At 44.7% G+C, this 115,343-nt stretch carries 110 protein-coding genes, 4 pseudogenes and 2 riboswitches (2 of these 116 running past the window's edge); of the genes and pseudogenes, 35 read left to right on the top strand and 79 right to left on the bottom strand.

The window, feature by feature from the left end; translation table 11 throughout:
* From NSQ26_RS01160 to NSQ26_RS01120, 9 genes are all read right to left on the bottom strand, one after another.
* Window positions 1-588, bottom strand: the 5' portion of a protein-coding gene (locus NSQ26_RS01160) for a diacylglycerol kinase (RefSeq protein WP_090776345.1). It extends 321 nt beyond the left edge of the window; the window shows 588 of its 909 coding nt (coding positions 1-588); it begins with the start codon at window positions 586-588; its stop codon lies off the left edge, out of view.
* Window positions 589-673: 85 nt separating this feature from the next.
* Entirely contained in the window at window positions 674-2,104 is a 1,431-nt protein-coding gene (gatB, locus tag NSQ26_RS01155) for an Asp-tRNA(Asn)/Glu-tRNA(Gln) amidotransferase subunit GatB (protein WP_499718861.1), read from the bottom strand.
* Window positions 2,105-2,134: 30 nt separating this feature from the next.
* The gene (gatA, locus tag NSQ26_RS01150) at window positions 2,135-3,586 is read right to left on the bottom strand and encodes an Asp-tRNA(Asn)/Glu-tRNA(Gln) amidotransferase subunit GatA (RefSeq protein ID WP_499718860.1); all 1,452 of its coding nucleotides are present in this window, start codon (window positions 3,584-3,586) and stop codon (window positions 2,135-2,137) included.
* Between the two features lie 21 nt (window positions 3,587-3,607).
* The gene (gatC, locus tag NSQ26_RS01145; protein WP_499718859.1) at window positions 3,608-3,898 is read right to left on the bottom strand and encodes an Asp-tRNA(Asn)/Glu-tRNA(Gln) amidotransferase subunit GatC; all 291 of its coding nucleotides are present in this window, start codon (window positions 3,896-3,898) and stop codon (window positions 3,608-3,610) included.
* Between the two features lie 101 nt (window positions 3,899-3,999).
* Complete coding sequence (locus NSQ26_RS01140; protein ID WP_499718858.1) at window positions 4,000-5,196, bottom strand: CamS family sex pheromone protein; 1,197 nt, start codon at window positions 5,194-5,196, stop codon at window positions 4,000-4,002.
* Window positions 5,193-7,244, bottom strand: coding sequence for an NAD-dependent DNA ligase LigA (ligA, locus tag NSQ26_RS01135; protein WP_499718857.1), 2,052 nt, complete (start codon window positions 7,242-7,244; stop codon window positions 5,193-5,195). The genes NSQ26_RS01140 and ligA overlap by 4 nt, the downstream gene beginning before the upstream one ends.
* Window positions 7,241-9,433: a DNA helicase PcrA gene (pcrA, locus tag NSQ26_RS01130; RefSeq protein ID WP_499718856.1), complete on the bottom strand. Its 2,193-nt coding sequence runs from the start codon at window positions 9,431-9,433 to the stop codon at window positions 7,241-7,243. The genes ligA and pcrA overlap by 4 nt, the downstream gene beginning before the upstream one ends.
* A gap of 15 nt (window positions 9,434-9,448) precedes the next feature.
* Window positions 9,449-10,144, bottom strand: a complete 696-nt coding sequence (gene pcrB, locus NSQ26_RS01125; protein ID WP_090776352.1) for a heptaprenylglyceryl phosphate synthase — start codon at window positions 10,142-10,144, stop codon at window positions 9,449-9,451.
* A 290-nt stretch (window positions 10,145-10,434) separates the two neighbouring features.
* Window positions 10,435-10,569: a hypothetical protein gene (locus NSQ26_RS01120; RefSeq protein WP_281241418.1), complete on the bottom strand. Its 135-nt coding sequence runs from the start codon at window positions 10,567-10,569 to the stop codon at window positions 10,435-10,437.
* Window positions 10,570-10,755: 186 nt separating this feature from the next.
* On the opposite strand from NSQ26_RS01120, the gene NSQ26_RS01115 reads away from it, so the two are divergent.
* Together NSQ26_RS01115 and NSQ26_RS01110 are read left to right on the top strand one after the other, a co-directional pair.
* The gene (locus NSQ26_RS01115; RefSeq protein WP_090776353.1) at window positions 10,756-11,028 is read left to right on the top strand and encodes a hypothetical protein; all 273 of its coding nucleotides are present in this window, start codon (window positions 10,756-10,758) and stop codon (window positions 11,026-11,028) included.
* Window positions 11,029-11,044: 16 nt separating this feature from the next.
* Entirely contained in the window at window positions 11,045-11,944 is a 900-nt protein-coding gene (locus tag NSQ26_RS01110) for a hydroxymethylglutaryl-CoA lyase (RefSeq protein ID WP_499718855.1), read from the top strand.
* 190 nt (window positions 11,945-12,134) lie between these two features.
* Here NSQ26_RS01110 and NSQ26_RS01105 read toward each other — a convergent pair whose 3' ends face one another.
* From NSQ26_RS01105 to NSQ26_RS01090, 4 genes are all read right to left on the bottom strand, one after another.
* Window positions 12,135-12,227 carry a putative holin-like toxin gene (locus tag NSQ26_RS01105; protein ID WP_245701239.1) on the bottom strand — a complete coding sequence of 31 codons (93 nt, stop codon included), beginning with the start codon at window positions 12,225-12,227 and terminating at the stop codon, window positions 12,135-12,137.
* A 155-nt stretch (window positions 12,228-12,382) separates the two neighbouring features.
* On the bottom strand, window positions 12,383-14,128 hold the full coding sequence (gene ade / locus NSQ26_RS01100; RefSeq protein WP_499718854.1) for an adenine deaminase: 1,746 nt from the start codon (window positions 14,126-14,128) through the stop codon (window positions 12,383-12,385).
* Between the two features lie 145 nt (window positions 14,129-14,273).
* Entirely contained in the window at window positions 14,274-14,576 is a 303-nt protein-coding gene (locus NSQ26_RS01095; RefSeq protein WP_499718853.1) for a YerC/YecD family TrpR-related protein, read from the bottom strand.
* 58 nt (window positions 14,577-14,634) lie between these two features.
* A complete protein-coding gene (locus NSQ26_RS01090; RefSeq protein ID WP_090776356.1) occupies window positions 14,635-16,380 on the bottom strand; it encodes an adenine deaminase C-terminal domain-containing protein in 1,746 nt (581 codons plus the stop codon).
* 132 nt (window positions 16,381-16,512) lie between these two features.
* On the opposite strand from NSQ26_RS01090, the gene NSQ26_RS01085 reads away from it, so the two are divergent.
* The 3 genes from NSQ26_RS01085 (at window position 16,513) to NSQ26_RS01075 (ending at window position 17,369) form a co-directional block, all read left to right on the top strand.
* Entirely contained in the window at window positions 16,513-16,719 is a 207-nt protein-coding gene (locus tag NSQ26_RS01085) for a YgaP family membrane protein (RefSeq protein WP_499718852.1), read from the top strand.
* Between the two features lie 129 nt (window positions 16,720-16,848).
* Window positions 16,849-17,067, top strand: a complete 219-nt coding sequence (locus NSQ26_RS01080; protein ID WP_090776358.1) for a helix-turn-helix transcriptional regulator — start codon at window positions 16,849-16,851, stop codon at window positions 17,065-17,067.
* Window positions 17,067-17,369, top strand: a complete 303-nt coding sequence (locus NSQ26_RS01075) for a hypothetical protein (RefSeq protein ID WP_090776359.1) — start codon at window positions 17,067-17,069, stop codon at window positions 17,367-17,369. The genes NSQ26_RS01080 and NSQ26_RS01075 overlap by 1 nt, the downstream gene beginning before the upstream one ends.
* A gap of 168 nt (window positions 17,370-17,537) precedes the next feature.
* On the opposite strand, the gene NSQ26_RS01070 is transcribed toward NSQ26_RS01075, so the two are convergent.
* Window positions 17,538-18,683, bottom strand: coding sequence for a DUF6612 family protein (locus NSQ26_RS01070; RefSeq protein ID WP_499718851.1), 1,146 nt, complete (start codon window positions 18,681-18,683; stop codon window positions 17,538-17,540).
* Window positions 18,684-18,982: 299 nt separating this feature from the next.
* The gene (locus NSQ26_RS01065) at window positions 18,983-20,383 is read right to left on the bottom strand and encodes an alanine/glycine:cation symporter family protein (protein ID WP_499718850.1); all 1,401 of its coding nucleotides are present in this window, start codon (window positions 20,381-20,383) and stop codon (window positions 18,983-18,985) included.
* Window positions 20,384-20,694: 311 nt separating this feature from the next.
* On the opposite strand from NSQ26_RS01065, the pseudogene NSQ26_RS01060 reads away from it, so the two are divergent.
* Together NSQ26_RS01060 and NSQ26_RS01055 are read left to right on the top strand one after the other, a co-directional pair.
* A pseudogene (locus NSQ26_RS01060) lies at window positions 20,695-20,853 on the top strand (alpha-helical endospore appendage domain-containing protein); the annotation flags it as partial.
* A gap of 53 nt (window positions 20,854-20,906) precedes the next feature.
* The gene (locus tag NSQ26_RS01055; protein WP_499718849.1) at window positions 20,907-22,781 is read left to right on the top strand and encodes a pyocin knob domain-containing protein; all 1,875 of its coding nucleotides are present in this window, start codon (window positions 20,907-20,909) and stop codon (window positions 22,779-22,781) included.
* A gap of 45 nt (window positions 22,782-22,826) precedes the next feature.
* Here the strand turns inward: NSQ26_RS01055 and NSQ26_RS01050 are convergent, their stop codons facing one another.
* The 3 genes from NSQ26_RS01050 to NSQ26_RS01040 are packed head-to-tail and all read right to left on the bottom strand — an operon-like array spanning window position 22,827 to window position 25,844.
* Window positions 22,827-23,765: a glycine betaine ABC transporter substrate-binding protein gene (locus tag NSQ26_RS01050; protein ID WP_090776363.1), complete on the bottom strand. Its 939-nt coding sequence runs from the start codon at window positions 23,763-23,765 to the stop codon at window positions 22,827-22,829.
* A gap of 41 nt (window positions 23,766-23,806) precedes the next feature.
* Window positions 23,807-24,658 carry an ABC transporter permease gene (locus NSQ26_RS01045; protein WP_499718848.1) on the bottom strand — a complete coding sequence of 284 codons (852 nt, stop codon included), beginning with the start codon at window positions 24,656-24,658 and terminating at the stop codon, window positions 23,807-23,809.
* Window positions 24,606-25,844: a quaternary amine ABC transporter ATP-binding protein gene (locus NSQ26_RS01040; protein ID WP_090776365.1), complete on the bottom strand. Its 1,239-nt coding sequence runs from the start codon at window positions 25,842-25,844 to the stop codon at window positions 24,606-24,608. Before NSQ26_RS01040 ends, NSQ26_RS01045 begins: the two co-directional genes overlap by 53 nt.
* Before the next feature lie 379 nt (window positions 25,845-26,223).
* Here NSQ26_RS01040 and ptsG point away from each other — a divergent pair, with 379 nt between their 5' ends.
* On the top strand, window positions 26,224-28,242 hold the full coding sequence (ptsG, locus tag NSQ26_RS01035; protein WP_499718847.1) for a glucose-specific PTS transporter subunit IIBC: 2,019 nt from the start codon (window positions 26,224-26,226) through the stop codon (window positions 28,240-28,242).
* 54 nt (window positions 28,243-28,296) lie between these two features.
* Here the strand turns inward: ptsG and NSQ26_RS01030 are convergent, their stop codons facing one another.
* The 9 genes and pseudogenes from NSQ26_RS01030 to NSQ26_RS00990 form a co-directional block, all read right to left on the bottom strand.
* Window positions 28,297-28,488 carry a hypothetical protein gene (locus NSQ26_RS01030; RefSeq protein WP_090776367.1) on the bottom strand — a complete coding sequence of 64 codons (192 nt, stop codon included), beginning with the start codon at window positions 28,486-28,488 and terminating at the stop codon, window positions 28,297-28,299.
* Between the two features lie 61 nt (window positions 28,489-28,549).
* Window positions 28,550-29,368, bottom strand: coding sequence for an inositol monophosphatase family protein (locus NSQ26_RS01025; protein ID WP_499718846.1), 819 nt, complete (start codon window positions 29,366-29,368; stop codon window positions 28,550-28,552).
* A 21-nt stretch (window positions 29,369-29,389) separates the two neighbouring features.
* Complete coding sequence (locus NSQ26_RS01020; RefSeq protein ID WP_499718845.1) at window positions 29,390-30,370, bottom strand: nucleoside-diphosphate kinase; 981 nt, start codon at window positions 30,368-30,370, stop codon at window positions 29,390-29,392.
* A 58-nt stretch (window positions 30,371-30,428) separates the two neighbouring features.
* Window positions 30,429-30,911, bottom strand: coding sequence for a ribonuclease E activity regulator RraA (rraA, locus tag NSQ26_RS01015; RefSeq protein ID WP_499718844.1), 483 nt, complete (start codon window positions 30,909-30,911; stop codon window positions 30,429-30,431).
* Window positions 30,912-30,973: 62 nt separating this feature from the next.
* Window positions 30,974-31,487, bottom strand: a pseudogene (locus NSQ26_RS01010) (class I SAM-dependent methyltransferase).
* Window positions 31,488-31,554: 67 nt separating this feature from the next.
* The gene (locus tag NSQ26_RS01005) at window positions 31,555-31,875 is read right to left on the bottom strand and encodes a kanamycin nucleotidyltransferase C-terminal domain-containing protein (RefSeq protein ID WP_499719949.1); all 321 of its coding nucleotides are present in this window, start codon (window positions 31,873-31,875) and stop codon (window positions 31,555-31,557) included.
* A 13-nt stretch (window positions 31,876-31,888) separates the two neighbouring features.
* Window positions 31,889-32,266 carry a hypothetical protein gene (locus tag NSQ26_RS01000; protein WP_499718843.1) on the bottom strand — a complete coding sequence of 126 codons (378 nt, stop codon included), beginning with the start codon at window positions 32,264-32,266 and terminating at the stop codon, window positions 31,889-31,891.
* A gap of 67 nt (window positions 32,267-32,333) precedes the next feature.
* Window positions 32,334-32,912 carry a type 1 glutamine amidotransferase family protein gene (locus tag NSQ26_RS00995; RefSeq protein ID WP_499718842.1) on the bottom strand — a complete coding sequence of 193 codons (579 nt, stop codon included), beginning with the start codon at window positions 32,910-32,912 and terminating at the stop codon, window positions 32,334-32,336.
* A gap of 175 nt (window positions 32,913-33,087) precedes the next feature.
* Complete coding sequence (locus NSQ26_RS00990; RefSeq protein ID WP_499718841.1) at window positions 33,088-35,475, bottom strand: hypothetical protein; 2,388 nt, start codon at window positions 35,473-35,475, stop codon at window positions 33,088-33,090.
* A gap of 345 nt (window positions 35,476-35,820) precedes the next feature.
* Here NSQ26_RS00990 and NSQ26_RS00985 point away from each other — a divergent pair, with 345 nt between their 5' ends.
* Window positions 35,821-36,432, top strand: a complete 612-nt coding sequence (locus tag NSQ26_RS00985; protein ID WP_499718840.1) for a hypothetical protein — start codon at window positions 35,821-35,823, stop codon at window positions 36,430-36,432.
* Window positions 36,432-37,055 carry a zinc metalloprotease gene (locus NSQ26_RS00980; RefSeq protein ID WP_499718839.1) on the top strand — a complete coding sequence of 208 codons (624 nt, stop codon included), beginning with the start codon at window positions 36,432-36,434 and terminating at the stop codon, window positions 37,053-37,055. Before NSQ26_RS00985 ends, NSQ26_RS00980 begins: the two co-directional genes overlap by 1 nt.
* Before the next feature lie 323 nt (window positions 37,056-37,378).
* Here the strand turns inward: NSQ26_RS00980 and purD are convergent, their stop codons facing one another.
* The 12 genes from purD to purE form a co-directional block, all read right to left on the bottom strand.
* Complete coding sequence (gene purD, locus NSQ26_RS00975) at window positions 37,379-38,650, bottom strand: phosphoribosylamine--glycine ligase (RefSeq protein ID WP_499718838.1); 1,272 nt, start codon at window positions 38,648-38,650, stop codon at window positions 37,379-37,381.
* A 14-nt stretch (window positions 38,651-38,664) separates the two neighbouring features.
* Window positions 38,665-40,197 carry a bifunctional phosphoribosylaminoimidazolecarboxamide formyltransferase/IMP cyclohydrolase gene (gene purH, locus NSQ26_RS00970; RefSeq protein ID WP_499718837.1) on the bottom strand — a complete coding sequence of 511 codons (1,533 nt, stop codon included), beginning with the start codon at window positions 40,195-40,197 and terminating at the stop codon, window positions 38,665-38,667.
* Entirely contained in the window at window positions 40,194-40,778 is a 585-nt protein-coding gene (gene purN, locus NSQ26_RS00965; protein WP_499718836.1) for a phosphoribosylglycinamide formyltransferase, read from the bottom strand. Before purN ends, purH begins: the two co-directional genes overlap by 4 nt.
* Window positions 40,775-41,812, bottom strand: a complete 1,038-nt coding sequence (purM, locus tag NSQ26_RS00960; RefSeq protein WP_499718835.1) for a phosphoribosylformylglycinamidine cyclo-ligase — start codon at window positions 41,810-41,812, stop codon at window positions 40,775-40,777. The genes purN and purM overlap by 4 nt, the downstream gene beginning before the upstream one ends.
* Window positions 41,813-41,835: 23 nt before the next feature.
* On the bottom strand, window positions 41,836-43,245 hold the full coding sequence (purF, locus tag NSQ26_RS00955) for an amidophosphoribosyltransferase (RefSeq protein ID WP_499718834.1): 1,410 nt from the start codon (window positions 43,243-43,245) through the stop codon (window positions 41,836-41,838).
* On the bottom strand, window positions 43,221-45,446 hold the full coding sequence (purL, locus tag NSQ26_RS00950; protein WP_499718833.1) for a phosphoribosylformylglycinamidine synthase subunit PurL: 2,226 nt from the start codon (window positions 45,444-45,446) through the stop codon (window positions 43,221-43,223). The genes purF and purL overlap by 25 nt, the downstream gene beginning before the upstream one ends.
* The gene (purQ, locus tag NSQ26_RS00945) at window positions 45,430-46,113 is read right to left on the bottom strand and encodes a phosphoribosylformylglycinamidine synthase subunit PurQ (protein ID WP_499718832.1); all 684 of its coding nucleotides are present in this window, start codon (window positions 46,111-46,113) and stop codon (window positions 45,430-45,432) included. Before purQ ends, purL begins: the two co-directional genes overlap by 17 nt.
* The gene (purS, locus tag NSQ26_RS00940; protein WP_090776381.1) at window positions 46,110-46,361 is read right to left on the bottom strand and encodes a phosphoribosylformylglycinamidine synthase subunit PurS; all 252 of its coding nucleotides are present in this window, start codon (window positions 46,359-46,361) and stop codon (window positions 46,110-46,112) included. Before purS ends, purQ begins: the two co-directional genes overlap by 4 nt.
* Before the next feature lie 122 nt (window positions 46,362-46,483).
* Window positions 46,484-47,200 carry a phosphoribosylaminoimidazolesuccinocarboxamide synthase gene (gene purC / locus NSQ26_RS00935; protein WP_499718831.1) on the bottom strand — a complete coding sequence of 239 codons (717 nt, stop codon included), beginning with the start codon at window positions 47,198-47,200 and terminating at the stop codon, window positions 46,484-46,486.
* A gap of 12 nt (window positions 47,201-47,212) precedes the next feature.
* On the bottom strand, window positions 47,213-48,505 hold the full coding sequence (purB, locus tag NSQ26_RS00930) for an adenylosuccinate lyase (protein ID WP_499718830.1): 1,293 nt from the start codon (window positions 48,503-48,505) through the stop codon (window positions 47,213-47,215).
* A gap of 27 nt (window positions 48,506-48,532) precedes the next feature.
* Window positions 48,533-49,663: a 5-(carboxyamino)imidazole ribonucleotide synthase gene (purK, locus tag NSQ26_RS00925; RefSeq protein ID WP_499718829.1), complete on the bottom strand. Its 1,131-nt coding sequence runs from the start codon at window positions 49,661-49,663 to the stop codon at window positions 48,533-48,535.
* Window positions 49,660-50,148 carry a 5-(carboxyamino)imidazole ribonucleotide mutase gene (purE, locus tag NSQ26_RS00920; protein ID WP_499718828.1) on the bottom strand — a complete coding sequence of 163 codons (489 nt, stop codon included), beginning with the start codon at window positions 50,146-50,148 and terminating at the stop codon, window positions 49,660-49,662. Before purE ends, purK begins: the two co-directional genes overlap by 4 nt.
* A gap of 122 nt (window positions 50,149-50,270) precedes the next feature.
* Window positions 50,271-50,372: riboswitch (purine riboswitch) on the bottom strand.
* Window positions 50,373-50,538: 166 nt separating this feature from the next.
* On the opposite strand from purE, the gene NSQ26_RS00915 reads away from it, so the two are divergent.
* The 4 genes from NSQ26_RS00915 to NSQ26_RS00900 all read left to right on the top strand — a co-directional run bounded on the left by NSQ26_RS00915 (window position 50,539) and on the right by NSQ26_RS00900 (window position 53,346).
* Window positions 50,539-51,237: a hypothetical protein gene (locus NSQ26_RS00915; protein WP_499718827.1), complete on the top strand. Its 699-nt coding sequence runs from the start codon at window positions 50,539-50,541 to the stop codon at window positions 51,235-51,237.
* 65 nt (window positions 51,238-51,302) lie between these two features.
* Window positions 51,303-51,860, top strand: a complete 558-nt coding sequence (locus tag NSQ26_RS00910) for a GNAT family N-acetyltransferase (RefSeq protein WP_499718826.1) — start codon at window positions 51,303-51,305, stop codon at window positions 51,858-51,860.
* 65 nt (window positions 51,861-51,925) lie between these two features.
* On the top strand, window positions 51,926-52,474 hold the full coding sequence (locus tag NSQ26_RS00905; protein ID WP_499718825.1) for a GNAT family N-acetyltransferase: 549 nt from the start codon (window positions 51,926-51,928) through the stop codon (window positions 52,472-52,474).
* A gap of 86 nt (window positions 52,475-52,560) precedes the next feature.
* On the top strand, window positions 52,561-53,346 hold the full coding sequence (locus NSQ26_RS00900) for a hypothetical protein (protein ID WP_499718824.1): 786 nt from the start codon (window positions 52,561-52,563) through the stop codon (window positions 53,344-53,346).
* 67 nt (window positions 53,347-53,413) lie between these two features.
* On the opposite strand, the gene NSQ26_RS00895 is transcribed toward NSQ26_RS00900, so the two are convergent.
* The gene (locus NSQ26_RS00895) at window positions 53,414-53,605 is read right to left on the bottom strand and encodes an NETI motif-containing protein (RefSeq protein ID WP_499718823.1); all 192 of its coding nucleotides are present in this window, start codon (window positions 53,603-53,605) and stop codon (window positions 53,414-53,416) included.
* 167 nt (window positions 53,606-53,772) lie between these two features.
* On the opposite strand from NSQ26_RS00895, the gene NSQ26_RS00890 reads away from it, so the two are divergent.
* A complete protein-coding gene (locus tag NSQ26_RS00890) occupies window positions 53,773-54,537 on the top strand; it encodes an anthrax toxin lethal factor-related metalloendopeptidase (protein WP_245701241.1) in 765 nt (254 codons plus the stop codon).
* Between the two features lie 78 nt (window positions 54,538-54,615).
* Here the strand turns inward: NSQ26_RS00890 and NSQ26_RS00885 are convergent, their stop codons facing one another.
* A complete protein-coding gene (locus NSQ26_RS00885) occupies window positions 54,616-56,106 on the bottom strand; it encodes an esterase/lipase family protein (protein WP_499718822.1) in 1,491 nt (496 codons plus the stop codon).
* A 201-nt stretch (window positions 56,107-56,307) separates the two neighbouring features.
* On the opposite strand from NSQ26_RS00885, the gene NSQ26_RS00880 reads away from it, so the two are divergent.
* Window positions 56,308-56,961: a futalosine hydrolase gene (locus tag NSQ26_RS00880; protein ID WP_499718821.1), complete on the top strand. Its 654-nt coding sequence runs from the start codon at window positions 56,308-56,310 to the stop codon at window positions 56,959-56,961.
* Entirely contained in the window at window positions 56,958-57,788 is an 831-nt protein-coding gene (locus NSQ26_RS00875; protein WP_499718820.1) for a menaquinone biosynthesis family protein, read from the top strand. Before NSQ26_RS00880 ends, NSQ26_RS00875 begins: the two co-directional genes overlap by 4 nt.
* 47 nt (window positions 57,789-57,835) lie before the next feature.
* Here NSQ26_RS00875 and NSQ26_RS00870 read toward each other — a convergent pair whose 3' ends face one another.
* Window positions 57,836-58,591: a MerR family transcriptional regulator gene (locus NSQ26_RS00870; RefSeq protein WP_499718819.1), complete on the bottom strand. Its 756-nt coding sequence runs from the start codon at window positions 58,589-58,591 to the stop codon at window positions 57,836-57,838.
* A gap of 164 nt (window positions 58,592-58,755) precedes the next feature.
* Here NSQ26_RS00870 and NSQ26_RS00865 point away from each other — a divergent pair, with 164 nt between their 5' ends.
* The 4 genes from NSQ26_RS00865 (at window position 58,756) to NSQ26_RS00850 (ending at window position 64,477) form a co-directional block, all read left to right on the top strand.
* A complete protein-coding gene (locus NSQ26_RS00865; RefSeq protein ID WP_499719948.1) occupies window positions 58,756-59,850 on the top strand; it encodes a type III polyketide synthase in 1,095 nt (364 codons plus the stop codon).
* A 2-nt stretch (window positions 59,851-59,852) separates the two neighbouring features.
* Complete coding sequence (locus NSQ26_RS00860; RefSeq protein WP_499718818.1) at window positions 59,853-60,407, top strand: isoprenylcysteine carboxyl methyltransferase family protein; 555 nt, start codon at window positions 59,853-59,855, stop codon at window positions 60,405-60,407.
* A 315-nt stretch (window positions 60,408-60,722) separates the two neighbouring features.
* Window positions 60,723-62,453 carry an ABC transporter ATP-binding protein gene (locus NSQ26_RS00855; protein ID WP_499718817.1) on the top strand — a complete coding sequence of 577 codons (1,731 nt, stop codon included), beginning with the start codon at window positions 60,723-60,725 and terminating at the stop codon, window positions 62,451-62,453.
* 26 nt (window positions 62,454-62,479) lie between these two features.
* Window positions 62,480-64,477, top strand: a complete 1,998-nt coding sequence (locus tag NSQ26_RS00850; protein ID WP_499718816.1) for an ABC transporter ATP-binding protein — start codon at window positions 62,480-62,482, stop codon at window positions 64,475-64,477.
* Between the two features lie 50 nt (window positions 64,478-64,527).
* On the opposite strand, the gene NSQ26_RS00845 is transcribed toward NSQ26_RS00850, so the two are convergent.
* Complete coding sequence (locus NSQ26_RS00845; RefSeq protein ID WP_499718815.1) at window positions 64,528-65,727, bottom strand: cytochrome P450 family protein; 1,200 nt, start codon at window positions 65,725-65,727, stop codon at window positions 64,528-64,530.
* Between the two features lie 159 nt (window positions 65,728-65,886).
* Between NSQ26_RS00845 and NSQ26_RS00840 the strand changes: the two genes are divergently transcribed.
* A complete protein-coding gene (locus tag NSQ26_RS00840; protein WP_499718814.1) occupies window positions 65,887-66,495 on the top strand; it encodes a hypothetical protein in 609 nt (202 codons plus the stop codon).
* 77 nt (window positions 66,496-66,572) lie between these two features.
* Here NSQ26_RS00840 and htpG read toward each other — a convergent pair whose 3' ends face one another.
* From htpG to NSQ26_RS00815, 5 genes are all read right to left on the bottom strand, one after another.
* Window positions 66,573-68,453, bottom strand: a complete 1,881-nt coding sequence (htpG, locus tag NSQ26_RS00835; protein WP_499718813.1) for a molecular chaperone HtpG — start codon at window positions 68,451-68,453, stop codon at window positions 66,573-66,575.
* 130 nt (window positions 68,454-68,583) lie between these two features.
* Complete coding sequence (locus tag NSQ26_RS00830; RefSeq protein WP_499718812.1) at window positions 68,584-69,573, bottom strand: alpha/beta hydrolase; 990 nt, start codon at window positions 69,571-69,573, stop codon at window positions 68,584-68,586.
* Window positions 69,574-69,674: 101 nt separating this feature from the next.
* Window positions 69,675-70,151: a hypothetical protein gene (locus tag NSQ26_RS00825; RefSeq protein ID WP_499718811.1), complete on the bottom strand. Its 477-nt coding sequence runs from the start codon at window positions 70,149-70,151 to the stop codon at window positions 69,675-69,677.
* 1 nt (window position 70,152) lies between these two features.
* Window positions 70,153-70,356, bottom strand: coding sequence for a helix-turn-helix transcriptional regulator (locus NSQ26_RS00820; RefSeq protein ID WP_499718810.1), 204 nt, complete (start codon window positions 70,354-70,356; stop codon window positions 70,153-70,155).
* A 140-nt stretch (window positions 70,357-70,496) separates the two neighbouring features.
* Window positions 70,497-72,239, bottom strand: a complete 1,743-nt coding sequence (locus tag NSQ26_RS00815; protein ID WP_499718809.1) for a 5'-nucleotidase C-terminal domain-containing protein — start codon at window positions 72,237-72,239, stop codon at window positions 70,497-70,499.
* A gap of 178 nt (window positions 72,240-72,417) precedes the next feature.
* Here NSQ26_RS00815 and pruA point away from each other — a divergent pair, with 178 nt between their 5' ends.
* Window positions 72,418-73,968: an L-glutamate gamma-semialdehyde dehydrogenase gene (gene pruA, locus NSQ26_RS00810; protein WP_090776403.1), complete on the top strand. Its 1,551-nt coding sequence runs from the start codon at window positions 72,418-72,420 to the stop codon at window positions 73,966-73,968.
* A gap of 143 nt (window positions 73,969-74,111) precedes the next feature.
* Here the strand turns inward: pruA and NSQ26_RS00805 are convergent, their stop codons facing one another.
* A complete protein-coding gene (locus NSQ26_RS00805) occupies window positions 74,112-75,647 on the bottom strand; it encodes a sigma-54 interaction domain-containing protein (RefSeq protein WP_499718808.1) in 1,536 nt (511 codons plus the stop codon).
* A gap of 165 nt (window positions 75,648-75,812) precedes the next feature.
* Here NSQ26_RS00805 and NSQ26_RS00800 point away from each other — a divergent pair, with 165 nt between their 5' ends.
* The gene (locus NSQ26_RS00800) at window positions 75,813-76,730 is read left to right on the top strand and encodes a proline dehydrogenase family protein (protein ID WP_499718807.1); all 918 of its coding nucleotides are present in this window, start codon (window positions 75,813-75,815) and stop codon (window positions 76,728-76,730) included.
* Window positions 76,731-76,913: 183 nt separating this feature from the next.
* Here the strand turns inward: NSQ26_RS00800 and NSQ26_RS00795 are convergent, their stop codons facing one another.
* Complete coding sequence (locus tag NSQ26_RS00795; RefSeq protein ID WP_090775140.1) at window positions 76,914-77,267, bottom strand: HesB/IscA family protein; 354 nt, start codon at window positions 77,265-77,267, stop codon at window positions 76,914-76,916.
* A gap of 197 nt (window positions 77,268-77,464) precedes the next feature.
* Between NSQ26_RS00795 and mqnE the strand changes: the two genes are divergently transcribed.
* Complete coding sequence (gene mqnE, locus NSQ26_RS00790; RefSeq protein WP_499718806.1) at window positions 77,465-78,562, top strand: aminofutalosine synthase MqnE; 1,098 nt, start codon at window positions 77,465-77,467, stop codon at window positions 78,560-78,562.
* Between the two features lie 40 nt (window positions 78,563-78,602).
* On the opposite strand, the gene dapF is transcribed toward mqnE, so the two are convergent.
* Window positions 78,603-79,451, bottom strand: a complete 849-nt coding sequence (dapF, locus tag NSQ26_RS00785) for a diaminopimelate epimerase (protein WP_499718805.1) — start codon at window positions 79,449-79,451, stop codon at window positions 78,603-78,605.
* A gap of 7 nt (window positions 79,452-79,458) precedes the next feature.
* Window positions 79,459-79,698, bottom strand: a complete 240-nt coding sequence (locus NSQ26_RS00780) for a hypothetical protein (protein ID WP_499718804.1) — start codon at window positions 79,696-79,698, stop codon at window positions 79,459-79,461.
* Between the two features lie 250 nt (window positions 79,699-79,948).
* Here NSQ26_RS00780 and NSQ26_RS00775 point away from each other — a divergent pair, with 250 nt between their 5' ends.
* Complete coding sequence (locus NSQ26_RS00775; protein WP_499719947.1) at window positions 79,949-80,224, top strand: hypothetical protein; 276 nt, start codon at window positions 79,949-79,951, stop codon at window positions 80,222-80,224.
* A gap of 369 nt (window positions 80,225-80,593) precedes the next feature.
* Here NSQ26_RS00775 and NSQ26_RS00770 read toward each other — a convergent pair whose 3' ends face one another.
* Window positions 80,594-80,830 (bottom strand): YuzB family protein, encoded by a 237-nt coding sequence (locus NSQ26_RS00770; RefSeq protein ID WP_499718803.1) that lies wholly within the window; start codon window positions 80,828-80,830, stop codon window positions 80,594-80,596.
* A 278-nt stretch (window positions 80,831-81,108) separates the two neighbouring features.
* Between NSQ26_RS00770 and NSQ26_RS00765 the strand changes: the two genes are divergently transcribed.
* Window positions 81,109-82,176 carry an NAD(P)/FAD-dependent oxidoreductase gene (locus NSQ26_RS00765; protein WP_499718802.1) on the top strand — a complete coding sequence of 356 codons (1,068 nt, stop codon included), beginning with the start codon at window positions 81,109-81,111 and terminating at the stop codon, window positions 82,174-82,176.
* A 6-nt stretch (window positions 82,177-82,182) separates the two neighbouring features.
* Here the strand turns inward: NSQ26_RS00765 and NSQ26_RS00760 are convergent, their stop codons facing one another.
* Window positions 82,183-82,491: a DUF1462 family protein gene (locus NSQ26_RS00760; protein ID WP_090775146.1), complete on the bottom strand. Its 309-nt coding sequence runs from the start codon at window positions 82,489-82,491 to the stop codon at window positions 82,183-82,185.
* Window positions 82,492-82,649: 158 nt separating this feature from the next.
* On the opposite strand from NSQ26_RS00760, the pseudogene NSQ26_RS00755 reads away from it, so the two are divergent.
* Window positions 82,650-82,868: pseudogene (locus tag NSQ26_RS00755) on the top strand (NifU family protein); the annotation flags it as partial.
* Window positions 82,869-82,922: 54 nt separating this feature from the next.
* Here the strand turns inward: NSQ26_RS00755 and NSQ26_RS00750 are convergent.
* Both NSQ26_RS00750 and yutH read right to left on the bottom strand, forming a co-directional pair.
* Window positions 82,923-83,495 carry a DUF2238 domain-containing protein gene (locus NSQ26_RS00750; RefSeq protein WP_499718801.1) on the bottom strand — a complete coding sequence of 191 codons (573 nt, stop codon included), beginning with the start codon at window positions 83,493-83,495 and terminating at the stop codon, window positions 82,923-82,925.
* Window positions 83,496-83,553: 58 nt separating this feature from the next.
* A complete protein-coding gene (gene yutH, locus NSQ26_RS00745) occupies window positions 83,554-84,594 on the bottom strand; it encodes a spore coat putative kinase YutH (RefSeq protein ID WP_499718800.1) in 1,041 nt (346 codons plus the stop codon).
* 112 nt (window positions 84,595-84,706) lie between these two features.
* Between yutH and NSQ26_RS00740 the strand changes: the two genes are divergently transcribed.
* The gene (locus NSQ26_RS00740) at window positions 84,707-85,195 is read left to right on the top strand and encodes a phosphatidylglycerophosphatase A family protein (protein WP_090775150.1); all 489 of its coding nucleotides are present in this window, start codon (window positions 84,707-84,709) and stop codon (window positions 85,193-85,195) included.
* 94 nt (window positions 85,196-85,289) lie between these two features.
* Here NSQ26_RS00740 and NSQ26_RS00735 read toward each other — a convergent pair whose 3' ends face one another.
* The 10 genes and pseudogenes from NSQ26_RS00735 to NSQ26_RS00690 form a co-directional block, all read right to left on the bottom strand.
* Window positions 85,290-86,426 carry a dicarboxylate/amino acid:cation symporter gene (locus NSQ26_RS00735; RefSeq protein WP_499718799.1) on the bottom strand — a complete coding sequence of 379 codons (1,137 nt, stop codon included), beginning with the start codon at window positions 86,424-86,426 and terminating at the stop codon, window positions 85,290-85,292.
* Window positions 86,427-86,476: 50 nt separating this feature from the next.
* A complete protein-coding gene (locus NSQ26_RS00730) occupies window positions 86,477-86,635 on the bottom strand; it encodes a hypothetical protein (protein WP_176763805.1) in 159 nt (52 codons plus the stop codon).
* A 126-nt stretch (window positions 86,636-86,761) separates the two neighbouring features.
* Window positions 86,762-88,159, bottom strand: coding sequence for a Fe-S cluster assembly protein SufB (gene sufB / locus NSQ26_RS00725; RefSeq protein WP_090775152.1), 1,398 nt, complete (start codon window positions 88,157-88,159; stop codon window positions 86,762-86,764).
* A gap of 49 nt (window positions 88,160-88,208) precedes the next feature.
* Window positions 88,209-88,643, bottom strand: a complete 435-nt coding sequence (gene sufU / locus NSQ26_RS00720) for a Fe-S cluster assembly sulfur transfer protein SufU (RefSeq protein WP_499718798.1) — start codon at window positions 88,641-88,643, stop codon at window positions 88,209-88,211.
* On the bottom strand, window positions 88,630-89,853 hold the full coding sequence (locus tag NSQ26_RS00715; protein ID WP_499718797.1) for a cysteine desulfurase: 1,224 nt from the start codon (window positions 89,851-89,853) through the stop codon (window positions 88,630-88,632). The genes sufU and NSQ26_RS00715 overlap by 14 nt, the downstream gene beginning before the upstream one ends.
* Complete coding sequence (sufD, locus tag NSQ26_RS00710) at window positions 89,850-91,160, bottom strand: Fe-S cluster assembly protein SufD (protein ID WP_499718796.1); 1,311 nt, start codon at window positions 91,158-91,160, stop codon at window positions 89,850-89,852. Before sufD ends, NSQ26_RS00715 begins: the two co-directional genes overlap by 4 nt.
* Window positions 91,161-91,198: 38 nt before the next feature.
* Window positions 91,199-91,978 (bottom strand): Fe-S cluster assembly ATPase SufC, encoded by a 780-nt coding sequence (sufC, locus tag NSQ26_RS00705; protein ID WP_499718795.1) that lies wholly within the window; start codon window positions 91,976-91,978, stop codon window positions 91,199-91,201.
* A 204-nt stretch (window positions 91,979-92,182) separates the two neighbouring features.
* Window positions 92,183-93,505 carry a CitMHS family transporter gene (locus NSQ26_RS00700; RefSeq protein WP_499718794.1) on the bottom strand — a complete coding sequence of 441 codons (1,323 nt, stop codon included), beginning with the start codon at window positions 93,503-93,505 and terminating at the stop codon, window positions 92,183-92,185.
* Window positions 93,506-93,647: 142 nt separating this feature from the next.
* Window positions 93,648-94,198, bottom strand: a pseudogene (locus NSQ26_RS00695) (GNAT family N-acetyltransferase).
* Between the two features lie 569 nt (window positions 94,199-94,767).
* Window positions 94,768-95,658 carry a LysR family transcriptional regulator gene (locus tag NSQ26_RS00690; protein ID WP_499718793.1) on the bottom strand — a complete coding sequence of 297 codons (891 nt, stop codon included), beginning with the start codon at window positions 95,656-95,658 and terminating at the stop codon, window positions 94,768-94,770.
* Between the two features lie 117 nt (window positions 95,659-95,775).
* Here NSQ26_RS00690 and hpaI point away from each other — a divergent pair, with 117 nt between their 5' ends.
* The 6 genes from hpaI to NSQ26_RS00660 are packed head-to-tail and all read left to right on the top strand — an operon-like array spanning window position 95,776 to window position 102,664.
* Window positions 95,776-96,699: a 2,4-dihydroxyhept-2-ene-1,7-dioic acid aldolase gene (gene hpaI / locus NSQ26_RS00685; RefSeq protein WP_499718792.1), complete on the top strand. Its 924-nt coding sequence runs from the start codon at window positions 95,776-95,778 to the stop codon at window positions 96,697-96,699.
* A gap of 18 nt (window positions 96,700-96,717) precedes the next feature.
* Window positions 96,718-98,235, top strand: a complete 1,518-nt coding sequence (hpaE, locus tag NSQ26_RS00680) for a 5-carboxymethyl-2-hydroxymuconate semialdehyde dehydrogenase (RefSeq protein WP_499718791.1) — start codon at window positions 96,718-96,720, stop codon at window positions 98,233-98,235.
* 11 nt (window positions 98,236-98,246) lie between these two features.
* On the top strand, window positions 98,247-99,725 hold the full coding sequence (hpaB, locus tag NSQ26_RS00675) for a 4-hydroxyphenylacetate 3-monooxygenase, oxygenase component (protein WP_499718790.1): 1,479 nt from the start codon (window positions 98,247-98,249) through the stop codon (window positions 99,723-99,725).
* Entirely contained in the window at window positions 99,725-100,708 is a 984-nt protein-coding gene (gene hpaD / locus NSQ26_RS00670; RefSeq protein ID WP_090775371.1) for a 3,4-dihydroxyphenylacetate 2,3-dioxygenase, read from the top strand. Before hpaB ends, hpaD begins: the two co-directional genes overlap by 1 nt.
* Window positions 100,709-100,744: 36 nt before the next feature.
* Window positions 100,745-102,193 (top strand): aldehyde dehydrogenase family protein, encoded by a 1,449-nt coding sequence (locus NSQ26_RS00665; RefSeq protein ID WP_499718789.1) that lies wholly within the window; start codon window positions 100,745-100,747, stop codon window positions 102,191-102,193.
* Between the two features lie 15 nt (window positions 102,194-102,208).
* Window positions 102,209-102,664: a flavin reductase family protein gene (locus NSQ26_RS00660; RefSeq protein WP_499718788.1), complete on the top strand. Its 456-nt coding sequence runs from the start codon at window positions 102,209-102,211 to the stop codon at window positions 102,662-102,664.
* Window positions 102,665-102,733: 69 nt separating this feature from the next.
* On the opposite strand, the gene NSQ26_RS00655 is transcribed toward NSQ26_RS00660, so the two are convergent.
* The 13 genes from NSQ26_RS00655 to NSQ26_RS00595 all read right to left on the bottom strand — a co-directional run.
* Window positions 102,734-103,318 carry a MepB family protein gene (locus NSQ26_RS00655; protein ID WP_499718787.1) on the bottom strand — a complete coding sequence of 195 codons (585 nt, stop codon included), beginning with the start codon at window positions 103,316-103,318 and terminating at the stop codon, window positions 102,734-102,736.
* Between the two features lie 12 nt (window positions 103,319-103,330).
* Complete coding sequence (locus NSQ26_RS00650) at window positions 103,331-103,723, bottom strand: 5-carboxymethyl-2-hydroxymuconate Delta-isomerase (protein ID WP_499718786.1); 393 nt, start codon at window positions 103,721-103,723, stop codon at window positions 103,331-103,333.
* Window positions 103,724-103,735: 12 nt separating this feature from the next.
* Window positions 103,736-104,497 (bottom strand): fumarylacetoacetate hydrolase family protein, encoded by a 762-nt coding sequence (locus tag NSQ26_RS00645; RefSeq protein ID WP_499718785.1) that lies wholly within the window; start codon window positions 104,495-104,497, stop codon window positions 103,736-103,738.
* Window positions 104,497-105,222, bottom strand: a complete 726-nt coding sequence (locus NSQ26_RS00640) for a fumarylacetoacetate hydrolase family protein (protein WP_499718784.1) — start codon at window positions 105,220-105,222, stop codon at window positions 104,497-104,499. The genes NSQ26_RS00645 and NSQ26_RS00640 overlap by 1 nt, the downstream gene beginning before the upstream one ends.
* Window positions 105,223-105,339: 117 nt before the next feature.
* The gene (locus tag NSQ26_RS00635) at window positions 105,340-106,158 is read right to left on the bottom strand and encodes a MetQ/NlpA family ABC transporter substrate-binding protein (protein WP_499718783.1); all 819 of its coding nucleotides are present in this window, start codon (window positions 106,156-106,158) and stop codon (window positions 105,340-105,342) included.
* A 12-nt stretch (window positions 106,159-106,170) separates the two neighbouring features.
* Window positions 106,171-106,827 (bottom strand): methionine ABC transporter permease, encoded by a 657-nt coding sequence (locus NSQ26_RS00630; protein ID WP_499718782.1) that lies wholly within the window; start codon window positions 106,825-106,827, stop codon window positions 106,171-106,173.
* Complete coding sequence (locus NSQ26_RS00625) at window positions 106,820-107,845, bottom strand: methionine ABC transporter ATP-binding protein (RefSeq protein ID WP_499718781.1); 1,026 nt, start codon at window positions 107,843-107,845, stop codon at window positions 106,820-106,822. Before NSQ26_RS00625 ends, NSQ26_RS00630 begins: the two co-directional genes overlap by 8 nt.
* A gap of 65 nt (window positions 107,846-107,910) precedes the next feature.
* Window positions 107,911-108,018, bottom strand: a riboswitch (SAM riboswitch).
* 82 nt (window positions 108,019-108,100) lie between these two features.
* Complete coding sequence (gene gcvH, locus NSQ26_RS00620) at window positions 108,101-108,490, bottom strand: glycine cleavage system protein GcvH (RefSeq protein WP_090775172.1); 390 nt, start codon at window positions 108,488-108,490, stop codon at window positions 108,101-108,103.
* A gap of 115 nt (window positions 108,491-108,605) precedes the next feature.
* Window positions 108,606-108,974 (bottom strand): arsenate reductase family protein, encoded by a 369-nt coding sequence (locus NSQ26_RS00615; RefSeq protein ID WP_499718780.1) that lies wholly within the window; start codon window positions 108,972-108,974, stop codon window positions 108,606-108,608.
* Between the two features lie 24 nt (window positions 108,975-108,998).
* A complete protein-coding gene (locus tag NSQ26_RS00610) occupies window positions 108,999-109,958 on the bottom strand; it encodes an alpha/beta hydrolase (protein WP_499718779.1) in 960 nt (319 codons plus the stop codon).
* A 173-nt stretch (window positions 109,959-110,131) separates the two neighbouring features.
* Window positions 110,132-111,916, bottom strand: coding sequence for an acyl-CoA dehydrogenase FadE (locus NSQ26_RS00605; protein ID WP_499718778.1), 1,785 nt, complete (start codon window positions 111,914-111,916; stop codon window positions 110,132-110,134).
* Between the two features lie 61 nt (window positions 111,917-111,977).
* Window positions 111,978-113,156: an acetyl-CoA C-acetyltransferase gene (locus NSQ26_RS00600; protein ID WP_499718777.1), complete on the bottom strand. Its 1,179-nt coding sequence runs from the start codon at window positions 113,154-113,156 to the stop codon at window positions 111,978-111,980.
* Window positions 113,157-113,178: 22 nt separating this feature from the next.
* On the bottom strand, window positions 113,179-115,343 hold the 3' portion of the coding sequence (locus NSQ26_RS00595) for a 3-hydroxyacyl-CoA dehydrogenase/enoyl-CoA hydratase family protein (RefSeq protein ID WP_499718776.1). The gene runs 202 nt beyond the window's last position; only the last 2,165 of its 2,367 coding nucleotides appear in the window; its start codon lies beyond the right edge, outside the window — the gene reads right to left on this strand; the stop codon is at window positions 113,179-113,181.

Raw genomic sequence — 115,343 nt, 5'->3', positions numbered from 1 at the left:
AATGAGCAATGTCATAATCTCACCTTCAAATACATGGTTATCATACGTAATACGCACAGACGTTGGCTTAATTTGCGGGAGCTTCTCAATCCCTTTCAAGTAATAAGCAAGTTGCCCGACCATCGTCTTCATTTTACTTGGTACTTCATAGGTCAGCTCAGTTAATGAACCTGCTGCGGCAATGTTAATAAAAAATTTATCATTAATCGCGCCAATATCAATTGGTTCATAATACCCTTCACATAGCACATCGCATGCTTTTTCAATGTCCTTAGCAATTGTCAATGCGCGTGCAAAGTCATTTGTCGTGCCGGCGGGAATAATCCCGAGCATCGGGCGTTCCGGTAATGTTGCTAATCCATTCACGACCTCAAAAATTGTCCCATCTCCACCTGCCGCAATGACAACGTCAAATCCACGTTCTCCAGCTAGACGTGCTGCTTCCTTGGCACAGCCTTCTTTTGGTGTGGTTGCGTGCGCAGAAGCTTCATATCCCGCTCGTTCAAGTCGTTCTAAAATATAGGCAAGGTTTTTGCGTAGCTGCTCACGCCCCGCAGTTGGGTTATAGATGACTCTTGCTCGTTTCATTGTTCATCCCTACTTTATTAAAGGTGCAGGAGGTTGAAACATCTTTTCCTCTGTTTCAACCGTTGCCCGCTCCTTTAAAACATTTTTATCGCTTCGCTATTTCTTCAAGCAACAACTTATTGACCATTGGTGGGTTGGCTTTCCCTTTCGTTGCTTTCATCGTTTGACCGACAAGGTATTTCAGGGCGCGGTCTTTCCCACCACGGTAATCAATGATCGATTGCTCATTCTCATCTAAAATCTTTCCGATGATTTGTCGTAACTCGCCTTCATCAGAGATTTGCACAAGGCCTTTCTCTTTGACGATTTGTTCAGGATCGCCGCCATGTTCGAGGAGTTCTTTCATGACTTCCTTGGCAATTTTTGATGAGATTGTTCCTGCAGAAATGAGCTTGATCATCCTTGACAGCCCAATTGGTGTTAACGCAGTGTCGCCAAGATCAATTTGCTTAGCGTTCATATAAGCAAGAATATCACTCATAAGCCAATTCGCTACAAGCTTCGCATCTGCACCATAGCCAGTGGCTTCCTCAAAGAAATCCGACATCTCTTTTGTCAGTGTTAGTACGTGCGCATCGTACTGAGATAGTCCTAGTTCTGAGACATAACGTGCCTTTCTTTCATCCGGAAGTTCTGGGATCTGGGCGCGGACACGGTCTTTCCATGCATCGTCGATGTGAAGTGGTACCAAATCTGGCTCCGGGAAATAACGATAGTCGTCCGATCCTTCTTTGACACGCATTAAAATGGTTTGTTGCTTCGCTTCATCATAACGCCGTGTTTCTTGATGAATGACACCGCCTGCACGGAGCACTTCCGCTTGGCGTCTCTCCTCATATTCTAACCCTTTACGTACAAAGTTAAAAGAGTTCAAGTTCTTTAGTTCTGTTTTTGTCCCAAACGCTTCTTGTCCAACTGGACGGAGAGACAAGTTTGCGTCGCAACGAAGTGAACCTTCTTCCATTTTACAATCAGATACACTTGTATATTGGATAATCGCCTTTAGCTTCTCTAAATAGGCATAAGCCTCAGCAGGAGTACGAATATCTGGCTCTGACACAATTTCGATAAGTGGTGTCCCTTGGCGATTGTAATCAACGAGCGAGTAACCGTCGGCGCCGTGTGTCATCTTCCCCGCGTCCTCTTCTAAATGCACCCGGGTCACGCCGATTCGTTTTTTAACGCCTTCAACTTCAATTTCAATCCATCCATGTTCACCAATCGGTTTGTCAAATTGAGAAATTTGATATGCCTTTGGATTATCTGGATAGAAGTAGTTTTTACGGTCAAATTTTGTGTCCGTCGCAATTTGGCAATTGAGTGCCATTGCTGCTTTCATCGCATAGTCAACCGCTTTTTTGTTTAATACTGGTAATACCCCTGGATAGCCTAAATCAATCACACTTGTATTCGTGTTCGGTGCAGCCCCAAAATGGTTTGGGCTTGCCGAAAATATTTTTGCTTCTGTTTTTAACTCCACATGCACTTCTAAGCCGATCACAGTTTCAAACTTCATGCCGATTCCCTCCTTACCGTTTCATCTGTTTTATAGCGCCGGCTTTTCTTTCGTAAACCCTGTCGCTTGTTCATACGCATCAGCGACGCGATAAATCGTTTCTTCGTCAAAATGTTTCCCGATGATTTGTAATCCAAGTGGTAACCCCGCTTGAAAACCACATGGTACAGAAATCGCCGGTACACCCGCTAAGTTCACCGGAATCGTCAGTAAGTCATTAGCATACATCGTAAGAGGATCATCTATCTTCTCGCCAATACGGAATGCCGGCGTCGGCGTTGTTGGGCCAATAATAACATCAAAACGAGAGAAAACTTCATCGAAATCTTGTTTAATAAGTGCTCTCACTTGTTGGGCCTTTTTATAATAGGCATCGTAAAAACCGGTACTAAGTGCAAATGTCCCGAGCATTAAGCGCCGCTTCACTTCTTCGCCGAAACCTTCTGCCCGTGTTTTCAAATACATGTCGAGTAAATCCTCCGCGTTTTCTGTACGATAACCGTAGCGTACACCATCGAAACGAGCCAAGTTTGAAGACGCCTCTGAAGAAGCAATTAAATAATACGTCGCCAGTGCATACTTCGAATGCGGGAGTGATACTTCTTCCACAATCGCTCCGAGTCCTTCTAATACCTTTAAAGCATCGCGTACCGATTGCTTTACTGCATCATCGACACCTTCACCCATATATTCCGTTGGGACCGCAATTCGTAAGCCGCGAACATCTCCAGTCAATGCTTCACTAAAAGCAGGAACTGTTACATTTGCCGAGGTAGCGTCAGCTGTACAATGACCGGAAATCACCTCTAGTACATGGGCATTATCAGCAACGGTTCTCGTTAATGGGCCAATTTGGTCTAGTGATGATGCAAATGCGACCAAACCAAAACGCGATACCCGTCCATATGTAGGTTTTAACCCAACGACCCCGCAATAAGAAGCGGGCTGACGAATCGAACCCCCTGTATCAGACCCTAAACTACATAGCACTTCCCCAGCCGCAACCGCTGCCGCTGAACCACCACTTGAACCACCTGGAACATACGCTGTGTTCCACGGGTTTTTCGTCACGCCAAATGCCGACGTTTCATTGGACGAACCCATCGCAAATTCATCCATATTTAACTTTCCAATCGTGATCGCTTGCGCATCGTCAAGTTTATGCATCACCGTCGCATCATAAATCGGCTCAAAACCATCAAGAATTTTACTTGCACATGTTGTTTTTAAATCTTTCGTTACAATATTATCTTTAATACCAATCGGCAAACCGAAAAGCATGCTTTTATCAGTGGCAATCGCATCGTCCAACTGTTTTGCCGCTGCACGCGCGCGCGCTTCGTCCAGTGTTAAAAACGCTGACACTTTATCATCAACTTCTGCAATACGTCGATAAGACGTATCGACTAAGTCTGTAACGGAAATCTCTTTCGCAGTTAATTTTTGTTGCAATTCTCTCAATGAATGATCAAATAATGACATGCTAAACCCCCTCTCTCCTGTTTATGAAAATACAGAAGGCACCCGAATTTGTCCCGCCTCATGGTCAGGTGCATTCTTTAATACGTCTTCAACCGGTAATCCTTTTTCAGGCGTATCCTCGCGTAGCACATTACGTGATTCAAACGCATGTGTCATTGGTTTTACACCGTCCGCGTTGACTTCATTTAATTGTTCTGCAAATGTAATGATTTTCTCAAGCTGCCCTTGGAAACGTGTAACTTCCTCTTCGCTCATGGCTAAACGAGCCAAGTGTGCCACATGCTTCACTTGTTCTTTAGAAATTGTTGACAATCGTCCCACTCCTTACTTCAAAACTGTTGACAATATGACTCATGATACCAATGCAGGTGCAAAAAGGCAACAAAATGCCGCAAATAATTACTTCCACATACTTAATTGACAATATACATGAACGGCTCTTTCTTCGGTTCATGCGAAATGACGCTTTCTAGCTCCCCTGTCATTGCCGACACATTGACATCGACAAGGGCGTTTTTATAATACTTCTTCACTAGTTCAGCCACATATTGCGTCAACGCGACCACTTCAGTCTTACCATGGTATTGGATGTTTAAGTCGATAACCAATTTTGCAAGGTGGTTGTTTTCATAGCGCGCACGCCCAACGACACCAACTTGATTTTCAGAGAATGCTTGAATTTCTTCTTGAAAACGATCGAAGTGCTCAGCATCGTCACGTTTTTCTTCCGTTGCTGCTGCTGAAGGGAAGTAAAGATTTCTTTGCTTGATGTCAGACCACTCAAGCCCTTTTCCTGGCGTGTCTACAGCTACTTTGAAGAAATGACCGGTCGTTACAGACTGTCCTTCAGATTCCTCAAATAATGCAATCACAATTGGCACATCTGCCAACGTCGGACCCTCTTCTCCTTCAGACGCCTCTGGATTGAGTGGTTTTTCACGCATACGTTGAACAATCTTTTCAGCGGCTTCCATGCCTTTTTTCTCTCGCTCTGCTTTCTCAACTTCTGTTTTGCCTGTAACAACGTTATTATTGTCGTCCCTAAAGCGGTATTGATACACTTGATTCAGTGCAATTCCAATGACAATCCCACCCATCTCGTACACATCGTCTTTATCTTTCGTTACATAATTATGCTCTAGCAGCCGAGACACAATTAATGGGCTATTCTCCTCTTGCTTTTTCCGACTATCACCTTCACCTAGAGGGGGATTTAATCCAAGAGAAGCTGCTTCTTCTTCCCCTTCCCCGTCTCGTTTCAACCACGCCTCTACTTCCTCGCGCTGAATGTAGGCACCTTCTTGAAAATAATAATGTTCAATATCGAAGTGTTCTTGGGCAATTTGTTGCAATCCCATTTCTAACCAATTTAAATCAGTTTGCGTCGTGACAGAAGAAGCACCTACCCCCCTCGTGTCTCCATGAACATATTGCCCGTCTTTACGAATGCTCCGATAATAACCCTCTGCTGCCTCAACAGTTGAAGTCACATCAAGGTCCTCTGTAGGCATCACTTCTTTTTGTTTCTCTTGTTTATCTTTTGACTCGAACCAACCGCAACCAGATAAAATGAGCATACTTACAAGCCCCATGATACTCAAGCGTTTCATTTCGATTCCGTCTCCTTTTCCGTCAATCTTGCTATCGCCTCACTGAAATCAGCCTCTGTCCAGATGTCTATTCCTAAACTCTCTGCTTTCGTTTTCTTTGATCCTGCATCCTCACCGGCAATGACGAGGTCTGTATTTTTACTCACACTGCCTGTCACTTTGCCACCAAGCCTTTCGATTGCCTCTTTTGCTTCATCTCGTGTCCATGCTGTTAATTTCCCCGTTAATACAACCGTTTTTCCTGCAAAAATGGTATCGGAGGATACGGATTCACTTGTGGCACCTAAATAGGTCATATTTACACCGTACGCGCGCAGCTTTTCTAACAGTGCTTGCGCTTTTTCATTTGAAAAATACGCCACGAGCGATGCAGCCATTTTTGCACCGATTTCCTCAACTGCAATTAACGATTCTTCCGAGGCGGTTCTAAGCTCATCCATCGCCTTAAATGTACGTGCCAACGTCTGGGATGCTTTGAAGCCAATGAAACGAATACCTAGTGCAAAAATTAAGCGCTCAAGCGAGTTTTTCTTCGATGCTTCAATTGCATGAAGCATATGTGTGACCGATTTTTCACCCATACGCGGGAGCGCTAGCAACGCTTGTTTATCTAAACAATATAAGTCAGATACATCCTGAATCAAGTTATGGGCAAACAGTTGGCTAATCACTTTCTCGCCCACACCATCAATATTCATCGCTTGACGCGAGACAAAATGAATCATGCCTTCACGAATTTGTGCTGGACACATTGGGTTGATGCACCGTAAAGCGACTTCTTCGTCTAGACGGACAAGCTCACTCTCACATTCCGGACATACACGTGGCATTTCAAACACTTTTTCTTTTCCGGTTCGCTGCGCCTCTACAACAGCAACAACTTCTGGAATGATATCGCCCGCTTTTCTAATCATGACCGTATCACCAATGCGTACATCTTTTTGCCGAATGAAGTCTTCATTGTGAAGTGATGCCCGCTGGACTGTCGTCCCTGCAACGAGTACTGGCGCCAGTTGGGCTGTCGGTGTCACTACGCCTGTTCGACCGACATTTAATTCAATCGCCTGCAATGTTGTCGTCACTTCTTCTGCTGGAAATTTGAATGCGATCGCCCAGCGTGGGCTTCTCGCGGTAAAACCTAACCGTTCTTGTTGTGGGAGCGCGTCAACTTTCACAACAACCCCATCTATTTCATACGGCAACTCGTGTCGCGCGACTTGTTGCTTTTCAACGTAAGAAATCACGTCGTCAATTGTTTCACAACGCGCAGCCTCCTTATTCACCCTAAAGCCTAGTTGGTGTAAATAACGTAGTCGCTCATATTGAGATATTGGGGCACCTAGTCCTTCTCCAACAAGCCCGTAAGCAAAAAAAGCAAGCTTTCGTTTTGCCACCACCTTCGGATCAAGTTGCCGCAGTGATCCTGCCGCGGCATTCCGAGGGTTCATAAATGGCGCCTCTTCAGCTAAGAGACGTGCTTCATTCAGCGCCACAAAAGCTTTTTTTGACATATACGCTTCACCACGCACTTCGATAGAGACAGGCTGCCTAAGGACGAGCGGGATGTCTGTAATCGTCTTTAAATTACGCGTAATGTCTTCACCTGTTGTCCCGTCTCCCCGCGTGGCTCCACGGATCAGTCTACCTTCTTCGTATGTGAGAGACACAGCTAAACCGTCAAACTTCAACTCACATGCATAAGCAACATCTTCCTCTAATGCGTGACGAATGCGCTCATCAAATTCACGTAGTGTTTGTGAAGAAAACGCGTTCCCTAAGCTTAACATCGGTACACGATGGTGCACTTTTGTAAAAGCTTTAAGCGGTTTTCCCCCGATCCGAGTGCTCGGGGAATCATCAGTTACAAGCGACGGGAATGCTTCTTCCAATGCAAGCAGCTCGTGAAACAATTGATCATACACGACATCAGACACTTCCGGCGCATCATGTACATGGTATTGCTCATTATATTTATTTAACTGTTTCTTAAGTTGCTGCAATCTCACTTCTGCTTCACGCTTGTCCACCTTTTTCCCTACCTTCCTCATTCTTTCGTGATCGGAGCAAATTTTGCAAACAACCGCTTCATTCCCGTTGGCGATGGAAAGGCGATATCTAATGTGACATCATCGCCGTCTCCTTTAATACTAACGACCGTACCAACACCCCATTTTTTATGGCGCGCTTTGTCACCGGTCTGCCATGCGAATCTTTCTCCACCTGTCGTCACTGGACGCGTCCGTATAAAAGGAGACGCAGAAACAGACTGTAAAAAAGGTTCATCTTTTGCCTGCGTATTAAGCAATGTGGTGGGTACTTCACTAATAAAACGAGAACGAGGGTTCACTTGCGTTCGCCCATACAACGTCCGCATTTTCGCACTCGTTAAATACAATTCCTTCTCTGCTCGCGTCATCCCGACATAGGCAAGACGGCGCTCTTCTTCCATTTCCTCCGTGTCAAACAAAGATCGGTTATGTGGGAAGACACCTTCTTCCATCCCAATTAAAAAGACGAGCGGAAATTCCAACCCTTTTGCTGCGTGCAACGTCATTAATGTTACTGCTGATTGGTTCTCTTTTTCATCTTCATCAAGCTGATCAATATCTGCCACAAGTGCCAAATCCGTCAAAAATGCGACTAAGCTCCGATCTTCGCTCCGCCCTTCAAATGCTTGTGTCACTGTTAAAAGCTCATCAATATTCTCCAACCGCGAATTCGCTTCAATTGTTTGTTCACTTTGTAACATTTGTCGGTAACCGGTTGTATCTAGCAATCCTTCAGTTAATTCGGTGACAGAAATTTCCTCCTGTAGCCGCATCCACTGCCTTACCAAGTCGCGAAATTCCAGTAACTTCGTTCGCGCACGCGCTGTGATACCAATATGTTCTAACTCATCTAATGCGGCAAACATTGACATGTCATTCATTTCAGCATACGTAGCAACTTTTTCAACCGTCGCCAGACCGATCCCACGCTTTGGCACATTGACAACCCGCTGAAAACTCATGTCATCATTTGGGTTTGATACAATCCGCAAGTAAGCAAGCATATCTTTAATTTCTTTTCGCTCGTAAAACTTTGTCCCACCAACCATTTGATAAGTAATATTAGACTGGACAAATTGCTCCTCAATCATACGAGATTGCGCATTCGTGCGATATAATACGGCAATATGCCGATATTCATAACCCCGTTGACGGACAGCGTCCACAATTTCTCCCGTCACAAAAATGGCCTCGTCCTGTTCTGTTTCTGCCTCATACACCCGAATTTTCGCACCAGCATCATTTTCCGTCCATAAATTTTTCGGCTTCCGCGTCATATTATTCGCAATGACTTCATTTGCAGCTTGTAAAATCGTTTTTGTTGAGCGGTAATTTTGTTCTAATAAAATGACCGTTGCATCTGGATAATCTTCTTCAAATGATAAAATATTCGTCATGTCTGCCCCGCGCCAACGATAGATCGACTGATCGGCGTCACCAACAACGCACACATTCCGTGATAATGCACCTAACATTTGCACGAGCTGATACTGCGCTTTGTTCGTGTCTTGGTACTCATCAACATGAATGTAACGAAATTTACGCTGGTAAAATTCGAGCACTTCTGGTACATCGTGAAACAATTGAATCGTCTTCATAATCAAGTCATCAAAATCTAGTGCGTTATTTTGCTGCAGGCGCTCTGTATAGTCAATATATACATCGGCTGCTACTTGTGCATATAAGTCCGTCGCCTCTTTTAAAAATTGCTTTGGCGTTTTCAAATCATTTTTTGCGCTGGAAATCGTACCTAACAACGCTTTAGGTGCAAATTTTTTAGGGTCAACATTTTGCTTTTTTAAAATTTGCTTGATGACCGATATTTGGTCAGACGTATCTAAGATCGTAAAATTCCGCTCGTAGCCAATCCGGTCAATATCACGTCGTAAGATCCGTACACACATCGAATGAAACGTTGAAATCCAAATGTCTTCTGCTGGTGGACCAACGAGCGATGCCACCCGTTCTTTCATCTCATTTGCGGCTTTATTCGTAAATGTGATCGCAAGGACAGACCACGGCTTCACGCCAACATGTTGCAACAAATAACTAATACGGTGCGTTAGTACACGTGTTTTCCCACTCCCAGCGCCAGCCATAAGTAAAAGTGGTCCCTCCGTATGTCGGACTGCTTGCTGTTGACGCTCATTTAACTTTGCAATCATTTGTTCAATCGTTGTTTCCTGCATATGACCACCACCTTATCATGCCTTTTGCGCGCGCACAGCCTCGACCGTTTTTAGCGCTTCTTCCAATTGTTCATAAATGGCGTTACCGACAACAACAACATCGGCATAAGCCGCAAACGCCGCTGCCTCCGCTGCCGTTTTAATCCCACCACCATAAATCAGCTTTGTCTCTGTCAACACTTCACGTACTTGCTCCACGAGTGCCTTCGATCCAAGCACACCACTATACTCTAAGTAGAAAAACGGAAAGCGATACATTTTATCAGCAAGACGGGCATAGGCGAGCACATCTTCTGTCGTAAGCGCCGTATTAGCTGTTGTTTTTTGCGCTACTTTTGCCTTATCATTTAACACACAATACCCTTCCACAAGCACTTCTTCCCAATCTATCAACTCACCATACACTTTCACCGCTTCATGATGCTTTCCAACAAACCACTTCACATCGGTGCTGTTCATGACAGCGGGGATTAAATAATGATCAAACCCGGGGGTCACTGCTGAGAGCGTCGATACTTCCAGCGCACACGTAACTGGAAAACGGCGCACTCGCGCGAGCAACGATAGCGTACGATCAAGCGTCACACCGTCCGTGCCACCAACAATCACCGCATCTGTCCCTGACTCACATACCAATGCAAGCGCGTCATCATCTATTTCTTTGTTTGGATCTAATTTAAAAACATGACGCCATTCATCATAATATTTCATGTACAAAATCCTCTTTTCACTGCACCTTCAAACATGACGGTACGCATGTTCGTTCTTGCCTGTCATTATACCAAACTTCGCGGGGAATGTCGTCTCATATCCTTTAGAAAATTCTTTTACAGAAAACTAAAAAAGACCTTTACCATATGCAGGCAAAGGTGAAAAGGGGATCTTATCTTAGAAGTCAGAGACAGCGATGAACAGCCCTTGCTTCAGAACTGTTATTGCACCAACCTCTGCACCTCTAAATGATAACGAATATCATTATCAGTGTCAACAATTTTTTAACGTCACATGCATACATGCCATAATAACATGCCTAAAAAAATGATCCCACCCCACATCGGTATACTCAGCAAAAGCGCCCAACCTGCACCAACGAAAATATGCTCCGATACACCATCGCAACGAGCCTCTTCTTTCATGCACGCGCCCCCTCCGTTCAGCCTTCACTTTCAGTATATGCCCAAAAAGTAGAGACAATATGAAAAACACGTAAAGTTTTCTTCGTGCGTCATCAAAAATCTCTTGCAAAAGACAAAACAGTATTGACGATTTGTATCTCCCCCATGTTAAAATAAATGTAATTCATTTTTACTAAGGAGCAGTTTATGAAGTCGCCATTAAAGATCACTTACTTGTTTTTGTTTTTAGCCGGTTTCGTCATCAACCTTATCGGCATCACTTCTACCCAATTATATACGACCTTGATTGGATTTTTCCTCGTCTCGCTTCTTAATATTATATTGATTGCGTTATTCATTTTGCACATATTAAAAAATGATGATACGCAAACCCGTAAAACCTTGATCATTTATTTAATTGGTCTACTGCTGATGTCTGCTGTAACTTTCTTTAGATATTTAAGCTTACAAGTCCATTGAGAAAGAAGGAATGATGATGGTCATCTGTGAAGTTGGGGTTCGGGACGGGCTTCAAAACGAACCCGTCTTACTGACAACTGAACAAAAAGTTACACTGCTTGATCAACTGGCTGCAACAGGCATAAAAAAACTGGAAGCGGTTTCATTTGTGCATCCTAAACTAGTTCCTGCAATGAAAGATGCAGAAGAAGTGCTCGCCAATTGGAACACACCTGCACACGTCATTGTCGCTGGACTTGCATTAAATCCAACCGGCATTTTACGAGCGCTCAAAACATCGATTGACCATTTACACGTTTCTATTGCTGTCAGCGACGCATTCAATCAAAAAAATGCGAAACGTTCCGTAAAAGAAGGACTTTCCCAACTACTGCCCGCAACAAAAGAAGCAAGCGCACACCTCCCAGTAACCGCCATTCTCGCCACGTCTTTTGGTTGTCAATTTAGCGGAGCAGTAAGTCAAAAAGATGTCCTTCACATGACTGAATCATTTTTAACCGCCGGCGTCTCTCACATCGTACTCGGTGATACAACAGGGATGGCACACCCTTACCAAGTAAAAGAAATGGTTCGTGCCTTTGATCACGCCTTTGGACAAGACATTACCCTCGGCCTTCATTTTCATAACACACGGGGCTTAGGGCTCGCAAATGCCCTTGCTGGCTACGAAGCAGGGGTGCGGTATTTTGATGCGTCGATCGGTGGACTTGGGGGCTGCCCGTACGCGCCGAATGCTGTCGGTAATGTGTGTACAGAAGACCTCGTTCATTTATTCGAGCAAAGCAACCTCAACACCGGCATAGATTTACAATCTCTCATCCCTATTGCAAAGCAAGTGGAAACTTGGATGGGAAAGAAACTACCTGGTATGGTGATGCACGTGCCAAAAAATAGCTGTACGCAAACAGAGGCGTGAAAATGTATATCATTCGTTGCAAACACTTGAAAATCTAGTCATAGCAAGTGTATAATGATCATATAATGCATATAATAAAAAAGACCAGCCGATGTCATACATCGACTGGCGCGTTGAATCACCATTTGGCGCTAGCGTCAATAAAGTGAACAGTAAGCCCTCTCCAGAGCTAGGCACTCGTTACGAGGGCTTATTTTTCTTTGTCTTTTGCATGTGACAGGACGTGAACCGTGTACATCGCGAACAAAATCATAAGCGATAACGTTTCAAATACCGTCAGCATACGCCTCACCTCCTTTCGCAGGAGATGACGCCAGCCCTCATTATGGTCTATTCAACTCATTTTAGTATAACACACAGTGTACAACATTTCGCAAGTGAAAACGACAAATAGCATCTCCCTCAAGGTGCGGCTATTTGTCGTTTTCGGTCGTACGATTACTCACTAACCGCCACATCAATAAACGCAAACTTCTCTACATCAAACAGTCCACGCGAAGTTAATTTCAATGACGGAATAACCGGTAACGCTAAAAATGCCAATGTCAAAAATGGGTCCTTTTCCGCTTCATAACCAATTTGTTTTAGGGCAGCCTGGAGTGTATTGAGTTGTTCTTTTACAACGCCAACTGACTCCGTAGACATGAGTCCACCTAATTTCAGCGGTAATGACGCCAGTATTTTGTCCCCTTGCACAACTGCCATTCCGCCACCAATTTCCATCACATGTTGCATCGCATGGTAAATACTTTCATCATCCGTTCCGCACGCAATAATATTGTGTGAATCATGGGCAACGGTGGAAACAAGCGCACCTGAAGTAAATGTGATTCCTTGTAAAATGCCGACACCAATATTTCCAGTCGCGCGATGACGTTCGGCGACAACGAGCTTCACATACGTGCCATCCGGACAAAATTGTCCATCTAGTGTCATCGGTACAGTCGCAACTCTTTTTTCTGTCACAATCGAGCCTGGATATGCGCAAATGACATGAGCTTGTCCCGTTCCCTGTAATGGCAGCGCAAGGTCTGCTAGTGAAAACGGTGCGACATGAACACTATTTAAGAGAGGGGATGGGACTGGTTGCCGGTCCCGAATTGGCTGAACCAGCCTTCCTTGTTCGGCAACACGCTGCCCGCGCACATAAACTTCTTCTACGCTAAATGAGTCCAAATCAGATAGAAATAGAAAACTCGCTTCTTTCCCTGGCGCGATCGCTCCTTTTTCCTGTAGGTTAAAACATTCTGCGGTATTCAATGTAGCAATTTGAATCGCTTGGAGTGGCTCCATCCCGAGAGAAATGGCCTTTTTAACGTTAAAATCAATGCTACCTTCTTCAATGAGATCGTCTAAATGTTTGTCATCTGTTGCAAAAGCAAACCGCCGCGCATTCGCGGGCGTGACGGCTGGGAGTAACGCTTCCACATCTCGAGCTGCTGTTCCTTCACGCATAAGAACATACATGCCGAGACTGATCCGCGCTTCTGCTTCTTCCTTGGTCACTGCTTCATGATCACGGTAAATGCCTGCTGTGACGTATGCATTTAACGCCTCCTCTGGCAGTCCAGCCGCATGTCCATCAATGGGCGCACCATGCTCTTTTGCCGCCTGCAACTTCGCAAGCATTTGCGGATCTCCATTTAATACAGCTGGATAATCCATCACTTCTCCAAGACCATATACACCATCTGTTGCAAATAATGCTGCCACGTCTCCTGCTGTCACGGTGGCACCATTCTCTTCGAATGAAGCTGCCGGAACACTTGAGGGCACCATCATTTTTACATTAAGCGGCAAATCACGTGCTGCTTGGACCATGTATTCAACCGCAGGGACCCCACCGACATTGGCAAGCTCATGTGGATCAGCCATAATTGTTGTCACCCCACGTGGGACGAGGATTTCTGCTAACGCCTCTGGTGTGACCATCGCTGATTCAATATGAACATGTCCATCAATGAGCGCTGGGCAAATATAGCGTCCTTTCGCATCAATGATTTCCACTGCATCTGTATAATCACCGATCCCAACAATGACACCATCAACAATGGCGATCGCATCTTCCTTAATGGTTAATGTAAAAACATCAATTAACTTACCATTAATAATTAATGTATCTGCTTTCATTTGTTTACTAGCTACTGCCAATCTTGCTGTCAGATCATTCCCCTTTTCTGTCATTTCAGGGCTCCTTTTACTTTTTTAATATTTATTGTATCTGATTTCATCAATATACGCTATTGTTTTAGTAATGTTTTAAAATTCTTCCTCATCAAAACAGGCTCAATCGAAGTAGATTACATACCTCGTTCGAGCCTCATCCGTTTTATTTCCGCTTTGGATCTAGAACACGGTCCAGTGTCAATTGATACATCCCATTCCCATGTTGCATTGCGCGCTTCACACGTGAAATGGTGGCCGTGCTTGCACCTGTTTCCAGTTCAATTTTTTGGTACGTACACTTTGCCGCGAGCATGCGACCTACTTCTAAACGTTGCGCGAATGCCTGTACCTCATTTATTGTGCATAAGTCGTCGAAAAAAGCATAGGCCTCATCCATATTTTTTAATGACAACACTGCTTTGAGAAACTGATCCATTTCTTTTCCACGCACTCGGTCAATTTGCACACCCATCACACCTCTTTCCGTCGCCCATACACCTTTCCTTCATTTTAGCATGTTCCACTTATCCACGCATCACCGCAGGAAACAATACTTTTCGCTTACGAACATCATATATCCCACGAGATGTCGCTCGGATATATGGCAAATGGGTAGAAGAGAAAAACTGTAAACTATAAATTGGATCGGAATGCCTATAACCACGCGCCCGTAACAACGAAACAATCTCCTTCTCTTCGGTCATTACTTCTTCAAGCGGTTTGTCAGACATCATCCCGAGTAACGGCAGTACCATCTTTCCAATGACCTCACCGTTCTCGACAATAACAAGCCCGCCTCCTTGTGCCTTTAATACCGAAAATGCATGAATCATTTCCGCAATCGACTTCCCAATTAAAATCACATCACCTGTGTAACAATACGTACTTGCTAAGCCCATGACCGATGAAGAAAACCCTTTCAATGTTGTTGTGACAAGCCATTTACCATCTTTATCAACCATCGCAAAATATGACTCATCATGCTCAAGACTTAACTCGCCACTGGCTGTTTCGATTTCCGTTTGATATGGCTTTAAAATAACCGCATTCACCATTTCAATTCCCATTGGCATGGAAAAGTTTAAGTCCTCTTCCTTTAATTCGAAATCCAGCGCAATGGGGCGAATACCGTAATCAGCCCACGGAATGATGACATCTTTTTTTGCTTTCTTGCCGTCTTTTTTCACCCATTGTCCTTTTGCCAATACACTTGCTGGGATTGGGTGATGCACGTCTGTTAAAATATTCAAATGTGCAATGCGACCAGGCGCAATCATGCCGAGCTTATGATCCATCCGGTAGTAACGCGCCACATAATAAGATGCCATCCCGTAGGCGTCAATTGGATCGAGCCCAGCTTCCAATGCGAGCGAAATACACTGATCCATCACACCTTTTTCATAAAAAGAGGGCGATGAGCCATCGGTTGTCATCAAACAGCGTCCGAAATAATCAACACCAAGCGCTTGCATATCAGAGAGCAATTGTGCCAAATCAGGGCGGATTGAGGAATGACGTAGTGACACTGTATAACCAGCATCTAAACGACGCACCACTTCTTCTCCTGTAATCGACTCATGGTCACATGTCACACCAAGCAAAGCCATCTGCGCCAACGTTGATTCAGACGCTCCGGGAAGATGTCCTTCAATTGGCTTTCGCAGCCGTGTTGTCTCTTGCATCCAGTGCAGCAACACATCATCGCCTTGCAACACTTTTGGCCACGAAGTTAGTTCTCCTCCTTGGACAACTAAATGATGCTCAAGCCACGCGCGCATTTTGGAATTCGAAAACATTTCGTCACCGACAATTTCCATTTGCGGATCATATCGCGCCCACCAATACATCGATGTTGGTAGCGTATCCAATTTCTCAATCAAAGAAAGCGCTTTCCTTTTGCCTAAATTTAAAAAAAATACCAGGTTGTCGTTAATCAATGTCGTTGTCCCGCGCAGCGACGCATACTCCGCCAAGCTATGGGGATTATATAATTGAAACGGATGCGCATGATGCTCAATATAACCAGGTACAACATATTTTCCAGTACAATCAACAATTTCTGTCTCTGGTGAAGTCGCAGGCGTTTCTTCTCCAACATACACAATGCGGTCATCTGCCACCCATATATTTGCTCGCACCCATTTTCGGCGTGCGTAATTTAAATATGTTGCGTTTTTTAAGACGATGGTTGGTGCGCGTTCACCTTTCACTACATCGAGGTGGGTTCGCAACCGTGTCTTCGTCCAACGATAAATACGTTCTGTTGTCATCTTTATCACTCATTTCATTTCGACAGTCATTTCAAAGGGAAGAACCACTCAGCATCCCTCTCTTTATCGTAACACATTTTCTATCTACATTCTCGCCTAATTGTGACATTTTCATTTCAAGGAGGTCATGTTATGCCAAATATTAGTCGGATTCAAGCGTTATGCCGTATGATGATTGGACTAACGCTACTCGCATGGGCTGCGGCTCGTTTCACACGACGCCCATACTGTCCTTTTTCATTTATCATGGCCCTATTCGGTGCACAAAAAACAGCAGAAGGAACACTACGATTTTGTCCGCTTGTTGCATTGCGGAAGCGGTGTTATGAACGAGATTAAAATCAAGAGCCATTGCCGCCTCATGACGTGAAGAGGCGGCTTTTTAATGTTTAAACAGGTGCTGTGTAAAAAAAATTTTACTTTAAGTAAAAAATATGTTACATTACAAAAGAAGGGGGGAAGGCCACAATGGGGAATATTAACAATCGTCTTACTGTCCTACGAGCTGAACACGGTTGGTCACAAAAAGAAGTCGCTTCTCACTTAAATATTAGCCGCCAAACCATCATTTCTTTAGAAAAAAATCGCTATAGTCCCTCTCTCAAACTCGCTTTTGAGATTGCTAATTTATTTCAAGTTAATATAAATGACGTTTTTCAATATGAACGAGAGGGGAGGGATGAGTAATGGCATTATTGCACGGTTTATTTGCACTTGTATATGTATGCATTTTCTTTTGGGCAGTCATTTACACCTGTTATTTCTCCTGGGGACAACAAGGAAAAGATGAGCGCGGACAAGCAATTTTGAATCGGGCTGGTTCAATCCCGCTAACACTTCTGCCATTAAGCTGGTTTTTATTAGAGATTACCAATGACCATTTTTATGAAATGACTTTTGAACAATACAAAGAAGCTGTCTGGCTTATGGTAACAGGACTTTATATTTTATATGCAGTGCTCATTTGGCTGTTTAATAGACGTTCATAGCAAAAGGAGTTAATATGTATGTGCTTATCTTATTTTACACCACTATTGCAAAAACAGACTCGGAGGTGCAGAGGACCACTCCAAGTCTGTTCGTTCGTTACTTTTGGAGAACGATGGGTTGAATTCAAACGAAAAGCCGCGCCAATAGGTCGCGCGGCTTTCTGCTGTTTATTCGTCTTTGGTATCCTTCTCATCCTCTGATTCTTCTTTCAACATTTCCTCGTACATCTTCTTCTCTTCTTCTAAATACTTACGTTCTTCTTCTGTAAGATTTTCATCTTTAAGGAACTTCTCAACCATCTCTATATCTTGCTCAGTTCCCCATTCCCCGTCAAATGTAAGCATCGCTTCATACGTTTCTTTTTGTCGCTCCCACATCCGGCGTTCTTCATCTTCAAGATCGTCTGATTGCAGAATTTTCTCAGCCTCTTTCAATTCATCCTCAACCCATGCATTAGGATCATATTCTTTCGCACCATCTACCACTTCTTTCGGTACCTCGATAGAATCGATCTCATCGAACTGAGACAGCTTTATTTTCTTTTTCAAAGCAGATTTGTCCGTCATGCCATCCATTGATCGCTCCATACGCAACGTAAAGTTTACTTTTTCGAGCATTTTTGTCTCTTTATTAATATACAATGTCGCATTCGACTCTGACAGCTTCGTATTCTCAATCATTTTTTTCATTGCTTCCACATGTTCTTTATCCATATCACCCACAGCGTCTTCATCAAAGTTTAAACCAGTCTCTGGGACAGCTTTGGCAAATTCGAGCAACGCTTCATCACCTGAATCTAAGGTGAATACATGAAAACCATCTTCTTCCTCATACTGGACATCATCAATAAACTTGATAAATGCTGCAAGTTTATTGACATAGGACGAAGCATACATGTCCCTATCATCTTTGTCATTTCCCTCTAATTCTTCACTAAAGTCCATCATTTCCCAGCCATCTTCTTCTCCAAGCATACCGCGGTCATACATCTTCCCGTCAGCTGTCACATATTGTTCGGACTCCTGTGGACCTGCATCTGCATCCTCGTCATCTTCCATTCCTTCATAACTCTCTTCCGTCTTCATCACTGTGTGGCTAGCAAATGGATCAAGCACAAATTTGGTTACACTAGCGCTCTTAGAACTTCCCCATGAACTAGTGTTGGAAGTTTCCTCCTCCACCTGCACACTCTTCAGCGCTTTCATCTTCTCTTGTGATTCTTCTAAAATGTCCTTTTCTTTACTTCCCCCACATGCTGCTAAAGTGAGCGCACTAACACATGCAGTAACGATGAGAAACTTGCTTTTTTTCATTTTTTTCTCCCCTTTTTCATTCATTCTACAGTCGTGACATATCAACCGCAACGAAGTCATCACACGTATGTTTCTGTAAAAAACACCTCTTCACAAGTATATGTACAAGATGCCGCGCTAGCACTCCTAAGCAATTGAACGACCCTACTTGTATCTTACACCGGTCATTTACTTCATGCAATCTTTATAGCATATTTCCTGACTTTATCTATTAAAAAAACACCCCATATATTTCTGGTTTGAGCTACTGGAATCAGTACCTCAAACCTGAGATAAAGAGGTGTCTTCTTACTCATCAACTACTTCCCCGCCGCCCGATAATGGTTTGTGAAGAAATCACTCGTCTCCGCTTTCACCACTTTCGCTAGTAAAAGCAACGCCACTAAGTTTGGAATCATCATTAATGCATTGGCCGTATCCGCAAACGCCCATACGGCATCTAAACTAGCAACCGCACCAAGTCCACAAGCAAATAAATAGAGAAAACGATAGCCATACGTTGCCTTTGTACCAATCAAATATTCTGTACATTTTTCACCATATACGTACCAACCGACAATCGTTGTGGCACCAAACAAAATGACAGATAACGCAACAATGTATTCACCGACTTTCCCTAAAACAGAGGCAAATGCTGCCACCGTGAGTGGACCACCTTCTAATTTAGAGTCGTGGGCAACACCTGAAATTAATCCTCCAGAAGCATCCCAAAATCCAGTAATCATCAATGTCAAACCTGTCACCGTACACACAACAATCGTCACAATAAACGTGCCCGTCATCGCTACAAGTGCTTGTTTTACAGGATGATCTGAGCGCGCATTCCCAGCAATCAACGCGGCTGTTCCAAGTCCAGCTTCATTTGAAAAAATACCGCGCGCCACGCCATTACGCACCGCTTCAGAAACAATAATACCAACAAAGCCCGCTGTCGCCGCTACTGGATTAAACGCGTAGTAAAAAATCGTTTGAAACGCTGGGATAATTAAGTCATAGTTAATGATTAAAATAATACTTGCACCTAACATATATAAAAGTGCCATAAACGGGACCGCAATACTTGATACCGTTGCGATCCGCTGCAAACCACCAAAGATAATAAATCCAACAAACAATACAAGCACGACCCCTGTCACCCAATGCGGCACAGAAAAACTAGTTTCCGCTACACCAGCAACCGTATTTGATTGGACACTGTTTCCAATCCCAAGTGCAGCAAACGCACCAAACGCAGCAAATGCCACAGCCAACCATTTAAATTTCCGACCGAGCCCTCGCTCAATATAATACATCGGTCCACTCGAATATTCACCATTAGCATTCTTAACGCGGTATTTTACGGCTAAAAGTGCCTCTGCGTACTTGGTCGCCATTCCAAGCAACCCAACAACCCACATCCAAAAAATTGCCCCTGGTCCACCAAGTGTCACCGCTGTCGCTACTCCAGCAATATTTCCATTTCCAACGGTCGCAGATAAAGACGTCATTAATGCTTTAAAATGGCTCACATCTCCAGCAGCATTGGCATCATTTGCATCTTCTTTTCCAAACCCTAATTTAAAAGCGTATATTAACTTACGAAACTGCAGCCCTTTTAATATAAAAGTTAAAATTAATCCCGTTCCAAATAACAGCACAAGCGTTGGTACGCCCCATAAAACATTAGCATTTAATTCTTTTAGCATCTCTATTATATCCATGTGTCCACTCCTCACCCTCTATATCTAAAATTTATGCGAATATCACATGAACATAATAGCACAATTTTATCCTTATATGTATATTTTTTTGTAAGCGCTCACGTTTTTTATTTCTAGCAGTCGTGTATTCGTGTTTAGAGATAGCAATTCCTCGGGACATCCTCTATATCGAGTAAAATATTTACAATCTGACACTGCATATGCACCGTCAATTGAATATCAACAACAACCCAAATTATTTAGAAACACGCTCCTTTGTCCTAAAGCACGCATATACTATCCACACCAATACTAAAAAGGAGGAATCGATTTTGTCCCAATCAAACATTCCTAACTTCACACCGAATGTGAACATCGATCGTGATGACGCCGTCAACTTACTCCTAGCCTCCATTGCAATGGAGGAAATGGGGTTAGCACATATCCTCAACGCAGAAGGGGAAAAAGTTCAACATGCATTAAAAGCTTTACAGCAGCAACGTCGCTCAACTTAGAGAACACTTACCATTAAAGGAGGGGAAACATGTCACAACCAAACATGCCGAATATTACCCCAAATATTTCAGTCTCACGCGACGATGTTGTTAATTTACTACTATCATCTATTGCAATGGAGGAGATGGGATTAGCCCATATTATAAACGCCGAGGGCGAGAAGATCCAATATGTATTAGGGACTTTGCCAGGCATCACCGGTCCTCCTGCCACGATACAAGATATCTTAAATGTCAATGAGAGCACACAAACGATGTTAGAAACCATATTTAAAAAGGAAATCATTTTAGAGTCCAAGATGAAAAACGCCAGCAATATCCCAACTTTGCGTGGTCCTACTGGTGCTACGGGACCGCAAGGGGTGTCTGGGGACGTTGTTACTGTCAATGGGATTCCAGGAGTCAATGGCAACGTGCAGCTAACAGCAGAAGACGTTAATGCATTTCCATTAACAACACCTATTTCTTCGGACTCGAATATTGACGGAGGAATTTTTCTCACACCAGGTGTGTACAGCTCTGACAATAACGCTGGACCGCCGACCACACCTCCTCCTGGGGCTACCGGCGTATGGTCGCTTTATGTCACTGTTATCACGCCACCTATTGGTGATCCATACATTCAACAATTGTATTTCTCCAATCCGACAATCTTTATTCGTAGTTCTCCCGATAATGGAGGTACCTGGACAGACTGGACCACCTTAGGTGTGCAAGGACCTACCGGCCCCACTGGAGCCGGTATTACTGGGCCAACTGGCGCTACTGGTCCCACCGGAGCCACTGGCGCTACTGGCGCTACCGGGGTCACTGGCGCTACTGGCGCTACCGGGGTCACTGGTGCTACTGGCGCCACCGGGGTCACCGGTGCTACTGGCGCTACTGGCGTCACTGGTGCCACTGGTGCTACCGGGGTTACTGGCGTCACTGGTGCCACTGGTGCTACCGGGGTTACTGGTGCTACTGGCGCCACCGGCGCTACTGGCGCCACTGGAATCACGGGACCGACTGGGCCAGGCGTATTCTTGTGGGGAGCAACAAGCGTCTTTTGGGCAGACTCAACTGCGCCTGGACCTGGAGACGGCACGCCTTCTAATCCTTTTTCTTCACTACAGGATGCTGTCACAGCTGCAACAAGTAGTCCACTTGCAGTTGCTATTGGTATGCGGGCTCGCCTTATGATCCTCGTTGCCGCAAACTCTGCTTTTGATGAAGATGTCATCATTCCGCCTGCACGGCACGTACAAATTCTTGGATTAGGACCATGGGTTCTCGGTGATGGGCAAGGGACCAACTTCTCTTCCACTGTCCCACGAAACTTGACAATGCAAACAAGTCAAGTCCAAGAAGACTTCTATCTTAATCAAGGACCCGCATTTACCGCTCGTCCCGTCACTGTTGTTGGCACTTTTGACAACGGCACATCTGTTAGCACGCATACAAATTACACAGACGGCGCCATCATTAGCGGTGATATCATTTTCCAAGATATTGATCCGGTTCATGGATTCACAACGATTGAATTTCAGCTTTTGAATGGTGCTGTCGTTGGTGGGGTCATCCAAGATGAGCATCAAGGGAACCTCAACACGTATATATATAACAGCCGTATTAGCGGTGACGTTACGCATAATGCTTTACGACTGCAACGTCTAGTTGATTCTCGGATTGATGGTACCTTCACGATCTCGGCTTATTCAAATATTGTCAACACATGGATCAACGGCGACTTTACAGTAAATACAGCCTCTATGGATGTACCCCCTATCGGTGTCTTTAGCTCACAATTTAGCAATATTACATGGACTGGACCACTTGTCATTGACACTTCTTCTAACTATTATTTTGTCAACAGTGGCGCTACACTTGTTGGCGCAAAAACGGTGCTGTTTGATAACACTTAATGATCCTCAAAAAAACCGCGGTCCTCACTCCGCGGTTTTCCTGTCTTATTCTTTTTCTGCCTTCAAATCTTCAATAGAGTCAATATCCATGTATTTTGGTACAACGAGACCTGTCTTCGGTTCACCATCTAAATTTTTTCCGAGATCCTCTATATCATCTTTATAATCTGCATAATAACTTGCATGTGTATCCGGAAGCCATGCCGCGACACTTGCATCGGCTTCTCCATTTGCAAGTGCTTGCCACATAAATGCACTCTCAACTTCGCTTAACTGTACATTATAACCAATCTCTTCTAATACAAGCTTGATGACATTCGTTGACGCCACTTCTGAATCCCAATTGACATATACAAGCATTAATTCCTCGCTGTCTACTTTTTCAATGCCATTTGTCCACTCAGATACTTTTTCTTCGTTTTTCTCAACCCAATCTTTTGCTGCATCAACATCAGCTGTGCCTTCTTCAATTGCCACCATCACTTCACCCATGTCTTCTTCCGACCATAAGAAATTGTCAAGCACCTCGTAAGCTTCTGGCTTATCATCTTTTAGTCCTGATCGGGCAATTGTATGAATGCCTTCCGCTTCACCAAAAACCCCTTTAGGATCTTCTAAATACTTCAGTTCATAGCGCGTAAATTTCCAGTGCGGGTTCCATCCCGTTACTACAATCGGTTCATTTTTACTAATCGCATCTTCAAGCGCTTGTGTCATTGCCGCACTCTGTGATGCTTGAACGGTTAAATCTAAACCATACTCGTCTACTGCCTTTTCAGCATTTGTCACAACACCAGAACCAGGGTCTATTCCAGTAATCACAGTTAAATCTTTTGCAATCTCTTCCTTTGAAAGGGTTTTAAGTTCTTCTGTGCTCCCTTTCTTATTCCCTTCCTCATTAGACGCTTTCTCACTGCCGCATGCTGCTAATGTGCTAGCCAGTGCCATACTTGCTACGACGCCTACAACTGCTTTCCATTTCATGTTCATTTCCTCCTCTTTTTTACACTTCTCTGTAATCTTTCTCAGTCGTGTGTTTGATGTGTTCTTTTTGCATTCAAGCTTTGTGTTAAACGATCCAAAATGATCGCCAAAATCACAATTGCGAGCCCAGCTTCAAACCCGCCACCAATGTCATTTCTACCAACGGCGCGGTACACACTTTGTCCGATCCCCTCTGCCCCAATCATCGCCGCAATGACGACCATTGATAATGCGAGCATAATACTTTGATTAATACCTGCCATGATCGTTCCTCGCGCCATGGGTAATTGCACTTTAAATAACTTTTGCGTACTTGTAGAACCAAATGCGTCTGCTGCTTCAATTAATTCCGTTGAAACTTGGCGAATCCCTAAGTTTGTCATCCGTACAGTGGGTGGCATCGCAAAAATCACTGAAGCGACTACACCAGGTACCATGCCTATCCCAAAAAACGCAACGGCTGGAATTAAATAAACAAATGCGGGCATCGTCTGCATGAGATCAAGAAGCGGTTTAACAACAGCCTCTACTCGATCGCTTTTCGCCATCCAAATACCTAGTGGTACACCGAACACGACGGATATGAGTCCAGCAGATAAAACAACTGACAGTGTGTTCAGCATACCTTCCCACAGACCAAGATTTTCAATGAGCATCAACCCTAATACGACAAATACAACCAATCCCCATTTTCTTCTACTGATGATAAATGTGAGTACAGCCAACAACAAAATCATCAACCAGCTTGGGGGTAAGCTAATTACGGTGTGAATGGACGTAATAAGCAATCCAATTGCTTCATCTACGCCATCAAACAACCAATCTGCATGACGTAACCAATCAATAAAGGACTCCATCCATTTCCCTAGCTCCAGACGGGGTAGAAAATCCATTAAAATCCACCTCGCTTCCAGATAGCGCACCAAGTACAGCGCTGCGCACAATAATACCTTGCAATTTGTTATCTTTCACTACCACAAGCGGAACAGCGCTTACGGATAATTGGTCCATTAATTCATTAATTGGTGTATCTTCACTCACATGAGGTACATCGGTGTGAATGACTTCGTCCAGACGATTATTCCCGAGTCTAATTAATTCGGACACTTCATTCGCATGAACAAAACCAACAATTTCTTTGTTTCGCTTCGTGACATAAATACTTGAAATCCCAGCGTCACGCATTCGCTGCAGAGCGACGCGTGGTCCATCTTTTTCCATACGTACTGTCTCGGGACGAATCATGACACTCCCAGCTGTAAATACTTTTGAACGGTCAACGTCTTCAACAAAACGCGCCACGTAGTCATTTTTCGGATGGGTTAAAATATCTTCCGGGGTACCAATTTGCATGATCGCCCCATCTTTCATGATCATAATTCGATCACCAATTCTAAGTGCCTCATCTAAATCATGTGTGATGAAAATGATCGTTTTCTGCATTTTCTCTTGTAAATCAAGTAACTCATCTTGCATATCTTTACGAATAAGCGGGTCCAACGCTGAGAATGCCTCATCCATTAATAGTACATCTGGATCATTTGCAAGCGCACGTGCCAAACCGACTCGCTGTTGCATTCCTCCTGATAATTGATCAGGATAACGGTGTTCATAACCTTTTAAGCCGACAAGTTCAAGCGATATCTGAGCTTTTTCACACCGTGTTTTTTTATCCATTCCTTGCACTTCAAGACCATATTCAACATTTGAAATGACTGTTCTCGTTGGAAATAAGCCAAACTTTTGAAAGACCATGCTCATCTTCTCTCGCCGTACCTTTCGTAACCGGGCTGCGTCCATCTCAGCCAAATCTTCACCATCAAGCCAAACGCTTCCTTTTGTCGGCTCAATTAACCTGTTTAATAAACGGACGAGCGTGGACTTCCCACTACCAGATAAGCCCATAATGACAAAAATCTCACCATTCTCAACTTCAAAATTGGCCCGATCAACACCGATGGTCAAACCTGTTTGCAATAAGATCTCTTGTTTCGTCTTTCCTTTAGACAACATCTCCATCGCACGACGTGGTTTTTTCCCAAACACCTTTGTTAAAGATTCTACTTTTATTTTCGACAAACCATCCACCTCTTTGCTAAAATCACACACCCTTCGACCTTGCTAATATACCGCTTTTCCCCTAGAAAGAGCAATGTTGATATCGCTTTCTTTCAGTCCATATGATACGTACAGTTCTTATTGTACAGAAGAAATGACTACTTTCCTTTTTATTGCTCGCAAATGCGCCATGATGGTACCTTTATTGATAACACCCGATAAAAAGCCTTGATATTGACAATTAAATACGGCAACAATATATGGTATTATTATCAAGAAAATATATTTTTTCTTCATATATACCCTGTTTTACCTATTTAAACAGAATGAACGAGAAGAAAAAGCATACACTAACCACAAATCTTTTCTTTCTGACATTCACAAATTAGGAGGACTTTTCATGTTTCAACAATCTTTTGGCACACTCCAACGCGTCGGAAAAGCATTAATGCTACCTGTTGCCTTATTACCTGCAGCAGGGATTCTACTCGCGCTTGGTGATGCGATGCAAAACAATGATTTAACGTCAAAATTTTCGTTTCTAACTACCGACTGGGTCGTAATGATTGCCGAGCTCATGCAAAATGCGGGCTCGATTGTCTTTACCAACTTGCCCGTCTTATTCGCGCTCGGTGTAGCAATTGGCTTATCAAACGGGGATGGCGTTGCTGGTCTTGCTGCTTTAATCGGGTATTTTATCATTAATGTTACGTTAGGGGTCATAGGCGGTATCAATGCCGAAACCGTTGGAGCCGAACCTGCCCATGCGATGATACTCGGCATCCCAACGTTGGAAACTGGCGTATTCGGTGGGATTATCGCTGGGTTACTCGGGGCATTTATGTATAAAAAATTCTTTAATATTGAGTTGCCACCGTATTTAGGATTCTTTGCCGGGAAACGTTTCGTCCCCATTGCGACTGCTTTTTTCGCGCTGTTTCTCGGGATTGTGCTTCACTTTGTGTGGCCGCCAATACAAGAGATGTTAAATACTTTTTCTCACTCTGTCATTGATGCAAACCGGACACTCGCGGCATTTATTTTTGGTGTAATTGAGCGGGCACTGATCCCATTTGGGCTGCACCACATTTTCTACTCGCCTTTTTGGTTTGAATTTGGCTCCTATACAAATGCAGCGGGTGACATTGTCCGTGGTGACCAAACGATTTTCTTTGCGCAAATTCGCGATGGAGCAGAACTGACTGCCGGAACATTTATGGCGGGGAAATTTCCTTTTATGATGTTTGGACTTCCTGCTGCGGCACTAGCCATTTATCACTGTGCCCGTCCCGAAAATAAGAAGGTTGTCGCAGGTATCATGGCCTCTGCTGCCTTAACTTCTTTTTTAACCGGAATTACAGAACCGCTTGAGTTTAGCTTTTTATTCGTCGCGCCGTTATTGTTTGCGGTACATACGATTTTTGCAGGGTTATCTTTTATGCTCATGCAGATTTTAGATGTCAAAATCGGGATGACATTCTCTGGTGGTGTCATTGATTTCCTATTGTATGGCGTCCTCCCAGGTCGAACTGACTGGTGGCTTGTCATTCCAATCGGTCTCGTGTTCTCAGTCATTTATTACTTTGGTTTCCGTTTCGCCATTAAGAAATTCAACTTAATGACACCTGGTCGTGAGAAAAAAGAAGATACCGCTCAAACCGGAAATGTTGATCAAAACGGCCTACCGTATAACGTCCTCCAAGCACTTGGTGGAAAAGAAAACTTGACGAGTCTGGATGCGTGTATCACCCGTCTGCGCGTCAGTGTCAAAGATAAACAACATGTTGACAAAGAAAAGCTCAAAGCTTTAGGCGCATCGGGCGTAATGGAAGTGGGGCCGAATATTCAAGCCATCTTTGGTCCACGATCAGATCAAATTAAAACGCAAATTCAGGACATTCTCGATGGGAAAACACCGATTGACTCTACTCCAGTAGAGACAACACACACGCATGTACATGGTAAGATCTCATTCATCCTTCCTATCGCTGGGGAAGTCCTCCCGCTCTCAGAAGTACCTGATGATGTATTTGCGAAAAAGATGATGGGCGATGGTTTTGCCATTAAACCGATCGACAACACGGTTTACGCGCCGTTCAATGGGAAAGTCACGACCCTTTTCCCAACAAAACATGCGATTGGTCTAACGGATGAAAATGGACGAGAAGTATTGATTCATGTTGGGATTGACACGGTTAATATGAAAGGAGAAGGGTTCACTGCTTACGTAGCTGCTGAAGATCATATTTCCGCAGGGCAACGCCTGCTTAGCTTCGACCTTCAAATGATTGAAGAAAAAGCTGTTTCCACGATTACACCAGTAATTTTCACGAATCTCGATGAAAGTGAGTCACTCACCGTGCACAAAAATGGTACACAAGCAGCAAAAACAGCCGGTGTTATTTCTCTCTCCACGTGATAACACAAAAAGACCTACCTAATGCATAAGCATGCTACGGTAGGTCTCTTTTTGCTACTTTAAGGTGCCATCTCTTTTCAAGAAAACCCCTATTTGCTTGAGCTGGCAAAGCAGCACCCCTCGCTTTACATCTTCCGGGTCTTCCTCCATCGACACGTAATAAGAAAGTGGATCTCGTTCCAAATCATCTTCATCATCGACAACCTTTTTTAAGAAATACGTTTCGATATGTAAATCTTTAAGCATCAACGTTCACTCCTGGGAAAAAGGAATCTCCACTACAGCGAGAGATTCCATCAATATATTCTTATCTCATATGAGAAACACCACTGCCCATTCCTGTACGAACCATGTCCAAGAAATAATCCTTATGATCAGGATGGCAGGCAATGAAATACGGTTCGTCACTCATCCCTGTAAAGTCATTCCCTTGAAAATCAACAACGACGCCCCCAGCTTCTTTCACCATTAAAATGCCAGAGTACAAGTCGTCGCCTTCCGAGTTATAAAGGATAATACCGTCAATATCCCCTTTAGCGAGCATACACCATTGCAACGTCGGCGCCCACGTTCTCATCATCCGTTTACAATTTAAATCAATGTATTGTCTTAAGTTTACCGCTGTCTCTTCATGTTGGACACGATGACCTTGGATCCAAGCGACATTAAATTTTTTCGGGTTGTCCCTCTTTTTCACGTTTAATACTTGGTCATTACAATAAGTACCTCCATGCAAGCTTGACACAAACAACCGATTGACAATCGGCTCATAGATGACACCTAAAACGGGCTCATGCTTATACATAAGGGTAATTGAAGAAGAGAATACTGGAAAACCTATCGCATAATTATTTGTACCGTCTAACGGATCAATTTGCCATAACCAATCACTTTTTTTGCCGTTGTCACCCGCTTCTTCACTATGAACTTGATGTTCTGGGAAAACACGAGTGATTTCTTTTAAAATGATTTCCTCCGCTAAATAGTCTACTTCTGTGATCACGTCACCATGATCGTCTTTTTCTTCTAGGCTTATGAGTTTGTCAAAACGATCCTTTGCCATGTTTCCTGCTTCAACAATGACCTTGGTTACTAGGGATTTTGCTGCGGTGAGTGTTTTTTCCATTTTGGGCCTCCATTATCATATCTATTTCATTAAAGCTTTCGTCAAAACTTCAAACTCCGCTCGGTCCAATGCAATTTCACCAGCTCGAACGATACCAGCGCCTCCTCCAGAGAACACCATCCGCGCTTCGTCTTCCACCAAATCCTCCAAGTCTTCTACTTGCCTCATATCCCGTCGCGCATCGTAAATGGTTACACCCGCCACTCCGTGTTTCTTTAACTCCTTTAATAATGGCAACGTGATCTTGGACGTTGGTGTATATCCTAACACCATGAGCCCTCGTAAACGTTGAATCCAAGCTGCAAAGTCCGCAAAAGATGACACTTTCTTCAGTGAGAAATATTCAGCGTCAGTGTGAATCAGATGAGACGGTAAATAGCCAATCATCTCTAATTCCTCGCCATTGACAAGATATCTTCCAGAAACGCCGAGCAAACATTGAAGTGAGGCGTCTTTAAATTGTTTAATTGCATTTTTTGTGTGCTGCAATGTATCAAGACTTGTGACAACGCCAATCCACGATAAATTGCTCTCATCATTTAATGTGCGCAACGCCTGTATCATCGCTTGTTCATTACCATCGATCCTCACATCCATATCGGCAAACTTAGCGTATTGAACGATATCTCGGTCAGGAAATAATTGTTTGAACTGCAAACAGTATTCGTTCCCGTTATCAGCGGTATGGATTAAGTTTTCCATATTACAACTTGCATAGCCGTAACGACTTCTTATCGTCTGCTTGATCTCGCGCAGCTTTTTCCCCGCATAATGTCCTTTGACTAAATAACCCATCACTTCACCGCTTGACAGATAATCCGCATAAATGTCCATGTTAAAGTCAGACGTAAAGCTCTCAAGGACTTGTTGTTTGCTTAAATGTCTTTTCGATACATGGACGATTTTTAGGTCGTGACGGTCAAGCTCTTTGATAAATTCTTCATCCATGCCCTTTCTCACACCATCTGGTTTTAATATTGCGAGTCCATGTTCTGGTTTCATATTCATTTTATATCCTTTCTCATACTTAATGAGAGGGGAGCCCCTCTCACTTTATCAATCATAATTCTCTTCCCGCTAACACAATCCCGTCCTCATCCACATACACATAATAGCCGTCTCTCCAACTTACACCACCGAAGTCAACACCGGCACCAACCTGACCCTTACCTTCTTTTTTACTTTTATTCGGTAGCGGGCCTCGTGCATAGATACCAATATTCATTACCGCTAACTTTGCGGTGTCTCTGACGTATCCGTTAATAATGATTCCAGCAACACCTGCATCCATCGCAATTTGTGCCACTTTATCACCTAAGAGCGCGCAACGACTTTTTTCGCCCTTACCGTCTACGACAATGACACTACCGAGACTTGCTTTCGCCAATGTCTCTTTCACAAGCACATTGTCTTCAAACACATCCACCGTTGTTATCGGTCCAGAAAATTTGTGCACGCTTCCAAAAGCTTTTACGATTCCTGGCTGTAAAATTTGTAATTCACTTACGTAATCGTCACATAGGTCTGTTGTTTTAAACGACATGATCATTCCTCCTAGGCTAGACTTCGTCTCCTACAAATCTTTGAGTATGCTGGCCCACTTGGCTATTTCACGCGCGCCTCAAACGTCATGATTTCACTGCCTTCTGTTGGCGCTTTCTCATGTTGATAATCAGCAGACACTGTAATATCCTTAAAGCCGATTTTTTCTAGCACAAGTCTGAATTCTTCAATGCCGTACCACCGCAATGGGAATTGCTCCAACTCTGTTTCAATCAACTTTTTATCGCGCCATTTTCCATACTTATGGTGCGTGGTCGTCGTTTGGTTCATGAAATCAACTTTAACTAGGTTTGATTCTAGGCGTTAACTCCCGCTCTGCACAATACTACTTCCGACACAATTCTAACATGTCAGGTGAATAGTCAATGCCATCTACATCAAAGCCTTCCTCAAGTAGTGGAATTAAAATACGCCCTGTCCCGACGGCAGGCTCTAATATTTTTCCTCTTACATTTTTTAAGCGTTCTCTATAATATTCTACATTACCGAAAGAACGACCAATTGGTTTGTCTAAATCATATACTTCTGTCGATAGTTTACTATAAAAATTGTACATGATGTCACCTCATTTTGTAATGTATTTATTTAATATCCTGAGCAAATCTTCATGTATGTTTTCCGTTTTAAATAGAAGTTAGCTGATTGTCCACAAGGTTAATCCCCATTTCATTACTCCATGTTACAACTGACTCCCAAAGAGCACCTATAACTTTTCTATTCAGATCGATGGTGTTCATCATTTCTGAAATATTTTCTTTATATTTTAAAGGGACATTTTGTAAAGAGAGACTTTCTTCAATCATCGTTTTATTTGATCGGAACTGGTATCTATTTGCTAAACCCACAACGATAGCAGACCAGTATGCGATCATTGCAACCTGTTTCTTATAAGCCATCTCATTTGCAAGGTCAATGGTAAATACTTTATATACATGTTCATACAGGTCTGTTAATCCTTCATAAAATTAATGTATGATAGTCCGCATTTTGCTTGGCGCGAATTTGGTTCTCTTTCAGTTCTTTATAAATATGGAATGGATCATAAATAACTTTACTTGTTAAAATACAATCTCCACTTATAGGCCATTCATAGTCAATATATTTCGATTCATCAAGCGTCCTTTGCACAGCGTTGTAGCTTATGCCGACAAACATCTCGCGATAAAAGAATGCATGCCATCGATGAAAATCATATTTTTCCTCAAGAAGTACGCGCAATTCTAAATCAGACATGGAATGATCCAATGCTTTTGCTGTTGAACCTTCAATTGCCACTGAAATTAACTTTTCCTGATATTTTTCTTGCAATTTTTGTAATAAAGTGTCTGCTACCATCAGCCTCTAACTATGAGTGAATCTAGCCGGTTCCCAGGTCATTAAGCTCACCTCTATTCAACAAATTTTATTCCTCATAAAAACCTACTTTAAACCAATGATACCACTCATCCAGCTCCTTTTCTTGCATCACCCCTAAGTATTTTAAAATTTCTCTTGAGAACTCAATTGCAGCTGTGCCGTTAGCGGTAATAAAAGAGTCAGTAGAAACCACCTGGCGCGCCATGAAATGTTTCTCACCTGTATAGTTTGGAGCAAATTTTGCTAGATAATCTAATGAATTACCTGTGTGCGCCGTGTGATCTAAATAGCCGTTGTTTGCCAAAAATGTACAAGCATCACATATTGCAGAAACAAGGATACCCTTGTCCACGCACGTATCTATTATTGACTTAATGTGGTCATTCTGCCCTGTCATCCATGAAGTTCCTCCGATTAAAATCAGCATTGCAAAATGCGGAGGTAGCTCTCCAATTGAATAGTCGGGAATAACGGTGAAACCTCCCATTGATTTTATAGGCTCTTTCGTTATTCCTGCCGTTTTGATGACAAATTTCGTATTAGGCTTGTTCAGTTCTGAACAAATATACGCCCCTTCCCAGTCAGCATATCCTTCAGAAATAAATACGATGACTTCTTCTTTCATGACAATGTCCTCCTCTCATAAACACTCACCTTCCCTAGTTTGAATCGTCTTAAAAAGTCTTGTCTTTACCTATGGTAAACGGTTTCTTTTCAAAAATCAATTGACGTATGATAGAGATCATCTTCTCATAAAAGGCATAAAACCTTGAGACATTTTGCCTCAAGGTTTTATTACTCTACTCTATTATCCTGCGCATCTTTCTCCTACGAGAGATGAGTTTCAAGGAGACGCCAAGTAAAACAACCGTGGCACCAGCAACACCATACATCCATGCATTTGTCGCGGTATTTGGCAGCTCTTTCTCATGTTCGCTCTTATTTATATCTTTTTCTTTGACACCTTCCCCAGATACTTTAGGAGAAAAAGCCTGTTTCTCCACCACCGGATCTGTCCTTTCAGCTCTCTCACTAGATACAGTAGCTGGCGACAAAAATTTCTCTTTTGGAAGTGATCCTCTAGGATTCACTGGGTTCAACGGCTCTACTCGCTCTTCTGAATCCACTGGATCTACCGGATTCACTGGGTCTTCTGGATCCAGCGGGTCTTCTGGATCCACCGGATCTTCTGGATCTTCTGGACCCACTGGATCTACCGGATTTACTGGGTCTTCTGGATCCACCGGATCTTCTGGATCATTCGGGTCTTCTGGATCTTCTGGATCCACTGGATCTACCGGATTCACTGGGTCTTCTGGATCCACCGGATCTTCTGGATCATTCGGGTCTTCTGGACCCACTGGGTCCACCGGGTCTTCTGGATCAATCGGATCTTCTGGGTCCACCGGGTCTTCTGGGTCCACCGGGTCTATTGGGTCCACTGGGTCTACCGGATCTACTGGGTCTACTGGGTCCACCGGATCTTCTGGATCAATCGGGTCTTCTGGATCCACCGGATCTTCTGGATCCACTGGGTCTACTGGGTCCACCGGATCTTCTGGATCCACCGGTTCTACTGGATCCACTGGGTCTACTGGGTCCACTGGGTCTACTGGGTCCACCGGGTCTACTGGATCCACCGGGTCTTCTGGATCCACCGGATCTACCGGATCAATCGGATCTACTGGATCCACTGGGTCTTCTGGATCAATCGGGTCTTCTGGATCCACCGGTTCTACTGGATCCACTGGGTCTACTGGGTCCACTGGGTCTACCGGGTCCACCGGTTCTACTGGATCCACCGGTTCTACTGGATCCACCGGATCTACCGGATCAATCGGATCTACTGGATCCACTGGGTCTACCGGGTCCACTGGGTCTACTGGATCCACTGGGTCTACCGGGTCCACTGGATCTACTGGATCCACTGGATCCACCGGTTCTACTGGATCCACCGGTTCTACTGGGTCCACCGGATCCACTGGGTCTACTGGATCCACCGGATCTACCGGATCCACTGGCTCTACTGGATCTACCGGATCGTCAATTGAATCAAACAGTCCAGACTCCCATTCCCTATCAGCCAAACTGCGATCAAAGTTTACCCGCACATGACTAGCTTTATTCCCTAATTGTGTCCAATCTGCACGTCCATCTGTATAAGCAAATTTGATTACATGATCACCATCTACTGCCAAATTATAATCAAATGAGAACTGAATGTTATCGCTGTAAAACCTATTTTCTTCATCGATTAAGAACACTTCATAATTTAATTCTTCGAGTATACCTTGCACATCTAAGTATAGGCTTTTTGTCTCACGATCCAACACAAGGTGGTTATACACAGCGTCAGTCACACGTGCTGCCTCGCTCCCAGGTAAATGATTGGCGCCAATCATCTGGTTCCCTTCTGCATTCTTCACAGGCAACCCCATCACTAAAGTAAATTTGTCGCCGTCTTTTTTCCAAGACTTTTCCAATGCGTCAAACAACGGCTGCGAGAATTGTACATTATAAGTCAATCGTCCAATTTGATTCATATCTAGATAGGTATCTCTACGCGTATTAATAAAGTTTAGATGAGAATAACCTTGCGCTTCATCTTGCTCTAGCAAGTACCGGCTCAAATCAAGATCAATGAGGTTTTCGCGCGCTTCACGTTGAAATAATGGTTCACTTTGATATTGCTCCGCCGTTTTTACTTCCGTTATGGTTTCAACATCTTCTTTCACTCCCTCTTGTGCATGTATGGAGCGCTCATTTTTATCGACATCGTGGTCCTGCTTTACGTGTTGCGCTTGTTCTTCGTCATATTTAGCTTCTTCCATTTCGGTTACTTCAACTTCTTCTATTGCCTCTTCATCTTCTTCACTTACTACGTCCTCGGCTTCCTGCTCTTCTTCAACCTCATTGAAACTTTCCTGTCCTGTCTTTTCTTCGTTAAACTCAACTTCTGGCGATTCTTCATTCACATCAACATTTTCTTCCAAAGATTGTTCCTCTACTTCTGCAATCGCAACGATTTCCATGTCTTCATTTCGTTCTTCTGCTGCATGGGCGTCTAGACTTGTTGCTGAGACAGCCACAGTGGTCGCCATTGTCACAGCACTTACGTGTTTTACAAACTGTGCACGCCTTGACCGGTTGCGATTCATCTTCGCTTTGTAATTATAATTTCGCTTCACATTGTTTCCCCCAAAAATTCATTTTCTCAGCCTATATTAATCAACCTAACGATACCACACAATATGATTCTATGAAACGACATAATTTTAGTTCGAAAGACCTAACAATGAATTCAGAACGAAGGACTTTTGACCTAACAAAGATTCTATCATTCGATATTTTCACTTTAATTACTATATAACTTAAATAACTTATCTATTAAAAAATGCTTCTCTCTTTATTGTCATTGCTCTACCAACATGTTATACTGAGCCGTGATTCATTTTAAATCATTCATGCCTTTGTAATCTTATTTCGCGTCTATTTAAACAGCCTTAATCATCACCTATGGAGGGAACAGACATATGAAAAAAGTAGTGACAATTGCGGCTACTGGACTATTTATTTTATTATCTGGCTGCAATACGACAGAACAAGAGGAAGAAAAAGCACAACCTGAGAGCGCGTCAACGAGTAATACTGTTGTAAAGATTGAAGCAGCCATTGCAGCACCTTTATCTTTAGAAGAAGCACTTACTGATGCTGATCTCGTCGCTGAAGTAAAGATTCAAGAAATCGTTGGGGAAGTCGAAGAGACGTTACCGAAGACCATTTTCTCGGCCGAAGTGACAAATGTCCTCAAGGGAAAGGAAGAGCAAAAAACAATTAAACTCTTTCAAAATGGAACGAAGGAAATTGGATTCAATGACAACGAGCTATTTAGCGAAGGAGATACATATGTTTTATTCTTAAATGAGACTTCCTCTTCTTCTGAAGCCGATTATTGGATTCAAGGTGAAGAAACGGGCATGTATAAAGTCTCTGGTGACACACTCGTCAAACAAGCATTGCCATACGAAGCGCTTGCACCTTTAGAAGTACAGACGCTTAAAAGTGGATCGGAAAGTGACGTACAACAAGTTTTGGATAAAAACCGCTTTTATGAACTGATCACTGAAAAAGGAGGCAGCAAATGATGAAGAAAATGAAACGCGCGTTCCTACTGCTTGTTGTGTTATTGTTTGTATTGCCACCGAAAGGAATCGAGGCCCATCCAGAAGAGACATGTCGGGCTGGTGGCGAGGAAATAGGCTGGAAAATTGGCTGTGGTGGTGGATATGGTCATATTGGTCCACATGAACGACGGATGGCATATGACATGTCTAAACTACCAGCAGAGTACCAATCAATCGTCGTTGAAGGTGCGAAGCGCTGGAATGATACAGGAATTGTAGACTTCCGCGAAGCCGCTGCGGGGCAAAAAAGTACTGGAACAATGGACGTATATAATGATGAAGAGACCTCTGTCATCGCTGCTGTTTGGGTTCAAATCAATTATGAGGATCATTTCAATCGTTACGGTAATTACCGTACAAACCATATTAAAAGTTGGGAAATGAAGTTTAACCTTGCCCAAACGACACATCGCTCCTTTGAAGAGAATGCTGCGGTCGCAGCACATGAGTTTGGCCATACCATTGGATTACACGATCTCTATGAAAAACATAATTCAGAGAAATTAATGTATGGTTATATGACACCGGCACAGCATTCCCCAACAAAGAAGGATATTGAAGGTGCGTTGGAAGCAGTAAAGTAATGCGTTAAGCTAGTATGTAAGGTGTGAAAACAGGCTACGAACAGCTCGAAGACATTGTGATTGAGACGATACAGAATAATGAAGTGACTGTCGTTGGAACATTGGAACCGTGGGAGGAAAGACCGTAAGAACCTCCTTGACACTAGGAATTCCCTACATGTATACTAATATCAAACAATACGTACAATCATAATGACCACGGGCGTACACACCCATGGTCATCGTAGGAAGCGACTCATAAAAAGGTCGCCCTGCAGTCGATGATACTGACCCACCGGCTTGAGCGCTCAACTCTACGGTGGGTCTAGTTATGTCGCAATCTCTTACACTTCCCCTACACATCGCAACGTCTTGCTCGCAATATCCTCCCGACAAAACAACCCTTCACAATCAATCGTATTCACAATATGATAGGCTTTCTCTCGCGCCTCTGTAAATGTACGCCCACTTCCTGTCCCTAACAGCACACGTCCACCGTTCGTGCGCCACACATTTTCTCTATAAGTTGTACCTGCATGGAAAACGAGTCCTTTTTCTGCTGCTGCCTCGATCCCTTGTATCGGCGCGCCCTTTTCATATGCGCCAGGATAGCCGGTGCTCGCTAACACAACACCAACAACGGCTTCATCTGACCACGATAGGGCCGGTTTTTCCCCAGAAAGTAAAGTAAGCATCACTTCTACAAGATCAGATTCGAGTCGCGGTAACACAACTTGTGTTTCTGGATCCCCGAAACGAACATTAAACTCAATCACTTTCGGTCCAGCTTCCGTTAACATGAGGCCTGCATATAAGATTCCTGTGAACGGGCGGCCTTCTCGTACCATCGCTGTTGCAGTTGGATTTAAAATCGTTTCTGTAATTTGTGTGACAAGGTCAGGCGGGCAATGTGGCACGGGCGAATAAGCACCCATCCCGCCCGTGTTCGGTCCTTTGTCGTCATTGAACGCACGCTTATAGTCTTGAGCGGGCACCATTGGTATGACTGTTTCTCCGTGGACAAACGCCATAAGAGAGACTTCCTCACCTTGCAAGCATTCCTCGATGACAACCGTTTCGCCTGCTTCTCCAAAGGCGCGCGTACCCATCATCGTCTCTAGTGCTCGCAATGCCTCTTCTTCGGTTGTTGCGACCGTAACCCCTTTTCCCGCCGCAAGTCCATCTGCTTTAATGACAATCGGTGCCCCTTGTTGCTGGACATAACGAACAGCCTCATCATAATGAGAAAATGTCATCGACTTCGCTGTTGGGATATTGTAACGGTGCATAATCTCTTTTGCATACGATTTCGATCCTTCAAGCATAGCCGCCTCTTTGCTCGGACCAAACACAGCTAACCCAGCTTCTTTAAACGCATCAACAACACCGGCAAGTAGCGGCACTTCTGGTCCAATCACAGTCAATCCAACTTGATGCACCTTGGCAAAGGAAAGCAATTGATCAACGTCATTTTCCTCAATTGCGACACACTCAGCAACTGATTTTATCCCGTCATTTCCTGGTGCAACATAAACGGTGTCAACATTTGCACTCTGACCTAATTTCCACGCCAGTGCATGCTCACGCCCACCTCGACCAACGACAAGTACATTCATATCAATAACCTCCCTCAATGTTTAAAATGACGAATGCCGGTAAAGACCATGGCCATCCCATGTTTATTGGCTGCGTCAATCGAGTCTTGGTCACGTACCGAACCACCAGGTTGAATAATCGCTGTAATACCTGCTGTCGCTGCGAGCTCAATTGTGTCTGCCATCGGCAAAAACGCGTCTGAAGCGAGGACGGCCCCAGTAGCACGTGGTCCTGCCTGGTGAATGGCGATATTCGCAGCACCAACTCTGTTCATTTGTCCAGCACCAATACCAAGCGTTTGTTTATCATCCGAAAGCACAATCGCATTTGACTTCACATGTTTGACGACATGCCAGCCAAATTGCAAAGCAGCCCATTCCGCTTGTGTTGGTTCTCGTTTTGTCGGAATGGTGCAAATCGCATCGGCAAACGATAAATGATCTTCTTCTTGGATCAAAATACCGCCCCCTACCGATGTCACACTCTTGGCGACGAACCCTGCTTGCAATGGCACCGCTAATAGGCGGAGATTTTTTTTCTTCATCAAAAGTTGTTGCGCTTCTTCTGAGAAACTTGGTGCAATGATGACTTCTAAAAATAATTCCGCCATTTTTTGTGCTGTATCTATATCGACCTCACGATTTAGTGCAACGATACCGCCAAAAATGGACGTCTCATCAGCCTCGTACGCCCGCATGAACGCCGCCAAAATCGTTTCCCCTGTTCCAACACCGCATGGATTCATATGTTTCACTGCGACAACAGTTGGTAACGTAAATTCCTTCACAAGTGCTACTGCGCTATTCGCATCTTGAATGTTGTTATAAGATAACGCTTTGCCATGTAATTGGTTTGCTTGTACAAGCGAACTGATTGGTGCATCAGCAGACGCATAAAACGATGCTTGCTGATGAGGGTTTTCGCCATAGCGTAACGACTGCTTGTGTGTATATGTCAACGTCAACGATTCTGGTTCAGTTTCGCCAACAGCGTCTGTCAAATAGGTAGCAACACGCGCATCGTAGGCAGCTGTATGCCGGAATGCTTTGGCCGCTAATCTTTTCCTTAAAGAAAGGGGCGACAAACCGTCCGCATCGAGTGCTTCCAATACAGTCGCGTAATCAGCAGGATCAACGACGACCGTCACGGCCGCATGATTTTTTGCTGCCGCGCGGATCATGCTCGGTCCACCGATATCAATTTGTTCGATGGCTTCCTCAAGTGTCGTCCCTTCTTTTGCGATCGTTTCCGCAAACGGGTATAAATTGACAATGACATAGTCAATCGGTTCAATGTCATGTTGTTCCAGTTGCGCCATATGGGTCGGCACCGTTCGTTCGGCAAGAAGTCCGCCGTGAATATGTGGATGGAGCGTCTTCACCCGTCCCGCCAGCATTTCTGGAAAACCAGTCACTTCAGCCACACTCATTACAGGAATGCCCGCCGCTTGTAACACTCGAGCTGTGCCACCTGTCGACACAATCTCGACTCCTTTTGTGGCCAGTGCTTGCACAAATGGGACCAGCCCCTCTTTGTTTGATACACTGACAAGTGCTCGTCTCTTCATCGTTTGACCTCCGCCTGATCCGTCATCAATAGTTGTTGTATACATGTAGGGTATAACGCATGCTCCACTGCTTTGATTTTCTTTGTTAATGTCTCATGTGTATCTTCTCGGTCAATCGGCACAGTTTGTTGCATAATGACAGGGCCAGTATCCATCCCTGCATCGACATAATGAATCGTCACGCCGGTTTCTTGCACACCGGCTCGCAAAGCTTGACCAACTGCATCTAGTCCGGGGAAGTTCGGCAAGAGTGATGGATGGATGTTTACGATCCGCCCTTCGTAGTGCGCCAGAAGTGTTGGACCGACGAGACGCATGTATCCTGCTAAAAGAATAAAGTCGACCGCCACTGCTTGCAAGCGTTCCAGCACTGCTTGTTCATACGCCGTTTTGGACTGAAATGTGCGCGGGGAAAACCCATATGCAGGAATATCGTAAGATGCGGCCATTTGCAATACATCTGCTTTCGGGCGGTCGCTCACAACCGCAACCACTTCTCCACCAAGCACGCCCTGTTTTGCCGCTTGAATGAGCGCTCTAGCATTCGATCCCGTTCCAGAGGCGAAAATCGCAAGCTTCACGTGTCAATCCCTCCTATGGTCATCTCTCCACCATGCGTCACACGACCGATCATATACGCAGATTCGCCATGTTCAGAAAGGGTTTGTAATACTTCTTGGTGTCTGCCTTCCTTCACAATGAGCACCATGCCAATGCCCATATTAAACGTATGGAACATGTCTACGGCAGAAAGGTGCCCCACTTGTTGCAGGAGGGAGAAAATAGGCGGCACCGGCCAAGAGCCGTAGTCAATCTCAACACCTAGTCCATTCGTCAATGCGCGCGGGATATTTTCATAAAATCCCCCACCAGTAATATGTGCCGCTCGGACAATCAATTTTTTTTGTATGCATGCAAGCATTGGCTTTACATAAATTTTTGTCGGTGTGAGCAGCACTTCTCCAAGCGTCTGTCCAAGCGAGTCAATCGTTTTAGCTAACGGCCAGCCACCATCTTCTAAAAATACTTTCCGAACGAGCGAGAAACCGTTGCTATGCAAGCCACTAGATGTCAAACCAATGAGAACATCGCCGGCTTCCATCTCCTCACCTGTTAAAATATCACTTTTTTCAGCTGCGCCCACCGCAAAGCCAGCGATATCATATTCTTCTGCCGCATACATACCCGGCATCTCAGCCGTTTCCCCACCAATCAGTGCGCACTGAGCTTGAACACAACCATCTGCAACCCCTTTAACAATCGCCTCTATTTTAGTCGGTGCTAACTTTCCGCACGCAATGTAGTCTAAAAAATATAACGGGGCTGCGCCTTGTACAATAATGTCATTGACGCACATCGCCACAACATCTTGCCCGATCGTATCATGTTGATCAAGCATGAACGCAAGCATCAGTTTTGTACCGACACCGTCCGTTGCTGAAACGAGTACAGGTTCTTTTAAGTCGAGCGCCGATAAGTCAAACATGCCGCCGAACCCACCAAGACCACCAAGCATGCCCCGGCGCTTCGTTCGAGCAACATGACTTTTCATTCGTTCCACCGCTTCATAGCCAGCTTCAATGTTCACACCGGCTTGCTTGTATGCGTTTACCAAAGCGCTTCCCCTCCGATAGATGTTTACACACTCATTTGTGATACTTGACGCTTGTTAATATTCGTCGGATATTCTCCAGTGAAACACGCAAGACATTGTCCGCAATCTGGCATTTCTTGCGAACGACCAATGCCTGACTTTAATCCTTCCACCGATAAGAAAGCAAGTGAATCTGCTTCCATCCACGCGCACATTTCCGGAATCGTATACTGGGCGGCAATTAACTCCGTCGATGTTGAAATGTCAATTCCGTAAAAACATGGATGTTTAATCGGGGGCGCCGCAATCCGAACATGCACTTCTTTCGCACCCGCCTCGCGAAGCATCCGGACAATGCGACAACTTGTTGTGCCACGTACGATCGAATCATCAATCATGACAACACGCTTCCCTTCGACCACACCACGGACAGGAGATAACTTCATTTTTACCCCTTGTTCGCGTAACGCTTGCGAAGGTTGAATGAACGTCCGACCAACATAACGGTTTTTAATTAACCCGAGCTCATACGGAATACCAGTCTGCTCAGCATAACCAATCGCTGCTGAAATGCTAGAATCGGGCACACCAGTCACGATATCTGCCTCAACAGGCGCCTCCAGCGCCAATTGCTTCCCGAGGTTTTTTCGCGCTGTATGCACATTCATTGTGTCAATATTACTGTCGGGACGGGCGAAGTAAACATATTCCATACTGCACATGGCTGGATCTTCATCTACTAACACCGACTCACTTTGCATGCCTTCATCACGAACAACAATGAGCTCACCTGGTGCAACATCGCGCACAAACGTCGCCCCAACAATGTCTAATGCACATGTTTCTGAAGCGACAACGTACGCGTCGCCGAGACGTCCCAGCGCTAATGGGCGCAATCCATGTCCATCTCTGGCAATAATGAGCGCTGATTCGGTCATGACAACAACTGCAAATGCGCCTGTTAGTCGCGCGAGTGCCGACTTAAGCTGGTCGGCCACATTTTCTTTTCCACTGCGCTTCATCAAATGCGCAATCACTTCTGTGTCTGAGCTTGATTGAAAGATCGCGCCTTCTGCCTCAAGTTTCTGACGCCACTCTTTCGCGTTGGTTAAATTACCATTATGCGCAAGGGAAAGTCCACCTGCTTCGGCATTAAACAATAGTGGCTGGACATTGGCATAACCACCACCACCGGCGGTCGCATAGCGAACATGACCAATGGCCGCACGCCCCGATAATGTCTTTAAGCTAGCAGGCGTAAAGACGTCATTGACTAACCCGACACCTTTATGAACACGTAACGTTTCTTGATTAGAAACAACAATGCCTGCCCCTTCTTGGCCACGATGTTGCAAACTGTGGAGCCCATAATACGTCATCTGTGCGGCTTCGGGATGATCCCAAATCGCAAATACGCCACACTCTTCGTTCAATCCTTTGATTTCAGCAAACACGGGATCGACCCCTTCCATGCTGTCGCAAGTTCCTGTTCCGTCATTTCAATGAATGATGTCCCATTGATTTGGAGCGAGAGCGTCGGCGCCTCTGTCACCACACCAATACGGACCGCCGCCGGCACTATATATTCAAATTGGTGCTGTTTATATGGATGTACTGTAACAAGGAAACGAGACTGGCTTTCTGAAAACAAGACAGTTGTGGCGTCACCTGTTAATGCGACAGCCAAACCAAGCGAGCGACCGATCATTTTTTCCGCTAAAGCAACCGCGAGTCCACCTTCAGCAACGTCGTGTGCGGAAGCGACCAAACCCGCTTCAATTGCCGCGAGGAGCGCATCTTGGCGCTCTTTTTCTACTGTTAAATCGAGTGATGGCGGCGCACCAAATGATTTCCCTTCAAGCATTTTTTGCAACTCACTGCCACCGAATTCCAGCTTTGTTTCGCCAATGACATAGACAATATCGCCCGCTGTTTGCACGTGCTGTGTCGTGATATGGGCATGGTCAGAAATGAGACCGACCATCCCCACAACCGGCGTTGGATAAACGGCCATACCACTCCGCTCATTGTATAGCGACACATTGCCACCGATCACCGGTGTCTCAAGCACGCGACATGCTTCGCTCAGCCCATCGGTTGATTGTTCCAGTTGCCAAAAGATTTCGGGGCGTTCAGGATTGCCGTAATTTAAGCAATCGGTCACACCAAGCGGACGTGCACCAGAGCAAACGATGTTCCGCGCTGCCTCAGCGACTGCAATTTGCCCGCCAATTTTCGGATCGAGGTATAAATAACGTGCGTTACAATCCGTTGTCATCGCTAGTGCCTTATTCGTACCACGAATGCGCAACACCGCCGCATCAGACCCTGGGGCAACGACGGTATTCGTTTGCACCATATGATCATATTGTTCATACACCCATTCTTTGCTCGCAATTGTCGGCTGTTTCAATAATGATCGCAACGTTTCTTGATGATCCATCACTTCTGGCACATACTGCGCCATTGCTTGGAACTCTTTATAATATGATGGAACACGTGACTTTGAATGATATACTGGTGCATCTTCTACAAGGGCATCGACCGGCACATCAGCAACAACTTCTCCGTGATGAAGCAATCGCAAGCGCTTGTCATCCGTCACACGTCCGACGGCGACTGCGTGTAATTGCCACTTTGCTAAAATCTCCTCAATTTCATGCTCGCGTCCTTTTCTGACAACGAGTAACATCCGTTCTTGCGACTCCGATAACATCATTTCATAAGCTGACATCCCAGCTTCCCGCTGCGGTACCGTATCTAAATTCATTTCAATTCCTGAACCGGCTTTACTTGCCATCTCTGCTGACGATGATGTCAATCCAGCTGCACCCATATCTTGCATACCCACTAACGCATCGCATTGACTTATTTCTAAACAAGCTTCAAGCAACAATTTTTCCATAAACGGATCACCGACTTGCACTGCCGGACGTTGTTGCTCAGAGGCTTCGCTTAGTTCTTCTGAAGCAAATGTCGCCCCGTGAATCCCGTCACGTCCGGTGGCAGCACCGATATACATGACCGTGTTGCCAACCCCTGTCGCGCGTCCGCGCTGAATATCAGCGTGATTAATTAAACCAACGCACATCGCATTGACAAGCGGATTTTCCGCATAACACGCGTCAAAATGTACTTCCCCGCCGACCGTAGGAACACCAACACAATTTCCGTATCCAGCAATTCCGGCGACGACTTGTTCAAATAAATAGCGCGTCTTCGGCGACGTCAATTCCCCGAAACGGAGTGAGTTTAAGAGCGCAATTGGACGCGCGCCCATCGAAAATACATCGCGTAAAATACCACCAACACCCGTCGCTGCGCCTTCGTATGGCTCAATTGCTGATGGATGATTATGACTCTCGATTTTAAATACAACCGCTTGTTCATCACCAATGTCAATAATCCCTGCACCTTCACCCGGTCCTTGCAATACATGCGTACCTGTTGTCGGGAACTTTTTCAGTAGTGGTTTAGAATGCTTATAACTACAGTGCTCCGACCACATCACGGCAAACAATCCCGTTTCGGTAAAATTAAGTGGTCGTCCGACCTTTTGAACCGCACGCGCATACTCTTCTTCTGTTAGGCCCATTTCCAAATAAAGCTTTTCTTCTTGTATATGTGCTGGACTCACTTCAAGCAGTTGTGACATGCGTCTCCCTCCAATTACGTAGCATCGACTGAAATAACAACAAGCCGTCGTCACTTCCAAGTAAAGACGCCACCGCTCGTTCCGGATGCGGCATCATCCCAAGGACATTACCGGTCTCATTCGTAATACCGGCAATGCGCCCTTTTGAACCATTTACATCAGACGCATAGCGGAACACAATTTGGTTGTTCGCTTCCAATCGCGCAAACGTTTCGTCATCACACTCATAGTTTCCTTCACCATGCGCAACTGGGATCATGAGCTTTTGGCCCCGTGTATAGCCGGCTGTAAAGGCGATTGCATCATTTTCTACGATCAGTTCCGTCGTCCGGCAAACAAATTTTAACTGACGGTTTCGCTTCATTGCCCCTGGTAACAACCCTGATTCTAGTAAAATTTGAAACCCGTTACACACCCCTAAGACAGGTTTTCCTTCTGCTGCTGCTTGCTTCACGGCCGGCATAATCGGTGCAAACCCGGCAATTGCCCCGGCCCGCAAATAATCGCCATAAGAAAAACCACCAGGAAGTAAAACGGCATCAAACGGTGCCAACGAGCGCTCTGTATAATGAACGTACGCTACCTCTTCCTTTAAACCGTCGCGAATCGCATAGTACATATCCGCATCACAGTTAGAACCTGGAAAGACAATGACCGCAAATTTCATGTGGACACGACCTCCTCCACTTCATAGCGATAATCTTCAATGACCGTGTTCGCAAGTAGTTTCTCACACATCTCTTGAACGCGCGCTGTGACATTGTCGACATCCGTTAACGATAGTTCAATATATTTTCCAACCCGTACCGTCTCGACCTCATTGTAGGCCATCGTGTGTAATGCTTGTTTCACTGCACCACCTTGTGGATCAAGTACGCTTTCTCTTAACGTCACATACACTTTTACTTTATACATTGGTTGGCCTCCTGTTTCAGCGTTCGGAAATCAGTCATCACAAGCCGGAATTGTTGTCCGTTGGCGCTGATTCCTTTCTGATTCTGAGTCATATGGAATGTAACTGCTCGATCTTGCTTTCTCTAACTACTGGAAGTACTTAACCGCGCTAAAATCTCCTCATACCCCTCTTGCAAGTTTCCTAGTTCATGACGAAACAAATCCTTATCTAGTCGGGCACCTGTTTTCTCATCCCATAAGCGGCATGTATCAGGAGAAATCTCATCTGCGAGTAATAATGCACCTGTCTCTGTCTTGCCGAATTCTAGCTTAAAATCAACGAGTATGACGCCGAGGCGAGCAAATAACGACGAAAGTAATTCGTTTACACGCAAAGCTTGTTCTTTCATCCGTGCCACTTCCGCTTGTGAAGCCGCCGCAAGAATGGCGATATGATCTTCAGTTACGAGCGGATCCCCAAGCGAATCATCTTTATAGCAAAATTCAACAATTGGCTCTGCGAGTTGCATTCCTTCCTTCAAACCAAGACGATGGGCCAGACTACCAGCCACTTTGTTACGAACGATCACTTCAAGTGGAATAATCGTGACGCGTTTTACAAGTTGCTCTGTTGCCGACAACTTTCGCACAAAATGAGACGGGCATCCTTTTTCCGCTAATGTTGTAAAAATCATGCTTGAGATCTCGTTATTTAACCGCGCTTTCCCCTGCAAAATTGCATGCTTCTCGCCATTAAAAGCTGTTGCCTCGTCCTTGTATGCAACCCATAACAACTGTGGATCATCGGTCGTATATAGTTTCTTTGCTTTCCCTTCATAACAAAGTGCGCCCTTTTGCATCAACAACTCCCCCTATAAGCCGAGACGTTCAAAAATTGTATCGACATGCTTCATATGATGCGTTGGATTAAAGCACTTCTCTAACTCAGCTACTGGTAACACAGCTGTAATTCGCTCATCTGCAACGAGCAAGTCGCGGAATGACAACCCGTGCGCCCACGCTTCCATTGCTTTTGGTTGTACAAGATCATACGCTTCTTCACGTACCATCCCTTCGTCAATTAAGCGTAACAACACGCGTTGAGAATAAATTAAGCCATATGTCCGATCCATATTGCGTTTCATATTTTCCGGGAACACTGTCAAATTTTCCACAATGTTACTGAAGCGATGGAGCATGTAATCAAGTACAATTGTTGCATCAGGTAAAATGACGCGTTCTGCCGAAGAGTGAGAAATGTCGCGCTCATGCCATAAGACGACGTTATCGTACGCGGTATTCATATACCCACGCATGAGACGAGCAAGACCGGTCATATTCTCAGAGCCAATCGGGTTCCGTTTATGCGGCATCGCCGACGAACCTTTTTGTCCTTTCGCGAAAAATTCCTCGACCTCACGTAGCTCACTTTTTTGTAGCCCGCGAATTTCAACGGCCATTTTCTCGATTGACGTTGCAATTAACGCAAGCGTCGCCATATAATCAGCATGTCGGTCTCTTTGCAGCGTTTGGGTTGAAATCGGCGCGGCCCGCAAACCGAGCTTTTCGCACACAATCTCTTCAATACGTGGATCAATGTTCGCGTACGTTCCGACTGCCCCTGACAATTTACCAACGCGTACCCCTTCAGCGGCAGCCGTAAAACGGGCGATATTACGTTTCATCTCTTCATACCAAAGCGCGAGCTTTAAACCAAACGTCGTTGGCTCGGCATGCACCCCGTGTGTTCGTCCAATCATAACGGTATATTGATGTTCACGGGCTTTAGCCGCTAATACGTGCAAAAACCGCTCTAATCCAGTCGCAAGACGTTCATTTGCTTGTTTCAATAGAAAGGAAAGTGCGGTATCAACGACATCTGTTGATGTTAATCCGTAATGTACCCACTTACGCTCCTCGCCAAGTGTTTCTGAAACCGCCCGTGTAAAAGCAACGACATCATGATGTGTTTCCGCTTCAATTTCTAAAATCCGGTTCACATCAAAACGCGCGTCCGCTCGAATTTTCTTTACATCTTCGTCGGGAATAATGCCCATTTCCGCCCACGCTTCACACGCCGCAATCTCGACTTCCAGCCACGCTTGGTAGCGGTTCTCATCTTTCCAAATTGCACCCATCTCTTCTCTTGTATACCGTTCAATCATCACACTGCCTCCATCTCTACATCCACTCTAATGTAACGCTTTTTTGCGCCAAAACGCGTTCAATATTTCTAAACACCCATCCGTATCATTACCGAGCACGGTGACATGCCCCATTTTTCGTTGGTACTTGACGTGCTTCTTACCATATAAATGTAAATAAGTTGAAACAGCACTAGCAGGTTGCTCTGGCACTTCATATACACGCTCCCCGAGAATATTTTCCATCACTGCCGGTGTTTGTAGCGTTGTATCACCAAGCGGCAACCCACAAATTGCGCGAATGTGTTGTTCAAATTGTGAAGTTTTACATGCTTCTATTGTATAATGCCCCGAATTATGAGGTCTAGGCGCAAGCTCATTCACGTAGAGTGTCCCATCTTTTTTAACAAACATTTCTACCGCGAGCGTCCCAACAACATTTAGTCCTTCTGCTAAACGACAGGCAAGCGCTTGTGCTGATGTTGCTGTTGCCGTCGAAATCCTAGCAGGCACAATGGTCCGGTGTAAAATATTATCGCGGTGTTCATTTTCGGCGACAGGAAACATGGTTATTTCCCCATGAACGGAGCGCGTCACAATGACAGAGATTTCTTTAGCAAAATCCACTTTCTCCTCTAACACAAGCGGTCCATGCTGCAACAACGAGACGGCGGCTTCACGCAACGCACTTGCATCATGCACTACGACTTGTCCTTTCCCGTCATACCCACCGAGACACACTTTTAAAATCGCAGGAAATCGCATATTTGTTGCAGCAAGTGCCACATCATCGACCGACAAAATCGTCATGTAACGGGCAACAGGCACACCGAGACGTGTAATTGCCGCTTTCTCCTGCAATCGGTGTTGTGTTGTTTCTAATACGTCCACTCCTTGCGGAAAATATCCGTGCGCACGCACGTCGCGTAACGTAGCTGCATCGACGTTTTCAAACTCATACGTTACGACATCACTTATTTCAGCAAGCGCCCGCATCGCTTGCTCGTCATGGTAGGGTGCGACAATTACTTCATCTGCCACTTGTGCGCATGGGCTGTCACCATCTGGATCGAGCAATGCAATGCGATACCCTATTTCTTTTGCCGAAAACGCCATCATCTGACCAAGTTGTCCGCCACCGATGATACCGATCGTCGCACCAGCATCGATTATCTTCATTCTAAATCACCGCTCATGCATACGACATTTGCGGCAATCTCATCGCGACGTTGTTGCAGGCTCGCACGAATGTCGCAATCTTGGACAGCCAATATTTGCGCCGCCAGCAAAGCTGCATTTGTCGCGCCCGCCTTACCGATCGCAACGGTTGCCACCGGAACGCCGCCAGGCATTTGCACAATGGATAGCAAGGAGTCGATCCCTTTTAATGATTGCGATTCAACCGGGACACCAATGACAGGCACAAGCGTTTTCGCTGCCACCATCCCTGGCAAATGCGCGGCGCCACCTGCACCCGCGACGATTACTTTTAAGCCCCGATCGTGTGCCTGCTCGGCGTACATAAACATTTGATCTGGTGTACGGTGTGCAGAAACAACCTTTTTTTCATAAGGAATACAAAGCGCCTCTAATACTTCACACGTATGCTGCATTGTCTTCCAATCAGAGGTACTGCCCATAATAACCCCGACCACTGGTTGCATGCTGATCCCCCACTTTATTTTTTTCCACTACAAAAAGCGCCATATGAGCCTCTTCTCCACTTCTACTTTACAGGGGGAGAAAGGCGCAATGCCGCGCTTCATGCACCGACACGCCCCGCGTAGTCGATGATTCTTCTCCTCATAGTCCGATCATTTACGGTGACCGGGTAGAAACGTTCGAGCCTTATTCTCGAGATTATATGAGGTACGATATACTTTTCTTTACAACTTCAGTGTACGCGACGACATCCAAGTTGTCAACACATAAACGAACATTTTATCCATGCATCAATATAATGTTCGTTTTTAGTACCTCAATCCTCCTCTACACATTCACGACTTTCTATGCATATACTAAAAAGACATCTGCCTACATAGGGAGGAAGAACGATGACTTTACAACATTGGACAAAGCGACTTTACTTGTTTATCGTCTTTATTTTCGGATGGGGGAGTGCCGCCGTCTCTATTGCGACTGAGAATGTCATTGATCCGTACCTTGCACTCATTTGCGGGATGAGCCCCTTATGTGCGGCGCTTATTACCTACATGAGCCAAAATCCTTCCTCTTTTCTTGCACGAATTCATTTCACCTTCCCCCATACTTATTGGTGGCTCGGAATACTTTTACTACCCATCTCTTTTTTTGCTGTGCTTTATGCCTCATATGAATTAACCATTCCTTCAATCGTATGGAATCCTTTCTTCTTAACTGGCGTTCTCCTCATCGTCCTTTGCCATGAGATAGGGTGGCGTGGCTTCTTACATTGTGCCGCACCTCCTCATCATTTTTGGCGTACCTCTTTCCTTGTTGGATTTGCGAGCAGTTGCTGGCACATCCCAATTTGGCTCATCTTCTTTTCAGTTAGTAACGAAACATTGCTCATCATTGCTTGCTACTTGATGCTTACAGCAGCACCACTTTCCTTTGTCACCATCGTGAGTCGCTCCATCGTTATGACAACCATCTTACAAACAGGGCTCTTTCTCATTATGTTCGTAGCCATTACTTCAACGACCATGACATTCATTATGTTTTCACTCCTACTCATTTTAAATGGGATTGTGATGCTTTTAGACAACAAGTAGATGAAATAGCTTGACATCAAGCTATTCCGAGACTATCATTGTGAAAACAATGGAGGGGATACGATATGGTCTATGATCCACACGAGCAAACACTCACGACCGAGAGACTCTTTTTAAGGTTATTTCAACGATCTGACGCAGAGACGGTTGCTGAACTTTGCAATAATGAAAATATTTATCAGAACACAATGACACTTCCTTATCCGTACACGATTGATGATGCACTCATATGGATTGGACGTCATCATGACAACTTCGAGGCAGAAAAATCCTATGAATTTGCGATCACAGACAAGAAAAGTGGACAACTATATGGCGCCATCGCGCTCTCTCACCAAAAAAAGCACCAACATGGTGAACTGTCCTATTGGATTGGAGAGCCATACTGGAGTAATGGCTACGCGACAGAAGCTGCGCAAGCAATAATCCTATTTGCCTTCAACGAAAAAGCGTACCATAAAGTATTTGCGCGTCACTTTGCCTCCAATCCGACCTCAGGAAAAGTCATGCAAAAGTTAGGAATGAAGCAAGAGGGGCATCTCATTAATCATGTAAAAAAAGACGACCGCTATGAAAGCCTGATTTATTATGGCATCATCAATCCAGCATTTCGTACTAGTTAAAGAGTCTTCCCATTCGTTGAACCATTTGCTATACTAGGTACATTTATATGAGAGGAGAAATCGCTATGTTTACACACCAACTTAATGATGACACATCACTAAAATTACTTACGCTACAAGATGCACCTGCGCTATTTTCACTAGTAGACAACTCCCGGGAACATTTACGACCATGGATGCCATGGTGCGATGCGACAAAAGAAGTCTCTGATTCTGAAAAATTTATTCAAGCAACAATGACAAAATTCGCAAACCATAACGGCTTTGAAGCTGGGATTTGGTATCGCGGTGAGATCGCCGGGGTCATCGGCTTCCATTACGTTGATTGGCATAGCAGAAAAACATCTATTGGTTACTGGCTCGGGGAATCGTTTACCGGCAAAGGACTAGTGACCCTTGCCTCGAAAGCACTCATCAATCATGCTTTTGACACATACGATTTAACGCGGATAAACTTATGCGCTGCCGTTGAAAACAAAGCGAGCCAAGCGGTTGCCGCGCGACTTGGCTTTACAAAAGAGGGTGTCACTCGGCGGGCGCAGCGAGTGGGAGATGTGTTTCAAGATTGTGTGGAGTATGGATTGTTGAAAGAGGAATGGACAAACCGCACATAAAGAACGAGATCTTTCAACGCCAACTAAGTTGGGGGATCTTTTTCATCTGCACAAAAAGCACCATAACCAACGTTAGGAGCGATAAAATGAATACACTAAAATGGTTTCTAAGCTATATTAGTACATTATTAACATTAACAGTTATTACTACAATGATTGATCTCTTTTCCGGGAGTATGCGACCGAGCCTATCAGATCCCTCCAATCTTCAATATTACTTTTTCGTTTCGGTCATTTTAAGTACAATGGCCGCATTCCTGCCTTTTCTAACCGTAATCGGTACACTTATTGGTGAAATGGTCTTCCGGTGGCTACCAGATAAAACATTATCTATAGGAAACGCCATGATCTTTTTATTCATAGGTATATTATTCCCATTACAAATGAGCACTATAATGGATAACCTCTGGACACTCCTAACTTTCACATCAGATGGCTGGCTTGGTATTGCAATATGGGTCGCAGGAGGATGTATCATCGCGCTTATCTTGACGAAAATTCCTTTTCAGAAATCACTACCTATCATGTTCCTATTTATTCTTCCCGTTGCTATTGTACTGATAAAAACCCGCTTTCAACTATGGGATTCATGGGTAATTAGTATCTGTTTCTCTATGTTCATTGGCACGGCGCTCTTCAATTTAATTAAATCACAGGGAAAAAACCCATTACCACTCTCATTAGTGGCGATCATCGCTGGGCTCATTACACTATTCGCTTCATTTGGAGCAGACTTTGTCCATATTGGGGTACTAATCTTTATTTGCTTCTCCTCAATCTTATTCTACTTGTTTAGAACATGGTTCGAGAAAGTGCTAGAGGGAAAAAGCTCCATTGCACTCGATATTTTCAAGCGTAGAAAAACGTCCTAAATATTTATAAAAGTCCATTCACTCATGCCCTCAAGCAAACTGCGCGAGGGCTGTTTTCAACCCTTTATTATTCCTCCCTCACCCCCTCAAACACAACTCGTTGCCGCAACCACACTGGATCCTTCTCACCTTTCTTTTTCACAAAAACAGGCTCTTCCTTCCGGCGTACTGGCTTATAGCCCGCTTGCCTCATCCTTTCAAGACAGTCACTAACTGTTTCATGTTCTTCTACTTCAAACGTTTGCTTTCTCGATTTCATTATCCACACCCTCTCCTATATTTAGTTTAGCATATATGCACGTTCAGTTCCTGATACGCCCTACTGGATAAACGACACATTTTTTCATAAATGCTTCATTCGTCTAACACTTGTCCACTCGTTTACACATATCCTATTTTATTGATAGAAATAGGAGGTGAATAGTGATGATGAAAAAAATCTTCTGTAGTCTCTTATTACTCATTTCAACCGTTGGATCCGCTTCCTATGCTCACGGTCCTGGTGAACACCTTACAGATGACCATGAAAGTGCTGTACCTCATGTAAATCCCGGACATCTTGAAGGTAACCTCGATGGCCTAAATCACACTGAGAAAGATGTGCCAGCTGATGAATACGTGCCACAGTTTCTCAACCAATTGATCCTTATCGAAACAAGTGGTGCTTACGATCAACAAGAAGCCAACAATATGGTCAATAGACTTCAACAAATTGACGAGCAACTTCTCTACGCACTCTATATTCGCAATATCCGTATTAAACTCATTAATTTCCCCATTACGCATTTACCAGAATACGCTCATTTACGTGGCATAGTCCCACGAGGCTGGGAGGGAACTGGATACACGTGGGATCATGTCCCAGGCATTGGCGGTAATCCAGCAGTTGCGCGGATTGGTTATAGTGACTACGGCAATATGCACACTTCAATTAACCTAGAATTACACGAAGTCGCGCATGCCATTGACATCTATGTATTCGGTTATATTAGTTACTCTACACTTTTCCGCCAAATTCATGCTTATGAACGATTCTCATTCTCGAATAGCTCTTACTATGCTTACCCAGAAGAATATTTTGCGGAAACTTTCGCTTACTATTATCGTAGCCCCCAATCACGGCAAACATTGTACAACCGTGCACCATACACGTACTGGTTCATTCAAACTTTAACTTCACGCCTCTACTAATTAACTGACTCGTTCACACAAAAAGGGACAGCCTCTCATCGCTGTCCCTTTTCACTATACGTATTTCATCTCATCCAATTACTTATGAAACACGCGACCTCGTTCATCAATATAGCGATGTTCAATCACCGTCCGCTCAAACGTCTTACCACTTTTCGTCTTTCCTTTCACATTCATCGTCAACGTTTGAGAGGTGTTGCGTTTTAATGGTGCTACATCACCTGCCGCTCCCCCCATCTCCATATTGGTTGCAACCAGCTCATCATTCACATATAACGTATAACTCGTTTCGTCTTCGTTGACCACATCTTTAGATTGAGACATGCTCACCATGCCATTTGTTCCAGCAATCTCAATATTAGGAGAGATCCCTCCTTCAATTGTTGTGATGGCAAGAAAGCCTGTATCCGTTTGTTCGTCTTCGCTATGCATCGCAATAGACCATTCGCCTTCTACCGGTTCATCCACTGCAAATACATGCGTATAAGCACCTTCAAAGACACTACCTTCTGTTTCTTCATACACATCGCTTACCGAAACATTGACGCCTGACGGAGAAATTAACGTTGCTTCCTTTAACTCTTCACTTGCTAAAAGAGAAAGTGTCATTTTCGATACTTCATCTTCAACAAAAAATTGTGCTGTCCCTTCTGCTAAAAACTCACCACCGCGAATGATGTTAGCGCTTTCATTACCTTCCTCGACAACAGGCTCTGACTGAACAGTCCCGCGTAATTGTTCACGAATGTATGGGAAAACGAGGTAACCTGTTTTCATACCATAGTGGTCCCATGCACGAGAAGCAATTTCTTGAGAGTATGGCAAACGTGAACTTTGAACCGTCACTGCACCATCATTTGGACCGAAAGAAGATAAATATAAACCACCAAAAAACAACTCTGAACCAAATGAACCCCACGATGTCCCTGACAACGTATACACTGGGATGTGACTATTGCGGGCAAGTGGATCGGTTTGGGCTCGGAAATGCGCCATATCTCCCGTTCGAAGCGATGCGGTTGCTTCATTGCGCTGCCCAATGATCGCCGCTAACCAACCTGCCCAACTGCTGAAAGCGAGATCTGCTAACGGACTACCATAATGTGGGCTACCTAGCGTAATGATCTTCTCTACATAAGGTGTTGCACCATAGTGTAACAAAGCTGATTGCATATCAACGCCGCCTTTACTATAGCCAACAACAACGATTTTCTCACCAAAATAGCGATGCATTTCTGCTAACTTGCGGCTTAATAATTCCCCATTCGTCCACATAGAACGATCAGGATGTAAATTAATAAATGCTGTAGGGTGCCCAGCTGCATAGGCTTGGTCATACATGTCATTTTGTTGAAACCAAGTTGATGATGATCCACCTAAACCATGCACAAACAACACAGGCGCTTTTGTCTCTCCTGAAGGCGTTGCACCAACAAACCAAGTTCCTACTGGCACGCTTGGATCTGGGAAAAACTTCCCTTGGATACTAGGCATTGCCTCCACACGTGCAGAAGGCACCAAGAGCAACCAAACACAACAAAAAAGAAGTACCAATTTTAAACCTTTCAAATCATCAGCCTCCTAAGTATCAAACTATTTCCATAGTAAGCGCTTACATTATCTTCTGTCAAGGGTTTTCGTGTAAAATTCATGTGAAGATGAGATTGCTTAAATCAATATCATTCCTGAATGATTTCTTACTGCTCCAATGATATACTAATAAAAAATGAGCGATCAAGCACCCCACCGAAACAGAAAGGTTAGATATCCATGCAAAGTAACCCTCAAACATTAATTGTCGTCTCCGTTGCCGCGGAAAAAGAAGCGATATTAGCCGGGCTTGGCAGAGACGACACATTCGATGTCATCATTGGCGGTGTCGGTATTGCCCAAGCTGCTGCACATACAGCAAAGAAACTGCGCGAAAAGACATATGACCGCGTCATCAATATGGGCATCGCCGGTGGATTTGAAAATAAAGCACCAGTTGGATCGATCGTTGTCGCAACAAAGATCATTTCCCCGGAAATAGGCGCAGAAGCACCTGATCATTTCCTCACAATCGACGAACTTGGCTTCGGTACGCATATATTTTCTTCACCTAAAGAAGAAATGACGCGAATTAGCGCCACGCTCTCCAAGACGAACAGCGTGACAACGGGCGCAATTATCAGTGTCATGACGGCAACAGGGACACAAGAAACAGCACAAGCACGATTACAAGCCATTCCTCATGTTGTTGCAGAAGCAATGGAAGGATACGGTGTGGCCACCGCCGCAGCGTTATTTCATTGTCCTGTCTTTGAAATACGCGCCATCTCTAATGTTGTTGGCATCCGTGACATCTCGACATGGCGTTTTAAAGAAGCATTTGCTGCACTGACAAAAGCAGCAACCGCATTGAAGGAGTTGTATAAACGATGAACATCGCTTTTTCCCCTTGTCCAAACGATACCTTCATTTTTTATGCATGGGTACATGGAAAAATCACTGGTGTTTCCCCACCCGAAGTGACATATGCCGACATTGAACAGACGAATGATTGGGCCGTCAATCAAATGGGTCCCGACATCTTAAAAATTTCCTATGCCACATTGCCATCGGTGTTAGAACATTATCAACTCATTCCTTGCGGTGGTGCACTAGGACGCGGCTGCGGCCCCCTCATCTTAACAAAGTCGAAGCAATCAGCCGCGTCGCTCAAGCAGCAAACCATTGCTGTGCCAAGTGAACGTTCTACTGCCTACTTATTATTTGGGCTTTGGGCAGAAAAACATCTCGGCCATGAGTTAGGACGTATTGTCGTCATGCCGTTTACAGACATTATGCCCGCCATCGAGGCTGGCATTGTTGATGCTGGGCTCGTCATCCACGAAGCGCGCTTTATTTATCACACGTACGGGCTACATTTATTACAAGACCTTGGCTTGTGGTGGGAAGAAGAAACAGGGCAACCGATCCCGCTTGGCGCCATTATTGCGAAACGTCACCTTGACCGCGATCTTATCATTCGTACAATCACTGAATCTGTTCGTTATGCATGGGCCCAACCGCAAGAGACAATGCCATATGTCCTCAAACACGCCGAAACACTGACGAGTGATGTGGCAAGTGCGCACATCGAGTTGTATGTCAATCACTTTACCGAGCAGCTTGGCGAAGATGGATACGAAGCAATTGAAACATTGCTCGGACGTGCTGCTGCGGCCGGGCTTGTGCCCGCCTTCAATCCCGCTCAACTACGGTCATAACAAACACACCCGCTCACATCATTGTGAGCGGGCAAGTGGCGCAAGTATTATTGCTTCGTATAAGCGATAATTGCATCACGTAACAATACCGCACCATTTGGTACCATGTCATTATAATACGCAGCAAACCGTTCATCAGCGACATACATCTCAGCTAACCCGGCATGCGCCTCTTTCGTGTAGTCTTTCCACGTATACATGAGCCACGCGCGATGTGCTTCGGCAAGTGCCAACTTCGCACGCTCGTCATCTGAAGTCTCACTTACTTTTTTCAACAACTCCTGCACCCGCACCGCTTCGGCTTGCATTCCTTCATAGTCCGCCCGTGACATCTGCAACATTTTCTCATTGGCAGCATCTACGACGTCATCACCATACTTATCACGCACTTCCTTAGCATACGTTTCTTCATTGACAGCGACAAGCTTTTCTTTAAACGCTGTAAATTTTTGCTCATCTTGCATTGTTTCTCCTCCTTCCTTACTTTTTATCGTTTGCTCAACCGTTTCAATTAAGCGATTCAAGCGATCGCGCTCTTGCCGCAAGTGTTTCTCATGCGCACAAAGCGCGGCGACTTCATCAAACTGTGGATCGGTTAAAATGGCACGAATCGTCTCTAAGCTCACATCAAGCTCACGATAAAACAAAATGTGTTGCAGCAAATCAACTTGTTTTTGCTCATAAAAGCGATAGCCAGCGTCATTGATATAAGCTGGTGGTAGTAACCCAATTTCATCGTAATATCGCAACGTCCGCGTACTCACCCCTGCTAATTGCGCCAGCTGTTTAATTGAATAAGCCATTTTTCACCTCCCACTACTGTTATCCTATACTTTGACGTAACGTCAAGGTCAATACTTTTTTTAATTTATTTTTTAAGATGTCGACCTTTTCTATGATGACGCATACGACCGGTGGTGAACGGACAAGCTATTTCCGACTACAGAAAGAACCCGAGGTGATGCACATGGCTCATGTCTTATCCGTCAGTACATACGATCCGCCTTATGTTTTCGAGCAATCCGATACAGCGGCATTAGCAAAACAATTATTTGCTGATCACTTTCCCGATATTGATCGCCTTTTAAATGTGTTTGCGAATGGTGAAATTAAACAACGACACTTTTCTGTTCCCTTCACATGGTTTAAAGAGGATCATTCCCTGCAAGAGCGCAACGATTTATATATTAAACAAGCAACGGCGTATGGGCGTGAAGTCGTGACCCGCTGCCTTTCTCACCCTGCCCACTTAAACCGAACGATTGAACCAAGTGAAATTGATGCGATGATTTGTGTCTCTAGTACGGGCATGTCTACGCCGTCACTCGACGCCCGCATCATGAATCAATTACCCTTCTCACCACATACAAAACGCATTCCGTTGTGGGGACTCGGCTGTGCCGGGGGAGCGAGCGGACTAAGTCGGGCCTACGAATATACAACGGCGTTTCCAAAGTCAGCTGTGTTGCTTGTTTGTATAGAATTATGCGGATTAACCTTTCAAAAACAAGACCCGTCCAAAAGCAACTTAATTGGCACATCTTTATTTGCCGATGGCGTTGCCTGTGCCCTTATTTGCGGCAAAGAATCGCCCTTAAAAAACGCGGCCACGGAAACCACTTTACCAACCATCCAGGCAACCCAGTCAACACTCATGCCTGACTCTGAAGAGGTAATGGGCTGGGATGTGAAAGACAGTGGACTACACGTTGTCTTTGCTAGAAGCATTCCTCATATTGTAGAGAGTTGGCTCAAAGATAATGTGGAAAACTTTTTAGCTGCCTCTGAAAAGACGGTCGATGATGTGGATCATTTCATCGCTCATCCTGGTGGCAAGAAAGTCATTACTGCGTACGAGAAAGCACTTGGATTTTCAAGTGAGATGACCGCCACTGCCCGCCACGTCTTGCAGCATTATGGAAACATGTCGTCACCAACCGTGTTATACGTCTTAAAACAGTGCTTACAAATGCCACACCAAATTGGCGAGTCCGGGCTCGTCGCCGCACTCGGACCAGGATTTTGTTCTGAATTATTATTATTGGAATGGATGGGAGATTGACCATGACTATTTCCTACATCATTATTGGACTTCTCATCGCACAACGCCTCGTAGAAGTGCTCGTTGCCAAACGAAATGAACGATGGCTAAAAGCACATGGCGGTATTGAAATTGGTGCACGTCACTACCCATTCATCGTCGCTTTGCACGCCCTCTTTTTTGTAAGCTTAATAGCTGAAGTACGCTTTACGGACGTATCTTGGCAGGCATGGACGTTCATCCCCCTCGTCATTCTCGTCTGTGCACAAGTGATTCGTATTTGGGCGCTTTCGTCTCTCGGGAAATTTTGGAACACGAAAATTATTGTCCTTCCCGGAGCAAAGGCAGTCACAAAAGGACCTTATCGTTTCATGCGTCATCCAAACTATGTCGTTGTCATATTAGAAATTGCTTGTATTCCGTTGTTATTTCAAGCTTACATGACCGCAATCACCTTTTCTCTTGCAAATGGGGTGATCCTTTACATTCGCATTCGGAGTGAGGAACAAGCGTTACTTACTGAATCAGCTAATTACGCAACAAAATTCCAAGGGAAAAAAAGATTTTGGTTTTTTTAATAAAAAGGGTTGCTTCTATCTGAAAGCATCGTGTACAATGTAAAAAAGCTTGACATTTTATAAATAGGAGGTGAGACCCATGCAAAAAAACAACATTCAAACAACTACTTTACAATCACATAAACGAGCGGTCTCACTGCAAATTATTTGTGTTCTATAACAACTTTGCAAAACAGGCCGCATGTTACTTGCGCCGCACATACATAACCGTTTATTCAGATGTTGTGGCTCCGTCGCAACGTCTTTTTTGTGTTTGTATGTAAGGAAACAAAGAACAAAATGAACAAAAACCCTTACAGAGAGAAGTGAAAACAATTGTTAAGAGTATTAAAACAACTATCTTGGTTTTTCAAAGAACATAAGAAACGCTATATACTAGCGATATCGATTTTAATTCTTGTAGGCTTTATAGCGCTTATCCCACCCCAACTAACTGGCTATGCGATTGATCAATTCCAACAAGGGGCATTAACAGGTACACGGGCAACATTACTCGCTGTCTCCCTACTTATACTTTCACTCACTATTTATGGACTTGACTTCGCCTGGGCGCATCGTATGTTTGGCGGTAGCTTTTTACTCGGACGAACACTGCGCTCCCGCCTCATGCGGCACTTATTTCGGCTTGACATACCCTTTTTTGAAAAACAAAAAACGGGTGATTTGCTTGCGCGTGGCACCAATGATATGAAAGCGATCTCGATGACAGCAGGGTTTGGGATTTTTACCCTTGTCGATTCAACTGTTTGGATGCTAACTCTTTTAATTGCGATGGCATGGCTCATTGATTGGAAACTGACGTTAGCAGCTGTTTTGCCACTCCCAATTGTGGCCATCTCGGTAGCCTACCTCGGAAAACTCATTCACGTCCGATTCACAAAAGCACAAGCTGCTTTTGGCGACTTAAATAACCGCGTACTAGAGTCTGTTTCTGGCATGAGAGTGATTCGCGCTTTCCGTGGCGAACGACGAGACGAAGCCCAGTTTAAAGCTGACAGCACCGACGTGTACAATTATTACTTACAAGTAGCTCGCATTGAATCTTTTTTCGCACCGGTTGTCAGTTTTGCTGTTGGTTTAAGTTACGTTATTTCTCTTGGATACGGTGCTTACCTCGTTTTTCATCAGCAACTCACGCTCGGTCAAATTGTCACGTTTAATTTATATTTGGGGATGTTAATTTGGCCAATGTTTGCCCTTGGAGAGCTCATTAACGTCATGCAACAAGGTGGGGCTTCTTACAATCGGGTTCGGGAAACGCTGGCCGCAAAAAAAGCCGTTCACACACCAGAAAACGCCTTATCACTTGGCGGACACGCACCGATTGTTTTTGACAATGTTTCTTTCTCCTACCCTGAAACAAAAGAATACCAACTAAAACACCTTTCTTTCACCATTCACCAAGGCGAAACGATTGGGATTGTTGGCAAAACAGGGAGTGGGAAATCTACACTCATTAAACAATTGCTAAAATTTTATCCGTATGGAGAAGGAACGATTACCATTGCTGGTACGCCTTTATCCGATGTCCATCAGCAAGATATTCGCGCCCTTATTGGCTATGTCCCACAAGATCACGTGCTATTTTCGCAAACAGTTCGGGAAAATATCTTATTTGCGGCTAAAGAGTCCAATGAGTCTGATCTACAACGGGCCATCGAAACGTCATCTTTCAAACAAGACCTGGCATTTTTACCGAAAGGATTGGACACGAAGGTTGGTGAAAATGGTGTGTCCCTCTCCGGTGGACAAAAGCAACGCATTTCCATTGCTCGGGCACTCATTAATGACCCCGACATTCTCATTCTCGATGACTCGTTGTCCGCTGTCGACGCCAAAACGGAAGCGGCCATTACACGCAGTATCCAACAAGAACGGGCCGGAAAAACAACCATCATTACGACACACCGAATTTCTGCCATTACCCATGCCGATCACATTATTGTGCTTGATAACGGACAAATGATCGCTCACGGCACACACGAAGCACTTATGGCTGAAAATGGCTGGTATGCTGAACAAGCGCGCCACCAAGCAGTCGAGTAATCGACCGCGAAAGGAGGAAACCAAAAATGAGTACAGAAAAACGATTATTATCCTACGCTTTAAAATGTAAAGGCACCATTATTTTTGCGCTAGTGATGCTTTCCATTGCCGTTGCCGCCGAGCTCACAGGACCATTCATAGCGAAGAAAATTATTGATGACCATATATCCGGCATTGAACAACCATGGTACGAAACAGATAAAGGGGAACATGCTGTCGCTTACAACGGAACCTACTATACACGGGCAGCCTACCTCGATCCAGCAGATCATACAAATAGTCCTGTCCAAATTATGCAAATTGGGACGCGGTTTTTCTTTACAGACCAGCCGTTACCAACAGAAGGTGAACGCTCGTTTGAAAATGGCACGCTACGGATTGAAAATGCAGATGGTCTACATGAATCACCTGCTATCCAATTATCAACCACTGATGTCGTCGCCTTTTATGAGCCAGAAATTGGTCCAATTATGACCTTAATTCTATGGTTCCTTGGCATCATCGTTGTCGCTTCTTTTTTCAAATACGGGCAAAACTACTATTTACGTAAAGCAGCGAACTTAATTATTTTACGGATGCGAAATGATGTTTTTGCGCACCTCTCACGTGTACCGGTCCGGTTTTTTGATCATCAACCGGCTGGAAAGATTGTTGCCCGAATTACAAACGATACCGAAGCAATTAGACAACTGTACACGACCGTGCTGGCAACCTTTTTCTCCAGTACCATTTATATTTTCGGCATTTACATCGCCCTGTTTCTCCTTGATGTCCGTCTAGCACTCATCACGCTTGCGCTGTTGCCAATCTTATTCATCTGGTTCAAACTGTACCGCAAATATGCGAGTAAATTCAATCGCGCCATTCGGGCCAAAAACGCCGACATTAATGCAAATATGAATGAATCCATTCATAACATGAATATTATTCAAGCATTTAATCAAGAGCAGGCACGCATGTCGGTGTTTGAGAAAGATAATCTCGCACATTATCATCTGCAAAAGAAATTACTGACATTAAACACGCTGACTGCCTTCAGTCTCTCGGATTTGTTAAAAAACATCGTTTTCGTTGCACTGATTTGGTATATAAGCGGTGGCACCGGGGGCCTCCTCACCCTCGGAGTGTTATACGCTTTTGTTGACTACATTAATCGTTTATTTGCGCCGGTCTCACAAATGGTCATGCAACTGACAACATTAGAAGAAGCGCGCGCCTCAGGCACACGCGTGTTTGAATTAATGGATGAGACAGGTACCGACGTTGATGATGAGACCATTTCCCGTCCAACAGGACTTGTGACTTTCGACGATGTCTCTTTCTCTTATGACGAAGAAGAGTATGTGTTAAAAGATTTGACTTTCACTGTCCAACCTGGTGAGACAGTCGCACTTGTCGGACATACTGGTAGCGGCAAAAGTTCCATTATGAACCTATTATTCCGTTTCTATGATCCCCAGTCTGGAACGATTAACATTGACGGCGTTAACACAAACACGATTTCACCGCAAGCGCTGCGGGCCCATATGGGCATCGTTTTACAAGAGCCGTATTTATTTTCTGGCACGATTGCTTCCAACATTGCTTATGGAAAACCGGACGCAACAAGAGAAGAAATCGAAACAGCGCTCCGTCTCGTTGGTGGAGAAAATGTTTTTCCTAATATGAAAGACGAACTAGATAGTGTTGTCACCGAAAAAGGGAGTACACTCTCCAGTGGCCAACGGCAAATTATTAGCTTTGCCCGTGCCTTACTTGCCGATCCAGCAATTCTAGTGCTAGATGAAGCAACATCAAGCATTGACACGGAAACAGAACGTTTGATTCAAACCGGGATTACATCATTAAAGCAAAACCGGACGACGTTTGTGATCGCCCATCGCCTATCTACTATTCAAGATGCCAATCAAATTATTGTCCTCGATAAAGGACAAATCATTGAACACGGCACGCATGAATCGTTGCTACGTGCGGGCGGGACGTATGCCCATATGTATGAACTGCAACAAGGGCAAGCAGGCTAACCAAAAATAAAAACCATGCGCGTCACCTAAACAAGGGAACGCGCATGGTTTCATTTTGCTAGTACAACCGGCAGCTTGTGTAACCCACGGATGACCAAACTTTTCCGCCATGATAATGCCGCTGGGTCAACCGCCAGTTGCATATTTGGGAACCGCTCTAATAACATTGTCAGAGCGATCTCGCCTTCGAGTCGCGCAAGGGGCGCACCAAGACAGTAATGAATACCCGATCCAAATGCTAAGTGTGGACTTTTCTCCCGCGTCAGATCAAGTGTATCTGGTGTCGTTATCCTCTTCTCATCATGAGCTGCCGAAGCGAGCGAGGCAATGACCATATCCCCTTTTTCAATTTGCTGCCCCATAAATGTAAACGATTCTTTGGCCCACCTCTCAGTGCTAAATTCAACCGGACCATTATAGCGTAACAGCTCTTCTAATGCGGCTGGCACACGCGCCGGGTCTTGTTGTAACCTCTCCCATTCTTGCCGATGCGTCAATAATGCGTGTACATTATTACCGATTAAATTGACCGTCGTTTCATGTCCGGCAACAATGAGTAACATGATGACACCAATGAGTTCCTCTATTGACAAGCGATCGCCTTCTTCTTCTGCACGAATGAGTTCAGAAACCATATCCTCGCGCGGATTGTCACGTCTCTGCGTAATAAGCGCAACTAAATATTCACGGAACTCCTCCAACAACGCCATCATCTTTTGCTCACCTGATGTATCTTCTTCAAGATCAACAAGTGCATGTGACCACACTTGGAAGCGATCACGGTCAGCGGCAGGCACACCGAGCAATTCACAAATCACAATGATAGGTAACGGAAAGGCATACGCCTCAATTAAATCAACTTCTTGCTTACCTTTCATCTGATCAGCCAACTCCCTGGCAATCACTTCAATCCATGGGCGTAAGTTCGCAATCGCACGTGGGGTGAATGCTTTTTGCACGAGCATCCGTAAGCGCCGATGATCTGGAGGATCGACAAATAGCATACTATTTCCCATTAATACGGTCCCATATTCATCGGCATTATCAAAAACAGCATGCGCATTTTTGCTAAAACGCTCTTCTTTCAATACTTTCTCCACTGCCTCATACGTATACGCCATCCATACTTCGTCACCATAAGGCAACTTGGTCTTCGCAAAACTTGTTTCTGCTCTTACCTCTTTATAGCGGGCATACGGACATTGATGAAAACGATCTGAAAACAATTCAACCATCGTCTTATTGGCCATGGAAATCCCTCTTTTCAACTTCATATTATCTATCAAACGCTTATCATCCATATTCGAGAAAATGAGGAGAGATCCTTTTTTGTTCCGCATTTGTTTACGATATACTCTTTACACGGGGCAAAGTTTATCGTAAGCTATTGAAAGAGGGGGTGAGTCTAAATGACACACGATGAATTTCGCGCACTGCTACGCGAATTTAAACAGGAATTCAAACAAGAGCTGAAGCAGGAATTGAAGCAAGAATTGAAACAGGAATTGAGTCAGGAATTGAAACAGGCAATGGATGCGCAATCTAAACAAATCATGGTTGCATTCAAACAAGAAATAAAGAAAGAAATGGATGTCCATTCCAAACAAATCATGGTCGCATTCAAACAAGAAATAAAGAAAGAAATGGATGTCCATTCCAAACAAATCATGGTCGCATTCAAACAAGAAATAAAGAAAGAAATGGATGTCCATTCCAAACAAGTTATGGTCGCCTTTCAAGAAATGCAAGCGCACACTGACAAGCGATTCGAACACATGGAAAAACGGACAGATGAACGCTTTGATCGTGTCGAGCATGATATACAAGCGCTTAAAGATGACCTGCAAACGTTTAAAATTCATGTCAATACCCGCAGTGATCATACTGAACAAGATATCCAACATTTAAAAGCTGACGCGTGGGAATCAAAGAAACACACCGAATTCGCTAGAGAAAAAATCATTGATCATGACGAGCAGATCTTCATCTTACGTAAACAAGCCACCAACCTCGTTTAGCCTCTCACTTATTTAATCCCATTTAACAAAAAAAAGCAGCGCCGCCTGCTTGAAAGCAGACGACGCTGTCACGTATTTTATGCCATCACTTTACACATATCGCGTGTAAACTCAACTGGATCCTCTAACGGTAAACCTTCCATCAACAATGCTTGGCTGTACAGTAAGTTTGTATAGAGGGCTAACTTATCTTCACCTTCTTCAAACGCTTTTTGTAACGCCGCGAATACTTCATGGTTCGGGTTTAATTCCAACACTTTTTCGGCCTTCACTTGCTGGTTTTCTGGCATCGCTTGCGCTTGCAACACTTTTTCCATCTCAATCGTGATCTCACCTTCTGCTGCTAAGAAAACTGGGTGTGTTTTTAACCGCTTCGATGCACGTACGTCCTTCACTTTACCTGCAAGGAATTCTTTCATCTTCGCAAATAGTTCGCTGTGATCGTCGTTATCTGTTTGCGCTTCCTTCTCATCCTCATCAATCTTTAAGTCCGCACTAGAAACAGAGGCAAACTCTTTTTCTTCGTATGTGCGTAGCGTCTTAATCGCAAATTCGTCTACATCTTCGGTAAAGTAAAGAATTTCATAGCCTTTGTCTGCGACCATTTCTGTTTGTGGCAACTTCTCGATTCGCTCGTAAGATTCACCTGTCGCATAATAAATTTGCTTCTGGTCTTCTTTCATACGCGACACATAGTCCGCAAGTGAAACGAGCTTCTTCTCCGTTGAAGAGTAGAACAAGAGCAAGTCTTGCAAGTCCTCTTTATTCGCCCCGAAATCGCTATACACACCGAACTTTAGCTGGCGCCCAAAAGATTTATAGAACGTCTCGTATTTTTCACGATCTTTTTTCAACATCGTCTTCAACTGGCTTTTGATTTTCGCTTTAATATTTTTCGCAATCAGTTTTAACTGACGATCATGTTGCAACATCTCACGGGAAATGTTTAACGACAAGTCTTCGGAATCGACCATGCCTTTCACAAAGCTGAAGTAGTCTGGGAGGAGATCACCGCACTTCTCCATAATTAAGACACCATTTGCATACAACTGAAGTCCTTTTTCATATTCTTTCGTGTAAAAATCAAACGGCGTGTTTTCCGGAATGAATAAAATGGCATTATAACGAACCGCACCATCCACACTGACATGCACATGTGTCAATGGTTGATCAAAACCATACCGCTGATCTTGATAAAACTGTGTATAATCGTCATCTGTTAACTCACTTTTATTTTTACGCCAAATTGGCACCATGCTGTTAATCGTTTGTTCTTCCGTGTACTCCGTGTAACCTTCTTCGTCCCCTTCTTTCGGCTTGCTCATCGTAACATCCATTTTAATTGGATAGCGAATGAAGTCGGAGTATTTTTTAATAATTGCTTTTAAGCGGTACTCTTCAAGGAACTCATCGTAGGATTCTTCCTCTGTATTTTCTTTCAGTTTCAATGTTACAATCGTTCCAACTGTATCTTTTTCTGTCGGCGCAATCGTATAACCGTCCGTACCGTTTGAATGCCATTTGTACGCTTCTTCGCTGTCGACAGAGCGACTAATGACCGTCACTTCATCGGCAACCATAAAGGCCGCATAAAAACCAACACCAAATTGACCGATAATATCGTGGCCATCTTTTAACTCAGTTTCTTTCTTAAATGCCAATGAACCACTTTTTGCAATCGTGCCCAGGTTTTCTTCCAACTCCGCTTTCGTCATGCCGACCCCAGTATCTTCAATCACAAGTTCGCGGTTTTCTTTATCGGCTCGAATATAAACCGCATAATGATCTTGATCAAATTCAAGTGCCTCATCCGTTAGTGAGCGATAATACATTTTGTCAATCGCATCACTTGCATTTGAAATGAGTTCCCGCAGGAAAATCTCCTTTTGGGTGTAAATGGAGTTAACCATCATTTCTAGTAGTCTCTTTGATTCTGCTTGAAACTGTTTCTTTTCCATCAATAAAACGCTCCCCTCGATCTTGTTCATTACAATTAGCACTCTAACATCGAGAGTGCTAATTGAACCTATCTATATTGTACTAAATTTTACAGACGCGTCAATGGGTTCCTTTAAAAATGATTGATATTCACATTTCTACATGCTGACTAAGAAACGCCCATACGTTTTCATGATACGCATCCGGGGCAGCAAACATCGATCCGACATGATTGGCACCAGGCACAACCCATAACTCTGCCCGTCCATTGGCAGCTTCATACAGCTCTTTAGCCATTTCTGTTGGTACTAACACATCTTGATCACCATGAATGAGAAAGAGAGGCGGGGTGTCTTTTTCGACTTGGGCAATCGTTGACGCTTCACCAAATGTGTATCCCGCACGGAAATACGTCATCATACTACTCAAATCAAGCAACGGGAAGCGGGGGACATGAAATAGTTCTTGCATTTGATGTGCCAATTCTTCTTTTACAGATGTGTACGCACTATCAGCAATGACCGCTTTTACTTGGTCAGGTAAATCTTCACCGGCGGTCATGAGTGCTGTTGCCGCCCCCATTGACTGGCCATGTATGACAATTTGCGCTGCTCCCTTTTCGGCAATTAGCTGCTGAATCCATGTTGACTGGTCCAAACGTTCATGCCAACCGAAACCAACGTAATCGCCTTCACTCTGTCCATGTCCTCGCGCATCCGGCAAAAAGACATCATACCCTTGTTCCAAATACATTTGCGCAAGCAGGCCCATCTCTTCCCGGTCGCCACGATACCCATGTAACAATACAGCCACTTTCCCAGTATCGACTTCATTTTGCAAGTAACTTGCCCGCAAGACTAAACCGTCAAAAGACTGTTGCTCCATTTCTTCTGTGGGCTGCTTGCGTAGCCACTGTCTACCTTGTTCAAACATCGCTAGCATTTCCTCAAATGTTTTTCGTGCTTCAACCTCATCATCATCGTCTGGAGAATCCATATCACCTGCATACACTTGTACGTGCTTTGCTTCACGAGCAACCGCCATATTGTACATATACCAACTTGCTGTAAACAAGGCTGCTAGCACGAGTGTAAACGTAATTGCGACTACCCACAGCCATATTTTTGTCCGTCGTTTCATCTTTCAACTCCTTTTATCTCGTTCTTTCTTCAGTAGTTTAAACCATTCTATCCTTATCATTCTTGAGTCACTTAAAGATTGCTGTGAACAACCATGTCGGCTTACACAATGTATTTTTTTCGCCAAACAAACCCGTACGATAAGATTTGCACAACGGATAAACTAAGGACAATGAAAATAGGGTATGCAGGAATGATGGTTTCAACAAAAGGATATATGAACAACAACACAACTAGAAACGGGATTGCAATATACATGCTCACATAAGCAGCACGACACGCCGCCGTGGTGATCTTTTGTTCTCGTTCGTCTGTCTCATAAAATTCCGGCGGCAATAATAGAATGGCCTTTAACGAGACACCCATTTGCCGCTTCATTCGCGTTAACACAAATGATATCACGACCGCATACAACAAAAATAACATAAAAGGCACTCCGTTGATTGTCACTTCCCAATGATCAGGTTGTAGACGAATCACTTCTGCTAACTGTTGAGCCACTTCGTAGAAAGTAGCAAATGTCCATCCTGCAAGTATTACCGTCACAATATGAAACGTGATCATCATCCACCATTTCATCTTATTCATCCTCTCTCAATGTGAATACCTCTTCCACTGACAAGCCAAATTGACGTGCAATTCTTATTGCGAGCAACAAGGACGGTGAATAGCTACCTTTTTCTAGCGCAACAATTGTCTGTCTTGTCACATGTACTGCCACTGCCAATTTCTCTTGCGTCATCCGCTTTTCTGCTCGCAATAATCGCACTCGATTTTCAATCACTACCAACACCTTCTTCAACATCATAATCCATGGCTACATTGTAAATCATACCATACATTATGTAAAGTTAAGTATTCATTTTATAAAAAAAAATAAGCGCTGCCCCAATGGAGAGGCACCACTTATTTATTCCCTTCTTTTTACGATGCTTTTGGCAATACTAACGTATCACCTGGATAAATTAAATCTGGGTTTTTAATGTCGGGATTGAGGGCATGAAGTGTTGTCCAAAGCACATTGTACTTCATCCCAATCGCAAACAACGTGTCTCCAGATTGAACGACATACGTACCTGCCGGTGCTTCTTTCTTATCTTCTTTGTCTTTCTCTGAGCCCTTCTTGTCATCCGCTTCTTGCTTGTCTACTGCCTCTTCCGTCATCGCCGCAACTTTGCTACGCTCTTCCACTTTTGGAGAAATCTCACCTTTTTCTTGCAAGTAAGCAATCAGCAATTCATCAAGTGCATTGTACTGACTCACAATCTTTGCATCAACGAGCATGTCATACTCATCACCACCAGCGCCGATAAAGTCATTTGTTGCTAACACATATTTTTTCGCTAAATCAACTGGTTTACCAGCAATTTCAACGCTATGAACACGCTCACCTGGTTTTTGCTCAGGATCAAATTGGAATGTCATGCCACTTACATGTGGGAAGCCACCACTTGGCTCTGGATAACCTTTCACACCATTTTCTAACGCAGCTACAAGTTGTTCTCCTGTCACTTCTTTTGTCACACCAAAGTTACCAAATGGGGAAACAGAGACGAGGTCACCTTTTGTAATTTCCCCTGCTGCAATCGACGCGCGTAACCCTCCACCGTTGGTTAAGGCAACATCCGCACCTGTCGTTTCAAGCAATACATCCGCAACCCAGTTTCCAAGGTTTGTTTCTTTCACACGAACAGATTCACGCTCACCGTCTAATTCAACCGCAGTTTTACCAACCACTTCAGATAAGATCTCTGCTTGCGCACTTTCAATCTCATCTAATAACGCAGCCACCTCTTTATCTGGCTCGACTTTCTCGCCTTCTTCACGGGGAATTAAGCGTGCGCTTTTCTCAACCAATTTCTTGTCATCAAACTTCAATTCAACGACACCAAGGTTTTGTACATACTCACCAGCACTTGCAATGAGTGTGTCATTGTCGGCTTTCATACCTTCTTTTAGCTCTGAATGACTATGACCATCAATAATGACGTCAATGCCTTCAACGTCGGACGCGACTTTTTCACTCGTGTAAGTGCTTGAACCATCTATCCCGAGGTGAGCAACAGCAATAATGACATCTGCGCCTTTCTCTTGTAACAGCGTCACCATTTCTTCTGCTGTTTCAGACGGATCTGCAAATGTAACATCTTTTACATTGTTTGGGTTCGTTTTAAATGCTGTTTCTGGTGTCGATAAACCGAATATACCAACCGTTATACCGTTTACATCTTTCACTGTGTATGGGTCAAGCAGTGCGTCACCTGTTTTATCGTGCACATTGGCACCTAATATCGGGAAGTTCGCTTCTTCTTTTAATTCAAGTAAACGATCCATGCCGTAGTTGAAATCGTGATTTCCAGCGACCATCGCATCGTATTCCAGTGCATTTAACGCTTTCATAACTGGTGTACCACGCTCAAGCGTTGCAAAAGTTGTGCCGTGAAGCGTATCTCCAGCATCTAGCAACAGGGAGTGCTCGTCCCGTTGTTCCTTTAACAACGTTGCTAGTTTTGCAAAACCGAAACCGTCAAACTCTCCTTCAAACGCGCGACCGTGCATATCATTCGTGTGGAAAATGGTCACCGTCGTCTCTTCAGCCTGTGCAACGTTCGGTACTGCAAACATAGCTAAAAGACACACTAAGGCGCCGACTTGTTTCTTCTTCATTTATAATCACTCCTATGTTCATCATGATGACTAGCATACAACTTTAGTGTAAACGCTTTATAACATTTTTGCAAATCATTTTTAAATATACCTTTATTTACCTTTACAAAGCCACCTCTACACTTGGCATGCATTTTGCATCTAATTTCATGACTCGATTTTTGAAGGAGGCATTTTCATGACAACATCTTACAAACATGAACCATTTACTGACTTTACAGTAGAAGAAAATAAGCAAGCATTACTTGCCGCAGTAAAAGAAGTGGAATCAACCCTCGGTGGTCATTACCCACTTATCATTAATGGAGAGCGCATCGATACAGATAAAAAAATCTCTTCTTATAATCCAGCAAACAAAGCTGAATTAATCGGAACGACTGGTAAGGCAACACAAGATCATGCTGAACAAGCGATTGAAGCTGCCAGCACCGCGTTTGAATCATGGCGCAAAGTCGATCCGAAAGAACGCGCGAACATTTTATTCCGCGCAGCCGCGATCATTCGTCGCCGCAAACACGAATTTTCCGCAATGCTCGTAAAAGAAGCCGGGAAGCCGTGGAAAGAAGCGGATGCAGATACAGCAGAAGGAATCGACTTCCTCGAGTATTATGCCCGTCAAATGATTGAACTTGCGGACGGCAAACCAGTCCATAGCCGTGAAGGTGAATTTAATCGCTACATCTATACTCCGACAGGCGTGACGGTCGTTATCTCACCATGGAACTTCGCATTTGCGATCATGGCCGGAACAACAGTTGCACCAATTGTAACTGGAAACACGGTTGTCTTAAAACCAGCGAGCACCACACCAGTTGTCGCAGCTAAGTTTGTAGAAGTGCTTGAAGAAGCTGGCCTACCGAAAGGCGTTGTCAACTTCGTCCCTGGTAGCGGTAGTGAGGTTGGTGACTTCTTAGTTGATCATCCAAAAACAGCGCTAATCACATTCACTGGTTCTCGTGACGTCGGGACACGCATTTACGAACGGGCAGCGATTGTCCAACGTGAGCAAAACCACTTGAAGCGTGTCATCGTTGAAATGGGTGGCAAAGACACAGTTGTTGTTGATAATGAAGCAGATCTTGAACTGGCGGCGGAATCGATTGTCATTTCAGCTTTCGGTTTCTCTGGACAAAAATGTTCAGCTGGCTCACGTGCAGTCATTCATGCAGATGTGTATGATGAAGTCGTTGAAAAAGTTATTGAGAAAACAAATGCCTTGACAATGGGCAACCCAGCCGAAGCAGACAATCACTATATGGGACCAGTCATTGACCAAGCCGCGTTTGATAAAATCACAAGCTACATCGAGACTGGCAAACAAGAAGGCCGCCTCGTTGCTGGTGGAGACAGCGATAATGCCACGGGCTTCTTTATCCGGCCAACCGTATTCGCTGATGTTGATCCAACAGCACGAATTATGCAAGAAGAAATCTTTGGGCCCGTGCTCGCGATTAGTAAAGCGGCGAGCTATGACGAAGCGCTCGAGATTGCTAACAATACCGAGTACGGCTTAACAGGTGCAGTGATCACAAAGAACCGGGCGAAAATCGAGCAAGCAAAACAAGATTTCCACGTCGGTAACTTGTATTTCAACCGTAACTGTACAGGGGCAATTGTTGGCTATCACCCATTTGGCGGCTTCAAGATGTCTGGTACAGACTCTAAAGCGGGTGGCCCTGACTACCTTGTTTTACACATGCAAGCAAAAACAGTCTCTGAAATGTATTAGTTCCGTGAGGCCAGAAGGTCAGAAATATGATTACAAAATAGACACGCTCATGAAGATTGAGCGTGTCTATTTGTTTAGACATTATTGTCTAATTATACATATGTGTTCAATCAATGTCGATCAATTTCAAGCGCTATATGCTGTCACTCTAAATCCCATTGTTTCATTTTGTTATACAATGTCGCGCGGGAGATGCCGAGTAGTTTTGCGGCGGCTGTTTTATTGCCGAATGTTGTTTGCAATGCTTCAGCAATTCTACTCTGCTCGTCTACTACAGGCGCTGGCTGTGGTGTCGAGTGTAGTTGTCGTTGAAACGTTTCTGGCAAATCATGCAGACGCACCGGTTCATCGGTGTCGCCATTTAAAATCACAACTCGCTCTAATAAATTACGCAACTGCCGAACATTCCCTTCCCATTTTTGTTTCGACAATGTGTACATAACTTCCGGATCTAGGCGCGGCAATTCTTTATCGTACTTTAAGGCGAACTCTTTTAAAATACACTGGATTAGCGCTGGCAAGTCTTCTAGTCGCTCCCTGAGCGGTGGGATATGAATCGAAATGACGTGCAAGCGGTAATAAAGATCTTCACGAAAACGCCCTTCCTGAATCATTTGCTCAAGTGACCTATTGGTCGCAGCAATAATGCGCACATCAAGCGGCACCGCTTCGTTACCGCCAACAGGGTAATACGCGCGCTCTTGCAGAACTCGAAGCAACTTCACTTGCAGCTCAAGAGGCATTTCGCCAATCTCATCTAAAAATAACGTCCCGCCTTTAGCTGCAGCAAACTTCCCTTGTTTGCCACCTTTCACTGCACCAGTAAACGCACCTTGCACATAACCAAACAACTCACTCTCAAATAATGCTGTCGGAATCGCTCCGCAGTTGATGGCGACAAACGGCGCTTCCTTGCGCGGACTTGCTTGATGAATGCCTTCTGCAAATAGTTCTTTCCCAACGCCACTTTCACCGGTAATTAACACGTTCGCATCGGTCTTGGCAACTTTTGTCGCAAGTGTAATCGCTTGTTGTAATTTTTCACTATGACCAATCACCCGTGAAAAAGGATGCTCACCAAGATCTGCTTGTGATAAATCATGCAAAGAAGCAGCAGCATGTGACAGTTCATCATTCAAACGGACCACGTCGGTAATGTCACGCTCAATTGACATCCCACCAATACACTGATCTCCAATAAAAACCGGGACAGTGCTAACAATCACATGCACATCCGGCTTCGGCTGATTATACGCATGACGTACCGGCTTTTTATCACGCATGACCGTCTGTAACATGAGTGCTTCTTGGTCAAAAAAGTGGTCTAGCGGCTTCCCTTCCACTTCGGCACGCTGCAACTGATAAAGTGACGCCATTTTTTCGTTCAATGCCAGCACATGTCCATGCTCGTCCACAACCGTCACGGCATCATCCATCGTTGCTAGCAATGTTTCATAAAATGTCTCGTATTGCCCAAGCATCGTAGACAATGCTTGAATGAGGTTTTCTGGCGACACATGTCCAGTCACTTCACCTAACTCATTTTCTACATAGATATGAGTCGGAAAAGAAGGCTCACATCCGAGTTCCACAAGAAATGTATTGCCTGACCGTCTAACCGCTCCCGGCGGTACATCACCTGTATAAGGCACCGCAATCTCCTTTAAGCGTACCTTCATCTTATTCCTCCTATACACTTTTAGACACTTTTGTATTCATATATGTATATTTTATACAAGGATGATCAAAAAAGCGAGCATTGTGCACCGACTTCATTTGGCACGCTGATTGCATAGAGAAAAGAAAATCATTCTTATCTTGTTATTTTTTAGGGGGAATTACCGATGGTGTTAGAAAAACCACTCCGCTCATTCTTTATGTTTTTAGCTAAAAATAAAATGTTAAATAAAGCCGCCAAAAAATGGGGCTTAAAGTTTGGCGCCGCTCAAGTTGTCGCTGGACAAACAATTGATGCAGCGATGAACAATGTCCTCAAGTTGAATGAACAAGGCCTCCATTGCACGCTAGATCACCTCGGTGAATTTGTCTTTGATAAAGAAGAAGCACTTGCGTCAACAGAGGCGTGCATTCATATCCTTGAGGCGATCCACGAATCACAAGCAAAGTGCAACTTATCTTTAAAAATGACCCAACTTGGGCTCGACATTGACGAAGCATTTTGCATTGATAATATGCGCCGTATTTGCGCGGTCGCGAAGCAATATAATATTTTTGTGCGCATTGATATGGAAGACTATAGCCACTGCGTCCAAACGTTAAATATTTTAACCATTCTTCGGGAAGAATTTGATAACGTCGGCACCGTCATTCAAGCGTATTTACACCGTGCGGAAGACGACGTGAAAAACTTAAAAGGAATTCCGCTTCGCCTCGTTAAAGGCGCCTATAAAGAATCCGATGAGGTCGCATTCCAAGACAAAGCGGTCATTGATGATAACTATATGAACATCATTCGTATTCATTTAGACAATGGTAGTTACACTGCAATCGCGAGTCACGACCACAATATTATTGAAAAAGTGAAGGCATATGCGGAGGAAAACAATATTCCACGCACCCAGTTTGAGTTTCAAATGCTCTACGGCTTCCGCACATCCTTACAAAAAGAACTTGTTGCTGAAGGATACAAAGTGCGTGTGTATGTGCCATTTGGTACGGACTGGTTCGGTTATTTCATGCGCCGTCTTGCTGAACGACCGCAAAATATTGGATTTGCTTTGAGAGGATTTTTCTCGAAGTGATGTAGGAAAAGCGCACCTTCGCTGGTGCGCTTGTTTATTGACCGGTTTCTTTACAACATATGTGACCGTTGTTCACTTTAATTTAAGAGCTGTTTTTAGCGCTCGTATTTCCTCTAGTATCACACCTGTCTGCCCGTCTGTCTCACAAAAAACACCTTGCCCACAACTGGACAAGGTGCTCCCTCAACACTCTTCCGGCGTTCCCTCGTTCGTCGCCGTCCGAAAAGATGAGCCACAACCGCAATTGGCAATCGCATTCGGGTTATCAATTGTAAACCCGCCGCCCATCATGTTTTGCTTATAATCAATAACAAGGCCATTCACAATCGGTGTACTTTCTTTATCGACCAAGACGCCAAGCCCATCTATTTCCATATACGTATCTTCTTCGTTACGCGTCTCATCAAAACCCATGCTATATGAAAGTCCGGAACAGCCCCCGCCTTTCACGCCGATACGGAGCATCAATTGTTCATTTCCTTCGTCTTCCTTCATCGCTTGAATATGCCCAAGCGCACTTTCTGTAATGGTAATCATTCTTTACACCTCCATCAATTCATTCTCCTTCCAGTATAAACGACTTTCGTCCAGTCACTCAAGCTTTGCGATCGACAAGGATAAAGGAAGTGTTTTAGACAATTCCCTTCTTTTCGCCACAATTTTGTAGTATAATGGATCGGGAGTATTGTCATATAGACAGATGGAATCTTGGAGGAGGAAGGGGACTGCCGAATATGAGTGTACTACTGGCAGATACAGCACTAACAGACATTAAAGACAAAGTTCTCGCCGGTGAGCGTCTGACGATTGCCGACGGTTTAACCTTATATGAAACACCAGATTTACTTGGTGTGGCTCAACTCGCCAACATTGTAAATGAACGTAAAAATGGACAAAACGTCTATTTTATTGAAAACTTATATATCAATCCAACCAATGTATGCGAAGCAAATTGTAGTTTCTGTGGCTTTAAACGCAAGCCTGGTGAAGAAGGCGCCTACACGATGGATGAGGAAGCGTTATTAAAATATGTCTCTGATCGTTGGAATGATAACATCCGCGAATTCCACATTGTGGGCGGACACAATCATGAAGTTGGCTTTGATTACTACGTTAATACCGTTAAAATATTGAAAAAGCATTATCCGCATGTGACCGTCAAAGCTTACACCGGTGCTGAAATTGAATTCTTTTCTCGTTTAGCAGGCATTTCAATGAAAGAAGTCATCCAAACGCTCATGGATGCTGGCTTGTCTACATTGACTGGGGGCGGGGCAGAAATCTTAACCGAACGTTATCGCGCAATCATGAGTCCTGACAAAGCATCCACAGATCAGTGGCTTGAAGCACATGAAACAGCGCACAACCTCGGATTACGGACGCATTCGACGATGTTATACGGTTCAGTTGAAACAAAAGAAGAGCGGCTCATTCATATGGCGCGCGTACGCGAATTACAAGACCGCACGAATGGTTTTATGGTGTTTATTCCACTCGCGATGCAACCGAAAAATGTGAAAGCCGGCCTCAACCGTCGCACATCGGCTTACGATGACATGCGTACGATTGCCATTGCCCGCTTGATGCTTGATAACTTTGATCACATTAAAGCGTACTGGATTAACATTGGTGTGCAACTGACACAAATGGCGCTCACATTCGGTTCAAGTGACATTCATGGCACATTGATTGAAGAACGCATCTCGCACTCGGTCGGCGCACTGACGTCAATGGGGATCACCCGGAAAGAATTGATTCATATGATCAAGAGTGCTGGCAAAACCCCCGTTGAACGCGACACGTTCTATAACGTTATTAAGAAATATGAGTAACTACAAAAACACCGCCTGAGCGGTGTTTTTGTCATGCCCCTTACAAAAACACTGTCCCCGTGCAAATATACGTTGCTGGTCCTTGCATCTGAACCGTCCCATCTACCGCCCACGTAATCATGAGATCTCCGCCTGGTAAGTGCACACATACCTGCTCTCCCTGCTTTGTATGGCCGTTCAACACACCTGCCACCACTGCGGCACATGCGCCCGTGCCACACGCTTCTGTCATCCCAGAACCCCGTTCCCAAACACGAAAACGATATTCATTTGACGACACCACTTCCACAAATTCAACATTGACCCCGTCCGGAAAGCGCACATCCATAGAGAGTGCTTGCCCAAGTGTTGCGACAGGTGCCACCTCCACATCTGGCACGAACAACACCGCATGCGGATTTCCCATCGAGACAGCTGTCATCGCCACTGTCTCTCCAGCAACCACAAACGTCTCATTCACCACACGTTCTTCCCCCTCACCAATCATTGGGATCGCATCGCGCGCAAGCACAGGCGCACCCATGTTAACCGTCACTGTTTCTACAATGCGAGCCTCATCGAGATGAACAGTCACCGAGACAATTCCACCCAGTGTCTCTATACAAAATCTTTCCTCTGACACCAGCCCATGTTCAAAACTATACTTCGCCACACAGCGCAAGCCATTGCCACAGTTTTTCGCTTCTGACCCATCAAGATTAAAAACACGCATCCGCACGTCCGCACGCTCAGACGGTCCTATTAAAATGAGTCCATCACTGCCAATGCCTGTATTCGGGTTTGATAACTTGATCGCGAGTGTACGGAGAGATTCCTCTAATAATGCCTCTTCAAATGTGTTGACGTAAATATAGCTGTTACCAAGTCCATGCATTTTTGTAAACTTCATCTTTCCTTCACCCCCGTAGCGGCTCGTCCGCCCAAAAATAATCGTCATCTGCTTCTAAAATCGTAAAAACGGCATGACAACACGGCATGACCCATTCCACTTTCTTTTGTTCCTTCATTCTTTCTAAATGACGTGGACCAATTTGTGTCAGTACCTGCTCTTGCTTACAGTAGGGACAAGCAGACACGTAAATGTCTTTTCCACAGATTTCATAAGGCCACGTATGGCTGAATGGCAAGACGGTCAACATCATCGACTCCTTATTTTAATATGATTCAAGCTTCACATATACTACCTACATCATTTATTTTGTCATTCATTCCTTTAATTCTATTGAACAACCTTGCTCCCAAATTATAAACAATATAGCGGTTCAAATCTACTCTCTATTTGAAACAATGGCGAAATGTTGAAGAATATGGTGTTTATTGCTATAATAGTATTTGTGGAAACGCTTTAATTTATTTTTATTTAAAAAGGAGGTTTTACTTTTGTCTATGCATTCTGCACCACAGCAAACCCCCCCAGTAAACGGAGAGCATGCGCCGGTAATGACTGTCAAGGATTGGATAATCACATCATTGTTAATGATGATTCCAATTGCAAATATTATTCTTCTCTTTGTCTGGGCTTTCGGTGACAACGTTAACCCGAACAAAGCCAACTTATTCAAAGCAACGTTACTGTTGTATGCAATCATGATCGGGATAGGGATTATACTCACTATTACATTCTTCATTATAGGAATTACACTATCAGTTGGTCTGTCGTAACACGATCAACTACATAAGCCTAATCTTCTCTCAGATAAGAGTTCGTTTATTTAAATTTCCCATTGATCACGCGCTTGTTCATAAACCGCGATTACAAATAGAAGCGGTCTATGCTTGAGCCAATCTTCTACATCTACTATATCTGTATCGAGATTATGGCTTACATCTTTTATAATCAAATCCGCCAATGTTACACGCTTTTGTCATTTAAAAATGGAAGACACCCAATGAATATGAAAATAAATCCCTAATGTCTACGCGTCAACTTCCAACATAACTCTTCTGGTAAAGTCAATCCATTTTGATTGGCTCCTCAAGTGAAAAAAGCAGGGTGAACCCTGCTTTTTTCATATTCTCTAAAATCCCCCTTTAAAAAAGTGGATTCTCTTCAATATGTTGATAAATATTTTTGACAAGTTCTTCTGGCGTCTCACCTGACACATAATCACCATTTACAAGTGCAAAATAATCACACGCACATGTGCCACAATGATTCAGACAACCATACTCAATAATATCAAGATTTGGGTCACGTTCTAGCATTTCCATTGCATCATGGGACCCACTTGCCAAATTACTGACACAAAACTCTATAATTGGTCTCATCTTTCTTTCACCTCAAAAATTATGCTACGCTGTCTGTCGTCTAAAGTCAATCTTTGTCGTCCTCCCCAATCACCAAGCAAATGTTTCCGTAACAAAACGTTCGAAAATGGTTGTGGAACGGTTATGAAATCGGTATAATCAAAACTGACTAGGGTAATTCCCTTTATCAGAAAGCGCTCTTATAAAAACATGCGATTTTCCTATACATTTACACATGCTATTGACATCACTTTTCCTCATCACCTTAAGGGCAATTTTACATAAAAGGAGACTTTTTCATGAAAAAACTCGTCGTTCTCGGTGCTGGCTACGGAGGCATGCGCATTTTACAACGCCTGCTGCCCAATGACCTGCCTAAGGATTGGGAAATTACTTTAATCGATCAATTACCTTATCACTGCTTAAAAACCGAATACTATGCGCTCGCCGCCGGAACCGCTACAGATCAACATTTACGTGTGCCTCTCCCAAAAGACGACCGTCTCACTGTGAAATATGCAACGGTCACAAATATTTCTCTTGCTGATCACATCGTAACGGTTGAAAAGGGGGAACAAATCTCGTTCGACAAACTCGTTATAGGGCTTGGCTGCACGGATAATTTCCATGGCGTTCAAGGTGCTGATCTTTATGCTCATAGCATTCAAACGATGGGTGCGACCCGTAAAACGTATGAATTACTAAGTAACGTCCGACCAGAAGGGACGGTTTCCATCGTTGGTGGCGGACTAAGTGGGGTAGAATTGGCGAGCGAACTGCGCGAAAGCCGCCCTGATTTAACGATTCGTCTTTTTGATCGTGGTGAATCGATTTTGTCTGTGTTTCCTAAAAAACTAAGTGAATATGTACAAAGTTGGTTTATTGAACACGGCGTCGATGTGAAAAACAATGCCAACATTACAAAAGTCGAACCAGGTGCCATTTATAATCACAATGAACGCATTGAAACCGATGCCGTCATTTGGACAGCTGGCGTACAACCAGTTGAGATCGTTCGTGCCCTCGATGTAGAAAAAGATCGATCTGGCCGTGTCATCTTAACCCCACAGCATTTCATACCGGGTCATCCTGATGTCTTTGTTGTCGGCGACTGTGCAAGCTTACCTTATGCCCCAAGCGCACAGCTTGCTGAAGGACAAGCAGAACAAATCGTCACCATTTTAAAGCTTCAATGGAAGGACGACACATTACCGGAAAAGATGCCACAAATTAAACTAAAAGGCGTACTCGGTTCACTTGGCAAAAAGCACGGATTTGGTATGATGGGCGATCGTCCACTCACAGGGCGTGTCCCACGCTTATTAAAAAGTGGCGTGCTTTGGATGTACAAATATCATTCTGGTTGATCCATCTCACAGCGAAAGGGCCGCTATTTTTTCCGTAATCACTTTCAAACTTGGGTTCCCTTCCGCAACTACGTCGCCATTTAACACAACGAGTGGATATATATACTCATCGTTTAAAATCTTCATTGCCCACATCTGATCTTCATCCGTGCTAGGACTGTCAATATCAACATAGCGGAAAACAAGCGGTAGTTCAGGAAACTTTCTCCAGAGGGCCGCCTCTAACCACGTCTTTGTCTCTTGCGATGACGGCATCTGTACACAGCCAGGACAAGGGCGATTGGCACCGTAAACCGTCACAGAGATTCTCTTCATATGGCTCACACCTTTCCTCCACTTAGCGTACACGACCTAAGTGAGTAAGTGCAACTATTACGCTTACAAGTCTTCTGCATGGATTTTTTTGCGCTGGGCGATTATAATGGAAGGAGATAAGAAAGGAGAGATGTCCAATGACCACCGGTGCAGATGTCATCGAACAAGTCCAAGAAGTCCTTGATAAACTTCGTCCATTTTTGCTTCGTGATGGCGGAGACGTAGAACTTGTAGATGTAGAGGACGGCATTGTAAAAGTACGACTGCTTGGCGCATGCGGATCTTGTCCGAGCTCAACGATCACACTAAAAGCAGGTATTGAACGGGCACTACTTGAAGAAGTTCCGGGCATTATTGAGATCGAACAAGTTTTTTAAACACATATATTTAAAGCGCGCTTCTGCTCTAAGAAAGCGCGCTTTTTCTCATCTTTACCGCTCGCACCGTAGTTTTACCCACACCCAGACAGCAATGATCAAGCTACCAAACATATTAAAAATTAAATCCACCATTGTATCAAAGTTATCGTCTTGCAATGTCATGTCAAACCATTCATCGCAAACAAATTCAAAAACTTCCCATACGACTGCACCAAGAGCACCAAAAGAGAGTACAAACAAACATACAAAGAAAGGTGCTATCCTCACGCCACCCGAACGGTGCGTAAAGTATTTGTACAGATAGAAAGCCACAATAGGCAATAAAACCCCACTCATGAAGTGAAGCCATTTATCCCACCAACCGATCAAGTCGTACCATTCCATAATGGGTCCGAGATATTGTGAACCAAACACGAATGCAAGATAAAAAATCACTAGCCATAAAGGGAGATAAAACCTCGCTAGCCATCCAAGTAATGGTGGCATTAATCCGCTGATGACCCCAGATAAAGCGATGAGCACTTTGTCACCACTGCCATCCATGGCATAATAAATTGCTACAATGCCCATCAATACCATATATAGTCCGCATACAATCCACATTTTAATCATCTTTGTTTTCATCATAACCCCCCCAACAACATACTCTTCTCACTATGCACGTAAACAAGCAAATATACACCTATCTCCTAGGCAACCAGTCTAACTTCGGCAACGTACTTCTCTGCTTCACACGTGCCTCCTCAGCCAATTCTGCAAGTAGCTGTTCATTTCCCTTTTCTGTGTCCAACAATATTTTGAAATCGTCGGCAATGCCTCCCCGCTCTTCTGGTACTTGTGCACGGTAATAATCCTCAATAATCTCAAAATAATGTAACGGAAATAATAAGCGCGCGTAGAGCAAATGCCATGTGAAGGGTGTCAATGGTTGCTGTTCTTCATACCCATTCAAAAAAGTAAATATTGGTGCAACTGTATACGACTGTGGGTCGTCTTTCCTTGTACTACGAATCCACTCTGCCAAATCTCGTGCTGGATGGTCAAATAAAAAAGATGTTGGCGGTTTAATGACATCTCCACGTTCAGACATATACAACCATGTCCGATCGTTAAAACGATAATGACTAATTGTACCAGCATCTAAAGGAGATCTATATAAATCTAACTGCGCATCCACAGCAAATTGAATGGCATTTTCAGCAAGCCCCATGAAATAAGGATACGTATATAAAAATAATTCATCAATCTCCGTTTGTGGTCCTCTTGAAAATACAGTAACATACCATTCTTCTAGTTGTTCTAAGCGCTTCTCCCATAACGCTGGCCAATCGTTCACTGCAAGGTCTTGGAAGTGACTTACTCCTTGTTGTCCACGCAAATGCCAGCCTCGCAACTCACGTCCTAGATCAGCCACTGATTGGATCTTTGTGCCACGCCATCCACCCCCGTCAACATTTGGCAATGGAAACAAATACACATCTTGACCATCCACAAGTGCAGACAATTGTTCTGTTCGTGTTGGATGTAACGTTAACACAGACGGATCGCCTGCTTGATACATATACGTTGAAAATCTGACCATATCACTTTCTTCACAAATACACTCTTCCTTAGGCATGAGCAAGTACGGCTGATCATTTGCCGTAAAACCTTCATAATCACCTACGTAAAAACGGTCTTCACAGTACAATTTATAGAAGTCATAAACATTACGTTCTAGCAATGATTGTCCCTCCCCGCACAAACCTGTTATGATTAGTGTATGATGACCCATTCGCATAAAATGTATGTTTCTACCGTAGACTAAAAGAAAAATGCACTTGAGGAGGAAATTCATGACTTACGATGCAGTTGAACAAAAAGCACGGACTTGGCTAGATGAACGTGGCGTCAAGCTTGAAGACATCGCAGAACTCGTTTATTTTTTACAAAAAAAGTATCACCCAAACTTGACAATGGACATGTGTTTAGAAAATGTTGACCGCGTTTTGGCAAAGCGTGAAGTACAAAACGCTATCCTCACAGGTATTCAACTAGATGTGTTAACAGAGAAAGGCGTATTAGAAAAACCATTGCAACAGATGCTTGAACAAGATGAGGGGCTATACGGTGTGGATGAAATTATTGCCTTTGCAATTGTAAATGTGTATGGTTCTATTGGTTTTACAAACTATGGATACATTGATAAAGAAAAACCTGGTATCTTGAAACAGTTAAATAGCAAGTCTTCTGGTCAGTGTCATACTTTTCTTGATGATATTGTAGGAGCCATTGCCGCGGCTGCCTCTAGTAGGCTCGCGCACCGAAAAGCAAACGTGGAATAAGTCGGCTACAGACCGATGAAGTGCTTACCATATAAAAACGCCTCACAAAGTCTATAAAAACTTCGTGAGGCGTTTTACACATCGTCTCTCTGCCTTACTTATTCACCTTATCCACAATCATTGTGATGGCGCCATCCCCAGTTACATTTGTTGCTGTTCCAAAACTATCTTGCGCCATATAGAGTGCCATCATCAACCCAATTGCCGCCTCGGAGAAACCGAGCATTGACGTTAATACACCGAGCGCCGCCACAATCGCACCACCTGGGACACCAGGAGCTGCAATCATCACAACACCTAACATGACAATGACTGAAAGCATTGCGCCAAACGATGGCACAGAGAGATCACTTAGCACCGTCATGACAGCCATCGATGTAATGACAATTGTAATCATACTACCTGAAAGATGAATGGTCGCACATAGCGGCACTGCGAAATCTGCCACTTCCTCTTTCACACGGTTCTTCTTCACTTGATTCAGTGTTACTGGGATTGTTGCTGCGCTACTCATCGTCCCAACTCCAGTGAAATATGCAGGCAACATCGTCTTCAACGTACGTAACGGTGATTGACCTGCAATGAAACCAGCGGTTGTAAATTGCACACACAACCACAACCAATGTGTTGCCACGACGACAAGCAATACGAGCCCGAAAATCGACAACGTTTCATACACTTTCCCTGCCGCAGTCAATTCGGCAAAAATACCCGCAATATATATAGGTAAAAACGGAATTAATATTTTCATGATGCAACGTTCAATGATCTCTTTCCCTTCATCAAAAAAGGATTTCATCGTCGCACTTTTCGTTTTCGCTATGCCAATACCAAATAAAAATGCCATAGCCACTGCTGTAATAACACCCATAAGAGGCAGGATTTCTATTTCAATAAATGGCTGAAACGTAGCTCCCTCTGTAATAGCGGTCGATTCCGTTGCGACCATCGGCATGATGAATTTTGCAACGAAAAACGCCAGCGTCCCCGCCAGTAAAGTCGACACATATGCTGTCCCCACTGTTACTCCAACCATTTTCCCTTGCGACTTACCTAAACTTGCTACACCTGAAGTAATGAAAAATAAAATAATAAATGGTATGACAAAACCAAGAAATTGACCGAATAGTAACTTGACCGTTACTGCCAGTCTCGTCAAGAAATCCACACCTATTAACCCAATCCCAACTCCGACTAACATACCTATGAAAAGTTTCACGATCAATTTCATTATTGTCACTCTCCTTTACAGCGTGTGTATATGATAACGCTGCGATCATTTTAGTTCATATTATCACGTTTTCCGACTTTTATCGATGTTTTTTTTGCTCCTTCTTTTGCTGAGGCAATCTCTTGTCTCATATCTTCCTCAATCGCACTGTGCTGTCTTATTTTTTTTTTCAATTGTAATTGCTTCATTTTTAGTCTCGTTTTTCTCATTATAATAATCTCCTTCCAACCGCAATATGATAACGCTACCAAAAAACGCTTTAATGAATGAATGATCATTCATTAAAGGTTACAGGGAAGCAGCGCCAAGATTACTTGACACCGCTTCTATCCCCTTTAACCAATTGAGCCTTCCATTTCAAATTTAATGAGGCGGTTCATTTCCACTGCGTACTCCATTGGCAATTCTTTTGTGAATGGCTCGATGAAGCCCATGACGATCATTTCTGTTGCTTCTTCTTCCGACAAGCCACGGCTCATCAAGTAAAACAGTTGATCTTCTGATACTTTTGATACCGTTGCTTCGTGCTCAAGCGTAATGTTGTTGTTTAAAATCTCGTTGTACGGAATCGTATCCGACGTTGACTCGTTATCCATAATGAGTGTGTCACACTCAATTTTTGACTTCGAACCGTCTGATTTCCGACCAAAGTGGCAAATCCCGCGATAAGTTACTTTTCCACCTTGTTTTGAGATTGATTTTGAAATAATTGTTGACGAACAGTTTGGTGCCAAATGCGATACTTTTGCGCCTGCATCTTGGTGCTGCCCTTTACCGGCAATCGCAATCGAAAGGACTGTCCCACGTGCGCCTTCGCCTTTCATAATAACCGCTGGATATTTCATCGTCAGTTTCGAACCGATGTTGCCATCGACCCATTCCATTGTCGCGCCTTTTTCAGCAACCGCACGCTTTGTGACCAGGTTGAAGACGTTTGGTGCCCAGTTTTGGATGGTTGTATAACGACAATATGCGTCATCCTTGACAATGATCTCAACGACCGCACTATGAAGAGAATTCGTCGTATACACAGGTGCTGTACACCCTTCTACGTAATGAACAGAGCTGCCTTTGTCGGCGATGATCAATGTTCGCTCAAACTGCCCCATATTCTCAGAGTTAATTCGGAAATACGCTTGCAGCGGTGTATCAACTTTCACACCTTCAGGTACATAGATGAAAGAACCACCTGACCATACTGCTGAGTTTAACGCGGAAAATTTATTGTCTGATGGCGGGATGACCGTCGCAAAGTGTTCCTTGAAAATCGCTTCGTCTTCTTTCAGCGCTGTATCCGTATCTTTAAACACAACCCCAAGGTCTTCTAAATCCTCTTTCATGTTGTGGTAGACAACTTCAGATTCATATTGCGCTGACACACCGGCAAGATATTTTTGCTCAGCTTCTGGAATTCCAAGCTTATCAAACGTATTCTTGATTTCCTCTGGGACCTCGTCCCAAGAGCGCTCCGACTTCTCAGAGGCTTTTACGTAGTACGTGATGTCATCAAAATTTAGCTCTGAAAGATCGCCGCCCCATTGTGGCATCGGCATTTTATAAAATTGTTCAAGTGACTTTAAACGGAAATCGAGCATCCACTGCGGTTCATCTTTCATGCGCGAGATTTCTTCGACAATCTCTTTTGTCAACCCGCGTGCTGAACGGAAAATGGACACGTCGCGATCCGAAAACCCGTATTTGTATTCCCCGATCTCTGGCATTTTCTTCGCCATAGGAATCCCTCCTTTTATTTTCGTTCATTTATATCTGCAAACACGTACCTTATCCTTTGTGTAACCCTTGTTCTAATGCTTTCCATGCAAGCGTCGCACACTTAATGCGTGCCGGAAACTTCGTCACGCCCGACAACGCTTCGATGTCGCCTAAATCAAGACCACCCGCATCGCCCGCTTTCCCTTGCATCATGTCGGAGAAGAAAGCTGAGAGCTTCAGTGCGTCTTCCACCGTCAAACCTTTCACTGCTTGGGTCATCATCGACGCCGAGGCCATGCTAATCGAACAACCTTCCCCTGTAAATACCGCTTTCGTCACTTTCCCGTCTTCCACATTCATCTGGACTTGGACGCGATCACCACAAGTCGGATTATTTAAGTTGACACACAATGTATCGCCTGAAAGTTCCCCGCGGTTTCGCGGATTTTTGTAATGGTCCATAATGACTTGACGGTAAAGTGTATCTAAATCATAAGAGGACATCGCTAAAATACTCCTTTACCTTAATGAGTCCTTGGGCTAAAGCATCGACATCTTCTTTCGTGTTATATACATAGAAACTTGCCCTTGCTGTCGCGGTCACTTCTAACCACTTCATCAATGGTTGGGCACAATGATGCCCTGCCCGGACCGCAATCCCTTCTGCATCAAGGACCGTCGCCACATCATGCGGATGAATGTCACCAAGTTGGAATGTGATCACACCGGCGCGTGAGTCAGGACCAAAAATCGTCAGTCCTTCCATCTCCCCGAGCCGCTCAAACGCATAATCGACAAGCATATGCTCATGTTGTTCGATTGCCTCTAACCCAAGTTCATGGAGGAAGTCAATGGCCGCACCCATTCCAATCGCGCCAGCAATGATCGGCGTGCCACCTTCTAATTTCCACGGTAACTCTTTCCATGTTGAGTCATACAGGTCAACGAAGTCAATCATTTCACCGCCATATTCAACCGGATCCATTTGCTCAAGTAATGCCCTTTTGCCGTACAAAGCGCCAATCCCTGTCGGTCCCCCAAGTTTGTGCCCAGAAAACGCGAAGAAATCACAATCTAGCGCTTGCACATCGACCGTCATATGCGGTGCACTTTGCGCGCCATCAACGACCATGACCGCGCCATGTTTATGAGCAATCGCTGCGATCTCAGCAATCGGATTAACCGTGCCTAAAACATTTGATACATGCATGACCGCGACAATTTTTGTCTTCTCATTCACCGTATCCTCCACATCACGAAGCGCGATGGTACCGTCCGCTTGTAGTGGAAGATACTTCAGCACTGCTCCCGTCCGCTTTGCAAGTTGCTGCCACGGGATAATGTTGGAATGATGCTCCATTAAGGAAATCACAATTTCGTCGCCTGCTTGCACATGCCTATCACCATACCCACGGGCAACCATATTTAACGCCGTCGTTGTCCCGCGTGTGAAAATGATCTCCGCTGCTTCACCGGCATTGAGGAACGCACGCACTTTTTCACGTGCCCCCTCGTATTCATCCGTCGCCCGGGTACCGAGCGTATGCACACCGCGGTGTACATTTGAATTGTAACGGCGATAATAATCCTCAATTTTTTCAATGACCGGTAACGGCTTTTGTGCTGTGGCCGCACTGTCTAAATAAACAAGCGGATGCCCGTTGACTTGTTGATCAAGAATTGGAAACAGTTTCTTGACCTCATATGCATTCATCGTTTTGCTTTCCTTTCAATCACGGATCGCATTTGCTTTTGTACCGCTTCAACTGGCAGTTGTGAGACGACCGGCTCTAAGAAACCACGAATGACAAGCCGTTCTGCTTCTTTGCGCGAAAGTCCGCGACTCATTAAATAAAACATTTGTAGTGGATCAATCCGCCCAACAGACGCTGCATGTCCAGCGGTGACATCATCTTCGTCAATCAACAGAATCGGGTTCGCATCTCCACGCGCCCGCTCACCGAGCATTAAAATGCGCTCTGTTTGTTCACCGTGAGACTTTGTCGCTGCTTTTTCAATTTTAGAGATCCCATTAAAGATCCCCAGCGCGCGGCCTGTCATGACCCCATGCTTTAAAATATAACCTTCAGATCGTTTCCCGTAATGTTTGATCAACGTCGTGAAGTTTTGCTTTTGTGTGCCTGTCCCAACGGAGACCGTCTTTGTATCAGCAAAGGAATTATCCCCAACGAGATACGTAATATTTTCTGAAACAGTATCGCCGTCGTTCATTTGTCCAAGCGCCCAGTCGACACGCCCGTCCCGTCCAACGTGAGCACGACGGACGATATAAGACGTCGTTTGTTCCGCTAATGTATCAACCGCTCCGAAAGAGACGCGGGCCCCATCGCCAACGTATACTTCCGCGACAACGTTTGCGACCGCCGCTGCTGCACCGTATGCGGCATAGTTTTCTACATAAGTGACGTTACTACCTGTTTCTGCAACAATTAAGACGTGGTTAAACAACCCCGCATTTTCTTGGGAAACAGCGTAAACGGCTTGTAGTGGCAATTCAACTTGTACTCCTTTTGGCACGTAAATAAAGACGCCGCCATTCATCAACGCTGCATGTTGCGCCAGCAGGCGATTCTCGTCTACTGATACCGCTTCGGTAAACAAATACTTCTTCACTAAATCGCCGTGTTCACGCACTGCGGTTGCAAAGTCGGTGAAAATCACACCTTTTTCTTTCAAAGCCGCTGCTTGTGTCTCATACACCGTCGTACTATTTTCTTGCACGAGCACATTATTACCTGTTGCTTCTTGATCAACATATTCAAGAATGTCTTGCGATAAATCAGCTACGCGCGCTACTTTTGTCGCTGTCGCACGTGTTTGTGTAAACGTCGTAAAGTCCCAGTTATGGATCTTTGTCTTATCTGGTGTCGGAAGTGCGAGGCTTTCCATCTTTTCAAACGCACTCAAGCGCAAATCCGTCAGCCATTTCGGTTCGTTCAGCGCTTTTGACTGCGCAGCAATTTCGCTTGAATCAACCTTCGTATTCGTCTCAACTGACATACATACCATCCTTTGCGTATTTAATCCTTCGTGCGCTCTTATACGTTGACGCGCTCGTCTTCAATGCCTAACTCTTCTTTAATCCAGTCATATCCTTCTGCTTCGAGACGACGCGCAAGATCTGCGCCACCTGATTTTACAATCCGACCTTGCATCATCACATGTACATAGTCTGGTGTAATGTAATCAAGTAACCGTTGATAGTGGGTAATAATTAAGCAACCAAAATCGTCACTGCGCATTTGGTTGACACCTTCAGAAACAACTTTCAATGCGTCAATGTCAAGACCCGAGTCAATCTCATCTAAAATGGCAATCTTCGGCTCAAGCATCAACAGTTGCAAGATTTCATTCCGCTTCTTCTCTCCACCAGAGAAGCCTTCGTTTAAGTATCGTTGTGAGAATGATTGATCCATATCAAGGACACCCATCTTCTCGTCCATTTTGCGAATAAACTTCATTAATGATAGCTCGTCGCCTTCTTCGCGATTCGCATTGATTGCTGAACGCATGAAATCGGCATTCGTAATCCCGCTAATTTCGCTTGGATATTGCATTGCAAGAAACAGCCCCGCGCGCGCGCGCTCGTCTACTTCCATTTCTAGCACATCTTCGCCGTCCATCGTTACAGAACCACTTGTAATTTCATATTTTGGGTGCCCCATAATCGCCGATGCCAACGTGGACTTCCCGGTTCCGTTCGGTCCCATAATCGCATGGATTTCGCCGCCTTTAATTTCAAGGCTAAAATCCTTTAAAATTTCCTTATCATCAATCGCAACATGCAAGTTCTCGATCTTTAAGTTTGGTACAGACATGTTATTTCCCTCCATCAATATGAATAGGTCACTCACACACGCGTGAGCCACCTTTTGCGTTCTCAAGACACACTTTCTTAGCGAATAGATCACCCTTTTTGCCGATCTTGACTTAAAGTAATGATTATCAATCTATTCTCATTCTAATCTTATAACAAATCAAAGGACACTTCAAGGACAGTGCCTATAAAAATCAAATTCCTTTTATAGGGAGACAATCCCAAGTAATAATGCCACCCCGAGTAACACAAGACTAAATCCCCACACCCAAAAGAATGAATAACGAATATGTTTGCCCATTTCTGCCCCTGCTAACCCGAGCGCCAGCCATAGGGCCGGGGAAAATGGACTAATAAATGTCCCAATAATATTACCGATAATCATCGCGTACGCACTTGATACACCGTCGACGTCAACACTTGTGACGATTTGATCGACGACTGGTAACAATGCAAAATAATAGGCATCTGTATTTAAGACGAGTTCAAACGGCACCCCAAACACACCAATCACAATGTGTAAATAAGGCAAAAGAAACCCTGGTAGTATACCTACCGTGTCACGCGCCAATGCATCGAGCATCCCACTACCACCTAAAATACCTAAAAACGATCCCGCCGCTAAAATAATCGCCGCCATCAACAAGGCATTTGGCGCATGTGCTTTAATCCGCGCCATTTGCGCATCGACATTCGGATAATTGACTACGAGCGCAATCGACAACGCCACCATAAACACAAAACCAGCCGGCACAATTCCCCAAACAAGCATCCCAACGAGCGCTAATGTGAGGAGCACATTAAACCACAATAACCGCGGACGTGCGAGCAACGCTTTTTCTTCTTGCTTCTGTTCTTCAAATGACAAATCTATTGTCGCGCTCATCTGTGATTGTTCTGTACCAAATCGTTTGGCAATTCGTCTCTTTTCTCGTAAGCCAAGGAAAATAGCTAGGCCAATTAATAGTAACAAACCTATTACTTGCAGCGGGATAAGCGGCCTCCATAATTCAGACGGATCCATCTCTAATACTGCTGCTGTTCTCCCGAGTGGTCCGGCCCACGGCAACATATTCAAGATACTCGCGCTTGTCCCAACAAGTAGTAACAATAAATACGGACTCATGTGCAACCGCTGATAAAGAGGTAATAACGCCGGTATCGTAATTAAAAACGTTGATGCACCCGATCCATCTAAATGGGCAATCGTTGCTACCAATACGGTCGCGACGGCAACCGCAACCACATTTCCCCGAGACAGCGCAATCATTTTATTAATTAACGGATCAAACATGCCGGCATCTTGCATCACACCGAAAAATAAGATTGCAAAAATAAACATGATCACAACCGGGATCACTTTTCCAACCCCGTCACTAAAGAAGTCGCCAATCTCTACTAAACCGAAGCCTGCCACAAGCGCACTTATGACTGGTATCATGACAAGGGCAATAATAGGTGAAACTTTTCCACGTAGTAGTAAAATAACGATCGTCATAATGGTAAATAAGCCAATTAAACTAAGCATCTATGTTTCCTCCTAACCCAATGTAAAGCGCTTACACAAATGGAAATATAATGATACTATAACATAAATGGATGCAGCGGACACAAAAAATGCTCCCGATAACGAGGCACACACATACTTGTCTCATCGCTGCTCACTCTCTTTACCCGTTGTCATGCCACCTCCCCATCATGACGGTATGATAATATTTACCATCAGACAAGCGCTTGTCGTTTTTTAATACGCCTTCTATCTCGAATCCTAATTGTTTGTCAACTGAATCGCGCGATCGTTTGTTTCTAAAACATTGAGTGCCATCTTTTTAATATGGTTCTGATCTGCCCACGCGATTGATTGTTTCAATAAGTTTTTCCCAATCCCATACCCCCAAAAATCTTTTAAGACACATACACCAAACGTTACTTTATGAGCGAGTCTCGTTAAATCATTTCCTTCACATCTTGAAAAGCCAACAATTCTCTCATCTACGACTGCTACTAAAAATAAATGGCAGTTGTGGTCACGATCCGTTTGAATGATTTGTGCAAATGCTTGTTCATCTAGCACGCCTTCTCCCGGCGCTCGGTCTAACATTTCTGTCTCACTATCAATTTGTACTCTTAATACCGACAATGCTTGTGCATCCTCTCTCCTTGCACACCTCACCGTATAAGATACCTCCCGTACCGCAAACTGCTGTTCATTAATAACCATTTTTTCGCCTCTCTTTCCTAAGTAGCTCCTTGACGAGCCTCACTCACCGCATGTATACTATAGTTACACAATGCATATCATAACAAAGACCATGGGTGCATAGACACACCCACGGTCAAAGAGTAGGCAGCCGCTTTAAAAGTGGTCGCCCTGCAAGCGGATTCGCTAACCCACCGGCTTGAGCGGTCAACTCTGAGGTGGGTTAGTCGTTTTTCATAAACAACTTGATCGCTTCCAAAATGAAGTACGCTACTTTGAGACAAGGCTCAAGCCACGCTTTGACTTTTTGGAGCATCGGCAACACCTCCCCCGCAGGGAGATATTGACCACCTTGGAGTTCCTTTTCCGAGCTACTGCGCTACTGTCTCTATCATACTTAAGTGCTTCACGTTTCGTCAAATAATTTGATTACTTTTTTAACAAATAGTTACCTTCACAAACCATCATTCTCCTTTCTCCCATTTTGCTTCACCAATAATAGGTGCCCTTCTTCTATTAAAATTCCTGCCACGCGCACATGAAATGTATACGCTTCACTCATCATACTCACCTCACCTTGTTTCATCTCATCATACCGAAACATCCTCTCCAAATCTAGCAATCAACCTTCGCGCTTGCTTCGATAAATACCACCCTGATAGCCAAATAATGGCTGCTTTTGCCTCTAATGTCGTATCTACCAACGAAAATACCTCTACCCCTGGCGGACGAAACGTTTCCAAGGTTGACTTAGGCACAATCGTTGCGCCAACGCCGTTTGCAACAAGCGCCAACAACAAAGTGACATCAGGACACTCACACACAACATTTGGCTCAAACTGATGCGCCCGACACGCGTCTAGGACCATTTCATATTGGCCCGTTCCATGCACCCGGTGTAACAGTAACAACGGTACCTCCCGTAAGTCTGCCATAGACAAGCTATTACCTGACTGCGGTAGCCTCCATCCTGCCGGAAACACCACGACAAAAGGCTCGTCCGGTAAACGAATATGTGCAAATTCGGACAGTGGCAGCGGTAAACGCACAAGGCCAAGCTCAACAGTACGATTTTTGACGAGTTCACTAATACGATACGAGTCACCATCATGCAAAGAGAAGCGGACATTCGGATACTGCGTGCGAAACTGTTGCATTTGTGCTGGCAAGTAAGCAAAGCATGATTTCACCGTACCAATCGCTAGCGTTCCACTTAACCCTTCGCCGCGATCTCGCACTTCCATCCGAATCTCTTCCATCTCCTGTAACAACCGTTCTGCCTTCGTAAAGAGCACTTCCCCTGCTTGCGTCAATGTCATCGTCCGCCGATGCCGCTCAAATAACGTCACCCCAAGCTCTTGTTCTAGTAACTTTAATTGTTGACTAAGCGGCGGCTGCGCCATATGCAGTTTTTTCGCTGCTTTTGTCACTTGCCCCTCACAAGCAATCGTATAAAAATATTTTAGTTGTTTCATATCCATCTAACTCACCACCCACTATATCTTTTTCGTATCGTTTATATATTAAATCAATATTTATCATATAGCGTAACACATGGTACGTTTAAGAGACAATATATTTAAAAAGGAGTGTACACAATGGATTATACTGCAGCAGCAAAACAACTACGCGGGTCGATCGCCCCAGTCGTCACCCCATTCACAGACAATTACAGCATTGATTTCGACGCCATGACTTCCCTCATCAACTGGCACATCGACCAAGGTAGCCACGGCATTTCTGTTACTGGGACGACAGGCGAACCGAGCTCACTGACGTACGAAGAGCGCACCCGCGTGATGGCGCATGCCGCAAAAACGGTCGCCGGACGGGTTCCATTTGTCCCTGGCACCGGGTCTGTCAATCATGAAGAAACTTTGAATCTCACGAAAATGGCGCAAGAAATAGGTGCCGATGCCACAATGGTCATCGTTCCTTACTATAATAAACCATCACAACACGCGCTCTACAATCATTTTAAAGCAGTTGCCGCGAGTGTGGACATTCCAATCATCATTTACAACATTCCCGGTCGAACGGCCGTCAACCTTCATGTCGATACACTCGCCCGCTTAAATGAAGATTGTCCCAATATTATCGGTGTCAAAGAGTCGAACAAAGACTTTGAGCACATCAACCGCGTGTTACTAAAATGTGGCCCGGAGTTCAACCTTTATTCGGGCATCGAACTGCTCTGTTACCCAATGCTTGCGATTGGTGGCGCCGGTCACATTAGTGCGACTGCCAATGTGATGCCGGAAAAAGTCGCGGAACTATACGATGCGTGGATGGCAGGCGATACCGACCGAGCCCGTTCGCTCCATTATGAATTGATGCCTCTAAATGATGTGTTGTTTCAAGATACGAACCCAGCACCACTGAAAGCTGCACTCGGAATGATGGGCAAAATCGCACCCGTGCTCCGTCCCCCGATGGCACTACCTACAACAGCCCTACAAAAAGACATCGCGAATGTCTTAAAAAATTATACAACGATTGAGAACGAGACGATTTCTTCATAACGCCAGGAGGGGATGAACATGACAAACGCGCATGCGCAGACAAACACATCGCTCACACATCACAGCAAAGTCACCGATATTAAACTTTACATTAATGGGCAGTTCGTTGATGCCGCAACGAAAGACACGTTTGCCAATATCAATCCGTTTACGGAGAAAACAATCAACCACGTCGCATCAGGTGACGCTCCTGACATTGATGCCGCGGTGACCGCTGCCAAAACTGCTTTTCACGGCGAATGGGGTCGGTTAAAACTGACCGAGCGACTCGCCTATGTACACAACATTGCCGATCTGATCGATGAACATATTGAGGAGATTGCGCCGCTTGAGTCGCTTGATACCGGGTTACCGCTCGCACAAACGAAAAAAATGGTCGCCCGTGCCGCGCAAAATTTCCGTTTCTACGCAGAGATGGTCGCGACACGCCTGACAGGGGATGCATATCCTGTCGACGACCAATTTTTAAACTACACGATGTACAAACCAGTCGGCGTTGCTGGGCTTATCACCCCATGGAACGCGCCCTTTATGTTAGAAACATGGAAGATCGCTCCGGCACTCGCGACAGGCAATACCGTCGTGTTAAAACCAGCCGAGTGGTCGCCACTGACAGCGAACAAGCTCGCAGAAATCATTCATCAAGCAAACTTACCAAAAGGCGTCTTTAACGTGGTGCACGGTTATGGCGAAACAGCCGGCGCTGCCCTTGTCGCCCATCCAGATGCCCCGCTCATCTCTTTCACCGGAGAAACGACGACCGGCAGTGAAATTATGAAAAACGGGGCCCCGGCATTGAAACGGTTCTCGATGGAACTGGGCGGGAAATCGCCGTTCATCGTGTTTGCTGATGCCGACCTCAACCGGGCGCTCGATGCTTGTACGTGGGGCATCTTTTCCTTTAATGGTGAACGCTGCACCGCCAATTCACGACTCTTTTTACACGACAGTATTTACGATACCTTCGTTGCCCAATTGAAGGAACGCGTACAAAACATCCGCGTTGGTGATCCACTTGACCCACAAACAGAAGTCGGCCCGCTCATCCACCGCGAACATTTTGAAAATGTCACCCGCTACCTTGACATTGCCAAAGAAGAAGGAGCTGGAGTCGTGAGCGGTACACTGCCACAAGTGGAAAATGGTCACTTTGTTGCACCGACATTATTGCTTAACGCCCACGGTGACATGCGTATCGCAAAAGAAGAAATTTTCGGTCCGGTAATGACTGTTTTCCGCTTCTCTACTGAAGAGGAAGTAATTGAAATGGCCAATGACACGCGCTACGGTCTCGCCGGTTACGTTTGGACGCAAGACGTGAAACGGGCGCACCGCGTCGCGCATGCAGTCGATGCCGGCATGTTGTGGGTCAACGCCCAAAATGTCCGCGATTTACGCATTCCGTTTGGTGGTGCGAAACAAAGCGGCATCGGACGTGAAGGTGGGCATTACGCGTTTGAATTTTATACCGAAGTGAAAGCGATCCACGTTGCACTAACCGATCACCCCATTCCAGCATTCGGGAAAAAACGATAGGAGGAACGAGCATGGGCGCAAAAACAGGCCAACAATACATCGACCGTTTAAAAACAGCGAAAAACCATGTGTATGTACACGGAGAAAAAGTGAACGACGTCACGTGCCATCCAAATTTTAAAAATGTCGTCCGCTCGATGGCCCATTTATATGACTTACAACACGAACAAGCAGAAACGATGCTGTACACTTCGCCGACATCCGGTGATCCGGTCGGCATGACATTTTTACAACCGACTTCGATTGATGATTTAATCAAACGGCGGACGGCGATTCAGGCGTGGGCGAAAACATCAGGCGGTATGCTCGGCCGTTCGCCTGACTATTTAAATGCTGAAGTGATGGCGATGGGCACAAACAACGCCTTATTTGCTGAAGCAGACCCGATGTTTGCCGAAAATACGAAGCGTTACTATGAGTTTGCCCGGGAAAATGACATTAGCTTGACGCATACACTCATTCATCCGCAAGTAAATCGAGCGAAAGCACAGCACGAACAAAAAGACGCCAACGTCGCCCTCCATCTCGTCAAAAAAACGACGGACGGCATCATAGTTGATGGCATTCGCCTTCTCGCCACCCAAGGCGGGATTACAGACGAAATTCTCGTCTTCCCGTCTACCGTGAAAAAAGCGGGCGAATTAGACGATCCGTACTCGCTTGCATTTGCGATTCCAAACAATACACCGGGGTTAAAATTTTTAAGTCGTGAATCATTTGACCCCGATAAAAGTACATGGGACTATCCACTCTCTTCCCGGTTTGAAGAAGGCGATGCGATCGTTTCATTTGAAAACGTTTTCGTACCATGGGAGCGTGTCTTTGTTTGTGGTCATTCTAGCATTTGTAACCGCACATTCCGTGAAACAAATGCGGTCGTTCATATGTCACATCAAGTCGTCGCCAAAAACATTGTCAAAACGGAATTTGTCCTCGGCACGGCGTTGTCGATCATGGACGCGATTGGCATTGATGGATTCCAACACGTACAAGATAAAGGTACTGAAATGATGCTTGTGCTTGAAGCGATGAAATCTCACTTATATCGCGCCGAGCACAATGCCAAAAGAGATGCTTCTGGCACGATGACACCAGACTTCGAAGCACTGAACGCTGCGCGCAATTGGTACCCGCGCGTCTACCCGCGTCTCACGGAAATCATTCGCATTCTTGGTGCTTCCGGCTTGATGGGCATCCCGACTGAAGCAGATTTCTCACATGAAGAAATTGGTCCATTGCTTGAGCGTGGCTTACAAGGCAAGCATGTGACCGGCTCTGAACGGGTGCAATTATTCCGGCTCGCTTGGGATTTAACGATGAGCGCTTTCGGTAGCCGTCAAGCCCACTACGAATACTATTTCTTCGGTGATCCGATCCGTATGGGCATGGCTTACTTTGATACTTTCGAAAAAGCCCCGTACAAACAGTACGTTCAAGATTTCTTAAAGGGACGGGAAGCAACGACGCCTACAGGAGGGGACGCGCGATGATTGATTTAGGGATTATTCGCGCCGGGCGCGCTGTCTTGCACGTGACAGACTTAGATGCGTCACGCAAATTTTACGTCGATGGACTTGGGTTTATCGAAACCGAATCAGATGAAACGCATTTATATTTACGCGGCTTGGAAGAACATAACCATCATTCGTTGTTGCTAAAAAAAGCCGCCAAGCCAAGTGTGGAAGTAATGAGTTATAAAGTCCGCCATCCTGATGATTTAGAAAAACTTGCGGCGACCTTTTCTGAACAAGGATATGAGACAACATGGTGCGAACGCGGCAGTCAACACGCCATCGGACGTACGTTACGCGTGCAAGACTTATCCGGGCTGCCGCTTGAATTTTACGCCGAAATGACTGTCGTCGAGCGCATGTTACAGCGCTATGATCTATACAAAGGCGCCCGAATCCAGCGCATTGACCATTTCAACTGCATGGTGCAAAATGTAGAGGCAGCGTACCATTTTTACATGAAGACGTTAGGGTTTGCTTGCTCAGAATACACCGCAACGGACGAAGAGGCAATTTGGGCTGCGTGGCTCCACCAAAAGCCGAGTGTACACGATGTCGCATTTATGAACGGGGTCGGGCCACGCTTACACCACGTTGGTTTTTGGCTCAGCGACCAGCTTAGTTTAATCCATGCCTGTGACGTGCTTGCCTCGATTGGTTATGCAAAAACAATCGAACGCGGGCCCGGAAGACACGGGCTATCCAATGCCTTCTTCCTTTATTTACGTGATCCTGATGGCCATCGCATCGAGCTTTACAACGGTGATTATTTAACAAGCGATCCCGATTTTAAGCCGATTCGTTGGGACTTAGACGACCCACGCCGAGCCACATTTTGGGGACATGCCGCGCCAGACAGCTGGTTTGACGAAGCTTCACCCGTCCAACACGTGGTGACGAAACAAGTCGTCGCTACAGCTGAACCGATTTTAAAGAAGCAAAAACCAACGTTCATGTTGTGATGAGACGCATTTTTTACAATTGGGAGGGTCATGACGATGAACATCCAGCAATACATTGACACGACGCTTCAACCATATATATTAAAAGATTGGGGCGAACAGCGCGATACAAGTGTGCTCACCGCCCCTTACGACGGGCGCACACTCGCGCACATTCCGCGCATGTCGAAAGCAGACGTCGATCAGGCGATTACAGCTGCGGCACAGGCAAAAGAGGCGATGGCCGCTCTTCCTGCCCATCAGCGCGGTGACATATTAGACCGGCTCGTCTCCTTGCTTGAGCAAAAACAAGACATCGCCGCGGCACTGATTTGTGCTGAAACCGCCAAACCAATCCGCACCGCAAAAGAAGAAGTGGCGCGCACGATCCAAACATACCGATTCGCTGCCCATGCTGCGTATAACCAGCGCGGAGAGACGTTGCCAATGGACGCAGCCCCTAATGGGGTTGGACGGATTGGCTTGACGATGCGCGAGCCGCTCGGCATCATTGGTGCGATTACACCGTTTAATTTCCCACTCAATCTTGTCGCGCATAAGATCGGGCCAGCGATTGCTTCTGGAAATACCGTCATTTTAAAACCAGCTTCACAGACACCGTTGTCGGCCTATTTTTTAGGACAATTACTCACGGAAGCAGGACTACCAGCCGGTGCTTTTCATATCGTCACTGGTAGCGGAAAAACCATCGGCGATGCGCTTGTCACAGACGACCGCGTCCAAATGATTACCTTCACTGGCAGTTCCGAAGTCGGAAAAGAAATTCGCGCCAAAGCAGGCTTGAAAAAAGTGACGCTTGAACTCGGCTCCAATTCCGCCCTCATTGTTGACAAGCAAATCGACCCGCACGCGATTGCAAAACGCTGTGCGATTGGTGCCTTTACTTTTCAAGGACAAGTATGTATTTCATTGCAACGCATTTATGTCCACGAAGACCTTTATGATGAATTTGTTGCTGCTTTTATTAACGCCAGCAAATCCCTTGTGACAGGCGACCCGACGCATGACGAGACGGATATATCGGCACTCATTTCAGAAAACGATGCCGCGCGTGTCCACACATGGATCAACGACGCGCTTGAAGCAGGCGCAACACTTGGGTGTGGTGGGCATCGCGATGGTGCGATCATCGAGCCAACTGTTTTGCTCCATGTTCCAAAAGAAACACGTATCTCTTGCGATGAAGTTTTCGGCCCTGTCGTGCTCATTAATCGCATTGCGTCTCTAGAAGAAGGGATCACTCACGTCAATGATTCACGTTACGGCCTGCAAGCCGGGATTTACACGAATGATATCCATCGCGCTTTAAACGCTGCCAAGAAACTACACGTAGGCGGCGTCATGATCAATGACATTCCCACTTACCGTGTTGATCATATGCCTTACGGGGGCGTCAAAGAAAGTGGTACCGGACGCGAAGGGATTACGTACGCAATCGAAGAAATGACAGAACTGAAACTCGTTGTCTTTAACCAACTGAAATGAGAGGGGGCTATTCCCATGGATGAACAACGTTTCCGCACGGCGATGAGCCGCTTTCCAACCGGTGTGACCGTCATTACGACAAACATTGATGGCGTCACGCACGGAATGACCGCAAATGCTTTTATGAGCGTATCGCTAAACCCAATGCTCATTGCCGTATCCGTGGCCAATAAAGCGGCGATGCACGCGTATTTAGCACAGTCTGGGCGCTTTGCCGTGAACTTATTAACGAAACAACAAGCGGATATATCGACCCATTTTGCCGGTGGACCACAAATAGAGAACATCTCCTTTGAAACGTTTGACCAGCTCCCTATTTTGCGGGATGCGCTTGCTTACATCACTTGTGACGTGCACAACGCCCACCAAGAAGGCGATCACACCATTTACATTGGTGCCGTTCGAGACTTAGTCGTCAATGATGAGCAGCCGCTTGCCTATTTTTCTGGGAAGTATTGTGGGGTGGTGTAAACAATCCTACATTTCTTCCCAAAAAAAGATATGCAAAAAGCCGAGTTGTGCTCGGCTTTTTTTGTCATTTTACTTGGGGATAACGCCAACCCCACTCCTATCCCTTACCCGCGAGTTAATCTGATAAATTGTTTCTTCCATTTTACCCTCTACAAACTCATAAAAGTAATCATTTTGCCATTTCTTCGTTTTCTGTGCTTGATTTGCTGTCGGTGTTGTCCATGGGCCATAAACACGAAAAGCCCGTTTACCCCCAATATGTTGCCGAGAAAATATGCCCTTTTTTATAAGCACTGCTTTTGGAAAAAGAAACACCCCACATCTCGCACCTTCATCACTTGCAATGATCACCCACTCGATGTCATCAGACGCATCGAGTGGCGCAATTTCAGATGCAGGTGTCTCCCTTTTCCACAAGGTGACAAACTGGCCAACTTTTTTGGGTGTGCGTTTTGCCTGACGAAAAACCGCACGCTGTCCATTCAAATGAAATTGAGCAGCGCCGTATTCATCGCTTTCATATTCCCTACAAGCTTCACTAACTTGAATCCCGGCTGGAGTGAATATTTCATTACAAATAAATTTAAATGAACATGGTAAATTCCCTGCGCTGGCGTCAGCATACCATTTTGAACCCGTATTTATCATTGCCATCCGTCCAATCTCCTAACTTCTGCTCTTATACCGCTCATGAATATTATTTTTCTTATACGTCCCGTTCGCCGCAAACTCTACCAACTCCAATGAAAGCGCGAGATAACGTCGTTCAAACACATCCGCAAATGTGTCACACACAACCGCAAACACCGCCTCGCACACTTCTGTTTTCACTTCTTCCGTGCGCCCGGCTCCAATTTTCATCATGACATGTACAAATGCGTCATCTTCTGCGCCATCGGCAACGACATAATCGCACAACTGAATCGCGCGCGAACGGATCCCTCCAACCGGAAAAAGAGGCGCACGGTCAATCAATATTTGATTGATCTTTGCTAGTAGTGCGCGTATATCCACTTCGCCTTGCAAATTATCGGTATATTCCACTGTAATATGTGGCATCTTCCTCCTCCTTTACGGTCGTCCCACAACTTGTTTCTCCCTTACAATCGTATTCGCAAGCTTCCCTAACCCTTCGATTTCTGTGATCACCTCATCACCGGCTTCCACATTCACTGTCCCTTTCGGCGTCCCGGTTAAAATGACATCTCCTTTAGACAACGTCATAAACGAGCTGATGTAAGCAATTAACTGCGGGATCGTAAACACCATGTCGCGTGTCGATCCTTCTTGCGTTAATACGCCATTCACATACGTACGTAACATCAAATTCATTGGATCAGGCACTTCATCAGCGGTCACGAGCCACGGACCAAGTGGTGTACTATGGTCACGATTCTTCACCCTTAAATTAGGACGGTAATAGTTTTCCAAGTAATCACGAAATGCATAGTCATTGGCAATCGTATACCCTAACACATACCGGTACGCCTCATTTTCAGCAACATCGCGGGCTGTTTCACCAATCACAACAGCGAGTTCGCATTCATAGTGCATAAACGTAACATCTTCTGGTCGGACCGTCTTATTGCGATGACCCACAAATGTATTTGGACCTTTTAAAAACAGTAACGGCTCTTCTGGCGCTTGAAAAGCAAGCTCGCTCGCATGATCGGCATAATTGAGCCCGAGCGCAAATGTCGTTCTAGGCTCGATGGGCGGTAACCACTCGACATCCATTTCCGTCAACATGCGCCCATCTTGTAACATTACTTGTCCATTCGCCTCTGTTGCTTCATGGCAATCACCTTCGTAACGTACTCGTGCTGTTTTCACTAGAGACGCCCCCTGTCTACGATTATTGCTTGTTCACGCACAACGTTTGTTTCTAATACGCCAATCGGATCAATCTCAATCCGGATACGATCGGCCTCGCGCACAATCGGCGCATCTTGACGCACACCAACGTGCAGGACATCACCTCGTGATAGTGTCATAAAAGCTGTCACGTCCTCAAGCAATTGTGCAACTGAACGGTATAAGTTTGACGTTGGCCATGAACATACAATCTGATCATTGACATACGTCTTCACCTCTACGTCATTAATGTCATCTATCAAAGCGCTGCCTATCACTTGCGGGCCTAAAAAACAAAAACCATCCCGCGCGCGATGTTTCACTGCCGGACGGAAAAAACTTTTGTGCGGCACAGTCACGTCACCAATAATTGTAAAACCAGAAACAACGTCAAGCGCAGATATTTTTTTCACTGCCGTTGCAGTCTGTCCAATGACAATGCCTAGCGTTGCCCCCATTTGTACTTCCGCCACATCCTTCGGTAATAATAACGGTTGGCCATGTTCGTTATACGTATTACGTGGTTTCATATAAAGTACAGGTGCTTCGGGTGGTTGCTTATAAGGAGACTTGAGAAAATCGTCTTTCATTGTTTCTAGCTCAACAAGATCATTTAACAACGTCCCGTATACACGTCCTTTAAGCACAACCTCTTGTAAGGATACATCTCTGTCAGATACGTTCTCTTCTCTTAATAGTTCCATCACAATCACACTCCGTCTTGAACAAAATTTGCGCATATACTATCTCTTTCGCGATCGCCCTCCTTTTTCCCTTCAAAAAAAACAAGACCCCTCACTTGAGAGATCTTGCTCCGCTACTTAATCGACTGCGATCACGGCACCGGCATACTTTTCATCAATAAACGCTTTGATTTCATCAGAGCCGAGCACCGAAATCAGCGCTTTGACGGCCTCATCATCAGCGCTATCTTTGCGTGTCACGACAATATTGGCGTATGGATTGCTTTCATCGCCCGCTTCTAAATAAATTGCTTCTTCCACTGGAGAAATGCCGGCGCCCATCGCGAAATTGGAATTAATTGCAACGACGTCTGCCTCATTTGATTGATACGCTTGTGGCAACATTTCTGGATTCGGACCAGCATCAATGCGAATATTTTTCGGATTCTCTACAATATCTGCTTCCGTCGCTTCCACAGCAGAAACACCGTCTTTTAATGTAATGAGCCCCGCTTCTTGTAATAACGAAAGAATTCGCCCGTAATCGGAAACAGAATTGCTCATTAGCACCGTTGCCCCGTCAGGAAGCTCATCCAACTTGTCATAGTCTTGTGAGTAAAGACCGATTGGCTCCAAGTGCACTGCGCCTACTTCCACAAAGTCATAGCCGTGGTCAGCAATTTGCTGGTCTAAATATGGACGGTGTTGGAAAAAGTTTGCGTCAATTTCCTCGTCCTGAAGGGCCCGGTTCGGTAAAATGTAATCATCAAACACTTTAATTTCTAAATCAAAACCTTTTTCTTTTAGAAGTGGCTTTGCTTCTTCCAAAATTTCTGCATGGGGCACATTTGATGCACCGACTGTTACTTTTGATCCGTCTTTTTCTCCGCTATTCCCACAAGCCACAAGTCCCGCACTCGCTGCGAATACACCTAATCCTAACAACCATTTTTTCATTTTACATGCCCCCTATCGTTTATCTATCTTTCTTGTGAGTGAATCTCCGAGCCATTGAAACAAAAATACAATTAATAAAATCACAACTGTCGCCACAAGCATTACTTCTGTATTTGTGCGTTGAAATCCTTGCTGAAATGCCAGTGTCCCAAGTCCGCCGGCACCGATTGTCCCAGCCATTGCCGTGTAACCGACAAGCGCGACCGTCGTCACTGTGATCCCTGAAATTAATGCTGGCAGTGCTTCAGGAATGAGCACCTTCCACACAATATGTGCATGTGATGCCCCCATTGACTGAGCGGCTTCAACGACACCGCGATCGACTTCGCGCAAAGCGAGCTCAACCATTCGTGCATAAAATGGCGCTGCACCAATAATTAAAGCCGGAAGTGCTGCAGAAGCGCCAAACATCGACCCCACAATCATGCGCGTGAAAGGAATTAATAAAATAATTAAAATGATAAACGGGATCGAGCGAAATACATTGACAACTGTTGCGATAACGACATAGGTCAAACGGCTCTCCCAAGCGCCCCCTTTTGCCGTTAAATAAAGCACGAGCCCAAGCGCCAACCCTAACACAAATGTTGCCACACTAGAAGCGATGGTCATATAAACCGTCTCCCACGTTGCCACCCAAACATCTTCCCAAACGACGTTGCTAAGCATGGTTGATCACCTCTACTTCTACCCCACGTTCACGTATATATGCAAGCGTCGCCTCAATCTCCACTTCTTCGCCTGAGAAACGAACAAACAACTTACCGACTGACCCTTGTTGTAACTTGGAAATGTTCCCATGTAAAATCGAAATCTCAATTGGAAAGCGGCGAATCACATCAGTGACGAGTGTTTCTTCTAATGGATTTGCACTAAATGTCAACGACGCAATCACCCCATCGCCTTTTTCAGCCAGTCGTTCCCAGAGCGACTCCTCTTCTTCATCCGTCTTCGCAAGCTCTTTTACAAATAACTTTGTCATCTGCGCTTGGGGACGGCGAAACACATCCATGACAGGACCTTTCTCAACAACCTCTCCTTGATCCATCACCGCAACATGGTCACAAATCTTTTGAATGACATGCATCTCGTGCGTAATAAGCACGATGGTTACCTTCAGTTTCTTATTAATTGCTAGTAATAAGTCTAAAATCGCATCGGTTGTCCTCGGGTCAAGGGCAGATGTCGCCTCATCGCAAAGCAATACGCTCGGTTCATTCGCGAGTGCACGCGCAATGCCGACACGTTGCTTTTGACCACCACTCAACTCTGATGGGTAATGATCCTCGCGACCATCCAAACCGACAAGCCGCAAAAGTTCCTTTACCCTTTCTTGACGTTGTTCCCGCGGTACTCCTGCGACCTCTAATGGTAATGAGATATTTTCCCATACCGTTCGCGACCATAACAAATTAAAATGTTGAAACACCATGCCGATTTTTTGGCGCGCATGACGCAATTGTTTTGCTGATAGTTTCGATAAGACATGACCATCAACCGCTATCTCTCCAGCAGTGGGACGTTCTAACAGGTTCAGCAAGCGGATCAATGTACTCTTGCCAGCCCCACTGTAACCAATAATCCCATATATTTGTCCTTCTTCAATCGTTAAATTCAGGTTACGTACTGCCTCAATCGCTCCCGACTTTGTCTGAAACGTTTTACTCACACCTGTTAGTGAGATCATCCTCATTCCTCCCAACAAAAAAATCTTTCTGCAGCATGAGCAGAAAGATTTTATCTATCACTTTCATCTCATCTCTCAGAGTTCTACACTCTGCAGGATTTAGCACCTGCAAACATGACGTTTGTGGTTGCCGGGTTTCGTCGGGCCAGTCCCTCCACCGCTCTTGATAAGAATATTCACTTGTTTTCATCACGTAGCCGTATCATAGCATGATTTAGTTGCACCGTCAATCATCATTTTTAGAACATGTCAGATTTATTCTGCTTCGCTAATCATTTCCTGATACTCACCAGCAGACATCAGATTTTCCACATCACTCATATTGCTTGGTTCAACGACAATCATCCATGCTTTCCCATATGGTGATTCATTTACAAATTCTGGTGAGTCTTCGAGCTCTTCATTCACTGCAACGACTTTTCCACTCACTGGTGCATATAACTCAGAAACCGTTTTGACAGATTCAACACTACCAAATGGCTCATCCGCTTCGATCTCATCACCGACTTCTGGCAACTCTACAAATACAATGTCGCCAAGCTCAGACTGGGCAAAATATGTAATCCCAATGCGGACGTTGTCACCTTCTACTTTCACCCATTCATGTTCCTCTGAATACTTTAGTTCTTCAGGTAAGTTACTCATCCTCATCGCCTCCATCATCATTTCCTTATTAGGGTTGACACTTTTTCCAAAAAACATCACAACACATTCAAGCTCATTTTACCATAATTAAAAATGATCCCCAAATGAGATGCACTTATTTTTCTTTCGCTAACCAAGTGTTTTCATAAACATCTTCTTTGAAACCAAGCGTAACTTGGCTGCCATCTGTCACAAGTGGACGTTTTAATAGCATACCATCAGAAGCAAGCAACGCATACTGTTCTTGTTCAGACATATCGGCAAGTTTATTTTTTAAATCAAGGGCGCGGTATTTCTGTCCACTCGTATTAAAAAAGCGTTTTAGCGCTTCCCCACTATCTTTATGCCATTGTTCAATTTGCGCTGCTGTCGGTGGGGCATTCACGACATCAATGGCTTCATATGCAATACCATGATCATTGAGCCACTTTTGCGCCTTCCGACATGTGCTACATTTTGGGTAGTGGTACATTTTTAGCGTCATCATTTTCTCTCCTTCTAAAGCTGACTAAAAGTTTTCCTGTAAGAAGCGGACAACTTTGTCGGCATATTCATCAGCTAGTTCATTCACTGTCTCTACATGTCCGTCATTCTCCGCAATCCATAATTCATTTCCCGCGCCCATAGAAGCATGAATTGCTTCACTATCTGTATACGGAATGGCGTCATCATTTTTGCCATGGATGAAATAGACGACTTTATTTTCTGCTTGCGTGATCGCATCAATTGGACTTACTTCATCAATGTTAGCACCAATGAGCCTTGGAATTACTTGCATCGTCACAGGCGTGAATGGGATATCTGGCAGATCACTCCAATGCGACAAATTAGATGATAGATACTGGCGTAAATTCGCAAATGGACTGTCGGCGATCACAACATCAACTGTATCTGACTGCGCAACTGCTAGTAAAGCCGAAGCAGCGCCCATTGACCAACCAATCACAGCGACATCGTCCATTCCTTTTTCCTCTTGTGCAAACGAAAAGGCGGACAACAAATCTTGCGACTCATACTGCCCAAGTGTGACCGCATCTCCTTCAGATTCCCCAGAAGCACGGTAATCAAATAACAACAAATGATAGCCTTCTTCTGCTAACCTTTTTGCGAGAGGAAGGATTTGATTCCCTGCTTGCAAACGAGATTGTCCGTAACCGTGTGAAAACACAACTGCTTTGGTCGATTGTATCTCTTCCCCTTCTCGCTGCGCCGGGATCCACCAGCCCTTCAAGGAAATATCATCTGCTTTGCTTTTAAAGCCAATTTCTTCAAACTTGAGTCCATGGTCAGCTGGTGTCTCATCAATCTCTACTCGTTCTGGGTGTGATAAGTTCCAACCAACATATGTTGCAACGCCAACCACTGCTAAGATCGCGAGTACAATAAAAATAACTAACCCTATGATCACTTTCTTCATCCGTCCTATTTTTGGTTTCTTTGATAAAGGTGTTTCTGTTGTTGCTGGCATCAAAATCACCCCTTGGCTTTATTTTATGACGGTCACGACGAAAATTCAATCTTTATGTGAAAAGAAGAAGTCTGCATGCAGACTTCTTCTTGACTGAGGAGAATACTCCTTGCGAGAGGAGTATTTTTATTTATTTTTGCGGCTCTATTTAGAGCCCCAAAATTGTCACCTAATTAAACAACATATTTCTTCGCTGCAATGACACCTTTTGCAATTTCACGCTTTTTCTCAACGACATTGATTGGTTGATGGCGCGTAAGCTTACGCAACATCGACATCATCGTACGGAGCGTGTCACCTTCTTGCATGTGAATTAACGCTTTCTTCGCGCTTGCTTCAATGCGGTTCACTGCTTCTTGAACGAATACTTCTGTCATGAGAAGCTTTTGTGCTTCTTTTTCAAACGACGTTTTGTTTGCTGCTTTTTCTGTACGTAAAACGACAGACTCCATCGAGTAAATATCGCTCACGATATCAGCGACAATTGCAAGAATCTCTTGCTCTTTCTCAAGCGCTGGACCGTATTTCTGCGCACCAAGACCGGCGACCATTAAGAACACTTTTTTCATCGTCGATACTAAATACTTTTCTTGCGCAAGCGGCTCGTCGCCAGTTTCTTCTGGCATAAACATCATGAGCTCTTCTTGCAAGCTTTGTGCTTGTTCAAGGAACGCAAGCTCACCTTTCATCGCTTTACGCATTAACGTACCTGGTACGAGCAAACGATTGATTTCGTTTGTTCCTTCGAAAATCCGGTTAATACGAGAGTCGCGGTAAATACGCTCTACTTCGTACTCAGCCATGAAGCCGTATCCGCCGTGGATTTGTACCGCTTCATCAGACACGTAGTCAAGCATTTCTGAACCAGCGAACTTGTTTAGTGAACACTCAATCGCATATTCTGCAATCGACTTCGCGACTTCACGACCGTCTTTTTGTTGTTCTTCACTTAAGCTGCCAAGACGATCTTCGAACAAACCACCTGTACGGTAGATGGAGCTCTCTGATGCGTAAATTTCAGTGGCCATGGAAGCAAGTTTCTCTTGAATTAAACGGAACTCAGAGATTGGCGTTTTGAACTGCTTACGCTCAACAGAATAGGTTGCTGCAAGCTCAAGCGCACGCTTCGCGCCACCGACACAGCCAATTCCAAGCTTGTAACGACCAACGTTTAAAATGTTAAACGCAATAACGTGACCTTTGCCAATTTCACCTAGTACATTTTCTTTCGGCACAAGTGCATCTTCTAAAATCAATGTACGTGTCGATGAGCCTTTAATACCCATTTTCTTTTCTTCTGGGCCCGTGCTCACACCCGGATAGTCTTTCTCTACGATGAAGGCCGTGAACTTCTCGCCATCCACTTTTGCATACACAACAAACACTTCTGCAAAAGCAGAGTTTGTGATCCATTGCTTTTCACCATTTAATACGTAGTGCGTGCCTTCTTCGTTTAACACGGCTGTTGCTTTGGCACCAAGCGCATCAGAACCTGAACTTGGCTCTGTTAAGGCGTAGGCAGCGATTGTCGTACCATTTGCTAAACCAGGTAAATACTTTTTCTTTTGCTCGTGTGTACCGAAGAACACAATTGGTAAAGAACCGATGCCAACGTGGGCACCATGGCTTAAGCCAAACGCACCGGCACGGTTAAAGTTTTCAGAGATGAGTGATGAACTAATCTTATCAAGGCCTACACCGCCGTACTCTTCTGGTACATCGGCACCAAGCAAGCCAAGCTCACCTGCTGATTTCAATAAACGAACCGTATGATCAAAGTGATGATTTTCAATTTCTTCTAGTACAGGGACCACTTCGTTTACCGCAAACTCTTCTGTTGTCCGGGCGATCATTAAGTGCTCTTCTGTGTAATCTTCCGGTGTAAAGACACGCTCTGCGTCAATGTCTTCTAGCAAAAAGTTACCGCCTTTAATCAAGTCTTTTGTTGTTTCACTCATGACAAAACCTCCTAATATTGGGTTAGATTGATAGAGGGGACGTATGCCCCTCTTTTGACACTTAAACGAGTTCAAACACACCTGCAGCACCCATGCCGCCACCGATACACATCGTGACGACACCAAATTGCTCACCGCGTCGTTTCATTTCATTGAACAATGTGAGTGACAACTTCGCACCTGTACAGCCAAGTGGGTGACCGAGCGCAATCGCACCACCATTGACATTCACTTTGTCATGATCTAAACCGAGCTTACGGATGATCGCCAGTGACTGTGAGGCAAATGCTTCATTGAGCTCAAACAAGCCAATGTCTGCAAGTGATAAACCTGCCAATTGAACCGCTTTTGGAATCGCTTCAATTGGACCGATTCCCATCACTTCTGGTGGTACACCAGCAACGGCAAAGCTACGGAACTTTGCAAGTGGCGCCATGCCGCGGTTAAGCGCTTCTTCTTTTTCCATGACGAGCACACTTGCCGCGCCGTCACTCATTTGTGACGCGTTTCCGGCTGTTACCGTGCCCCCCAATTGGAAAGCTGGCTTTAATTTAGCTAACGTCAGTGGCGTTGTATCGGTACGGACACCTTCATCCGTGTCTACTGTCTTCTCTACAAGCATCACTTTGCCGTCTTCGCCCATCTCTTCTTGCTTCACTGTAAATGGCACAATTTCGTCGGTGAAATTCCCGGCAGCAATCGCCGCAGCCGCTCGTTTATGACTTTCCGCCGCAAATGCATCTTGGTCCTCACGCGAAATGTCATACTGCTTCGCAACTGCTTCAGCTGTAAAGCCCATTGACATGTAATACTCAGGCGCTTCATCAACAAGCGTTGGGTTCGGCTTGATCACATGCCCACCGATTGGAATCATGCTCATCGACTCAGCGCCACCGGCAATGATCGCTTTTGAGTGACCGAGCATAATGCGCTCTGCACCGTAAGCAATACTTTGCAAGCCTGACGCACAATAACGGTTAATTGTCACCGCGGGTACCGTTTCCGGTAAACCGGCAAGGACACTTAAGTTCCGTGCCATGTTCATGCCTTGCTCTGCCTCTGGCATCGCACAACCGATAATGACATCATCAATTTCTTCTGGCGTAATGTGCTTCGCTCGTTTCAATGTTTCCTTCACTGTCGCGGCACCTAAATCATCAGAACGTACTGCCGCAAACGATCCTCTATTTGCTTTTCCAACCGGTGTTCTTGCTCCGGCAACAATGACTGCTTCTTTCATGTCTGTCATCCCTCCTTGTTCACTAGTTACGCAATGGCTTGCCTTTTGCAAGCATATGTTGCATCCGTGCTTGTGTTTTCGGTTCCGCAATTAAACGTAAGAAAGCTTCACGTTCTAAGTCGAGTAAATATTGCTCATCAACAAGCGTGCCTTCTTTCACACGACCACCAGAGATAACAAATGCAAGTTCTCCCGCAATCTTTAAATCATGTTCTGACGCATAACCGCCCCAGCCCATCATTTTTGCCCCGAGCATGAGCGTCGCATAACCGGCTTCACCTGTAACTGGGATTTTCTTGCGTGCAGGCGCTTTGTAGCCTTTCGCATGGAGCTCAAGCACTTTTTGCTTCGCTGCATGGTTGACGAATTGATCATTCATAATAATATCGTCACGCGCTAATAAATAACCATTGTCAATGGCCTCTGGACCTGATGTCGACACTTTCGCTGTCGCAATCGCTTCAAACGTCTCACGCGCTGCTTGATGAATGCTTGTCAACTTATCTGTACCGAAACGCTCTAAGTTGCGCAAGTATAATTCTTTGTTTCCGCCGCCGCCCGGAATTAAACCGACGCCAACTTCTACTAAGCCCATATACGTTTCGTGTGATGCTTGAATGCTTGCGGCTGGTAAGGAAATCTCTGCACCACCACCAAGTGTCATCGCATACGGCGCTACAACGACTGGTACACTTGCATAACGAATGCGTGTCGTCACTTTTTGGAACTGACGAATGACCATATCAAGTTCAAAGAAATTGTCATCTTGCGCTTCCATCAACATCATCATGATGTTGGCACCGACACAGAAGTTCTTGCCTTCATTGCCGATCACAAGACCTTTGTAATTTTTCTCCGCTTCGTCAATTGACTTGTTCAGCATTTGGATGACATCTAAGCCGATCGAATTATTCGGTGATGTAAATTGTAATAAGGCAACATCGTCACCAATGTCGATTAATTTTGCCCCTGTATTTTTAAAGATGACTTTCTCTTTTGCAAGTGTTTTTAATGGAATATACTTGTCGTGCTTGCGGGTTGGCACGTACTCCCCGTGGTGATAGAACGTCCCATCATTGTAAAAATGCGTATGCCCTTTTTCGATCATCTCTGTGACCCAGCTCGGGATGACTTCGCCTTCAAGTTGCATTTTATCAAGCGTCTCTTTCACGCCAAGCGTATCCCACAGCTCAAATGGTCCCATTTCCCAGCCGAAGCCCCAGCGCATCGCTTCATCGACGGCAAGTACGTCATGCGCGATTTCGTATGTTTTTTCCGCAGCATACAAAAGCACAGGTTTTAAAATCGACCATAGTAACTCTCCGGCACGATCTTCGGCAAAGACAACCGTACGCAACTTATCACGCTTCGATTTCACTGCCTTCGACTTTTCAATTGATGCCGCTTTTAACTTTTTACGCGGACCATATTCAAGCGTCGTTGGATCAAGCTCAGAGATTTCTTTGCCTTTTTTCAAGTAAAATCCTTGCCCGCTTTTCGCGCCGATCCAACCTTTTTCCGCCATTTGTTTCATAAACATTGGTGGATCAAACATCTCTTGCTCGCCACCTGTTGTTTCATCATAAACATTTTTAGCTACGTGTAAAAATGTATCGAGTCCAACCACATCAAGCGTCCGGAACGTCGCGCTTTTCGGACGACCAATGAGTGGACCGGTCACAGAGTCAACTTCACCGACGGAATAGCCTTTTTTCACCATTTCATGGACAGTCACAAGTAAACCATACGTACCAATGCGGTTCGCGATAAAGTTCGGTGTATCTTTCGCTTCAACGACACCTTTACCAAGGGTATTTTCTGCATAGTTACGAATAAACGATACAACATCTGCATCAGTTTCTTCTGTTGGAATCACTTCCAGCAACTTCAAGTAACGCGGTGGATTGAAGAAATGCGTACCTAAGAAATGACGCTTGAAGTCTTCACTCCGGCCTTCAGCCATTGCTTTAATGGAAATTCCTGATGTGTTTGAAGTGACAATTGTCCCTGGCTTACGTACTGCGTCAATGCGCGTAAACAACGCTTTTTTCGCATCAAGATTTTCGACAATCACTTCAATAATCCAGTCAACCTCGCCTAATTTGTCAAAGTCATCTTCCAAATTCCCTGTTTCAATGAGCGATATCGTTGATTTTGTCGCAAGTGGTGCTGGCTTTTGCTTTTTTA

Origin of the sequence: Bacillus sp. FSL W7-1360, from assembly GCF_038592975.1 — a bacterium.
GTDB classification, from domain to species: Bacteria; Bacillota; Bacilli; order Bacillales; family Bacillaceae_D; genus Shouchella; species Shouchella lonarensis.
The sequence above is the reverse complement of the archived record's forward strand: the minus strand, read 5'-3'. Positions and strand labels throughout refer to the sequence as shown.

Bases quoted from the DNA above. Each gene is read 5' to 3' on its own strand.
- gatB (WP_499718861.1), bottom strand. From the start codon at position 2,104: ATGAAGTTTGAAACTGTGATCGGCTTAGAAGTGCATGTGGAGTTAAAA.
- gatA (WP_499718860.1), bottom strand. From the start codon at position 3,586: ATGTCATTATTTGATCATTCATTGAGAGAATTGCAACAAAAATTAACT.
- NSQ26_RS01140 (WP_499718858.1), bottom strand. From the start codon at position 5,196: ATGAAACGCTTGAGTATCATGGGGCTTGTAAGTATGCTCATTTTATCT.
- ligA (WP_499718857.1), bottom strand. From the start codon at position 7,244: ATGAGGAAGGTAGGGAAAAAGGTGGACAAGCGTGAAGCAGAAGTGAGA.
- pcrA (WP_499718856.1), bottom strand. From the start codon at position 9,433: ATGCAGGAAACAACGATTGAACAAATGATTGCAAAGTTAAATGAGCGT.
- pcrB (WP_090776352.1), bottom strand. From the start codon at position 10,144: ATGAAATATTATGATGAATGGCGTCATGTTTTTAAATTAGATCCAAAC.
- NSQ26_RS01120 (WP_281241418.1), bottom strand. From the start codon at position 10,569: ATGAAAGAAGAGGCTCGTTGCGATGGTGTATCGGAGCATATTTTCGTT.
- NSQ26_RS01115 (WP_090776353.1), top strand. From the start codon at position 10,756: ATGAAGTCGCCATTAAAGATCACTTACTTGTTTTTGTTTTTAGCCGGT.
- NSQ26_RS01110 (WP_499718855.1), top strand. From the start codon at position 11,045: ATGGTCATCTGTGAAGTTGGGGTTCGGGACGGGCTTCAAAACGAACCC.
- NSQ26_RS01105 (WP_245701239.1), bottom strand. From the start codon at position 12,227: ATGCTGACGGTATTTGAAACGTTATCGCTTATGATTTTGTTCGCGATG.
- ade (WP_499718854.1), bottom strand. From the start codon at position 14,128: ATGACAGAAAAGGGGAATGATCTGACAGCAAGATTGGCAGTAGCTAGT.
- NSQ26_RS01090 (WP_090776356.1), bottom strand. From the start codon at position 16,380: ATGACAACAGAACGTATTTATCGTTGGACGAAGACACGGTTGCGAACC.
- NSQ26_RS01085 (WP_499718852.1), top strand. From the start codon at position 16,513: ATGCCAAATATTAGTCGGATTCAAGCGTTATGCCGTATGATGATTGGA.
- NSQ26_RS01080 (WP_090776358.1), top strand. From the start codon at position 16,849: ATGGGGAATATTAACAATCGTCTTACTGTCCTACGAGCTGAACACGGT.
- NSQ26_RS01075 (WP_090776359.1), top strand. From the start codon at position 17,067: ATGGCATTATTGCACGGTTTATTTGCACTTGTATATGTATGCATTTTC.
- NSQ26_RS01070 (WP_499718851.1), bottom strand. From the start codon at position 18,683: ATGAAAAAAAGCAAGTTTCTCATCGTTACTGCATGTGTTAGTGCGCTC.
- NSQ26_RS01065 (WP_499718850.1), bottom strand. From the start codon at position 20,383: ATGGATATAATAGAGATGCTAAAAGAATTAAATGCTAATGTTTTATGG.
- NSQ26_RS01055 (WP_499718849.1), top strand. From the start codon at position 20,907: ATGTCACAACCAAACATGCCGAATATTACCCCAAATATTTCAGTCTCA.
- NSQ26_RS01050 (WP_090776363.1), bottom strand. From the start codon at position 23,765: ATGAAATGGAAAGCAGTTGTAGGCGTCGTAGCAAGTATGGCACTGGCT.
- NSQ26_RS01045 (WP_499718848.1), bottom strand. From the start codon at position 24,658: ATGGATTTTCTACCCCGTCTGGAGCTAGGGAAATGGATGGAGTCCTTT.
- ptsG (WP_499718847.1), top strand. From the start codon at position 26,224: ATGTTTCAACAATCTTTTGGCACACTCCAACGCGTCGGAAAAGCATTA.
- NSQ26_RS01030 (WP_090776367.1), bottom strand. From the start codon at position 28,488: ATGCTTAAAGATTTACATATCGAAACGTATTTCTTAAAAAAGGTTGTC.
- NSQ26_RS01025 (WP_499718846.1), bottom strand. From the start codon at position 29,368: ATGGAAAAAACACTCACCGCAGCAAAATCCCTAGTAACCAAGGTCATT.
- NSQ26_RS01020 (WP_499718845.1), bottom strand. From the start codon at position 30,370: ATGAAACCAGAACATGGACTCGCAATATTAAAACCAGATGGTGTGAGA.
- rraA (WP_499718844.1), bottom strand. From the start codon at position 30,911: ATGTCGTTTAAAACAACAGACCTATGTGACGATTACGTAAGTGAATTA.
- NSQ26_RS01000 (WP_499718843.1), bottom strand. From the start codon at position 32,266: ATGGTAGCAGACACTTTATTACAAAAATTGCAAGAAAAATATCAGGAA.
- NSQ26_RS00995 (WP_499718842.1), bottom strand. From the start codon at position 32,912: ATGAAAGAAGAAGTCATCGTATTTATTTCTGAAGGATATGCTGACTGG.
- NSQ26_RS00985 (WP_499718840.1), top strand. From the start codon at position 35,821: ATGAAAAAAGTAGTGACAATTGCGGCTACTGGACTATTTATTTTATTA.
- NSQ26_RS00980 (WP_499718839.1), top strand. From the start codon at position 36,432: ATGAAGAAAATGAAACGCGCGTTCCTACTGCTTGTTGTGTTATTGTTT.
- purD (WP_499718838.1), bottom strand. From the start codon at position 38,650: ATGAATGTACTTGTCGTTGGTCGAGGTGGGCGTGAGCATGCACTGGCG.
- purH (WP_499718837.1), bottom strand. From the start codon at position 40,197: ATGAAGAGACGAGCACTTGTCAGTGTATCAAACAAAGAGGGGCTGGTC.
- purL (WP_499718833.1), bottom strand. From the start codon at position 45,446: ATGTCACAACTGCTTGAAGTGAGTCCAGCACATATACAAGAAGAAAAG.
- purQ (WP_499718832.1), bottom strand. From the start codon at position 46,113: ATGAAATTTGCGGTCATTGTCTTTCCAGGTTCTAACTGTGATGCGGAT.
- purS (WP_090776381.1), bottom strand. From the start codon at position 46,361: ATGTATAAAGTAAAAGTGTATGTGACGTTAAGAGAAAGCGTACTTGAT.
- purC (WP_499718831.1), bottom strand. From the start codon at position 47,200: ATGCAAAAGGGCGCACTTTGTTATGAAGGGAAAGCAAAGAAACTATAT.
- purB (WP_499718830.1), bottom strand. From the start codon at position 48,505: ATGATTGAACGGTATACAAGAGAAGAGATGGGTGCAATTTGGAAAGAT.
- purK (WP_499718829.1), bottom strand. From the start codon at position 49,663: ATGAAGATAATCGATGCTGGTGCGACGATCGGTATCATCGGTGGCGGA.
- purE (WP_499718828.1), bottom strand. From the start codon at position 50,148: ATGCAACCAGTGGTCGGGGTTATTATGGGCAGTACCTCTGATTGGAAG.
- NSQ26_RS00915 (WP_499718827.1), top strand. From the start codon at position 50,539: ATGACTTTACAACATTGGACAAAGCGACTTTACTTGTTTATCGTCTTT.
- NSQ26_RS00910 (WP_499718826.1), top strand. From the start codon at position 51,303: ATGGTCTATGATCCACACGAGCAAACACTCACGACCGAGAGACTCTTT.
- NSQ26_RS00905 (WP_499718825.1), top strand. From the start codon at position 51,926: ATGTTTACACACCAACTTAATGATGACACATCACTAAAATTACTTACG.
- NSQ26_RS00900 (WP_499718824.1), top strand. From the start codon at position 52,561: ATGAATACACTAAAATGGTTTCTAAGCTATATTAGTACATTATTAACA.
- NSQ26_RS00895 (WP_499718823.1), bottom strand. From the start codon at position 53,605: ATGAAATCGAGAAAGCAAACGTTTGAAGTAGAAGAACATGAAACAGTT.
- NSQ26_RS00890 (WP_245701241.1), top strand. From the start codon at position 53,773: ATGATGAAAAAAATCTTCTGTAGTCTCTTATTACTCATTTCAACCGTT.
- NSQ26_RS00880 (WP_499718821.1), top strand. From the start codon at position 56,308: ATGCAAAGTAACCCTCAAACATTAATTGTCGTCTCCGTTGCCGCGGAA.
- NSQ26_RS00875 (WP_499718820.1), top strand. From the start codon at position 56,958: ATGAACATCGCTTTTTCCCCTTGTCCAAACGATACCTTCATTTTTTAT.
- NSQ26_RS00870 (WP_499718819.1), bottom strand. From the start codon at position 58,591: ATGGCTTATTCAATTAAACAGCTGGCGCAATTAGCAGGGGTGAGTACG.
- NSQ26_RS00865 (WP_499719948.1), top strand. From the start codon at position 58,756: ATGGCTCATGTCTTATCCGTCAGTACATACGATCCGCCTTATGTTTTC.
- NSQ26_RS00860 (WP_499718818.1), top strand. From the start codon at position 59,853: ATGACTATTTCCTACATCATTATTGGACTTCTCATCGCACAACGCCTC.
- NSQ26_RS00850 (WP_499718816.1), top strand. From the start codon at position 62,480: ATGAGTACAGAAAAACGATTATTATCCTACGCTTTAAAATGTAAAGGC.
- NSQ26_RS00845 (WP_499718815.1), bottom strand. From the start codon at position 65,727: ATGGCCAATAAGACGATGGTTGAATTGTTTTCAGATCGTTTTCATCAA.
- NSQ26_RS00840 (WP_499718814.1), top strand. From the start codon at position 65,887: ATGACACACGATGAATTTCGCGCACTGCTACGCGAATTTAAACAGGAA.
- htpG (WP_499718813.1), bottom strand. From the start codon at position 68,453: ATGGAAAAGAAACAGTTTCAAGCAGAATCAAAGAGACTACTAGAAATG.
- NSQ26_RS00830 (WP_499718812.1), bottom strand. From the start codon at position 69,573: ATGAAACGACGGACAAAAATATGGCTGTGGGTAGTCGCAATTACGTTT.
- NSQ26_RS00825 (WP_499718811.1), bottom strand. From the start codon at position 70,151: ATGAAATGGTGGATGATGATCACGTTTCATATTGTGACGGTAATACTT.
- NSQ26_RS00815 (WP_499718809.1), bottom strand. From the start codon at position 72,239: ATGAAGAAGAAACAAGTCGGCGCCTTAGTGTGTCTTTTAGCTATGTTT.
- pruA (WP_090776403.1), top strand. From the start codon at position 72,418: ATGACAACATCTTACAAACATGAACCATTTACTGACTTTACAGTAGAA.
- NSQ26_RS00805 (WP_499718808.1), bottom strand. From the start codon at position 75,647: ATGAAGGTACGCTTAAAGGAGATTGCGGTGCCTTATACAGGTGATGTA.
- NSQ26_RS00800 (WP_499718807.1), top strand. From the start codon at position 75,813: ATGGTGTTAGAAAAACCACTCCGCTCATTCTTTATGTTTTTAGCTAAA.
- NSQ26_RS00795 (WP_090775140.1), bottom strand. From the start codon at position 77,267: ATGATTACCATTACAGAAAGTGCGCTTGGGCATATTCAAGCGATGAAG.
- mqnE (WP_499718806.1), top strand. From the start codon at position 77,465: ATGAGTGTACTACTGGCAGATACAGCACTAACAGACATTAAAGACAAA.
- dapF (WP_499718805.1), bottom strand. From the start codon at position 79,451: ATGAAGTTTACAAAAATGCATGGACTTGGTAACAGCTATATTTACGTC.
- NSQ26_RS00775 (WP_499719947.1), top strand. From the start codon at position 79,949: ATGCATTCTGCACCACAGCAAACCCCCCCAGTAAACGGAGAGCATGCG.
- NSQ26_RS00770 (WP_499718803.1), bottom strand. From the start codon at position 80,830: ATGAGACCAATTATAGAGTTTTGTGTCAGTAATTTGGCAAGTGGGTCC.
- NSQ26_RS00765 (WP_499718802.1), top strand. From the start codon at position 81,109: ATGAAAAAACTCGTCGTTCTCGGTGCTGGCTACGGAGGCATGCGCATT.
- NSQ26_RS00760 (WP_090775146.1), bottom strand. From the start codon at position 82,491: ATGAAGAGAATCTCTGTGACGGTTTACGGTGCCAATCGCCCTTGTCCT.
- NSQ26_RS00750 (WP_499718801.1), bottom strand. From the start codon at position 83,495: ATGAAAACAAAGATGATTAAAATGTGGATTGTATGCGGACTATATATG.
- NSQ26_RS00740 (WP_090775150.1), top strand. From the start codon at position 84,707: ATGACTTACGATGCAGTTGAACAAAAAGCACGGACTTGGCTAGATGAA.
- NSQ26_RS00735 (WP_499718799.1), bottom strand. From the start codon at position 86,426: ATGAAATTGATCGTGAAACTTTTCATAGGTATGTTAGTCGGAGTTGGG.
- NSQ26_RS00730 (WP_176763805.1), bottom strand. From the start codon at position 86,635: ATGAGAAAAACGAGACTAAAAATGAAGCAATTACAATTGAAAAAAAAA.
- sufB (WP_090775152.1), bottom strand. From the start codon at position 88,159: ATGGCGAAGAAAATGCCAGAGATCGGGGAATACAAATACGGGTTTTCG.
- sufU (WP_499718798.1), bottom strand. From the start codon at position 88,643: ATGTCCTCTTATGATTTAGATACACTTTACCGTCAAGTCATTATGGAC.
- NSQ26_RS00715 (WP_499718797.1), bottom strand. From the start codon at position 89,853: ATGAATGCATATGAGGTCAAGAAACTGTTTCCAATTCTTGATCAACAA.
- sufD (WP_499718796.1), bottom strand. From the start codon at position 91,160: ATGTCAGTTGAGACGAATACGAAGGTTGATTCAAGCGAAATTGCTGCG.
- sufC (WP_499718795.1), bottom strand. From the start codon at position 91,978: ATGTCTGTACCAAACTTAAAGATCGAGAACTTGCATGTTGCGATTGAT.
- NSQ26_RS00700 (WP_499718794.1), bottom strand. From the start codon at position 93,505: ATGCTTAGTTTAATTGGCTTATTTACCATTATGACGATCGTTATTTTA.
- NSQ26_RS00690 (WP_499718793.1), bottom strand. From the start codon at position 95,658: ATGGATATGAAACAACTAAAATATTTTTATACGATTGCTTGTGAGGGG.
- hpaI (WP_499718792.1), top strand. From the start codon at position 95,776: ATGGATTATACTGCAGCAGCAAAACAACTACGCGGGTCGATCGCCCCA.
- hpaE (WP_499718791.1), top strand. From the start codon at position 96,718: ATGACAAACGCGCATGCGCAGACAAACACATCGCTCACACATCACAGC.
- hpaB (WP_499718790.1), top strand. From the start codon at position 98,247: ATGGGCGCAAAAACAGGCCAACAATACATCGACCGTTTAAAAACAGCG.
- NSQ26_RS00665 (WP_499718789.1), top strand. From the start codon at position 100,745: ATGAACATCCAGCAATACATTGACACGACGCTTCAACCATATATATTA.
- NSQ26_RS00660 (WP_499718788.1), top strand. From the start codon at position 102,209: ATGGATGAACAACGTTTCCGCACGGCGATGAGCCGCTTTCCAACCGGT.
- NSQ26_RS00655 (WP_499718787.1), bottom strand. From the start codon at position 103,318: ATGGCAATGATAAATACGGGTTCAAAATGGTATGCTGACGCCAGCGCA.
- NSQ26_RS00650 (WP_499718786.1), bottom strand. From the start codon at position 103,723: ATGCCACATATTACAGTGGAATATACCGATAATTTGCAAGGCGAAGTG.
- NSQ26_RS00640 (WP_499718784.1), bottom strand. From the start codon at position 105,222: ATGGAACTATTAAGAGAAGAGAACGTATCTGACAGAGATGTATCCTTA.
- NSQ26_RS00635 (WP_499718783.1), bottom strand. From the start codon at position 106,158: ATGAAAAAATGGTTGTTAGGATTAGGTGTATTCGCAGCGAGTGCGGGA.
- NSQ26_RS00630 (WP_499718782.1), bottom strand. From the start codon at position 106,827: ATGCTTAGCAACGTCGTTTGGGAAGATGTTTGGGTGGCAACGTGGGAG.
- NSQ26_RS00625 (WP_499718781.1), bottom strand. From the start codon at position 107,845: ATGATCTCACTAACAGGTGTGAGTAAAACGTTTCAGACAAAGTCGGGA.
- gcvH (WP_090775172.1), bottom strand. From the start codon at position 108,490: ATGAGTAACTTACCTGAAGAACTAAAGTATTCAGAGGAACATGAATGG.
- NSQ26_RS00615 (WP_499718780.1), bottom strand. From the start codon at position 108,974: ATGACGCTAAAAATGTACCACTACCCAAAATGTAGCACATGTCGGAAG.
- NSQ26_RS00610 (WP_499718779.1), bottom strand. From the start codon at position 109,958: ATGCCAGCAACAACAGAAACACCTTTATCAAAGAAACCAAAAATAGGA.
- NSQ26_RS00605 (WP_499718778.1), bottom strand. From the start codon at position 111,916: ATGAGTGAAACAACAAAAGACTTGATTAAAGGCGGTAACTTTTTGCTA.
- NSQ26_RS00600 (WP_499718777.1), bottom strand. From the start codon at position 113,156: ATGAAAGAAGCAGTCATTGTTGCCGGAGCAAGAACACCGGTTGGAAAA.